The organism is Prevotella sp. TF12-30 (assembly GCF_003436715.1).
Classification (GTDB): domain Bacteria; phylum Bacteroidota; class Bacteroidia; order Bacteroidales; family Bacteroidaceae; genus Prevotella; species Prevotella copri_A.
Map to the genome: position 1 here is coordinate 1 of NZ_QSQJ01000012.1, position 85,214 is coordinate 85,214.

The 85,214-nt window shown below is 46.6% G+C and carries 68 protein-coding genes, 1 tRNA gene, 1 rRNA gene and 1 pseudogene; 49 read left to right on the forward strand and 22 right to left on the reverse strand.

The features are described 5' to 3' along the window. The first annotated feature begins 100 nt into the window (after window positions 1-100). The 8 genes from rrf to DXD25_RS06380 all read left to right on the forward strand — a co-directional run bounded on the left by rrf (window position 101) and on the right by DXD25_RS06380 (window position 6,247). Window positions 101-213 (forward strand): 5S ribosomal RNA (gene rrf, locus DXD25_RS06345). 57 nt (window positions 214-270) lie between these two features. After that, window positions 271-1,440 (forward strand): HAMP domain-containing sensor histidine kinase, encoded by a 1,170-nt coding sequence (locus tag DXD25_RS06350; RefSeq protein WP_117662320.1) that lies wholly within the window; start codon window positions 271-273, stop codon window positions 1,438-1,440. 146 nt (window positions 1,441-1,586) lie between these two features. Then, window positions 1,587-2,105 carry a DUF177 domain-containing protein gene (locus tag DXD25_RS06355; RefSeq protein ID WP_117662322.1) on the forward strand — a complete coding sequence of 173 codons (519 nt, stop codon included), beginning with the start codon at window positions 1,587-1,589 and terminating at the stop codon, window positions 2,103-2,105. Window positions 2,106-2,134: 29 nt separating this feature from the next. Then, window positions 2,135-2,320 (forward strand): 50S ribosomal protein L32, encoded by a 186-nt coding sequence (gene rpmF, locus DXD25_RS06360; RefSeq protein ID WP_006848356.1) that lies wholly within the window; start codon window positions 2,135-2,137, stop codon window positions 2,318-2,320. Next, the gene (locus DXD25_RS06365; protein ID WP_089544996.1) at window positions 2,320-3,333 is read left to right on the forward strand and encodes a beta-ketoacyl-ACP synthase III; all 1,014 of its coding nucleotides are present in this window, start codon (window positions 2,320-2,322) and stop codon (window positions 3,331-3,333) included. Before rpmF ends, DXD25_RS06365 begins: the two co-directional genes overlap by 1 nt. 121 nt (window positions 3,334-3,454) lie before the next feature. Continuing rightward, window positions 3,455-4,336 (forward strand): GTPase Era, encoded by an 882-nt coding sequence (era, locus tag DXD25_RS06370; protein ID WP_089544995.1) that lies wholly within the window; start codon window positions 3,455-3,457, stop codon window positions 4,334-4,336. A gap of 149 nt (window positions 4,337-4,485) precedes the next feature. Then, on the forward strand, window positions 4,486-5,799 hold the full coding sequence (der, locus tag DXD25_RS06375; RefSeq protein WP_117662324.1) for a ribosome biogenesis GTPase Der: 1,314 nt from the start codon (window positions 4,486-4,488) through the stop codon (window positions 5,797-5,799). Between the two features lie 49 nt (window positions 5,800-5,848). After that, on the forward strand, window positions 5,849-6,247 hold the full coding sequence (locus DXD25_RS06380; RefSeq protein ID WP_117662326.1) for a hypothetical protein: 399 nt from the start codon (window positions 5,849-5,851) through the stop codon (window positions 6,245-6,247). 89 nt (window positions 6,248-6,336) lie between these two features. On the opposite strand, the gene DXD25_RS06385 is transcribed toward DXD25_RS06380, so the two are convergent. Then, window positions 6,337-7,104 carry an ABC transporter ATP-binding protein gene (locus DXD25_RS06385; protein WP_117662328.1) on the reverse strand — a complete coding sequence of 256 codons (768 nt, stop codon included), beginning with the start codon at window positions 7,102-7,104 and terminating at the stop codon, window positions 6,337-6,339. Between the two features lie 11 nt (window positions 7,105-7,115). Continuing rightward, window positions 7,116-7,862, reverse strand: a complete 747-nt coding sequence (locus tag DXD25_RS06390) for an ABC transporter permease (protein ID WP_089544991.1) — start codon at window positions 7,860-7,862, stop codon at window positions 7,116-7,118. Between the two features lie 132 nt (window positions 7,863-7,994). Between DXD25_RS06390 and lptB the strand changes: the two genes are divergently transcribed. The 23 genes from lptB to DXD25_RS06505 all read left to right on the forward strand — a co-directional run bounded on the left by lptB (window position 7,995) and on the right by DXD25_RS06505 (window position 36,519). Then, window positions 7,995-8,813: an LPS export ABC transporter ATP-binding protein gene (gene lptB, locus DXD25_RS06395; protein WP_089544990.1), complete on the forward strand. Its 819-nt coding sequence runs from the start codon at window positions 7,995-7,997 to the stop codon at window positions 8,811-8,813. 161 nt (window positions 8,814-8,974) lie between these two features. After that, a complete protein-coding gene (tig, locus tag DXD25_RS06400; protein WP_089544989.1) occupies window positions 8,975-10,333 on the forward strand; it encodes a trigger factor in 1,359 nt (452 codons plus the stop codon). Between the two features lie 135 nt (window positions 10,334-10,468). Next, on the forward strand, window positions 10,469-11,131 hold the full coding sequence (gene clpP, locus DXD25_RS06405) for an ATP-dependent Clp endopeptidase proteolytic subunit ClpP (protein ID WP_089544988.1): 663 nt from the start codon (window positions 10,469-10,471) through the stop codon (window positions 11,129-11,131). Window positions 11,132-11,190: 59 nt separating this feature from the next. After that, on the forward strand, window positions 11,191-12,420 hold the full coding sequence (gene clpX / locus DXD25_RS06410) for an ATP-dependent Clp protease ATP-binding subunit ClpX (protein WP_117662330.1): 1,230 nt from the start codon (window positions 11,191-11,193) through the stop codon (window positions 12,418-12,420). Between the two features lie 109 nt (window positions 12,421-12,529). Continuing rightward, window positions 12,530-14,713 carry a DNA helicase RecQ gene (recQ, locus tag DXD25_RS06415; RefSeq protein WP_089544986.1) on the forward strand — a complete coding sequence of 728 codons (2,184 nt, stop codon included), beginning with the start codon at window positions 12,530-12,532 and terminating at the stop codon, window positions 14,711-14,713. Between the two features lie 103 nt (window positions 14,714-14,816). Beyond that, complete coding sequence (gene guaB, locus DXD25_RS06420; protein WP_117662332.1) at window positions 14,817-16,301, forward strand: IMP dehydrogenase; 1,485 nt, start codon at window positions 14,817-14,819, stop codon at window positions 16,299-16,301. 16 nt (window positions 16,302-16,317) lie between these two features. Further along, window positions 16,318-17,748, forward strand: a complete 1,431-nt coding sequence (locus DXD25_RS06425) for a peptidylprolyl isomerase (RefSeq protein ID WP_117662334.1) — start codon at window positions 16,318-16,320, stop codon at window positions 17,746-17,748. Between the two features lie 28 nt (window positions 17,749-17,776). Beyond that, on the forward strand, window positions 17,777-19,231 hold the full coding sequence (locus tag DXD25_RS06430) for a peptidylprolyl isomerase (protein ID WP_117662336.1): 1,455 nt from the start codon (window positions 17,777-17,779) through the stop codon (window positions 19,229-19,231). Beyond that, a complete protein-coding gene (locus DXD25_RS06435; RefSeq protein WP_117662338.1) occupies window positions 19,228-21,057 on the forward strand; it encodes an OstA-like protein in 1,830 nt (609 codons plus the stop codon). The genes DXD25_RS06430 and DXD25_RS06435 overlap by 4 nt, the downstream gene beginning before the upstream one ends. 15 nt (window positions 21,058-21,072) lie before the next feature. Continuing rightward, window positions 21,073-22,950 carry a DNA mismatch repair endonuclease MutL gene (gene mutL / locus DXD25_RS06440; RefSeq protein ID WP_117662340.1) on the forward strand — a complete coding sequence of 626 codons (1,878 nt, stop codon included), beginning with the start codon at window positions 21,073-21,075 and terminating at the stop codon, window positions 22,948-22,950. A gap of 92 nt (window positions 22,951-23,042) precedes the next feature. After that, the gene (locus DXD25_RS06445) at window positions 23,043-23,924 is read left to right on the forward strand and encodes an OmpA family protein (protein ID WP_117662342.1); all 882 of its coding nucleotides are present in this window, start codon (window positions 23,043-23,045) and stop codon (window positions 23,922-23,924) included. A 162-nt stretch (window positions 23,925-24,086) separates the two neighbouring features. Beyond that, a tRNA-Val gene (locus DXD25_RS06450) sits at window positions 24,087-24,164 on the forward strand. A gap of 129 nt (window positions 24,165-24,293) precedes the next feature. Continuing rightward, complete coding sequence (purB, locus tag DXD25_RS06455) at window positions 24,294-25,640, forward strand: adenylosuccinate lyase (RefSeq protein ID WP_117662344.1); 1,347 nt, start codon at window positions 24,294-24,296, stop codon at window positions 25,638-25,640. Between the two features lie 117 nt (window positions 25,641-25,757). Continuing rightward, window positions 25,758-27,257 carry a pseudouridine synthase gene (locus DXD25_RS06460; protein WP_117662347.1) on the forward strand — a complete coding sequence of 500 codons (1,500 nt, stop codon included), beginning with the start codon at window positions 25,758-25,760 and terminating at the stop codon, window positions 27,255-27,257. Between the two features lie 66 nt (window positions 27,258-27,323). Next, window positions 27,324-28,751 carry an asparagine--tRNA ligase gene (gene asnS, locus DXD25_RS06465; RefSeq protein WP_117662349.1) on the forward strand — a complete coding sequence of 476 codons (1,428 nt, stop codon included), beginning with the start codon at window positions 27,324-27,326 and terminating at the stop codon, window positions 28,749-28,751. Between the two features lie 193 nt (window positions 28,752-28,944). After that, window positions 28,945-30,030 carry a tryptophan--tRNA ligase gene (trpS, locus tag DXD25_RS06470; protein WP_117662351.1) on the forward strand — a complete coding sequence of 362 codons (1,086 nt, stop codon included), beginning with the start codon at window positions 28,945-28,947 and terminating at the stop codon, window positions 30,028-30,030. 26 nt (window positions 30,031-30,056) lie between these two features. After that, complete coding sequence (locus tag DXD25_RS06475; protein WP_117662353.1) at window positions 30,057-31,343, forward strand: MATE family efflux transporter; 1,287 nt, start codon at window positions 30,057-30,059, stop codon at window positions 31,341-31,343. 197 nt (window positions 31,344-31,540) lie between these two features. Continuing rightward, entirely contained in the window at window positions 31,541-31,720 is a 180-nt protein-coding gene (locus tag DXD25_RS06480; RefSeq protein ID WP_089544974.1) for a tetratricopeptide repeat protein, read from the forward strand. A 77-nt stretch (window positions 31,721-31,797) separates the two neighbouring features. After that, window positions 31,798-32,028, forward strand: a complete 231-nt coding sequence (locus tag DXD25_RS06485) for a 4Fe-4S binding protein (RefSeq protein ID WP_089544973.1) — start codon at window positions 31,798-31,800, stop codon at window positions 32,026-32,028. 3 nt (window positions 32,029-32,031) lie between these two features. After that, window positions 32,032-33,114 carry a 3-methyl-2-oxobutanoate dehydrogenase subunit VorB gene (locus DXD25_RS06490; RefSeq protein ID WP_117662355.1) on the forward strand — a complete coding sequence of 361 codons (1,083 nt, stop codon included), beginning with the start codon at window positions 32,032-32,034 and terminating at the stop codon, window positions 33,112-33,114. After that, the gene (locus tag DXD25_RS06495) at window positions 33,111-33,875 is read left to right on the forward strand and encodes a thiamine pyrophosphate-dependent enzyme (protein WP_117662357.1); all 765 of its coding nucleotides are present in this window, start codon (window positions 33,111-33,113) and stop codon (window positions 33,873-33,875) included. The genes DXD25_RS06490 and DXD25_RS06495 overlap by 4 nt, the downstream gene beginning before the upstream one ends. Window positions 33,876-33,880: 5 nt before the next feature. Continuing rightward, window positions 33,881-34,429 (forward strand): 2-oxoacid:acceptor oxidoreductase family protein, encoded by a 549-nt coding sequence (locus DXD25_RS06500; RefSeq protein ID WP_089544970.1) that lies wholly within the window; start codon window positions 33,881-33,883, stop codon window positions 34,427-34,429. A gap of 80 nt (window positions 34,430-34,509) precedes the next feature. Then, window positions 34,510-36,519 carry a family 20 glycosylhydrolase gene (locus DXD25_RS06505; RefSeq protein ID WP_117662359.1) on the forward strand — a complete coding sequence of 670 codons (2,010 nt, stop codon included), beginning with the start codon at window positions 34,510-34,512 and terminating at the stop codon, window positions 36,517-36,519. 61 nt (window positions 36,520-36,580) lie between these two features. Here DXD25_RS06505 and DXD25_RS17440 read toward each other — a convergent pair whose 3' ends face one another. The 4 genes from DXD25_RS17440 to DXD25_RS06520 form a co-directional block, all read right to left on the reverse strand. Continuing rightward, window positions 36,581-37,633, reverse strand: a complete 1,053-nt coding sequence (locus DXD25_RS17440) for a glycoside hydrolase family 9 protein (RefSeq protein WP_255415686.1) — start codon at window positions 37,631-37,633, stop codon at window positions 36,581-36,583. Then, on the reverse strand, window positions 37,633-38,310 hold the full coding sequence (locus tag DXD25_RS17445) for a cellulase N-terminal Ig-like domain-containing protein (RefSeq protein WP_255415687.1): 678 nt from the start codon (window positions 38,308-38,310) through the stop codon (window positions 37,633-37,635). Before DXD25_RS17445 ends, DXD25_RS17440 begins: the two co-directional genes overlap by 1 nt. Before the next feature lie 75 nt (window positions 38,311-38,385). Then, window positions 38,386-39,837, reverse strand: a complete 1,452-nt coding sequence (locus DXD25_RS06515; RefSeq protein WP_233522217.1) for a beta-glycosidase — start codon at window positions 39,835-39,837, stop codon at window positions 38,386-38,388. Between the two features lie 60 nt (window positions 39,838-39,897). Then, window positions 39,898-42,192 carry a glycoside hydrolase family 2 TIM barrel-domain containing protein gene (locus DXD25_RS06520; protein WP_117662364.1) on the reverse strand — a complete coding sequence of 765 codons (2,295 nt, stop codon included), beginning with the start codon at window positions 42,190-42,192 and terminating at the stop codon, window positions 39,898-39,900. A gap of 465 nt (window positions 42,193-42,657) precedes the next feature. Between DXD25_RS06520 and DXD25_RS06525 the strand changes: the two genes are divergently transcribed. The 4 genes from DXD25_RS06525 to DXD25_RS06545 all read left to right on the forward strand — a co-directional run bounded on the left by DXD25_RS06525 (window position 42,658) and on the right by DXD25_RS06545 (window position 45,350). After that, window positions 42,658-42,834, forward strand: a complete 177-nt coding sequence (locus tag DXD25_RS06525; protein ID WP_117662421.1) for an AMMECR1 domain-containing protein — start codon at window positions 42,658-42,660, stop codon at window positions 42,832-42,834. Then, entirely contained in the window at window positions 42,810-43,130 is a 321-nt protein-coding gene (locus tag DXD25_RS06530) for a hypothetical protein (protein ID WP_117662365.1), read from the forward strand. Before DXD25_RS06525 ends, DXD25_RS06530 begins: the two co-directional genes overlap by 25 nt. A gap of 685 nt (window positions 43,131-43,815) precedes the next feature. Further along, entirely contained in the window at window positions 43,816-44,571 is a 756-nt protein-coding gene (gene thiM, locus DXD25_RS06535) for a hydroxyethylthiazole kinase (protein ID WP_199540950.1), read from the forward strand. A 440-nt stretch (window positions 44,572-45,011) separates the two neighbouring features. Next, the gene (locus DXD25_RS06545) at window positions 45,012-45,350 is read left to right on the forward strand and encodes a hypothetical protein (RefSeq protein ID WP_117662371.1); all 339 of its coding nucleotides are present in this window, start codon (window positions 45,012-45,014) and stop codon (window positions 45,348-45,350) included. A gap of 143 nt (window positions 45,351-45,493) precedes the next feature. Here the strand turns inward: DXD25_RS06545 and DXD25_RS06550 are convergent, their stop codons facing one another. Further along, window positions 45,494-45,973: a DUF4186 domain-containing protein gene (locus DXD25_RS06550; protein ID WP_117662373.1), complete on the reverse strand. Its 480-nt coding sequence runs from the start codon at window positions 45,971-45,973 to the stop codon at window positions 45,494-45,496. Window positions 45,974-46,273: 300 nt separating this feature from the next. Here DXD25_RS06550 and DXD25_RS06555 point away from each other — a divergent pair, with 300 nt between their 5' ends. The 10 genes from DXD25_RS06555 (at window position 46,274) to DXD25_RS06600 (ending at window position 60,298) form a co-directional block, all read left to right on the forward strand. Then, complete coding sequence (locus DXD25_RS06555) at window positions 46,274-47,038, forward strand: YaaA family protein (RefSeq protein WP_117662375.1); 765 nt, start codon at window positions 46,274-46,276, stop codon at window positions 47,036-47,038. 377 nt (window positions 47,039-47,415) lie between these two features. Next, a complete protein-coding gene (locus DXD25_RS06560) occupies window positions 47,416-48,054 on the forward strand; it encodes a hypothetical protein (protein WP_147327870.1) in 639 nt (212 codons plus the stop codon). Window positions 48,055-48,141: 87 nt separating this feature from the next. Further along, a complete protein-coding gene (locus tag DXD25_RS06565; protein WP_117662379.1) occupies window positions 48,142-48,411 on the forward strand; it encodes a hypothetical protein in 270 nt (89 codons plus the stop codon). Between the two features lie 129 nt (window positions 48,412-48,540). Continuing rightward, window positions 48,541-50,043 carry an RNA-binding domain-containing protein gene (locus DXD25_RS06570; RefSeq protein ID WP_117662380.1) on the forward strand — a complete coding sequence of 501 codons (1,503 nt, stop codon included), beginning with the start codon at window positions 48,541-48,543 and terminating at the stop codon, window positions 50,041-50,043. 616 nt (window positions 50,044-50,659) lie between these two features. Further along, window positions 50,660-52,582 carry a site-specific DNA-methyltransferase gene (locus DXD25_RS06575; RefSeq protein WP_117662382.1) on the forward strand — a complete coding sequence of 641 codons (1,923 nt, stop codon included), beginning with the start codon at window positions 50,660-50,662 and terminating at the stop codon, window positions 52,580-52,582. Continuing rightward, entirely contained in the window at window positions 52,579-54,933 is a 2,355-nt protein-coding gene (locus DXD25_RS06580) for a DEAD/DEAH box helicase (protein WP_117662384.1), read from the forward strand. Before DXD25_RS06575 ends, DXD25_RS06580 begins: the two co-directional genes overlap by 4 nt. Before the next feature lie 37 nt (window positions 54,934-54,970). After that, window positions 54,971-55,186 (forward strand): DNA modification system-associated small protein, encoded by a 216-nt coding sequence (locus DXD25_RS06585; protein ID WP_006848313.1) that lies wholly within the window; start codon window positions 54,971-54,973, stop codon window positions 55,184-55,186. Window positions 55,187-55,224: 38 nt separating this feature from the next. Next, window positions 55,225-57,225, forward strand: a complete 2,001-nt coding sequence (locus DXD25_RS06590) for an AAA family ATPase (RefSeq protein WP_117662386.1) — start codon at window positions 55,225-55,227, stop codon at window positions 57,223-57,225. A gap of 28 nt (window positions 57,226-57,253) precedes the next feature. Beyond that, on the forward strand, window positions 57,254-58,837 hold the full coding sequence (locus tag DXD25_RS06595) for an ATP-binding protein (protein ID WP_117662388.1): 1,584 nt from the start codon (window positions 57,254-57,256) through the stop codon (window positions 58,835-58,837). A gap of 120 nt (window positions 58,838-58,957) precedes the next feature. Then, window positions 58,958-60,298 (forward strand): ATP-binding protein, encoded by a 1,341-nt coding sequence (locus tag DXD25_RS06600; protein WP_117662423.1) that lies wholly within the window; start codon window positions 58,958-58,960, stop codon window positions 60,296-60,298. A 92-nt stretch (window positions 60,299-60,390) separates the two neighbouring features. On the opposite strand, the gene DXD25_RS06605 is transcribed toward DXD25_RS06600, so the two are convergent. From DXD25_RS06605 to DXD25_RS06615, 3 genes are all read right to left on the reverse strand, one after another. After that, the gene (locus DXD25_RS06605; RefSeq protein WP_117662390.1) at window positions 60,391-61,164 is read right to left on the reverse strand and encodes a glycerophosphodiester phosphodiesterase family protein; all 774 of its coding nucleotides are present in this window, start codon (window positions 61,162-61,164) and stop codon (window positions 60,391-60,393) included. Between the two features lie 49 nt (window positions 61,165-61,213). Beyond that, on the reverse strand, window positions 61,214-64,390 hold the full coding sequence (locus tag DXD25_RS06610) for a TonB-dependent receptor (protein WP_117662392.1): 3,177 nt from the start codon (window positions 64,388-64,390) through the stop codon (window positions 61,214-61,216). Between the two features lie 110 nt (window positions 64,391-64,500). Next, on the reverse strand, window positions 64,501-65,175 hold the full coding sequence (locus DXD25_RS06615) for a hypothetical protein (protein ID WP_117662393.1): 675 nt from the start codon (window positions 65,173-65,175) through the stop codon (window positions 64,501-64,503). A gap of 395 nt (window positions 65,176-65,570) precedes the next feature. Between DXD25_RS06615 and DXD25_RS06620 the strand changes: the two genes are divergently transcribed. After that, window positions 65,571-67,133 (forward strand): ATP-binding protein, encoded by a 1,563-nt coding sequence (locus DXD25_RS06620; protein WP_117662395.1) that lies wholly within the window; start codon window positions 65,571-65,573, stop codon window positions 67,131-67,133. Between the two features lie 139 nt (window positions 67,134-67,272). Here DXD25_RS06620 and DXD25_RS06625 read toward each other — a convergent pair whose 3' ends face one another. The 5 genes from DXD25_RS06625 to DXD25_RS06645 all read right to left on the reverse strand — a co-directional run bounded on the left by DXD25_RS06625 (window position 67,273) and on the right by DXD25_RS06645 (window position 74,178). Beyond that, window positions 67,273-68,115: a S1 RNA-binding domain-containing protein gene (locus DXD25_RS06625; RefSeq protein ID WP_117662397.1), complete on the reverse strand. Its 843-nt coding sequence runs from the start codon at window positions 68,113-68,115 to the stop codon at window positions 67,273-67,275. After that, entirely contained in the window at window positions 68,112-68,858 is a 747-nt protein-coding gene (locus tag DXD25_RS06630; RefSeq protein ID WP_117662399.1) for an ABC transporter ATP-binding protein, read from the reverse strand. The genes DXD25_RS06625 and DXD25_RS06630 overlap by 4 nt, the downstream gene beginning before the upstream one ends. A gap of 174 nt (window positions 68,859-69,032) precedes the next feature. Next, window positions 69,033-70,424 carry a glycoside hydrolase family 28 protein gene (locus DXD25_RS06635; RefSeq protein ID WP_117662401.1) on the reverse strand — a complete coding sequence of 464 codons (1,392 nt, stop codon included), beginning with the start codon at window positions 70,422-70,424 and terminating at the stop codon, window positions 69,033-69,035. A gap of 19 nt (window positions 70,425-70,443) precedes the next feature. After that, window positions 70,444-71,571 (reverse strand): glycoside hydrolase family 88 protein, encoded by a 1,128-nt coding sequence (locus DXD25_RS06640; RefSeq protein WP_117662403.1) that lies wholly within the window; start codon window positions 71,569-71,571, stop codon window positions 70,444-70,446. A 27-nt stretch (window positions 71,572-71,598) separates the two neighbouring features. After that, window positions 71,599-74,178, reverse strand: a complete 2,580-nt coding sequence (locus DXD25_RS06645; protein ID WP_370453406.1) for a glycosyl hydrolase — start codon at window positions 74,176-74,178, stop codon at window positions 71,599-71,601. A gap of 457 nt (window positions 74,179-74,635) precedes the next feature. Between DXD25_RS06645 and DXD25_RS06650 the strand changes: the two genes are divergently transcribed. The 3 genes from DXD25_RS06650 (at window position 74,636) to rhaD (ending at window position 77,622) form a co-directional block, all read left to right on the forward strand. Beyond that, entirely contained in the window at window positions 74,636-74,998 is a 363-nt protein-coding gene (locus DXD25_RS06650; RefSeq protein WP_089544338.1) for a BlaI/MecI/CopY family transcriptional regulator, read from the forward strand. Between the two features lie 92 nt (window positions 74,999-75,090). Beyond that, complete coding sequence (locus DXD25_RS06655; protein ID WP_117662405.1) at window positions 75,091-76,536, forward strand: M56 family metallopeptidase; 1,446 nt, start codon at window positions 75,091-75,093, stop codon at window positions 76,534-76,536. A 276-nt stretch (window positions 76,537-76,812) separates the two neighbouring features. Continuing rightward, window positions 76,813-77,622 (forward strand): rhamnulose-1-phosphate aldolase, encoded by an 810-nt coding sequence (gene rhaD / locus DXD25_RS06660; protein WP_117662407.1) that lies wholly within the window; start codon window positions 76,813-76,815, stop codon window positions 77,620-77,622. Window positions 77,623-77,823: 201 nt separating this feature from the next. Here rhaD and rhaM read toward each other — a convergent pair whose 3' ends face one another. The 7 genes and pseudogenes from rhaM to DXD25_RS06695 all read right to left on the reverse strand — a co-directional run. Further along, window positions 77,824-78,141, reverse strand: a complete 318-nt coding sequence (rhaM, locus tag DXD25_RS06665) for an L-rhamnose mutarotase (RefSeq protein ID WP_022110650.1) — start codon at window positions 78,139-78,141, stop codon at window positions 77,824-77,826. 67 nt (window positions 78,142-78,208) lie between these two features. Next, on the reverse strand, window positions 78,209-79,240 hold the full coding sequence (locus DXD25_RS06670) for an L-rhamnose/proton symporter RhaT (RefSeq protein ID WP_117662409.1): 1,032 nt from the start codon (window positions 79,238-79,240) through the stop codon (window positions 78,209-78,211). Between the two features lie 83 nt (window positions 79,241-79,323). Beyond that, entirely contained in the window at window positions 79,324-80,577 is a 1,254-nt protein-coding gene (locus DXD25_RS06675; protein WP_117662412.1) for an L-rhamnose isomerase, read from the reverse strand. 52 nt (window positions 80,578-80,629) lie between these two features. Beyond that, window positions 80,630-82,129 (reverse strand): rhamnulokinase, encoded by a 1,500-nt coding sequence (gene rhaB / locus DXD25_RS06680; RefSeq protein WP_117662414.1) that lies wholly within the window; start codon window positions 82,127-82,129, stop codon window positions 80,630-80,632. A gap of 299 nt (window positions 82,130-82,428) precedes the next feature. After that, a complete protein-coding gene (locus DXD25_RS06685) occupies window positions 82,429-83,304 on the reverse strand; it encodes an AraC family transcriptional regulator (protein ID WP_117662417.1) in 876 nt (291 codons plus the stop codon). A 352-nt stretch (window positions 83,305-83,656) separates the two neighbouring features. Beyond that, window positions 83,657-84,688 carry a CNNM domain-containing protein gene (locus tag DXD25_RS06690; RefSeq protein WP_117662419.1) on the reverse strand — a complete coding sequence of 344 codons (1,032 nt, stop codon included), beginning with the start codon at window positions 84,686-84,688 and terminating at the stop codon, window positions 83,657-83,659. A gap of 343 nt (window positions 84,689-85,031) precedes the next feature. Next, window positions 85,032-85,214, reverse strand: a pseudogene (locus DXD25_RS06695) (hypothetical protein); the annotation flags it as partial.

Here is an 85,214-nt window from a genome sequence, read left to right on the forward strand (position 1 = left end):
TAATTGCCCGAACACTTTCTTTAGGAAAGTTCATAGTTTCAACTGTATATACAGTTCATTATCTTGTTTTGCTTGTGTGCAAATACGTCATACCCCATTATCAGGTGGTTATTGCGGTGAGGTCCCACCTCTTCCCATTCCGAACAGAGAAGTTAAGCTCACTTGCGCCGATGGTACTGCAATGCAATGCGGGAGAGTAGGTAGCCGCCTTCTTTTATCAAGAGCCTCAGATTTCGAAAGATTTCTGAGGCTTTTTTGTATTTTTGCAGCATGAATTGGACAGATAGGATACGGCAGGTGAAGATTTACTGGGTGATAGCAGCGGTTTTGATTGCTGTCGCCTCTTTGCTCGTGTCTCATTTCCTGGTGCGGGATCTGGCTACGGAGGAACGGAATAGGATGGAGGTATGGGCAGAAGCTATGCGCACTCTCAATAAAGCTGATGAAAATACGGATCTGAGTCTGGTGCTCAAGGTGATTAATGAAAATCATAGTATCCCTGTCATCGTGCTCGATGACCAGAATAAGGCGCAAACCTTCAGAAATGTGAAGATCGAGGGTAGGGATGAACAGGATTCCTTGCGTCAGGCTTCTCTTATCGGACAGCGACTGCTGGCTCAGGGCAAAAATATCAAGATAGAACTCGATGACTCTGCCCATGATTATCTGCAGGTTTGCTATGATGAATCGGTGATGATCCGCAGACTTTCTGCCTATCCCTATATACAATTAGGGGTCGTGCTGCTCTTTGTGGTCATCGCCATCTTTGCCCTGCTTATTTCCAAAAGGGCGGAACAGAATAAGGTTTGGGTGGGACTGTCGAAGGAAACCGCTCACCAGTTGGGTACCCCAATCTCCAGTCTGATGGCCTGGATTGAAATCCTCCGTATGAATTATCCCGATGATGAACTGATTCCTGAGATGAACCAGGATGTCAAGCGGCTACAGTTGATAGCCGACCGATTCTCCAAGATCGGTTCGCTGCCGGAGCCGGTACCAGCCAGTCTGAACGAGGTGCTGGAGCATGTCATAGCGTATATGGACCGTCGAACCTCCCGAAAGGTGCAGCTGGTGAAGGAAATGCCTTCCCATGAAGTTATCGTCAGGATGAATGCCTCCCTCTTTGAATGGGTGATCGAAAATCTCTGCAAGAATGCCGTTGATGCGATGGGAGCAGAAGGCGGACGGATTACCCTCCGCTTACTGGAAGCTTCTCATCGTGCCATCATTGAAGTAGAAGATACAGGTAAGGGAATCAGGAAGAAGGATATGAAGCATGTGTTCCGTCCCGGTTTTACGACGAAGCAGCGTGGCTGGGGACTGGGACTGTCGCTGGCGAAGCGAATCGTAGAAGAATACCATCATGGCAAGATATGGATAAAAAACAGCGAACCAGGCAAGGGTACAACCTTCAGAATCGAACTCAAGATGGAATCCTGAGCCTGAAAAAACCAGAAAACGGCAAATTATCCGAGAATAATCGGTTAATAATGAGAGATTTTAGTGATTTTTACATAAAAAATTATTTTATCTCAAAAATTATTTGTAACTTTGCAGCCCGAAACCAATATGGTATATATTGAATTATGTGTAATATAGAGTCTTTTAAGATTGATTTGAAAGCTTTGCCTCAAGGGGTAACAAACTTGGAGTTTAAGCTAGACAATGAATACTTTCAGGCAATAGACGCTCCTGATATTCAGAGAGGCGAGTTGCAGAGTAGTCTGTCCATCAACAGGACGGACGACTTCTTCGAGCTCAATTTTCACATAGAGGGAGTGGTACACATACCATGTGACATCTGTCTGGATGATATGGACCAGTCCATTGAGACCGATGACAGACTCATGGTCAAGTTCGGAGATGACTACTCAGAAGAAGATGACCTCGTGATTGTGGCCGAGAACGAAGGAATGCTCGATATCTCGTGGTTCATCTATGAATTTATAGATCTTAACATTCCCATCAAGCACGTGCATGCACCTGGAAAATGCAATCCTGCTATGATTGAAATGCTCCAACAGCATTCTGCCGCCCGAAGCGGTGAGGAAGACGAAGAATCTGTAGATCCACGATGGGCAGCTCTTTTAAAATTAAAAAAGTAAAATTCAAAAATTAAAACATTTAAAAAATTATGGCACATCCTAAAAGAAGACAGTCAAAGACACGTACACTTAAGAGAAGAACTCATGATAAGGCAGTAGCTCCTACATTGGCAGTTTGCCCTAACTGTGGTGCATATTATGTTTACCACACTGTTTGCCCAACTTGCGGATACTACAGAGGCAAGGTAGCTATCGTTAAGGAAGCAGCTGAATAATGGGTAAAATCAATGCTGTAATTACAGGTGTGGGTGGATACGTGCCTGACTACATCCTCAACAACGAGGAGTTGTCTCGCATGGTGGATACTACTGACGAGTGGATTACCACCCGTGTGGGTATCAAAGAGCGCCACATCCTTACAGAGGAAGGTCTCGGAACCAGCTACTTGGCACGTAAAGCTGCTAAGCAGTTGATTCAGAAGACTGGCGTGGATCCAGACACAATCGATGCTTTGATTGTGACAACCACAACACCTGACTACAAGTTCCCTTCTACAGCATCTATCGTCCTCGGTAAGCTCGGATTGAAGAACGCTTTCGCATTCGACTTCTCTGCAGCTTGCTGTGGATTCCTCTACACTCTCGATGTTGCGGCAAGCATGATCCAGAGTGGAAGATACAAGAAGATTATCGTCATCGGTGCAGACAAGATGTCTTCACTGGTTGACTATACCGACCGTGCTACCTGTGTGCTCTTCGGCGACGGTGCCGGTGCAGTTCTTGTAGAGGCTACAGAAGAAGAGAATGTAGGTGTTCAGAACTCATACCTTCGTACCGATGGACAAGGCTTGCCTTTCCTCCACATGAAGGCTGGTGGTTCTGTTTGCCCTCCTTCACACTTCACCGTAGATCATCGTCTGCATTATCTTTATCAGGAAGGTCGTACCGTATTCCGTTACGCAGTAACCGATATGAGCAACGACGTGATGAAGATCCTGGAGATGAACAATCTGAAGGCTGATGATGTGAACTGGGTGATTCCTCACGAGGCGAACCTCCGAATCATCGAGGCAGTGACCAAGCGTGCAGGAATTCCACTTGACAAGGTGGTAGTAAACATCGAACGTTACGGAAATACCAGTGCTGCTACAATTCCATTGGCACTCTGGGATGCTGAAAGCCAGTTGAAGAAGGGTGACAACATCATCTTCACAGCCTTCGGTGCAGGTTTCGTACATGGTGCCTCTTTCTATAAGTGGGCATACGATGGTGCTGCTTGCGGCAAGTAAGACATATCAAAAATAGGATAGAATAATTATCTATATAAGGAAACGCATCTTTCTTACTTCATCTATAATGTAATGAATAAGCAAGGATGCGTTTCTTTAGCTTAAAATCAATTTTTATCGTATGCATAAAGCAGGTTTTGTAAATATCGTGGGTAACCCTAATGTGGGTAAGAGTACGCTGATGAATCAACTGGTGGGCGAGCGTATCAGCATCGCTACCTTCAAGGCGCAGACCACTCGTCATCGTATCATGGGTATCGTGAATACCGATGATATGCAAATCGTGTTTTCGGATACCCCTGGCGTCTTGAAGCCAAACTACAAGATGCAGGAGATGATGCTCGCCTTCTCGGAGAGTGCATTGGCTGATGCCGATGTGCTGCTTTATGTTACTGATGTGATAGAGAATCCTGAGAAGAACATCGAATTCCTGGAGAAGGTGAAGAAGATGAAGATTCCGGTGCTCCTGCTCATCAACAAGATTGACCAGAGCGACCCGAAGAAGTTGGGAGATATCGTGGAAAAATGGCACTCTCTGTTGCCGAATGCCGAGATTCTTCCTATTTCTGCGAAAAACAAGTTTGGCGTGGATATGCTCCTGAAGCGTATCAAGGAGCTGTTGCCTGAGTCGCCTGCGTTCTTTGACAAGGATCAGTTGACCGACAAACCAGCCCGTTTCTTCGTATCGGAGATTATCCGTGAGAAGATTCTCCTCTACTACGACAAGGAGATTCCTTACGCTGTAGAGGTGAGAGTGGAGCGGTTCAAGGAGGATGATACCCGCATCCACATCAATGCCGTGATCTACGTAGAGCGTGACTCTCAGAAGGGAATCATCATCGGCCATCAGGGCGTGGCTCTGAAGAAGGTGAACACCGAGAGTAGAAAGGCATTGGAGAAGTTCTTCGGCAAGAAGATATTCCTGGAAACCTTCGTAAAGGTTGATAAGGATTGGCGCAGTTCTCAGCGAGAACTCGATGCCTTCGGATATAATCCGGAATAACAACTTTCTCCTCCCTGAATGTAATCGAGGGAGTGACTCTCGCCAGAGGTGCGAGGGCCGGAGCAAGGTCAGCTTCGGCAAATTATTAACTTGGATGCAGAGACCACATCCATGATACCTCCTGAAAGGAAGGAGGCGAATGACTATTTATGGCAAATTTAGTAGCAATCGTAGGTCGCCCTAACGTGGGTAAATCTACTTTATTCAATCGTTTGACTCAATCTCGTCGCGCTATCGTTAGTGATACGGCTGGTACTACCCGCGACCGTCAGTATGGTAAGTGCAGCTGGAACGGAAGAGAATTCTCTGTGGTGGATACCGGTGGTTGGGTCGTTAAATCAGATGACATTTTCGAGGATGCTATCCGCAAGCAGGTGTTGGTAGCTACAGAAGAGGCCGACCTGGTGCTCTTCCTGGTAGATGTAAACACCGGTTTGACCGACTGGGATGAGGATGTAGCTCTCATCTTGCGTCGTGCCAAGCTGCCTGTAATCCTTGTTGCCAACAAGGTGGATAACAGTGCTGAGTATTATGAGGCTGCCGAGTTCTACAAGCTGGGCTTGGGTGATCCTCAGTGTATCAGTGCTGCAACAGGTGGTGGTACGGGTGACTTGCTCGACATCATATTGGACAAGCTTCAGGATAATCCTGAGGAAGTTATTGAGGAGGATATTCCTCGTTTCGCTGTGGTAGGCCGTCCTAACGCAGGCAAGAGCAGTATCATCAATGCCTTCATCGGTGAGGATAGAAACATCGTTACCGAGATTGCCGGTACTACCCGTGACAGTATCTATACCCGTTACGATAAGTTCGGCTTCGACTTCTACCTGGTAGATACTGCCGGTATCCGCAGAAAGAACAAGGTGAGCGAGGACCTGGAATTCTATTCCGTGATGCGCTCCATCCGTGCCATCGAGAACAGTGATGTCTGCATCCTGATGCTGGATGCCACCCGTGGTATCGAGACCCAGGATATGAACATCTTCCAGCTGATCCAGAAGAACAACAAGAGTCTGGTGGTGGTAGTCAACAAGTGGGACCTGGTAGAGGAGAAGAATCAGAAGGTGATTGATACCTTCGAGAATGCCATCCGCAACCGTATGGCTCCATTCGTGGATTTCCCTATCATCTTTGCTTCTGCATTGACCAAGCAGCGTATCTTCCGTGTGCTGGAGACAGCCAAGGAGGTTTACCAGAACCGCAAGGCTCATATCGGTACTTCCAAGCTCAATGAGGTGATGCTGCCTATCATCGAGGCTTATCCACCACAGAGCGTGAAGGGTAAGTATATCAAGATCAAGTACTGTACACAGTTGCCTAACACTACGATTCCATCGTTTGTGTTCTATGCCAACCTGCCACAGTATGTAAAGGAGAACTATCGCCGCTTCCTGGAGAATAAGATCCGTGAGAACTGGTCATTGCATGGTTGTCCAATCAATATCTTCATCCGTCAGAAGTAATTGAAGCGTAATGGATAGGACGCCCTGAAAGGGCAAAAGCATCTATAAAATGAAGAAACTTTTGTTTTTTATGATATTCAGCATGGGGTTGGGACTTTCTTCCTGCAAGGAGGAGAGTCCTGACCCTGGCTATTTGGCAGGTATCGCAGCCAAGGGATATTACGACCTGCTCCTGGAAGGAAAGTATGAGGAGTATGTGGCTGGTTTCAACCAACCTTACCGTATTCCGAAAGGATATCACGAACAGCTGGTGCTTAATGCGGAAATGTATGTGGAGCAGCAGCAGAAAGAGCATGCAGGCATGAAGAAGATTAATGTGCTGAATGCCAAGGCTGATACCGCCCGCCATGTGGCTGATGTCTTCCTGCAGGTGGCTTATGGAGACAGTACCAAGGAACAGATCGTGGTTCCGATGGTAGAGGTGAAAGGTGAATGGAAAATGAGATAAGTATCCGATTTCAATAAAAAAAGCTATCTGCTTGCTGGCAGATAGCTTTTTTTATTGAAATCGGATTTGAAACTTTCTGTTTCTCTGTTTTATTTCTTCCCTTTCATTTCCACTTCCTTCACCTTTCTGAAGAGGTCGGAAGCGAAGACGAGGTCGTTGAGCTGTTCGTTGGTAGAAGACATCACCTGGTCTTTGTTGCCCTGCCATTCCTTGTGACCCTTGCAGATGAAGCAGATGTTCTCACCGATACCCATCACAGAGTTCATATCGTGGGTATTGATGATGGTTGTCATATTGTAATCCTTGGTGATGCCCGAAAGGAGTTCGTCGATGACGAGCGAAGTCTTTGGGTCGAGACCAGAGTTCGGTTCATCGCAGAAGAGATATTTCGGATTCATCACGATGGCACGGGCGATGGCAACACGTTTCTGCATACCACCCGAGATTTCGCCAGGGTATTTCTGCTGGGCGTCTATCAGGTTGACGCGGTCGAGACATTCCTGTGCTCTCTTCACACGTTCCCTGTAATTCATATTCGAGAACATATCAAGGGGGAACATCACGTTCTCCAGCACATTGAGCGAGTCGAAGAGGGCTGCGCTCTGGAAAATCATACCCATCTCGCGTCGCATCATCACCTTCTCCTTCTTGCTCATCTGTACGAAGTCGCGGCCGTCGTAGAGTACCTTTCCGCTGGTAGGTTCGAGGAGTCCGACAAGGTTCTTCATCAACACGGTCTTTCCCGAACCACTCTGTCCGATGATGAGGTTGGTCTTTCCCGTTTCAAATTTCACACTGATATTATCGAGTACGGTCTTGTCGCCGAAAGCTTTTGTAAGATTTTGAACTTCTATCATAGCCAGAGTCTTTAAGAGAGTAATTGAGTAAGGAACACATCCGAGAAGAGGATGAGAACGCTGGAGCAAACCACGGCATCGGTGGAAGCTTTACCTACCTCTACCGAACCACCTTCCACGGTGTATCCAAAGTAGGAGGAAACACTGGAGATGATGAATGCGAAGAAGAGACTCTTGATGATACTCATCCACACAAACCACTGGTTGAAGGAATGCTGGAGTCCCAGGGTAAGGTCATCCGGCGGGAGAATATGTCCGATGAATGCCGTACCGTATGCACCGATGATACCCATCAGAGATGAGAAGATGACGAGGAAAGGCATGATGGTGACCAGACCGAGAATCTTTGGCAGCACCAGATAGCATGCAGAGTTGACACCCATGATGTCGAGTGCATCGATCTGCTGGGTTACTCGCATGGTACCCAGCTCGGAAGCGATGTTGGAACCCACCTTTCCGGCGAGGATGAGGCACATGATACTGGAAGAGAACTCCAGCAGCATGATTTCTCGGGTGGTATAACCCGAAACCCATCGAGGCATCCATGGACTCTGGATGTTCAGTTTCATCTGGATACAGATAACTGCACCGATGAAGAATGAGATGAGGAGTACGATGCCGATGGAATCGACTCCCAGCTGAGACATTTCCTTGATATATTGCTTGAGGAACATGCGCATACGTTCTGGTCGCGAGAACGAGCGGCCCATCAATATCAAATATTTACCGAAGGTGGTAAGCCATTTTTCTATTATCATGTCAATATTCTATGAATTTTGCTGCAAAATTAAGCAAAATCCTCTAAAAAACTGCAATATTATGAATAGTTTTAGTTTTTTAAGGTGATATTTCCCCGTTTTTTATTATTTTTGCAGTCAAATTAGCTAATTATGGACGAAATAATGAATTCAGAGCAGCAGTCTTCTGACGGCAGATTAGTGCTGCGAACAGAAGGACTGGTAAAGCGCTATGGCAAGCGAACCGTTGCCAATGGCGTAACCATCAATGTAAAGCAAGGTGAGATTGTGGGCTTGCTCGGACCGAATGGTGCGGGTAAGACTACTTCATTCTATATGACCACCGGACTGGTGGTACCTAATGAGGGACATGTCTATTTGGGTGATCAGGAAATTACCAAGTTTCCTGTGTATAAGCGTGCCCGTGCCGGAATCGGCTATCTGCCACAGGAGGCGAGCGTATTCCGCAAGATGAGTGTGGAAGACAATATCATGTCGGTGCTTGAGATGACCGGCAAGCCAAGAGCCTATCAGCTTGAGAAACTGGAGAGCCTGATCAAGGACTTCGACCTGCAGAAGGTTCGCAAGAACCTGGGCGACCAGCTTTCCGGAGGTGAGCGCCGAAGAGTGGAAATCGCCCGTTGTCTTGCCAACGATCCTAAGTTCATCATGCTCGATGAGCCATTCGCCGGAGTCGATCCTATCCAGGTAGAGGAAATCCAGCATATCGTTTGGAAACTGAAGTACCGCAACATCGGAATCCTCATTACCGACCACAATGTGGATGAGACACTTACCATCACCGACAGAGCCTATCTGCTCTTCGAAGGCCGTATCCTTTTCCAGGGTACTCCGGAGGAGCTGGCAGAAAACAAGACAGTGAAGGAGAAGTACCTTACAACCAGCTTTGTGCTTAGAAAGAAGGACTTCCAGCTGCTGGATGAGCAGAAAAAAGCAAGAGATAAGGAGTAATTAGGTTAAAAAAACAAATTTTTCTCTTATATATTAGGTATATCGGCTAAAAATGCGTAATTTTGCAAGCCGATTGTGTAAAAGGCTTATCCTGGAGCGTCAGGGAGAGCCTGAACCGATTGAACAAGATAATAATTAATTAATAAAAATAAAAAATCAAGATGAAAGTTTCATTTGAAAATCCTGACAAGATTAATGGTCTTATGACTCTCGTTGTAGAGGAGGCAGACTATAAGAACGAAGTCGAGAAGACATTGAAAGATTACCGTAAGAAGGCTAATGTTCCAGGTTTCCGTCCTGGTCAGGCTCCTATGGGTATGATTAAGCGCCAGTTCGGTGCATCTGTAAAGATGGAGGCCATCAACAAGCTCGTTGGCCAGGAGATTTACAAGTATGTACAGGACAACAATATCCAGATGCTCGGCGAGCCTCTCCCATCAGAGAAGCAGGAGCCAGCTGACCTGGAGAAGGATACAACCTTCACATTCATGTTCGACATCGCTGTTGCACCTGAGTTCAAGGTTACTCTCAACGGTCGCGACAAGGTTGATTACTATAACATCAAGGTTGACGACAAGATCCTCGACCAGCAGGTAGAGATGTACGCTCAGCGTGCAGGTAGCTACGAGAAGGGCGAGAAGTATGAGGAGAACGACCTTTTGAAGGGTGATATCCGTGAGCTCGACGAGAACGGTAACACCAAGGAAGGTGGTATCACTGTTGAGGGTGCTATCCTGATGCCTAGCTACATCAAGGTAGAGGAGCAGAAAAATCTCTTCAATGACGCTAAGGTGGGTGATGTAATCACTTTCAACCCTAAGAAGGCTTACCCAGAGAACGATACAGAGGTTTCTTCTCTCTTGAAGATCGAGCGTGAGGCTGTTGCTGACTTGGAGTCTGAGTTCAGCTTCCAGATCACAGAGATCCAGCGCTTCAAGAAGCACGAGATTAACGAGGAGCTCTTCAAGCAGGTATTCGGTGAGGATACAGACGTGAAGGACGAGGCTGCTTTCCGTGCTAAGATTGCTGAGGGCTTGCAGGAGCAGTTGGTAAACGACTCTGACTACAAGTTCATCCTCGACGTTCGTGAGCACTGCGAGAAGAAGGTTGGCGAGTTGACATTCCCAGATGCACTCTTGAAGCGCATCATGTTGGCTAACAACAAGGATAAGGGTGAGGAGTTCGTAGAGAAGAACTACGAGCAGAGCATCAAGGAGTTGACATGGCACCTCATCAAGGAGCAGCTCATCAAGGCTCAGGATATCAAGGTGAACGACGAGGATATCAAGGAGACCGCTAAGGAGGCAGCTCGTGCACAGTTCGCTCAGTATGGTATGACAAACATCCCAGAGGAGTATATCGAGAACTATGCTAACGAGATTCTCAAGAAGGGTGACTCTGTTGACGCATTGGTAGATCGCTCTATCGACCGTAAGTTGGCTGCAGCCCTCAAGGGTGCTGTTAAGCTCAACGAAAAGGAGATTTCTGTAGAGGATTTCAACAAGATGATGCAGGAATAACACTTTTTTGAAAAAAAACTTCAAATAATTACGAGGTTATCGGCTTTTTTTATTATCTTTGTTCCACCGAATGAGATAATGAGGTCGATAACCTCGTTTTTTGTTCCTTATTTTGAAGAAAAAAGTAATATAGATATGAACGATTTTAGAAAATATGCTACCAAGCATCTTGGTATGAATGGGATGGTGCTTGACGACGTGATGAAGTCGCAGGCTAAGTATTTGAACCCTTATATCTTGGAGGAGCGTCAGTTGAACGTTACCCAGATGGACGTGTTCTCTCGCTTGATGATGGACCGTATCATCTTCCTGGGTACAGAAATTGATGATTATACTGCCAACACCCTGCAGGCACAGCTGCTCTATCTCGACTCTGTAGATAGCGGCAAGGATATTTCCATCTATCTGAACAGTCCTGGCGGTAGTGTTACTGCCGGTCTGGGTATCTATGATACTATGCAGTTTATTACCAGTGATGTAGCTACCATCTGTACAGGTATGGCTGCTTCCATGGCTGCCGTATTGCTCGTTTCAGGTCAGGAAGGCAAGCGTTCTGCCTTGCCACATAGCCGTGTGATGATTCACCAGCCATTGGGTGGTGTTCAGGGTCAGGCTTCTGATATCGAGATCGAGGCTCGTGAGATCCTGAAGATGAAGAAGGAACTCTATACCATCATCTCTGAGCACTCTCATACTCCATACGACAAGGTTTATGCTGATAGCGACCGTAACTACTGGATGACTGCAGAGGAGGCTAAGGAGTATGGTATGATTGATAATATCCTGGTACGTAAGTAACGGATTTCAAGATTGCTATATATATAATAAGGTATAAAGAAGAAAAAGGAAAAGACATTATGCCAAAGAAAGCATGTAGCTTCTGTGGAAGAAGCGAGAATGAAGTGAAGTTGTTGATCACGGGTATCAATGGCTTTATCTGTGAGGAGTGCGCCAAGCAGGCATTTGAGATAGTGCAGCAGACTGGCGTATTGAATCCAAAGGGCGATGACGCGAAGTTTGCCTTGAAGCAGGTGCCAAAGCCTATGGAGATCAAGGAATATCTCGATGAATATATCATCGGACAGGAACAGGCCAAGCGTCATCTTGCCGTTGCTGTCTATAATCACTATAAGCGTCTGCAGCAGCCTGAGGATAAGGAAGGCGTGGAAATCGAAAAGAGCAACATCATCATGGTGGGTAGTACCGGTACCGGTAAGACATTGCTGGCACGTACCATTGCCAAGTTGCTCGATGTACCTTTCACCATCGTGGATGCTACGGTATTTACCGAGGCTGGTTATGTAGGTGAGGATGTGGAGAGTATCCTCTCCCGTCTGCTCCAGGTAGCCGACTATAATGTGGAGGCTGCCCAGCGTGGTATCGTCTTCATCGACGAGATTGACAAGATTGCCCGCAAGAGCGACAATCCATCTATCACCCGCGACGTAAGTGGAGAGGGTGTACAGCAGGGACTTTTGAAACTCCTGGAGGGAACCATGGTGAACGTACCGCCAAAGGGTGGACGCAAGCATCCTGATCAGGATTACATCCATGTGGATACCAAGAATATCCTCTTTATCTGCGGTGGTGCCTTCGACGGTATCGAGCGCAAGATTGCTCAGCGCCTGAATACCCACGTGGTAGGCTACAACTCAGTACAGAATGTAGCCAAGGTAGATAAGAAGGATCTGATGAAGTACATCCTGCCACAGGATTTGAAGTCATTCGGTCTGATCCCTGAAATCATCGGTCGTCTGCCTGTGCTCACCTATCTCAATCCTTTGGATAGAGATGCGCTGCGCAAGATCCTGGTAGAGCCAAAGAACTCTATCGTGAAGCAGTATATGAAGCTCTTCGAGATGGATGGCATCAAGCTCAGCTTTACAGAGGAAGCACTCGACTTCATGGTAGATAAGGCTGTGGAGTATAAGTTGGGTGCCCGTGGACTTCGTTCTATCGTAGAGGCAGTGATGACCGATGCGATGTTTGAGGTACCATCCAAGAAGATCAAGAAGTTTGAAGTGACATTGGATTATGCCAAGGGACAGCTCGACAAGGCTCATCTTGGACAGCTGGAGTCTGCGTAAGAAGGATTCCGGCAAGCATCATTCTTTGTAAATATCATCAAATCAGTTGGGAGAGAATCCCGGCTGATTTCTATATACCATATAAAGACATATAAAATTAAAGTTGGATATGACGGAACAGGTAAATCTTACAGAACAGTTGAAACATTATTTCGGTTTCGATTCGTTTAAAGGCGAGCAGGAATCTATCATCAGGAACCTGATGGAAGGCAACGATACGTTTGTGTTGATGCCTACTGGTGGTGGCAAGAGCTTGTGTTATCAGCTTCCATCCTTGATCATGGATGGAACAGCTATTGTTATCTCACCACTGATTGCCCTGATGAAGAATCAGGTGGATGTGATCAATGGACTGAGCGAAGACGATGGCGTGGCTCACTATCTGAATTCATCTCTGAACAAATCGGCCATTGAGAAGGTGAAGGGCGACATATTGAGTGGCAAGACCAAGCTCCTCTATGTGGCACCGGAATCTCTGACCAAGGAAGATAATGTAGAGTTCTTGAAGACCATCAAAATCTCTTTCTATGCCGTGGATGAGGCACACTGTATCTCTGAGTGGGGACATGATTTCCGCCCAGAGTACCGACGCATACGCCCTATCATCAACGAAATAGGCAAGGCACCGGTCATTGCCCTTACGGCAACGGCTACCGACAAGGTGCGTACAGACATCAAGAAAAACCTCGGCATCGTGGATGCCAGGGAATTCAAGAGTTCCTTCAACCGTGCGAATCTCTTCTACGAGGTGCGCCAGAAAACCAACGACATCGATCGCCAGATTATCATGTTTATCCGTCAGCATCCAGGTAAGAGTGGCATCATCTATTGTCTGTCCAGAAAGAAAGTGGAAGAACTGGCTGAAGTACTCAAGGCAAACGATATCAAGGCTGCTCCTTATCATGCAGGTCTGGATTCTGCAACCCGTTCGCAGACTCAGGACGACTTCCTGATGGAGCGTATCGATGTCATCGTGGCGACTATCGCCTTCGGTATGGGTATTGACAAGCCGGATGTAAGATTTGTCATCCACTATGATATTCCAAAGAGTCTGGAAGGTTACTATCAGGAGACCGGTCGTGCCGGACGCGATGGAGGAGAAGGTATCTGCATCGCTTTCTATGCACGCAAGGATTTGAGAAAACTGGAGAAATTCATGGAGAACAAGCCTGTGGCTGAACAGGATATCGGCCGACAGCTCCTGCAGGAGACTGCCGCATACGCTGAATCATCTGTCTGCCGCCGCAAGATGCTGCTCCATTATTTCGGAGAAGAATATGATGTGGAAAACTGCCACAATTGCGACAACTGTCTGCATCCTTCCGTGAAGTTTGAGGCTAAGGATGCCCTGGTTGTGGTTTTGGAGGCTGTGGCTGCCGTGAAGGAAAACTTCCGTCAGGAGTACATCATCGATTTCGTGAAAGGCCGTGCCACCGACGACATTGTTTCCCACAAGCACGACAACCTGGAAGAGTTTGGTGCCGGTGAGGATATGGATGCCAAGGTATGGAATCCGGTAATCCGCCAGGCATTGATAGCCGGTTATCTCAAGAAGGATGTAGAGAACTACGGACTCTTGAAGTTGACTGCCGCCGGCAAGCGCTATCTGAAGAATCCAACCTCTTTCATGATCGTTGCCGACAAAGAGTTTAAGGACGATTATGTAGAGAGTGCTCACGAAGGCAGTAACAACGGAGAAGCACTGGATCCAACTCTCTTCGCCATGTTGAAAGACCTGCGCAAGAGTGTGGCGAAAAAGCGCAAGTTGCCACCATACGTCATCTTCCAGGATGTATCTCTGGAGCAGATGGCTACCATGTATCCGCACGACTTGCAGGAGTTGCAGAACATCCAGGGCGTGGGAGCTGGTAAGGCAAAGCGTTATGGCAAGGAATTCTGTAAGCTGATCCAGAACTATTGTGTAGAAAATGAAATCGAGCGACCAGAGGAGTTGCGCGTGAAGACCGTTGCCAAGAAGTCATTGCTCAAGGTGAATATCATCCAGAGCATCGACCGACAGATCGACCTCGAAGATCTTGCCAGCGCCAAAGGTTTGGAGTTCGCTGATCTCTTGGACGAAATTGAGGCAATCGTGTATAGCGGAACCAAGTTGAATATCGATTATTTCATCGAAGACAGGATGGATGACGACAAGATCGACGACATCTATGACTACTTCATGGAGAGCGAAACAGACGACTTGGATGCGGCACTCGATGAGTTGGATGAAGACTACACAGAAGAGGACATTCGACTGATTAGAATCAAGTTTTTGTCCGAACAAGCCAACTAATCACGTTAAATAGCATTAATAAGGTGAGATTTTCGTAAAAAGCGAACTCTATCTGAGAAATTATTGCTAAATTTGCACGCAATAAATTTTTAAAGGTTACAATATGTCATCATTTGTTGCAGATAAAATTGTAATGGACGGTCTCACTTACGACGACGTCCTTCTGATCCCTGCTTATTCAGAGGTACTACCAAAACAGGTAGAGTTGAAAACCAAGTTCTCTCGTAACATCGAGTTGAACGTTCCATTCGTTACAGCAGCGATGGACACCGTTACCGAGGCTTCAATGGCGATTGCTATCGCCCGCGAAGGTGGTATTGGTGTCATCCACAAGAACATGACCATCGAGGAGCAAGCTCGTCAGGTGGCTATCGTGAAGCGTGCTGAGAATGGTATGATTTATGACCCTGTCACCATCCGTCGTGGCAGTACAGTGAAGGATGCGCTGGATATGATGCACGACTATCATATCGGTGGTATTCCAGTGGTGGATGACGAGAATCATCTCGTTGGTATCGTGACCAACCGTGACCTTCGTTTCGAGCGTCACATGGACAAGAAGATTGATGAGGTAATGACCAGCGAGAACCTGGTTACCACTCACATCCAGACCGACTTGGTTGCCGCAGCTTCCATCTTACAGGAGAACAAGATTGAGAAGCTCCCTGTAGTTGATAATGAGAATCGCTTGGTAGGTTTGATCACTTACAAGGACATCACCAAGGCTAAGGACAAGCCAATGGCTTGCAAGGATGCCAAGGGTCGCCTTCGCGTGGCTGCCGGTGTTGGTGTTACAGTTGATACCTTGGACCGTGCCAAGGCTCTGGTTGAGGCTGGTGCTGATGCCATCGTTATTGATACTGCTCATGGTCACTCTAAGGGTGTTGTTGAGAAGCTCAAGCAGGTTAAGGCTGCCTTCCCACAGGTAGATGTAGTAGTAGGTAACGTTGCTACCGGCGAGGCTGCCAAGTATTTGGTAGAGAATGGCGCTGATGGCGTAAAGGTAGGTATCGGCCCTGGTTCTATCTGTACTACCCGTGTCGTTGCCGGTGTAGGTGTGCCTCAGTTGAGTGCTGTTTATGATGTATATTCTGCCTTGAAGGGTACAGGCGTTCCTTTGATTGCCGATGGCGGTTTGCGCTATTCTGGTGACGTAGTGAAGGCTCTGGCTGCTGGTGGTAGCTGCGTAATGATCGGTTCATTGGTAGCTGGTACTGAGGAGAGCCCTGGCGATACTATCATCTTCAACGGCCGTAAGTTCAAGAGCTACCGCGGTATGGGTTCTCTCGAGGCTATGGAGCAGAAGAATGGTTCTAAGGACCGTTACTTCCAGGGTGATACCAAGGATGCCAAGAAGCTTGTACCAGAGGGTATCGCAGGTCGTGTTCCTTACAAGGGAACTGTACAGGAGGTTATCTACCAGTTGATTGGTGGTTTGCGTTCTGGTATGGGTTACTGTGGTGCTGCTACTATCGAGAACTTGCACAACGCTAAGTTTGCCCGCATTACAAATGCCGGCGTATTGGAGAGCCACCCACATGATATCACTATCACCAGTGAGGCTCCTAATTACAGCCGCCCAGAATAATTATTTGAAAAGTAATATGAGATTTTATGCGCTTTTTGCAGCTATGCTCCTTTCGGGGAGCATAGCTTTTGCTCAAAACGATGACCCTACTATCATGACTATCAATGGTCAGCCTGTCAGTCGTTCGGAATTTGAATATTCTTATAACAAAAACAATTCCGAGGGCGTGATTGACAAGAAGACAGTCAATGAGTATGTTGACCTATTTGTTAATTACAAACTTAAGGTTTTGGCGGCATTGGATGCCCATATCGATACAACGGCTTCTTTCAAACAGGAGTTCCTGCAGTATCGTGACCAGCAGGTACGTCCGGCGATGATCAGTTCGGGAGATGTGGAGGCGGAAGCGCAGAAAATTTACGAAGAAACGAAACAACGTGTCAGTAAGTCGGGCGGAATGGTTCATCCTGCCCACATATTGATCCGTTTGGGACAGAAAGCCTCTGCTGCAGACCAGGAGAATGCGCGACAGAAGGCTCAATCTATCTATCAGGCTCTATGCAAAGGGGGCGATTTCGCCGGATATGCCAGAAAGTATTCTGATGACCATGGTTCTGCCGTCAAGGGTGGAGACATCTCCTGGATATCAAGAGGGCAGACGGTGAAGACTTTTGAGGATGCTGCGTTCTCACTCAAGGTGGGAGAAATCAGCAAGCCAATCCTCTCGGAGTTTGGCTATCACATCATCAAGCTGATGGGAAAGCAGGACTTCTATCCTTATGATTCGGTGAAGAACGATATCCTTCGTTTCATCGATGCCAAGGGAATCAGAGAAAGAATCATCAACGAAAAGTTGGATTCCATTGCCAGGACGTTGCCTGCGGGAAGTGACCGTGAAACCGTCTTGGATCAGAAAACTTCAGAATTGTCGGCTCACGACAAGAATCTGAAATATCTTGTGCAGGAGTATCACGACGGATTGCTGCTCTATGAAATCAGCAACCGGATGGTATGGGAGAAAGCGGCGAATGATGAACAGGCACAAGCTGCTTATTTTGCCAAGAACAAGAAGAAATACAGATGGGAGCATCCCCGCTTCAAGGGTATTGCTTACCATACAAAGGATGCTGCCGACGTGGCAGCGGTCAAGAAATGCGTAAAGGGTAAGCCTTTCAGCCAATGGGCAGAGTTGCTTCGAAGGAAGTTTAATGCCGATTCGGTGGTGCGTGTCCAGGTGGAGGAAGGAATCTTCAAAAAGGGAGATCATCCTGTAGTGGATTCACTGGTGTTCAAGACAAGCGCCAAGGTAGAGAAGGTTAAAGGATATCCTTACGATGCTACATTCGGAAAGATTCTCAAGAAGGGACCTAAGGAATACACAGATGTGAAAGCCTGGGTGATAGCCGACTATCAGGACCAGCTGGAGAAGGAATGGGTGGCAACATTAAGAAAGAAATATCAGTTTGTGGTGTACCCTGAGGTATTAGCCACGGTAAACAAACATTAAACATAAAATTCAAGCAGAATACAGATCTATGAAGACTGGATATAAAATGAGTCTGGCGTTTATCGCATTGCTCCTTATCATGGGCATGAGCGCAAGCGCCTCACATATGGGCATGAGTCGCCATGCTTCGGTTGCCGACAGTGATTCGGCAAAGTTGGAAGCGGTGAACGACTCGCAGTCAATCGACCCGGGAAGTATTGTTGACGAGGTGATCTGGGTAGTTGGAGATGAGGCTATCCTCAAGTCTGACGTCGAGGTTACCCGCTTGCAGTCGGAGGCAGATGGCATCAAGTTCGTCGGCGATCCAGACTGTTCTATTCCTGAGCAGATTGCCGTGCAGAAACTTTTCCTGCACCAGGCAGCCATCGACAGTATCGAGGTGTCTGAGTCGGAAGTCATGCAGGGCATCGACGACCAGATCAACTATTGGGTTTCCATGATTGGATCCCGTGAGAAGCTGGAGGAATACCGTAAGCAGAGCATCACCCAGATGCGCCAGCAGATGCATGATGATTTCAAGAACCGCCAGCTCATCCAGAAGATGAAGCAGGAACTGGTGAAGGATATCAAGGTTTCTCCTGCGCAGGTACGTAAGTATTTCAATGACTTGCCTACAGACAGTATTCCATTCGTTCCTACAGAGGTGGAGGTAGAGATTCTTACCATGCAGCCTCGTATTCCTATGGAAGAAATCAGCCGTGTGAAGAACCAGTTGCGTGACTTCACCGACCGTGTGAATAAGGGTGAGACTACTTTCGCTACTTTGGCTCGCTTGTACAGTGAAGACCCGGGTTCTGCCCGAATGGGTGGTGAGATGGATTATATCGGACGTGGTATGTTGGATCCTGCATTTGCCAATGTGGCATTCAACCTGACTGACCCAAAGAAGATTTCCAAGATTGTGGAGTCTGAGTTCGGTTATCACATCATCCAGTTGATTGATAAGCGAGGTGACAAGATTAAGTGCCGTCATATCCTGCTCAAGCCAAAGGTTTCACAGGAGGCTATCGACAAGTCTATCGGTCGTCTGGATTCCATCGGTAATGATATCCGTGCCAAGAAGTTTACCTTCGAGGCAGCCGTAGAGGCATTGTCTGATGACAAGGATACCCGCAACAACAAGGGATTGATGGCAAATACAGCCCAGGCAGACAACCGTACCTCTAAGTTCCAGATGAAGGATCTTCCTACAGAGGTGGCACGTGTGGTAGATACCATGAAGGTAGGCCAGATTTCTGCACCTTTTACCATGGTCAACAGCAAGGGCAAGACTACCTGCGCCCTGATCAAGTTGGTGAGCAGGGTAGAGGGGCATAGAGCTACCATTACTGAAGATTTCCAGGTAATGAAGGATGTCGTCCTTGCCAAGGAAAGAGAAAAAACGTTGCATGACTGGGTGGTTGACAAGATTAAGAAGACCTACGTTCGTATGAACGATCGCTACAAGAATTGCAATTTTGAATATCAAGGTTGGGTTAAATGATCAATAACAAGCAACATAATATTAACAAGAACGGGCATAGAATCTTTTTCATATTGATTCTATGCCTATTTGGGTTTTGTCTGGTGCAGGCTATGCAGGCACCTAGAAAGAAACACAAGAAGCGCCCGGAGGGTGAGAGAGTCTATCTTCTTCACGCCGATGAGTTGCGCTATGATATGTTTGGCAGAAACCCTGATGCCCAGATTGTAAAGGGCAAGGTTTCGTTTATGCACCAGGGAGGTCATCTCACCTGCGACAGTGCCTATTTCTATCAGGGTACCAACTCTGTGAAGGCTTTCGGTCATGTGCATTACCGTCAGGGTGATACCTTGTCGCTTACCTGCGAGAGGGCTGAATATGATGGTATGATGCAGATGATGCATGCCCGCAGAAATGTGGTACTGCACCATCGCAGACAGACCCTGAAGACAGACAGTCTGGATTTTGACCGCCTGTATAACATGGCGAACTTCTTTGACGGAGGTACGCTTATCGACGGTAAGGACCGACTGGTTTCCGACTGGGGAGAATATCATACCGAGACCCGAGAGGCAAAGTTTGTCTTCAATGTGAAGTTGCGCAGTGGTAAGGATGTGGTTACCACCGATACCTTGTATTATGACGTTCCAACCTCTACCGCCCACATGGTGGGACCTTCCAAGATTGTTTCCGGTTCCAGCGTGGTGCATACGGCAGATGGTTATTATGATACCAAGACCGATAAGGCTAAGCTCTTCGGCCGTTCTACCTTGGTGGATAAGGATAAGTCGATTACCGGTGACAGTCTCTACTATGTCAAGAATGGCGAGAGCACGGGTTATGGCAATGTTGTATATGTGGATAAGAAGAATAAGAATTCTCTTACCTGCAACTATCTCCGTTATAATGAGAAGACGGGAATGGGATTCGCTACCAAGCGACCTGTAGCCATCGACTATTCTCAAAAAGATACGTTGTGGATGCATTCAGATACAATGCGCATCTATACCTATCATATCAATACCGATTCGGTATATCGCAAGGTGCATGCCTATCCGCATGTCCGTGCTTTCCGCAACGATATGCAGGCTATCTGCGATTCTCTGGTCTTCAATTCCAAGGATTCCTGTATGACGATGTATAAGGATCCTGTTATCTGGAATGCCAACCGGCAGATGCTCGGTGAGGAAATCAGAGCTTATATGGCAGACTCCACCATCCGCTTTGCCCATGTCATCGGTCAGGCTCTCTCTATCGAACAGATGCCAGACAGCGTACATTATAATCAGATTACTTCTTCCGAGATGAAGTCCTATTTCGAAAAGGGAGAAATGAAGATGACGGAAGCGATCGGCAATGTGCAGACGGTCTATTATATGACCAACGACAAGGACAGTTCCCTGGTGGGACTCAACTATCTGGAGACCGATACCATGCGTATGTATCTGGGAGCAGCCAGAAAGTTGGATAAGATCTGGACCAATAAGTTCACCAGTACCATGTATCCGATTACCCAGGTTCCGCCAGCCAAGTATAAGTTACCTAACTTTGCGTGGTTTGAGGACCTCCGACCAACGGATAAGAATAATATTTTTGTATGGCGTGGCAAGTCGAGTGGCACGGAGTTGAAATCCTTCAAGCGCCATGAGGCACCTTTGCAATCCCTGAAGAAGGAACCTCTCAAGGAGGACAAGGAGAAGGCTGAAGCTGAGACTGCATCTGGGAAAACAGACAAGGAGGCATCCAAGAGTGCATCCAAGACAGCTCCTAAGAAAACTGTTCGTGCAGCTTCCAGAAAAATCTCAAAGGTAGCGCCAAAAGTTACCAAGAAAAACAAACGTAAATAAAAAAAAAAAACGACGATGAGTGATGTCATCCAACTTTTACCAGATTCTGTTGCCAATCAGATAGCAGCAGGAGAAGTGATACAGCGACCAGCTTCTGTCATCAAGGAGCTGGTGGAGAATGCTGTTGATGCCGGCGCCAGGAATATTCAGGTGGTCGTGGTGGATGCGGGTCGCACCAACATCCAGGTCATTGATGATGGCAAGGGAATGTCGGAGACGGATGCCCGCCTTGCCTTTGAGCGCCATTCCACCTCTAAGATCCGTAAGGCAGACGATCTCTTTGCCCTCCGTACGATGGGATTCCGAGGAGAGGCTTTGGCATCTATTGCTGCCGTGGCACAGGTGGAACTCAAGACCCGTCAGGAATCTGACGAGATAGGTACCCTCGTAGCCATATCGGGTTCCCGGTATGAGCGTCAGGAACCTTGTGCCTGTCCTGTGGGAACCAACTTTTCTGTGAGCAATATCTTCTACAATGTTCCTGCCCGCCGTAAATTCCTGAAATCGAATTCTACCGAGCTCAATAACATCCTTACCGCTTTTGAGCGCATTGCCTTGGTGAATCCGCAGATTTCGTTTACTCTGCACAGCAATGGCACAGAAGTGTTCAATCTTCGTGCTGCCAATCTGCGCCAGCGTATCCTGGATGTGTTTGGCAAGAAGTTCAATCATGATCTCTTGCCCGTCAATGTTGAGACAACCATGTGCAAGGTTTCCGGATTTGCCGGCAAACCGGAGGCTGCCCGCAAGAAGGGAGTGCATCAGTTCTTCTTTGTGAACGGCAGATACATGAAGCATCCTTATTTCAACAAGGCGGTGATGGCGGCTTACGACCGCCTGATTCCAGTAGGAGAGCAGGTGCCTTACTTCCTCTATTTCGAGGTGAATCCTAAGGATATCGATGTGAACATCCATCCTACCAAGACCGAAATCAAGTTTGAGAATGAGCAGGCTATCTGGCAGATTCTCTCGGCAGCCGTGAAGGAGAGCATCGGTATGTTTAATGATGTACCGACCATCGACTTCGATACCGAGGACAAGCCGGAAATTCCGATGTTCAATCCGGAAGAGATTCCTTCGGCATCGGCTCCGAAGATCAGCGTCAATCCGGGATATAATCCTTTCAAGACTCGTCCTACTACTACGGCGAAGCCTGTTGGAGCCAGTTTCCCTGGACCTTCCAGTACCAAACCGGAGATAGACCAGAACTGGGAACAGCTTTACGAGGGGTTGAAAGACCAGGATGAACAGCAGCATACGATGGATCTCTTTGATGAACCCGAACAGGCTACTGCTGCAGGTACTACTGCTAACAGTATTATAGCCGAGAAGTCGCCATCCCATTATCAGTATAAAGGCAAGTATATCATGACCGCCGTGAAATCGGGATTGATGATCATCGACCAGCATCGTGCCCATGTGCGTATCCTGTTCGAACAGTATCTCAAGCAGCTTGCCGAGCGCACCTTCCATTCCCAGAAGGTTCTCTTCCCGGAAGTGGTGCAGTTCCCGATGTCGGAGAAGGTAATCTTCGAAAAGATCTTGCCGGAAATGAACGGGATGGGATTTGAATTGGAAGATCTGGGAGGTGGCAGCTATGCCGTCAACTCCGTACCTGCCGGTCTGGAAGGTATGAATCCGGTAAGACTGGTGCAGGATATGGTATCCAGTGCTGTGGAGAAAGGAGTCTCTGCCATGGATGAAATCAACCAAGCCCTGGCTCTTTCGCTTGCCCGTCAAGCAGCGATACCGCACGGACAGGTGTTGAGCAATGAGGAGATGGAAGGATTGGTCAATGGACTTTTCGCCTGTGAGAATGTGAACTATACTCCTGATGGCAAGTCGGTGCTCTGCATCCTTCAGCAGCAGGAAATAGAGCATCTCCTGGGATAGAGGCTTCCATCATCAAGGAATGCTATATATAATATCGAAGATTGCTATATATAATAAGGTGTAGTTAAACTGAAAGTTAAAAATAGAAAGGTATGAAAAAGATATTAGCTTTGCTGGCTTTGGCCAGTGTTTCTATGGGAAGTTTTGCTCAGGACGTGGTTCCTGAAGAAAAATATAGTATTGCCACCAATTCTTTTGGCAGCAATTGGTTCGTGCAGGCTGGTTTGGACTGGAATGCATGGTATTCTGCCGAAGAGAGAGGACACGATCTGTCGAAGAGTCCTTTCAAGAAGTTCCGCAGCAATCCGGGCATCTCCCTGGCTTTCGGCAAGTGGTTTACGCCAGGTATCGGTCTTCGTACCAAGATTCAGGGATTCTGGGGAAAGAAGGTGGATGCCGACTGGAACGAGGATACCAACGAGGGCAATGGCAATAAGTATTGGGTAGCCAATGAGCAGGTGATGTTCAACCTTACCAACCTTTTCAAGGGTTATAAGGAAGAGCGCGTCTGGAACATGATGGCGTTTGCCGGTGCCGGTGTGGGCCGCTCGATGACTCACAACAACTATGCCATGAATTACAGTCTGGGTCTTCATTCGGCATGGAAGGTGGCAGAAAAGGTGCAGCTTTTCGCTGAGGCTGGTTTGAATACCTTCGATCATAACATAGATAATTGTGCAGGAAGTGCCTCCCAGTCTTGGACCCGCCGATGCAAGAATTACTATTTCGAACTAGGTGTTACCTACAATCTGGGCTCTTCCCGTTGGAGAAAGGCTCCGGATATGGATATTGTTGATACGCTTCACCAGTCGGAACTGGATGCCCTGAATGCTGCTTTGGAAGATGCCAATGCAGAAACCGAGCGTTTGAGAGGACTTTTGGAGAAAAAGCAGGCTGGAGAGAAGGAGACAGAGCATGCTACCGACGTAGCTCCTGCAGATTCTGGAGATGCTCCAGCAGATTCTGTAGAATAGTAAGTTTTGGCTAAAATAGCCAAAAGAGTCTATATAAAAGGCATTTTCCACGGGGGAAAATGCCTTTTTTCATGTTTTTTCAACGAAAATGAAAAAAAAGTCGGAAAAAGTTTGGTGGAATCAAATATTTGTAGTACCTTTGCAACCGCTTACGAAAAGTAAGGGCGCTTAGCTCAGCTGGTTTAGAGCATCTGCCTTACAAGCAGAGGGTCGGCGGTTCGAATCCGTCAGCGCCCACCAAGTTAAAAGGTCTTTCAACAATCGTTGAAAGACCTTTTTGTTTTAATTAAAGCTAAATAATTCTCAGTTTTTCTGTTTTTTCGTAGGAATTCATTAACTTTGCACCCTATATTAATAATACGTATTGTTATGAATTTAGATTTATTGACTGCCATATCACCTATAGATGGTCGTTACAGGGGAAAAACAGAGCAACTCGCCAACTATTTTTCAGAGTATGCTCTCATTCGTTATCGTGTTCGCGTAGAGATAGAGTATTTCATTACTTTATGTGAGTTACCATTGCCGCAGCTGGCTTCTTTCGATCAGTCGCTGTTTGAGCGTTTGCGTGACATCTATCGTCATTTCAACGAAAACGATGCTCAGCGTGTGAAAGACATTGAGAAGGTTACCAACCACGATGTGAAAGCTGTTGAGTATTTCATCAAGGAAGAGTTTGACAAGATTGGTGGCTTGGATGCCTACAAGGAGTTTATCCACTTCGGCTTGACATCTCAGGACATCAACAACACCAGTGTGCCTCTTTCAGTGAAGGAAGCTCTGGAGGAGTGCTTCTACCCTCAGGTTGAAGAGCTGATTGCCCAGCTTCAGACTTATGCTGATGAGTGGAAGGATGTACCTATGCTGGCTAAGACTCATGGTCAGCCTGCTTCTCCTACCCGTTTGGGCAAGGAAATCATGGTTTATGTATATCGTCTTACCGAGCAGCTTGATTCTTTGAAGGCTTGCAAGTTTACTGCTAAGTTTGGTGGTGCTACCGGTAACTACAATGCTCATCATGTAGCTTATCCAGAGTATGACTGGAAGGCTTTCGGTAACAAATTCGTCAGCGAGAAGCTGGGCTTGGAGCGTGAGCAATATACTACTCAGATCAGCAACTATGATCATCTGGGTTCCATCTTTGATGCCATCCGCAGAATCAACACCATCATCATCGACTTGGACCGTGACTTCTGGATGTACATCTCTATGGATTACTTCAAGCAGAAGATCAAGGCTGGAGAGGTAGGTTCCAGTGCTATGCCACACAAGGTGAACCCTATCGATTACGAGAACAGTGAGGGTAACCTCGGTATTGCCAATGCCATCCTCCAGTTCCTGGCACAGAAGCTCCCGGTTAGCCGCTTGCAGCGTGACCTTACCGATAGTACCGTACTCCGTAACATCGGTGTGCCTCTCGGTCATAGCGTCATCGCCATCCAGAGCACATTGAAGGGCTTGCGTAAGCTCATCCTCCATGAGGAGAAGTTGCAGGAAGATTTGAATAATACCTGGGCTGTAGTAGCTGAGGCTATCCAGACCATCCTTCGCCGTGAGGCTTATCCACATCCATACGAGGCTTTGAAGGCGCTCACCCGCACCAATACCCATATGACCGAGGAGACCATTCATGAGTTTATCAAGGGATTGAATGTAAGCGATAGCGTGAAGGCCGAATTGATGGCTATCACTCCTAGCAATTACACCGGTATTTAATCAAAAAGCAGTTTCCCTAACGGGCAGCCAAGGATATATCAAGACATATCATATATAACATAATTAATAATAATAGATTTATTAACCCGGCCGTGAGGCTTTTATATTGAATAAATTATGGATTCAGAGTTCGAAAACAAACCACAGAGTCAATCGTCTGAGAGCGAGAACACCCGAGAGGGCTTCAACGCAGGCGGTTATCAGAAGAGTTATCGTAGTGTAGGTCGCACACAGCGTCCACGTATTAACAGTCATCGCCCATCATTCAACAGCGATAGAAGTAGCAGCAGTAGCGAGGGTGGCTTCCGTCCGGAAGGCTTCGGTGCTGGCTTGCAGAGCAGTTCTACCAGCTCTAGCAGCGAGCGTCCACAGCGCAGCTATGGTAGCAGCCGTGGCAGCTATGGTAGCCGTCCACAGCAGGGTGGCTACAACAGCCGTGGTGGCTATAACAGCAACCGTGGTGGCGGTTATGGTCGTCCTCAGCAGGGTGGCTATGGCAGCCGTCCACAGCAGGGTGGCTACAACAGCCGTCCTCGTTTCAATAATAACGCAGAAGGTGACGATCAGCATCCATCAACTGGTGGCTATCAGCCACGTCAGCAGGGTGGTTACAATGGTCGTCCACAGCAGGGTGGCTATGGCAGCCGTCCTCAGCATGGCGGTTACAACAGCCGTCCTCAGCATGGTGGCTACAACAGCAACCGTGGTGGTGGTTATGGCCGTCCTCAGCAGGGTGGTTACAATAGCAACCGTGGTGGCGGCTATGGTCGTCCACAGGGTGGTGGCTATGGCAACAACCGTGGTGGTGGCTTCCGTCAGCACACTCCAGGATACGATCCAAATGCTAAGTATAGCATGAAGAAGCGTATCGAATACAAGGAGGAGAATATCGACCCAACAGAGCCATTGCGCTTGAATAAGTTCCTTGCCAATGCTGGTGTCTGCTCTCGCCGTGAGGCTGATGAGTTCATCCAGGCTGGTCTGGTAACTGTCAATGGTCAGGTAGTTACCGAGTTGGGTACCAAGATTCTTCGCACCGACGAGGTGAAGTTCCATGATGCTGTAGTATCTTTGGAGAAGAAGGTATATGTATTGCTCAACAAGCCAAAGGATTACGTGACAACCAGCGACGATCCTCAGCAGCGCAAGACTGTGATGGACCTCGTAAAGGATGTATGCCCTGAGCGTATCTATCCTGTAGGTCGTCTCGACCGTAACACAACAGGTGTACTCCTGTTGACCAACGATGGTGACCTGGCTTCTAAGCTGACTCACCCTAAGTTCTTGAAGAAGAAGGTATATCACGTACACCTTGACAAGAACCTCACTGCTCACGATATGCAGCAGATCAGCGAGGGTATCACTTTGGAAGATGGCGAGATCAAGGCAGATGCAGTAGCTTATGCTGACGAGCGTGACAAGTCACAGGTAGGTATCGAGATTCACAGCGGTAAGAACCGTATCGTTCGCCGTATCTTCGAGAGCCTCGGCTATCGTGTAACCAAGCTCGACCGTGTACAGTTTGCAGGTTTGACCAAGAAGAATCTCCGTCGCGGTGACTGGCGCTTCCTTACTGAGAAGGAAGTAGATATGCTCCGCATGGGTGCTTTTGAATAAGGATAATAAGATATAATAAGAAAGGAGACTATCTGTTTAGTCTCCTTTTTAACCTATTAATTAACAATGGAAAAAGTAAAAAGAACTAAAGTCGTTGACTTGCTCAAGAGCACAGCCTACGACTCAATCGTGAATGTTAAGGGATGGGTTCGTACCCATCGTAGTAGCAAAGCAGTCGATTTTATCGCTCTTAACGATGGTTCTACTATTAATAATATTCAGATAGTAGTCGACCCATCAAAGGTCGATGAGAATCAGCTCCGCCAGATTACCACTGGTGCCTGCATCAGCGTAGTAGGTACCTTGGTAGAGAGCCAGGGTGCCGGTCAGAGCGTTGAGATTCAGTGCGAAAGCATCGAAATCTACGGTCTTTGCGGCAACGACTATCCAATGCAGAAGAAGGGACAGAGCTTCGAGTACATGCGTCAGTATGCTCACCTCCGTCTCCGTACCAATACCTTTGGTGCTGTGATGCGTATCCGCCACAATATGGCGATGGCTATCCACACCTACTTCCACGAGCATGGATATTTCTACTTCAACACTCCTCTCATCACAGCCAGCGACTGTGAGGGTGCAGGTCAGATGTTCCAGGTTACAACCAAGAACCTCTACAACCTGAAGAAGACAGAGGATGGCAAGATCGATTATTCTGATGATTTCTTCGGTAAGCAGACTTCATTGACTGTTTCTGGTCAGTTGGAGGGTGAGCTGGGTGCTACAGCACTCGGTGCTATCTATACCTTCGGTCCTACCTTCCGTGCAGAGAACAGTAACACTCCTCGCCACCTGGCTGAGTTCTGGATGGTTGAGCCAGAGGTTGCTTTCCTGGATATGGACGGTTTGATGGAGTTGGAGGAAGACTTCATCAAGTATTGTATCCGTTGGGCACTGGAGCACTGCAAGGACGACCTTGCTTTCTTGAACAAGATGATCGACAAGGGCTTGATTGCTCGTTTGGAGGGCGTTTTGAATTCAGACTTCGTTCATCTTCCATATACAGAGGGTATCCGCATCCTGCAGGAGGCTATCGCCAACGGCAAGAAGTTTGAGTTCCCATGTGAGTGGGGTGATGACCTGGCTTCAGAGCACGAGCGCTTCCTCGTAGAGGAGCACTTCAAGCGCCCAGTCATCATGACCAACTATCCAAAGGCTATCAAGGCATTCTATATGAAGATAGACGAGGAGGAGAGCGGCTTCGGCGGCAAGAGCGGTCAGACCGTTCAGGGTACCGACGTACTGTTCCCACAGATTGGTGAGATTATCGGTGGTTCTGTCCGTGAGGAGAGCTATGATAAGCTGATGGGTGAGATTGAGGCTCGCAACATCCCTATGAAGGATATGAACTGGTATCTTGATACCCGTAAGTACGGTTCATGCCCACACGCAGGTTTCGGTCTCGGTTTCGAGCGTCTGATCCTCTTCGTAACCGGTATGCAGAACATCCGTGACGTGATTCCATTCCCACGTACACCAAAGAATGCAGAGTTCTAATCTTCGTTGATATCAACGAAAACAGAATATAGGATAAGCGAGGCTTCTTTTTCGGAGGTCTCGCTTTTATTTTGTCAGCCAGGCGCTTATTTTACCGACTAAGCTCTGGGTTTTGCTTATTTTTACATCTTTTCTTCCTCATTCTCATTATTTTATTGTACCTTTGCACCTAAAAATATAAAATCGTAAGAAAATGGGAAAGATTATATTGACGGGCGACCGTCCAACAGGTAAACTTCACCTGGGTCACTACATCGGTTCCTTGCAGCGCCGAGTACAGCTTCAGAATGCTGGTGACTTTGACAGAATGTTCGTATTCATGGCAGACGTTCAGGCTTTGACAGATAACGCTGACAATCCTGAGAAGATTCGCCAGAACATTACAGAGGTAGCACTCGATTATCTTTCTGCGGGTCTCGATCCACAGAAGTGTACACTCTATATCCAGAGTATGATTCCGGAGTTGGCTGAGTTGACTACCTACCTGATGAACCTCATCTCTGTATCTCGTGTTCAGCGTAACCCAACCGTGAAGACTGAGATCAAGATGCGTAACTTCGAGGCAAACATTCCTCTCGGTTTCTTCTGCTATCCTGTGAGTCAGGCTGCCGATATCACCGCTTTCAAGGCTACAACCGTGCCTGCCGGTGAGGACCAGGAGCCAATGTTGGAGGTAACCCGTGAGTTGGTTCGCCGCTTCAACCAGACTTATGCGCCTGTATTGGTAGAGCCAGAGATCCTGCTTCCAGAGATTGCCTGCTGCCGTCGTCTTCCTGGAACCGATGGCAAGGAGAAGATGAGCAAGAGTCTCGGCAACTGCATCTATATGAGCGATGACGAGAAGACTGTCTGGAAGAAGGTGAAGAAGATGTCTAACGGTGAGCCACGCATGAGCATGGAAGAGCCAGGACATCTGGAGGGCAATGCCGTGTTCACTTATCTGGAGGCATTCTCTACTCCTGAGGACTTCGCAGAGTTCTGGCCAGAGTTCAAGACTTTGGACGAGTTGAAGGAGCAGTATGTGAAGGGTGGTATCGGTGATGGCACCTGCAAGAAGTTCCTGAACAGCGTCATCAACAAGATGCTCGACCCAATCCGTGCCCGCCGTCAAGAGTTTGAGCAGGATATTCCTGAGGTATTCAATATCCTGAAGAAGGGTAGCGAGGATGCCCGCGAGTTTGCTGCCCAGACCATGGACGAGGTTCGCAAGGCGATGCGCATCGACTACTTCAGCGATGCTGCCTATATTGAGGAGCAGGCTGCGAAGTATAGAATTTAATACTTGTCACTTAAACACTGGAATAAGTGAATAAACGAATATTGCAATTAGCGGTACCGTCGATAATATCCAATATCACGGTACCGCTTTTGGGTTTGGTAGATGTCGCCATCGTCGGGCATATCGGCGATGCAGCGTATATCGGAGCCATCGCCGTGGGCTCGATGCTCTTCAATGTCATCTACTGGCTGTTCGGCTTTCTGAGGATGGGAACCAGCGGAATGACTTCGCAGGCTTTGGGCAGGAGGGATTTTGCCGAGGTGGTGAGACTCCTGATTCGCTCCCTGGGCATTGGCGTGGGGATAGGACTGCTGTTCTTTATCCTTCAGAGATGGATTATCGGATGCGGATTGTGGGCGATGTCGCCAGAGGCGGATGTCGTAGAACTGGCTCGCAGATACTGCTATGTCTGCATCTGGGGAGCTCCCGCCGTGCTCGGACTCTATGGATTCACGGGCTGGTATATCGGTATGCAGAACACGCGCATTCCGATGGTGGTATCGCTCTCTCAGAATGTGGTGAACATCGTAGCCTCTCTGGTGCTCGTCTTCGTCTGCAGGATGACGGTAGAAGGTGTTGCACTCGGAACGGTCATCGCCCAATGGTGGGGATTCCTGATGGCATGCGTGCTCTATCGGTTCTACTATCGCCGGCTGGGCAAGTATGATTATCGCCAGCATCTCTTTGCCTCAGAACCGCTGAAGCGGTTTTTCTCCTTGAACAGAGACATCTTTCTCCGTACCGTATGTCTGGTGGCTGTAAACCTCTTCTTTACGGCAGCCGGTTCCAGAGAGAGTACGCTGGTGCTGGCAGTGAATACCCTGCTGATGACGCTCTTCACCATCTTCTCTTATTTCATGGATGGTTTTGCGTATGCGGCAGAGGCTTTGAGCGGCAAGTATTATGGAGCCGGGAATAGGGAGGCGTTCCGGGAAGTGGTGAAGCGTACGATGGGCTTCGGTATCGTGGTGGCGATTCTTTTCACCTTATTATATATAGTGGGTGGAGAAAACTTTCTCTCTTTGCTGACCAGCGACAGGCAGGTGGTGGCGGCAGCGGGAGCGTATCTGGAATGGGCGGTGCTTATTCCGCTGGCAGGTATGTCGGCATTTGTCTTCGATGGCATCTTTGTGGGCATCACCCAGTCGAAGTCTATGCTTTGTTCCACCGCTGTAGCTTCTGCTTCATTCTTCGGAATGTATTTCGCCCTTCATCCTTTGTTGGGCAATCACGCCCTGTGGCTTGCCTTTATTCTCTACCTCGTTTTGAGGGGTATCGTATTATTCGTCATTTACCGTAGAAAACTGCGGTAAATGGCGAATTGTGTTTTAATAGAATATAATAATAGAAATAACGCACATTCTTCTCGAAAAACTGCACACTTGAAATATAGTGTGCGCATTTTATGGAAAAACTACATTAATTTAGTTTAAAACTTACGCTTTTATTCTTTTTCTTAGCATAATTTTCGTACTTTCGCAGAATAAAACTTTAAAATATATAGAGTAAAATGACAGCAGAAGAGTATTATCAGGAAGGAAATGCCTGGCGAAAGCAAGGCGACTTCAAGCGTGCCCTCGACAGCTATATGGAGGCGATAGCTCTCGATCCGGAGAGTCCTGCCGTGGCAGCCAAGGAGATGCTGGATGATATCATGAGCTTTTATTGCAAAGACTACTACAATCCATAGCAATCTGTTGTGGACAGCAGTAGTTTTGGTTACTCCAGTGAAGAATGATAATATAAGAAAAAGAAAATATATAGAATATGAGCAAAATTAAAGGGGCCATTGTGGTCGATACGGAGCGTTGCAAAGGATGCGCACTCTGTGTAGAAGCTTGTCCTCAAGATGTCATCGCATTAGCTCTGAAGAAGGTCAATGTGCATGGCTATCGCTATGTTGAGGCTGTCAATGCCGATGCGTGTGTAGGTTGTACCTCGTGCGCCATCGTCTGCCCTGACGGCTGCATCACTGTTTATCGTAAGAAGGAGGACTAAACAATGGCAAATCAAGAAGTAACATTAATGAAAGGCAATGAGGCGATAGCCCATGCCTGTATCAGATGTGGTGCGGATGGCTTCTTCGGCTATCCTATCACACCTCAGAGTGAGATTATAGAGACGCTGGCTCTGCTCAAGCCTTGGGAGACATCGGGTATGGTGGTTCTCCAGGCAGAGAGTGAGGTGGCGGCTATCAATATGGTTTATGGTGGCGCCGGTGCCGGTAAGCGTGTCATCACTACCTCATCCAGTCCGGGTGTGGCTTTGATGCAGGAGGGTATCTCCTATATGGCTGGTGCTGAGATTCCGGGTGTCATCGTCAACGTGCAGCGTGGCGGTCCGGGACTGGGTACCATCCAGCCATCTCAGAGTGATTATTTCCAGGCTACCCGCGGCGGTGGTAACGGCGACTACAACGTCATCGTGCTGGCTCCTGCTTCTGTTCAGGAGATGGCAGATTTTGTGGATCTTGCCTTCACCCTCGCCTTCAAGTACCGTAACCCGGCGATGATTCTGAGCGATGGTGTGATCGGACAGATGATGGAGAAGGTGGTGCTGCCACCGGTAAAGCCTCGTCGTACCGAGGAGGAGATTGCCAGGGAGTGTCCTTGGGCTACCATCGGACGTCCGAAGAGTCGTCCAGTCAACATTATGACCTCTCTCGAACTCAAGCCAGAGGTAATGGAGGAGCGCAATCTCTCCCTCCAGGCGAAGTATCAGAAGATTCGTGACAACGAAGTAAGATATGAGATGGAGCAGATGGAGGATGCCGACTATGTAATCGTAGCCTTCGGTAGTGCGGCACGTATCGCCGAGAAGAGCATCGAGAATGCCCGAGAGCAGGGCATCAAGGTGGGTCTCTTCCGTCCTATCACCCTCTGGCCTTTCCCTGAGAAGGAACTCCATGAGCTGGCAAAGACCAAGAAGGGCATTCTGGTTGTTGAGATCAATGCCGGTCAGATGGTTCAGGATGTGCGCCTGGCTGTGAATGGACAGGCTCCAGTAGAGCACTTCGGTCGCCTGGGCGGCATTGTGCCGGAGCCGGAGGAAATCGTTGAAGCATTAAAGAAGTTAATAAAATGAATGATATAATTTCACCAGAGAATCTGGTATATAAGAAGCCTACGCTGATGAACGATACCCCGATGCACTACTGCCCGGGCTGTTCGCATGGCGTAGTTCATAAGCTCGTTGCCGAGGTTATCGAGGAGATGGGCATGGAGGATAAGACTGTGGGCGTTTGTCCGGTGGGCTGTGCCGTCTTCGCTTACCGCTATTTGGATATCGACTGGCAGGAGGCTGCCCATGGCCGTGCTCCTGCTGTGGCTACGGGTATCAAGCGTCTGTGGCCAGACCGCCTCGTCTTCACCTATCAGGGGGATGGCGACCTGGCGTGCATCGGTACCTGCGAGACCATCCACGCCCTGAACCGTGGCGAGCATATTGCCATTATCTTCATCAACAATGCCATCTATGGTATGACGGGTGGACAGATGGCTCCAACCACCCTGTTGGGTCAGAAGACCGCTACCTGTCCTTACGGACGAGAGGCTGATCTTCATGGTTATCCACTGAACATCACCGAACTTGCCAGCCATCTGCAGGGTACCTGCTATGTAACCCGCCAGAGTGTGGAGACCGTGGCAAGCATCCGCAAGGCAAAGAAGGCTATCCGCAAGGCATTCGAGGCAAGCATGCAGGGCAAGGGTTCCAGCCTGGTAGAAATTGTTTCTACCTGCAACAGCGGCTGGAAGCTCTCACCTGTTGAGGCAAACAAGTGGATGGAAGAGAACATGTTTAAGCAGTATTCTAAGGGAGACCTGAAGGATACAACAAATTTGTAAGAACAATGAAGACAGAAATCATTATATCCGGTTTTGGTGGTCAGGGCGTCCTTTCGATGGGAAAGATCCTGGCTTACTCAGGACTGATGGAGGACAAGGAGGTGACCTGGATGCCAGCTTATGGTCCGGAGCAGCGTGGCGGTACAGCCAATGTAACGGTCATCGTGAGCGACAGCCGCATCTCTTCGCCAATCCTGAGCCATTACGATGTTGCCATCGTGCTCAATCAGCCATCGCTTGATAAGTTTGAACCGAAGATCAAGCCAGGCGGCATCCTGATTTATGATGGTTATGGCATCATGAATCCACCTCAGCGCAAGGACATTACCGTTTATCGCATCGATGCGATGGACAAGGCTGCCGAGATGAAAAACTCTAAGGTGTTTAACATGATTGTTTTGGGCGGACTGCTGAAGGTTTGCCCAGTGGTGAGCACCGATGGTTTGAACAAGGCACTCTTCAAGTCGTTGCCAGAGCGCCATCATAACCTGATTCCACTGAATATGAAGGCTGTGGAAGAGGGTATGAAAATCATCGAGAAAGTAGAACGATAAGTTTTAAAATAGTACGCTAAGTTAGAGACAATAGGTCGATAGCTTAGCGGACTGATATTAATCATTTATAGATAAGCCGTATGACTAAAAAATCCAACTATCTATTATCCCTTTTCGGGGCATTATTGCTTGTATCTCCGATTCAGGCTCAGAATCTGTTGCCAAAACCGCAGCAGGTTACGATGGGCAAGGGCGTGTTCAGCACAGCAGGAGGTGTGAAAGTAGAAAACCAGGTAGGCGCTGACGCCGAGAACATCTATACCAAGGCATGGAATGCCAAGGTGAATGATGCTGCCAAGCGGGTGGTGAAGTTCACCAAGCTTGCCAACGCCTCTTCGCCAGAAGCATACAAGCTTCATGTGGCACCTGATGCCATTGAAATCAGTGCCGCCAGCAGCGAGGGTTTCCTCCGTGCCTGGCAGACCATGGAACAGCTTACCACCAAGAAGGGCATCGCATGCTGCGACATCGTAGATGCACCTGCCTACAAGTGGCGTGGCTTGATGCTCGATGTTTCCCGTCATTTCTTCCCTATCTCCTTCCTCAAGAAGCAGATTGATGTGATGTCGGAGTATAAGTTCAACCGTCTCCATATCCATCTGACCGATGCTGCCGGATGGCGCATTGAAATCAAGCGTTATCCTCGACTCAACAACTTTGCCGCCTGGCGTTCGGGTAAATTGTGGAAAGACTGGAATGCCAATGGCAACAAGTATCTGGAGCAGGGCAGCGAGGGTGCCGAGGGTGGTTACTATACCCAGGATGAACTCCGCGACCTGGTGAAATATGCTGCCGAGCGTGGCATCACCATCGTTCCGGAAATCGAGATGCCGGGTCATTCTGAGGAGGTGCTTACTGCCTATCCTGAGTTATCCTGTACCCATGAGCCTTACAAGCAGGCAGATTTCTGTCCGGGCAACATCGGAACCTACGATTTCCTGGAGAATGTCTTGAAGGAGGTGATGGATATCTTCCCTTCTCATTACATCCATGTGGGTGGCGATGAGGCAGCCAAGAAGTCATGGGGAAGTTGTACACTCTGCCAGAAGAAGATGAAGGAGCTGGGCATCGACAACGTGGATGGATTGCAGGCTCATCTCATTTCCCACATGGGCAAGTTCCTGAACGAGCATGGCAGACAGCTCGTGGGTTGGGACGAGGTGATTGCTGGAAATCTTTCCAAGAATACCACCGTGATGGTTTGGCGTGGCACCGAACTGGCACACGAGGCTATCAAGCATGGCTACGATGTGGTGATGTCGCCGGGAGCTTACTGCTACTTCGATATGTATCAGGATGCGCCGGGCACCCAGCCTGTGGCAAATGGCGGTTTCATTCCTACCGAGAAGGTGTATAGCTACGTGCCGGGAAGCGATCTTCCTGAGGCAGAGCGCAATATGATTACGGGTGTTCAGGCGAACCTCTGGACCGAGCATATTCCTACTCCTGAGTATGCCGAGTATATGCTTTATCCTCGTGCCTTGGCTCTGGCTGAGATAGGATGGAACGGAACCAAGACCAAGAACTATCCTGAGTTCAAGACCCGTGCACTGGCGCAGGTGGAACATCTGAAGGCTGAAGGCGTGAACCCATTCGAGCTGAAGAAGGAGATTGGTGAGCGCAAGGAGAAGATGAAGCCGGTGCAGCACAAGGCTGTGGGTGCCAAGGTTACCTATAACCATGCTTACAACCGCTATTATCCTGCGGCTGGCGAAAAGACGCTGGTGGATGGCAATATGGGCGGTTGGGCTCATGGCGACGGTCGCTGGCAGGGCTTTATCGGCAAGGATTGCTTCGATGTAACCATTGACCTCGGTAAATCTACCAAGATCAGCAGCGTGGGCACCGATTTCATGCAGAGCAGCGGTCCTGAGATTTTCTATCCATCTCAATATACGGTATCAGTTAGTGAGGATGGCAAGAACTTCACCCAGGTATTCGACAAGAAGTATGAGTCGAGCAAGGAGCCGATTCTGAATTTCAAGACGCTTACCTGGAAGGGCAGCAAGACAGCCCGCTATATCCGTGTTCAGGCGAAGCCAAGCAGCTTCGGCGGCTGGCTGTTTGTTGATGAGATTATCGTGAAATAATACGATTTCGTATATGAATTATGCAGATTGCATTATGTAGATTACATAATGCAATCTGCTCTTAGTTTATCCATCCAAGCAGTGACACCAGATAGGCGTTCCAGTTGATGGCAATTTCGTTTGAGGCATAGCTGCCGACGTTATCCTGGTAGGATTCATCTGGTATGTTGGAAGCATAGGCTGGTACGAATTCGGCATCTTCCTGTCCCTTGTTGGCTCCTCCAGCCACAAGACCAGGTACTGGCTCCTTGATATTGTCGGCTGCAGAGATACGGTGGTGGATATTCATGACCCTCTGGGTGCCGAAGCCTGTCAGGTAGCAATAGCCTGTGGCGTTACGTCCAAAGAAATAATCTAAGGTAGAAAGGGCGGCTTGCCTATACTTGCTGTCCTTTGTCAGGGCATACTCGTACATTTGGGCAATGCCTCTTCCCAGGCAGCTTTCAGAGTTGCTTCCCCAGTGGAAGTCTTGGGCACTGTTGCCGAAGATACTGTGGAATGAAGAGGTAGCCAGTTCTTGGATATCCTCATCACATTTTTTCTTAAGGGATTCTTTGATCTCTTTCATAGGGAGCTTGCCGGCATCAGGTGTGCCAAGGAGTTCCTGGTTTACCCATTGGAAGATGCCCAGACCTTCCACGTTACCCCAGGATGGAATGCTGAATTCATCTGGAACAAACTGTTTTGCCTGTTCCAGGTAGGATGTTTCTGAAGTCGTGAAGTATAGTTCTTTAGCTGCCCAGAAGAACTCGTCTTCTGTGTGGTTGTCACCATAACCACCCGTTTGGATGGTTGGAGAGAATTTCTTGTTGTTTCCATCCTGGTCATAATACACCGTGGGGTGTTTCACAGCCCATGCGTATGCTCTTTCAGCTGCTTCCCTGGCTTGTTGGCAGAAGCTTTGGAACTCAGGGAATTTTTGGTAGATTCTGGCGGCCAGTGCCATGGTGGCAGCAAAGTCGAGAGCAGCGGTGGTGGTTTTCTGTACCACATAACGTTGCTGCTTGCAGTCTTCTGGCATCACGAATCCCTCAAAGTTAGGGGTGGTGAGTTTATGATACACTCCTCCATCGGTTGGATCCTGCATGGTGAGCATCCACTTCAGGTTATACATCATCTCATCCAGGATATCTGGTATCTTATTGTCGGATTCCGGAATTTGAAGATTGAGAGAATTGAATCTATCCTGATGAGCTGGTAGGACTGCAGAATCAGTCCGAGGGTAAATCCTGAATTGACGATATACTTGTTATAGTCGCCAGCATCGTACCATCCCTTGGGAGAAGAGATGATGGTTCCCGCCGGTCTTTTAGGGCTTGCTGCCGAAGGATGCACCATGACATGAGTGTCCAGGTGAGCTGCCGGGCGTGCGTACTCGCCAGCATACTTTCTTTCCAAGCTCTCCCCAGAACGCTGATAGTAATAGCCTTTGATGGATGCTTTCAAGGCTTCCGTATAGGGATCGCTGGAAATGATGAAGCTTTGTTGATGTCTTCCTGCTACCAGGGTATACCTGCCAGGCTTGGTGATAGAGGAGAAGTCTATCTCCTGGCGGATCTTGCTGGAGAATGGGGATTTCTTGGTGGTTGCATGTTTTGTGCGCCAGACGGTTTTACCCTCTTGGTCTCTGATGAGGAAGCTTTTGGTCTTTGCCTCCGGCTCTATGGTTGCTATCTTGCTTTCATGGGTCAAATAGCCAACCTGGTTAACCTTGATGGGATTCTTCACTGAAGAAGCTGGCATCGATAATGCTGTCAGCAGCGCCATAGTGGTTAAGATTACTTTTTTCATTTTTCCTTGTTTTTAAAGTGTTATAGTTGTTTTATGCTTATTGTCTGCAAAGATAGTTATTTTTGTTGGAAATTATCATTTCCAGATATAGGTGTTGAAAGAATGAGGTGTAGCCTTTACGTTCAGGAACTTCTTGCCAGCCTTAATAGTCAGAGCTGCATCTGAATCTGTAAAGTTGCCCACTGTCACTATATACTGACCCTTTTTATCCTTGAACACCACGACAGGTGTCTTGCTGTATTCACTGCCTGCATACGCCAGCATCTGGGTGCCTTCCTGTACGAAATGACTGAAGTGCTTATATGCATAATACTCTGCCGTATATCGCATTTTGCGGGTTTTACCATTTACCTGGATTAAGGCATTCTGGGTCCAGCCCCATGGCGAGATGCCGTTGTCCTTCAGGATGAAGTTCCAGTTATAATACTCATCACAGCCGTTTCCCAGATTATCCGACAAGAGGAAGAAGGTATGCTCTCCTGCCTTCCAGTCCATGGAACCGTTTCCACATTCACTCTCGCTCACCATAAAGCGATGGTTAGGATAGCGCTTGCGCATTTCCGGAAGATTGTTTCTGCATTCCCATTGGGTTCCGATTCCCTTTATGTTAGCCTGGAGAGTCTTGTCGTCCAGAATCTTCTCCACATAGTCGAGTCGGTTGGTGTTGAAGGTTCCTATCCATAAATCCACCTCTGGATGCTTCTTGGCAAGGGTAGGAGCGAGATATTCATTGTTAAATTTCAGGGTTCCTTCTGCAGTCCACGCACATCCCGGGTATGGAGTATAGGAGTAGGCTTCGTTCTGGTACATTACCTTGGTGATAGGCAAGCCTTCCTCCTTATACAGCTCGATGAATTTGCAGAACATATCTGCGTAGCACTGCAGATAACGAGGGTCCTGAATGAAAAAGTCCTGAGTGGCAAGGCGGCGTGGGAACACTCCATTACGGTCGCCAAGGAGTTTCATCTCATCAGCATCCACCTGCCTGCCATCGTCCATATAGAGCAGATAGCTCTGACGGGGATCCATTTTGTTATATTGGCTTGGGGAAACCGGATAATCGTGGTTGATCTTCATCCATACTGGTGGGCTCCATGGCGACATGAAGAGTTGCAGGTTAGGCTGATACTTCTGGGCCGCACGAGCCAGAGGAATAATGTTGCGCTTATCGTGCTCAATATTAAAATATTTAAGTGCGAAATCGCCATCCACATCATCGCAACAATACCAGGCACGGGCATAGTCGTTGGCATTCATGGAAACTCTGCCGTGGGTAAACTTCAGGTCTCCATCTGGAGAATACAGGTTGTACATCACCTCATCCTGCTCTTTTCTTGTAAGCATATTGAAGGCATCCCAGTCCAATTCATTGAATGTTGTACCGAAAGCTACGAATCGGGTTCCCTTGCTCTGTTCATTTACCTCGGCAACAACCTTTCCTGTGGCTTTGCCTGCCAGGGCAGTCTGGGATTTTTTCCAAGACTGCTCCTGGGTTGTTGAATACGATGTTACTTTCTGGGCGCTCATACATGCGCATGTCATCAACATGACAGATGTTAAGATAATCTTTTGCATGGTTGCTATTAATTAAAGTACTAAAATTGTTTCACTGATTGTCTTGTCAAATTTTGAAGAAGAGACGGTGACGGTTGCCTTACCTGGTTTGTTCCCACTTCTAATTACTACGATGGCTCTACCCTTATAGGTTGTTACCTTGGAAGAAGTCTTTGGCTCAAGATCCTTGAGATTTGCCGATGCAGCAGCAAGAAGCGTTGCCTTTCCCTTGACATCCACGTTTAATGGTATGTTGGCATCAGGTACTATGTTGCCGTTCTTGTCTATTACCTCCAGGGTGATATATGCAAGGTCCTCGCCGCTAGCTAGAATATGCTTTCTATCAGCCGTGAGCTTGATGGAAGCAGGTTCTCCGCTTGTCTGGAGGATGCTTTCCTTCACTTCCTGTCTATTGGCATCGAGAGATACGGCTTTCAGAACGCCTGGTTGATAGGGCAGTGTGATGACTGCCTTATACTCGGTATCTATGTCAACTTGCTTCTCTGCAACAAGCTGATCGTTCAGATACAGGCGGACTCTTGGAGACTTGGAGTAGATTTCCACATCGATATTCCTGCCTTCCCATCCCTGCCAGTTCCAGGATTCCCAGGTAGGCCATACCGACCATTGGGTTTCTGAGATATGTCCTTTGTGGTAGAAGTCAGGCTCCTTTACAGCAAGATAGATATCTGGTGAACCATCTTTTAGATTCCAGAGCATGCTGCGATAGTGGGAGATAGGCTTTCTCCATCCAGTGAGGTCAACATCACCGCAATAGGCTCCATGATAAGGGAAGTGATCTTCCTGATAATGCTCTTTTCTGGATTCGCCTTCATAATGGAACTGTCCGATGGCTGATTCTCCCAGATAATCTAATCCTGTCCAGACCATATCTCCGATGATGTAAGGGCGCTCCATGGTATGCTTCCAGTTGGCAAAGGCATCTCTAGGATAACTTTCGGTCTGCCACATCACTCTTTCAGGGCATCGCTCGTGGTCACTTTCTGCTTTGTGCATCATATAATTGTAGCCCACTATATCCAGAACTGCTGCATGAGGGGCGAAAATCTCCCAATCATGATCCCAGGAGCAGAGAGCCTCCGTTACTGGACGGGTGTTATCGAGAGATGTGATGACCTTCTTGAATTTCTGGGCGGTTTGAATCACCTTGATTTCCTTGCGTTCTATTACCTCGTTGCCGATGCTGTAGGAAATGATGCATGGATGGTTACGGTCGCGGAGTACCATGGCTTTGAGATCTTCCTGGTAGCAGGAGTCTATGGCAAGATGATAGTCATACTTGGTCTTCTCTGTATACCAGCCGTCGTAGGCTTCATCTATGACCATCATACCCAGGCTGTCGCAAGCATCGAGCATGGCTCGTGTCTGTGGGTTGTGAGAAGTACGGATCAGATTGAATCCTGCTTCTTTCATCAATCTTACCTTGCGGATTTCTGCAGCGTCGAATGCCATGGCGCCAATCACTCCATTGTCATGGTGGACACAAGCTCCATTGATAAGGGTAGGCTGGCCATTTAGCAGGAACCCTCTTTTGGCATCATATCTGAAGGTACGGATGCCATGCTTGGCGTTCAGTTCTCCCACTTGAATATCATAGAGCTTGGGATGTGCAGGAGACCATAGTTCCACATTCTTTAGCACTCGTCTCTCATTGAGCTTATCCTGATAGGTAATGCGGATTGCTGCAGAGTCGGCATGTGTGCCATCTTTAGACATACCATAGATCTTTTCTGTTTGGATGAATAGCTGCTGAGGGTCATCCATTTTATTCTCATGGTATTTTTCCAGCCATACATGTCTATAGATTCCCGATCCACTATACCATCGGCAGTTGGGTTGCTTGGAATTATCCACACGAACAGCGATGGTATTGATACCTTTTTTGATACAAGGAGAGATCTTGACCTTGAAAGGTGTGTAGCCATAGAAGTGAGTGCCAACTTGGATGCCATTCACGAAAACCTGGCTGTTCTGGTAGATTCCTTCGAAGTGGAGCCAGAGGCTCTCGCCTTTGCCAGTTTTCAGGTCTGTATCCCTCACCTGCTTTCTATACCAGCCGATACCGCCTGGGTAGTATCCACCTCCATTCTCAGTAGGTGCATCAGCCTTGGGGCTATGATAGATATCCCAGTCATGGGGAAGGTTTACTCTTGTCCACTTGCCGTCATTACAAGAGGGAAGTTGTGCTTCCTTCACATCCTGCTCTATGAATTTCCAGCCAAAATCAAAGTTCTGCACCTTGCTTTGTCCCCATATAGGAGTAGTTATGCAGGTAACTACCCCCAGTGTTATGATCAAACGTTTCATATCTTTTTTGAATTTTAATTTAGTAAATGAAGAGTGGCTGCATGATAGTAACTGCCCGCTTCGTTTGAAAATGAAACAATAGACTGAATCCAGATGATGTAGTTTAAGGCTACTGATGCCATCGGTGGTCTTTTGCTAAGATTTGTTTTGTTGTTTATTGATTGCAAAGGTAGTAATTTTTGGTGGAAATAGTTTCTCTTCTCCGAAGATTTTTGCCATTAGTGTTACTTTTCCTTGATTTTGTGATGGTCGGGTATGTAATTTAAGTGTTTTTGCGCTATGGAGACAAGCAGAAAGAAAATTATTCGCAGGGCTGTGAGGGAGTTTATCCTTTTATGCAGCCAAAGCTTCTAGGATGTTTGTAAATGCCACTCTGCGTAATCTGGAACTCAATATCGGCAATTTGGCAACGAGTGCCTGTGTGAATTGGATGATATCGATATTGAAATCTCCGTGCTCACTCCGATGAAGCGTATCCATAGCATTGATGAGTTTCAATTGGGCAAACAGGGTATTTTCATGCGCAAGGGATATCATGCGGGTACCTTCCTTCCACAAGTTATTGATGAAGTAGCGCGGTCGAAGGAGGAATTTCTGGGCCATTGCGATTCCTGCAGATGGCAGAGAAATGTGCCTGGATAGAGCAGGTGATTGAATATCCTGAGGAGATTATATATGATGAGAAATTCACATTGACGTTCACTCCTGATTATATGATTATCCTGGAGGATGGATGTATCGTAATGGTGATGCTCATGCCCTACCATCTGTCTTCCACTCAGGCTGTACAGAAGAAATGGTATGCTTTGATGGAATACTGCAGGCTCCATGGCTACGGATGTGTACTTTACGAATTAGAAAGTACAGCGGTTAACAACAAGACAAATGTCGAACTGATGCAGATGATCGTGACAGAAAGTCTGGTTCACAAAACATAATTCCTGCCAAATTGACCATTTCCGCAGGACATAATTTGATGAAAATCAAGAAATCGCCCTTTTTTGAAGTTTTCTCTTAAAAAAAATGTGTACGCACACAAAAAGGCATTACCTTTGCACTCGAAAAGATTGAATAACGAATAATTAAAGAAAGAAAGGGTAACAATTATGATGGTATTAGGAATGACACTGGCAGTTGTAGCTGCTCTTTTTGCAGAGGTTGTAAATGTCAACAAGAAGATTAGCCTCGGCAAGTAATCAACCTTTGAGAGGCATCTAAGCATGCTTCAATGAAGTTGATTTGAAATGGATAAAGATTAGGATAACAGATAAATAGAGAAAGGATAAGATTATGTTAGTTGTAGGTATGATTTTAGCAATGATCGTTGCCGGATGCGCTGAGTATGGTGCAAGATCTAACATGAAGGACTTCGCTTAACAAGCGGTTCTTCTTTCAATTTGAGAGAATTTAAACAGTAGTTCCATATAATAGATAAAGAAAGGCAGTTGTAGGCATTTGAAAGATGTCTGCAGCTGCCTTTCCTTTTTATATTCATTTATGATAGTTTTCTACTAAAAAGTTGTATCTTTGCAACCAAATTATTGATCTACAGCCCAAGGCTTTGAGCATGCCAAGCAATGGTGCAGGGATAATGGTTACAGTGTATATTAAATAAATATGAAAATGGATAGAGATTTACGTTTGATAGAAGAGCAACATCCTCTCATACATAACATAACCAATTATGTTGCCATGAACTTTGTGGCAAATAGCCTACTGGCAATTGGGGCATCCCCAATCATGGCACGCGCCCAGGAAGAGGTGGAGGAAATCTGTAGCAAGAGCAATGCCTTAGCACTTAATCTGGGCATTTTGGAAAGCGAGACAGCACACTCAATGCTACTCGCAGGTAAAGCTGCTTCTAAAAGCAGAATTCCAATTGTATTTGATGTGGTTGGAGTAGGTGCCACTAGATTTCGAATGGATACTGCATCAAAGATCATCCTTCAATGCCAGCCAGCCGTCATCAAGGGTAATGCCAGTGAAATACGATCATTATACTCGCATCAGATAGGAATGCAGGGAGTAGACAGCCATCTTGAAACTTCTGAGGTTGAGGAACAGGCTCAAATTCTTGCCAGGAAACTGGCATGCATCATCGTTATTACCGGTGCTACAGACATCATCACGGATGGTAAAAAAGTAGCTTATGTTCATGAGGGGCATCCTCTGATGGGCAAGGTTACAGCCATGGGGTGTGCTGCCACTGGTATCATAGGAGCTTTCCTTTCAGTAAACCCTAATCCGTTTGATGCATCTGTTCATGCCATGAAAGCCATGGGCATTGCAGGAGAAAGAGCTGCTGCCATTTCTAGAGGCAATGGTAGCATGATGGTGAACTTCCTCGATGAACTTTGTAATCTGGCATATCATGAGTAAAATTATCAAAATCAAGAAGAGATCATTCATGAGACGGTTTTATGCCATCAATCTATTTGGCATTATCATTACTTGCTTAGTCCTGAAATATAGAAATTGGATGAAAGCATATTACAACATCAGATTTGAGAAAGAAGCCTATGCTCACCAGAATGATATGGAGTATTTAATTCGGAGGAAACACTATTGCTATCTGACACGCATTGAAGCAAGACACATTTAGGCATTCCCCAACTTTTTGGGGAATGTTTCCACATTCTTTCCTCATTTTCCACACTATTCATTTTTGGCACAAAGGACATAAGCTTCTGATTATCAATACAAACTAATTTCTATCATCTTTTTGGCACGCAGATTGTGACTATGATTAGCGGGTTCGATAATGAATCCACAAACAAGTAAGTAACATCAATTAGTAACAATTTTAAAAAGATAAGATTATGAAGAAGTTTATGTTTGCAGCTATCGCAGCTTTGGTTATGGTTTCAGTAAGCAACGTTTTTGCATCAAGCAAAATGGTAAGTAACGCTCAGGTTGCTCCTGTTGATACAGTAGCTCCAGATGCTCCTTCAGATACATTGGCTGTTGGTACTCCTATCCAACCACAGGCTGGTGTTGAGGATTCTACCCAGCAGGAGAATGCCACAGAGGCAACTACAGAAGCAACTCCAACAGAGACTCCAACAGAGACTCCAACAGAGAATGCTACAGAGACAACAACAGAGAATACCACCGAAGAGACTCCAGTAGCTACAGAACAGCAGGCTATTGCTGAATAATAGAGAAAATACAGTTCATTTTGTAAGCGTTATACAGGAATAATAGGGAGGGACGTGGTTTCATGGGGCAGCACATTGAAGCCATGTCTTGTCCCGACTGCAGGAACATAGTACCTCTAGTGGTGGGTGGAGTGAATTCTTTTCTAAACCTGTTTTTCAATCCATGCCATCAATACCGCTACTGCATATTGCTGTTCTTCTCCTGTCAGCTGTCTTCCGGCAGGTATATGATGCCATTTGAAGAAACATTCACGACAGCAGCAGCCTGTAGCATGCTGGGCTATAAATACAGGATGCCCTCTCATCGGTGTCTGCTTGCCGTCATTGGGAATCACGGCAGGAGCAAGGCGTTTGGCAACGAAATCCTCAGCATGCTTACGGATGGTTTCCAAGCCCTTTTCTGCAATATATTCCTTATCCCTCTTCGAAAGGTGAAAACGGCTGCGGAATGCTGATTTGGAAAGTCTTTCAAACAGACCTGTCAAGTCATACTCTTTGTCTGGAGATGTATGGTTTTCCTTGTTTTCTGAAGAGACGGAATCTTTCAGATGATCCTCTTTCTCCTCAGGAAACAAATTGAGTTCTACATATCTGGCATGGTTTGCCCTTGAATCATTTTTCATATCTATTTATCTCCTATATCTGTTTCATCCTTGTAGATAGATACATTCTTATCGAATTTACAAATAATGGAATGCATTTGTGACTTTTCAGTCTCCAGTTCCTGCAGAATTCTCTTTGCTTCCAGTACTTTTTTGCAAAAATAATAAATATTCTCAGATTTCGCAAGATAAAATACAATATGGCATTCTTATTTATAATATATTATACTTTTATTGAACTTTTCTTTGAGTTTTGCCATATTTTCATTAACTTTGCCAGCAAAACTATCATTAAGAGTTACCCTTTAAAATAAACGTATTATGCAGATATTATTGGCAAATGCCAAAATCATGTTTGATAAGGCAGATAGGGCAGCTGTTTCAAAGCCACTTTTCCAATCTGTGGCTGAAATGTTGGCTGCAGAAATGGCTAAGCTTGACGTAGAGGAATTGGCTAGGCAACTTGATTGTAGCCACAAGATAGCTTCGGAAAACTGGAAGCGATATCATAATTTTATGGCTGCAGAGAAGATGCCTGCCATACTTTCCTACAATGGACAGGCGTATAAGCATCTGCGCGCCAACACTTTGGGAGAAGAATCCCTGCAGTATGCCCAGAAACATCTCTGGATTACCTGCTTTCTCTATGGATTGCTTCGGCCGATGGATGGCATCGTGCCTTATCGTATGGAGCATTGCGTGACGCTTGAAGCTACAAACGACAAGCCGATCAATCAATTTTGGAAAGATAAACTGACCGATGTTCTTATCCACAGTGTGAAAGCTGACGATGGCATACTTATCCATCTCTCTACGGCAGAATATGAACATCTGTTTGATTGGAAGAGAATTTGCAGGGAAGTGAAAGTCATCCAGCCCCTCTTTTATGTTCGCCAGAAGGATGGTAGGCTGAAAATGCAGGCTGTGTGGGCTAAATCCTGCCGTGGAGCTATGGTGAGATACATTCTAAGCAACCAACTTGCTACTCCAGAAGAATTGGCAGCCTTCAGTTACGAAGGTTTTGAATACGCACCAGAATTAGGAGAAGCGGCTTTTCCGCATTTCGTTCGTAATATAACAAAATAGTACTTTTTTACTTTTCCTACATCAAAGATGATATCTTAGAAGACAAGGGAGCGGACTAGGCAATGCTTTAGTCCGCTCCCTTGTTTAATTTAGTTTAAATCCTGAACAATTCTTGTTTATCTCTAGGTAAAATTGTATCTTTGCCGTGGAGAAAGTTATATTCAGCACTGCTGAACTTGTATTCAACACTGCTGAACTTAAGTTCAACACTGCTGAACATAGATTCAACATCGCTGAACGGAGATTTCTTCTAATGATAAAGACTATTATCCTTAAGAGTATAGATGAGTGCATTTAAGGATGCAAACTATCTCTTCCAGGACTATGGTCTCTCTTTATAAATGATGATGTAGAACTTAATAAGGAAAGGAATCGATATGGCAAAGTACATGTTACAGGAGATGTCGGATGTTCATCATACCGGCAAGCGTAAGGTTTATCCCAAGATGGTAGTCAACCGGACTCTATCTCGCAAGGAATTCATCGAAAGGATGCAGGGTTATCATCGTGGCATTTCGGCAAGCACCACGGAGGCTGTGCTGATGGATGTGGAAGAAATACTGGTTGAGATGCTCTCCATGGGCTATAATGTGAATCTGGAGGGCCTCGGTACCTTCTCTCTATCCTTGGGTTTCGAGGATGACAAACCTACGGAGATGCAGGGCGATGACGACAAGATGACCTATCGCAAGGTGGGTGTAAGAGATGTGAATTTCAAGGCATCTCCCGATTTCATCAAGTCTGTGAAGCAGGCAGCCGACCGCGATCTGGAGCGGGATATGGGTGGCGTAAAACTGATATTGAAAAAGAAATATACCCGAGAGGAGCGTATCGCCCGAGCCCTGGATGTCATCGATGAGAATGGCTTCATCGGTCTTACCGACTATGCCTACATCAATAACTTGAGCCGCACCGCCGCCTCATTGGAGTTGAAGGAGATATCCCATGACGAGACTGTTCCCATCCGCTCTATGGGTCAGCACAGTCACAAGGTCTGGGTGAGGAGAAAAAAATAAGATAAAGCATGATTTCTCATCGTTTTCTTTGGTGTTTCCAATTCTTTTCGCTAATTTTGTGGCGTTAATTTAAAAGAAAGGAATAAGATGGAAACGATTAATATTCAGTTTCAAGTACCTTCTACAGGTCAATATACGCTTGACGAATTTGTCGCCAAGCTCAAAGACTATGCTGAAATATTAGCAAGTTCTATCTCCAAGTCTGGAAACAGTTACCAGGAAAGATATATGAGCCAGGCAGAGCAGGAAGCCTATGTGGCAGAAAGCCTCAACCGTGCTCTTGATGAAATGGAAGCTCATAAGAAGAATGGGACTAAGCCGATGGATGCTCGTGATTTGTTGAGAAGACTTCGCTAGGAATTTATTTGGGGGAAGAAATTTATAAGATTCCTCTGGTTTACAATAAAGAAGTTGGGGCTTAGTCTCAGAATTTTAAAAAGGACAATAATAATTGTTGGAATATAGCAGAAGATAGAAGAAAAGATTATGAGTAAAAATATTGATATATTTAATATCCTTTCTGGAGGTGAGCGTGTTACTTTAGAATGTAAAAAAGCAACTAAGGGAGTTCCTGCTTCTTTGTGGGAAACCTATTCAGCTTTCGCCAATACGTATGGTGGAATAATTCTGTTGGGCGTGGTTGAGCACATGGAAGAAATGGACAATTCCAAGCGTTTTGAAATCATAGGTGTTGAGGATGCAGACAAAATTCGTAAAGATTTGTGGAATACAGTCAATAGCCGAGAAAAAGTGAATATCAATCTTCTATACGATGATGATATTCAGACGATAGATATTGATGGAAAGAAAATTGTTGCTATTAATATTCCTCGTGCAGACTACACCGTTCGGCCTGTCTATATTAACAACAATTTGTCAAGAGGCACTTTTAAGCGTAACCATGAAGGTGACTACCATTGTACTGAGCAAGAATTGAAAATGATGCTTCGTGATGCAAATGAAGCTGGCAACGATGGATTGTTGCTTGAATACTATACAATGGATGATATTGATATTCCAACTTTAGAACGTTTCCGACAGATGTTCCAAACTTTGCATCCTGAACACCAATGGAACTCATCAGACCATAAGGAGTTTTTGATAAATTTTGGCGGTTATACAAAAAATCGAAGGACAGGAAAGGAAGGTTTGACTATGGCAGGACTTTTGATGTTCGGAAAGGGGCTTCCTGTTCGTGAGCGTTTTGATAATTTGCGTATGGATTATATCGATAAATCTAATTTGGTAGGAGACCAACGTTATAGCGACCGACTAACATACGATGGTACATGGGAGAATAACTTGTTTAATTTCATTAGGATGATCATTCCAAAACTGACACGTGATTTGCCGCATCCTTTCAGTATGAATGGTGTAATTCGGATAGACGATACTCTTCAAGCCAAAGCTGTACGTGAAGCTGTTACGAATATGGTTATCCACTCTGATTTTATGATTAATGGAGTATTGAAGGTCGAAAAAAATGACGATTGCTTTGTATTGACTAATCCTGGACTTCTGAAACTGCCCGTTGAGCAGATTTACAAGGGAGGTGAGTCTAAAGCACGTAATCAGCGTATGCAGAATATGTTCCGAATGATAGGCTATGGCGAAAACCTAGGCTCAGGTTTCCCTCTTATTCTAAATGCTTGGAATGATAAGCATTGGATCAAGCCGGAATTATTAGAACAGCCTGAATTATTGCAGGTCAAATTGACTTTGCATATTCAAAATGAGCCGATAAATGAGCCGATAAATGAGCCGATAAATGAGCCGATAAATGAGCATCTATCAAATCGGCAAATTGCTATAATTATGGCAATAAAGAAACAACCATTCTTGACAAGAGATGATTTAGCGAAAGAAGTTGGAGTGTCGCTTGCGACTTTAAAAAGAGAAATTTCCATTTTGCGTAAGAATGGCTATATAGGTCGTGGAGGTAGCAATAAAAATGGTCAATGGCTACTTCTTAAAAAGATTTGTAAATAGATTTAGTAAAATGTCGAATGTAAAATCGGAATAGAATGGTATAAGCCTTTCAGCATTTATATCGCTGAAAGGCTTTTTTGTGTCTTAAAGTGAAGAAAGTTGTTCTTTTCTTTGGCATTTCCAATTCTTTTCGTTAATTTTGTAGCGTCATTTCCGAGATGGCTGGCAAAGGGATGCTGGCTGATAAGTCTGGGGATTGGCTATATCTTTTAGAATTAGACGTTTACTACGTTTCGCTTTGACGCACTGGAAATTAGGGACTTCCAATAATGATAGTCGGAGAGAGATGGCAGTGGACGCCAACTTAACGTGTATTTATGCACGGCACAAGTGCGCCCTTTCGTATAGGAAGGGTGTGCCTTGTGCTACATACATATATACCATGTTGGCGTAGGTGTGTCCTCTTGCTTCTGTTCTTGCTATCATAGGTCCCCTAATACCTCAGTGCGCAAGGACATTAAAGGAGTAATGACCCCTGCGCCAATTCTTTTGGATAGATTTGTGCCTACTTAGAAAACAACAACTAACTTGTAACTTGTTGGTACAAAGACTAATTTAATCGGATTATATTTATCTGCTTTGGGGGTGAGCAAAGGGATGTAACGTCGTTATTCTTATGAACAAATACGAACTCGCAAAGAAGATAAATGAATTGGAGGGTCTTACGAATGATGAGAAATCGGAGTTAATCAAACTACTTCGTTCGCAAAAGAAGTATGGTTTGGTTTGGGAAGACAAGCCTGAGGATGCTGAGCAAAGAATGGTCAACGAGCAGCCTGTGCTTGTTGAAGTGCCTGAACGTGCCATCCTCAGCGATGATGCTGAGGCGCCAAACCATAGTCTTATTGAAGGCGATAACCTCGAAGCCCTTACAGCCCTTAGTTATACCCATGCCGGGAAGATTGATGTCATTTATATCGATCCTCCTTACAATACAGGTAAAGCTGATGAATTCAAATATAACGATAAATATGTAGATGCTACAGATGGATATAGACATAGTAAATGGTTGTCTTTTATTTCTAAACGTATAAAAATTGCAAAGCTATTGCTTAAAGATACAGGATTGATTTTTATTTCTATAGATGATAACGAAGTAGCTCAGTTGAAGTGTCTTTGTGATGAAGTCTTTAATACGTTTACGGATAAAGCGAGAACTAATTGCTTAGGTGTATTAGTATGGAACTTAGGTACTGGTACGCAAGCTGGTCATTTTACAAGAGCTCATGAATATGTGCTAGCTTATGCTGTAAATAAAGATAAAGTTTCAAATTTTACAGGGGGATCTGGGGAAATTGATCATTCTGCATTAAAAAAAGTATCAAAGAAAAATCCACCGGTAATATATACTTTCAAAGCTGGTGCGAAATTTTTGGCACCTAATGGAACTGAGTTATTTGATGAATGGGGAGGTTCTGAAAAGACAAGATTGTTAGATGGACGCATGGTTGCTGAAAATGGAAAATTGAAATATGATGTAACTCTAGAAGCAGGTTTTGCTATGATTCAACAAATGAAAACCTGGTATAACGGTGAATATACAATTGATTCCAAAGGACAACATGTGACAGAATTCTATTTTAATAGTACTGGAGTGTTGCATTATAAAAAAGAAAGAAGTATAATAAACCCACCATCTGTGATTAATGATTGTGGTTCAACCAAGGCAGGATCAATTGAGTTAGCCAACATATTAGGCAGCTCTGATACTTTTGGTTATCCAAAACCAACTCAATTAATAAAGTTCTTATTATCCTTGCAAGGAAAGGATGTTACTATCCTTGACTTTTTTGCTGGTTCCGGTACAACTCTTCATGCAACAATGCAATTGAACGCCGAAGATGGCGGGCATCGCCAATGTATCTTGGTTACCAATAATGAGAATGGAATTTGTGAGAATGTAACTTATGAGCGAAACCGTCGAGTTATCCAGGGCTATACTACACCAAAAGGCGAGGAGGTTCCAGGCTTAACCCGTAACAACCTTCGTTATTACAAGACAAAGTTTGTGCCTCGTGATAAGAGTCCGAAGAATCTGCGTAATTTGATGGCACTCTCTACAGATATGCTTTGCATTCACAACGATACATATATCGAGAAGCCATTTGCAGGCAAGAACATCAACAACAAGATTGCTCGCTATTTCGAGAGCAATGATGGAACTAAGCGAATGCTGGTGATTTATCGTGCTGAGGCTATTCAAGCCCTGGTAGAGTTGATGAAGCAGGAATTCAAGAATGCCGAAAGTAAGGAGAACGGCAAACTCATGGTCTATGTCTTCTCGCCAAACGGCTATGCTTATGATGATGAGTTTGAGGATGTGGCAGATTACGTTTCGCTTTGTGCCATGCCTGATGCCGTATTGAATGCTTATCGCAGAGTTTTGCCAAAGAAGCGTCAAGCGCAACTCTTGGAGGATGTTGCAGAAGAAACGGATTCAGAAGCGAGAACAGTCGAAGAATCGGATTTATTTCAAAATCAAACATATACAATGGCAGCAAGTGAAATCAAAGATAATAGGGAAGGAGGCGACGAATGAAACAGATACAATATCAGCAGAAAGCAGTCAAGGAATTGGTAGATAAGACTATTGACCTGCTTACCTATTCAGGTATGCGCCACACACTCGTATTCAAGGCTCCAACAGGTGCCGGCAAGACGGTGATGGCATCAGAAATGTTGCTCCGACTGAATGCAGAGTTGAGAGACCGTACGGATGTACCTTATAAAGAGTTGGCATATATTTGGATTGCTCCCAACAAGCTTCATGAACAGAGCTACTTTAAGATGAAATCCTTCTTTACGGAAGGACAGGAGTTGCATCCGGTCATCTATGACGACCTCGACCATTCTGCCGAAGGCTACATCCATCCGGGAGAAATCCTTTTCGTTAACTGGGAGAGTATCAATAAAGATAATGCCGTGATGATACGTGATACGGAGCAGAGTGCTTCGCTCTACGATCTTACTCGCAGAACCCAGGAAGAACAGAATATTCCTATTGTCGTTATCATCGATGAAGAGCACATGTTTGCCAGCAAACTCGCCAACAAGACAGAGAAGGTGTTGAAGAACATCAATCCAAAAGTTGAGCTCCGTATCTCGGCAACCCCTGAGACCAAAGGCGATTTAGATGTGAAGATACCTAGAGAGGCTGTTGTTAGAGAAGGTATGATTAAACAGGGCGTGGTATTGAATCCTGCCTTGAACTTCACGGATCCGAATGGCTCTTTGAACCAGCATTTGGTGAGCCTTGCCTTGAAGAAGCGGGAAGAGTTGGCTGAGGCTTATCGTAAGATAGGCGTTCATATCAATCCTCTGCTGCTTATTCAGTTGCCTAATGATAAAGATAAGATGGATAAGGATGATGAAAGTATCAAGGAAGAGGTGATGCAATATCTGGATACCATCAAGAATATCAATGTTGACAATGGCAAGTTGGCGATATGGCTCAGCAACGAAAAGGAGAATCTGGATGGTATAGAGAAACCGGATAATCTGACCGAAGTGTTGCTTTTCAAGCAGGCCATCGCTCTGGGATGGGACTGCCCTCGTGCCGCTGTGCTCCTCATCTTCCGAAAGATAGAGAGTTTTACTTTCACCGCTCAGACTGTGGGACGCATCCTTCGTATGCCAGAGCAGCATTTCTATGAGGACGACCGACTGAATTGGGGCTATGTATATACCAATCTCAGCAAAGACATCATCAAGATTGTGCAAGATGATATGGACTATATGTCGAATATTCATGCTGTTCGTCGAGAGAATCTATGCAATGTGGTGCTGCGTTCTGAATATTGTGAGCGTCCTGCCATTGCACGTAAGCGACTGGGACCAGATTTCAAGAAGGTACTTGCAAAAGTCTTTGAAGATATTCTTCTGGTTAAGAACCGCCAGTTATCTCTTTTCACGATAGATGACTTGGAGGGCAATGTGGATGAAGGAGATTCCGAAGATGTTGAGGCTGCAGAGAGCATTTATGCCAAAAACAGAAAGGCATGTGAGGATAAGATTACCTTTAAAGTAAGAAGCATTGGTATCGATTTGATAGAGGATGTCAGCATCACGGGTGAGACAGGTGAGACTCATGTGGATAAGAAGGCAAGATATGTCCGCACGATGCAGGAATTGAATAATTCATTCAATGCTTTCTGTGCCAAGTGTATTGGTTCGAAGTTTGAGAAAGTGAGTGTCACGACATTGGCTTTTGCCTTGAAGGAACTGATGGAAGACCTGTTTGAACTCTTCGAGACGGATGCCGTAAAGGTGATTCTTTATCATGGTAACAAGGAGGTATTTGCAGATTTGATAGACCGTGCATTGAATCGTTATCAGAAGATTCTTGAGGAACGACAGAATCAGCAGAATGCAAAGTATTATAAAACTTATGACTGGGAGGTTCCTGTAGAACGACTTTATAAGGAAGAAAGCCATCACATCAAGGATGAGGTACGAGATCATGCTCTTCTGCCATTTGTAGAATTAAAGAATGCCTCTAAGCCTGAAGAGCGTTTCGAAGCTTTTCTGGAAGCCAACAAGGAGTATATTGACTGGTGGTATAAGAATGGTGATGCCGGCAGGCAGCATTATGCCATCAGTTACGAGAACAAGGAGGGGCACAAAGCCCTCTTCTATGTGGATTTCGTGATTCGCATGAAGAATGGCCAGGTCTTCCTCTTCGATACCAAGAGTGCTGGAAGTGATGTGGATGCCGTGGAAAAGCATAATGCCCTCATCGACTATATGGCGAGCGAAGAGAACAAAGACAAGCATCTGAAGGGTGGCATCATCATCGAGAGAAATAACAACTGGAAGTACTGTCCGATGAAGGTAGAGAACACTACAGACATTGTGGAGTGGGATAGCTTCTATCCGAAAGAATATAAATAAGTCATAAACGCTACATATATAATAAGGTGTAATAACAATGGCAAAGGGACTAGATGGAAAATTCTTGCACTATGGCATCCGAAAGGAAGACCTCGACCTGATCAGGACGCTATGCGAGAAGCATGAGATTGACTTCGACTGGATGAGCGAGGAAATCCTGCGCAAATATCATGCAGCCAAGGTGGATAAGATAGAAATGAATGACGAGGATACTGAGAAGATTATCGCCGAGGCGATTTCTCAGATCAAGTAATGAATCAAGAATGAAGAACGAAGAGTGAAGGATAGATTATGATTATCAAAAGAATCAAAATCAAGAACTATAAGACTTATCTGAGTCTTGACTTGGATTTGTCGGTGAGACCCGATCAGCCCATCATCCTGATAGGTGGTATGAACGGTGGTGGTAAGACCACGCTGTTTGAGGCTATCTGTGGAGCTCTTTATGGATTGAAGATTCAGAACAAGGCGCATTTTCAGGAACTCTTGAACAATGGAGCCTTGGGAAAGGTGGAGCCTACCATCGTGCTTGAACTCTCTTTCGAAGGTATGGTGCTCGGACGCAAGCAGCAGTATCTACTGCGTCGCACTTATAAGCTTAATCCTGCCAACAAGCCTGTGGAGAATGTGCTGCTCAATATGGACGGCACACCTTTCTCCTATGGTACGGCTACGCCTCCGCAGCAGCGTGCCCTCAACGAGCAGCAGGTGAATAAGATTATCAAGGCAAACTTGCCGCAGGAGCTCAGCAAGTATTTCCTCTTTGATGCCATGCAGTCGAGCGAGCTCTTGAAGGAGAATGTCTTTGCCCAAATCATCAAGGATAATATCCAGAATGTGATGGGATTCAACAAATATCTGCAATTAAAAAATGCTGCCGAGCATCAGCAGCAGGAGTGGGCAGCAAGGAGACTGGAGGCGCAGAAGGAGGCTGAAGAATATAATGGGCTTTGCGAACAGCGCAACCAACTGGTGACTTTGCTGGAGGAGAATACCAAGCTACAGGATGATAAGTACAAATATCTGGTTTCCATTCAGGCTGAATATGATGCCGCCAAGGAAGGTGCCAAGGATTCTGCCGAGACTGCACGAAAGATTCAGGATCTAGAGGCCAGCGTGAAGGATACGCAGGAGTCGTCAAAGCGATATAATGCCCAATTGAAGCAGGTGGTGGAGACTTTGGAAATCAACGTGTTCTTTCCGAAACTTGCACAGGGAATCACAAACGAGGTAAACGACATCATCCGACAGAAAGAAGCCTTGAAGCAGGAACGTGAAGGGGTGCTCTCTCTGGAGCAGATGCGTGAGGTAACTACCAAGATTCTTGGTTATCTGAAATCAAAGTGCCTCTGTCCGGATTCCGTGGAGGATGAGGATGTGGTGGCTTACCTGAAGAGTCAGCAGGAAGCTTTGCAGCGCAAGGACGATTATGCTTTCCTGGATGAAAGCGAGTTTGATGCGCTCAAGAATCTGCTGGGTACCAATGCTGTGAATGAGTTTATCGCCCTTAATGACAGTCGTTATGATTTGGAAAAGCGGTTGGAGAACTATGATAATCAGCAGAGTCAGATAGCTCTGCTCCGTCGTAGTATGGTAAGCGGCAATACCGAAATCATCAAGGCATACGAGGAGGCTAGCCGTGAACTCGAATTCTTGAAGAAGGAGGCTGATGACAGAAAGGTGAGCATTGGGAAACTGGAGCGTAAGATTCATCAGTTTGATGTGCAGATACAGCAGGAACCTGATGTGAAATATGACATGCTGGTGAAACTGAAACCTTTCTTTGAGGATGTTGCCGACACTCTGCTCAAACGCAAGAAGGAAAAGATAGAGGAGGATATGAAGGAGCAACTCAACAAACTCCTGATTTCCTATAAAGGCTGCATCGCCAAGGTGGAGCTATCAGACAGTATGGAGAATTTCACCATCCGTCTCTATCACAAGGCTGGAAATGAAATCTCGCTCAACCAACTGAATGCAGCATCCAAGCAAATCTTTATCCAGGTGTTGCTGAAGGTGCTTCGAAATCTGGGTGATTATAATCCACCTGTGATGATAGACACGGTGATGGGTGTTTTGGATGAGGAGAGCCGTGATGTGCTGATGGAAGAATACTTCCCGGGACTTGCCGAGCAAACCATCCTGCTCTGCACCACTTCGGAAATCAGAAAGGATAAGGATTATATGAAGCTGGAACCATTCCTCTCCCGTTCTTATACGCTGGTAAGAGATGGGGAAAGTCAGAGCACCCACGTGGAGGAAGGATACTTTGGAGTAATGTGTAATGAATAATGTTTCATATTGACGGAGCAATATAAATATGGAAGTAGCATTAGAGAATATACGACAGGCAGAAGGTATGGTGGAAGCCATCATGCCTTTGAAGGAGAAACTGGAGAAGCGTTTGAACCTTTCGCGGCAAGTGGAAGGGGAGAGGGATGCTATGCTAACCCTGAATAAGGTGATGCGAATCTGCCTGATAGCCAGTTTGAGTCTAACGGAGAAGAGAAGCGTGGATGGTTTGGGAGATATCGGATTGTCGAAATCTTCTCAGCGCATTATGCCTAGTTTCTTTACCAAAGACAATAAGAGGTCGCTCTTTTCGGCTTTGTTGAAGTTGAGATATAGAGATTGCGAGGTGGATTGGCAGAATGCCAGTATCGTGGGGCGCATCGTGGCGAAGGAAATCTATCGGGGTATCGCTTATCTTTCGGAAGATGAGAATCTGAATGCTTTCCTCTTTGCTGCAAGCGACAGGCGACATGGTGGAAGTGGCATTCCTGCCTTGGAGTTGCTGATAGGTGAGTATGCAGAAGATATGGAAGCGAAACTGAATATCAACGGACGTTCGGTATCGAATGCACAGATTCTGGTGGCAGGTACCACGGGTTCGGGTAAGACCAATCTGCTGGCTGTGTTGATTCAGCAGTTTCGTAATCTCTCCACGGAAACGCCTTATCCCGTCAATTTCCTTTTGTTCGATTATAAGGGTGAATTCTCAGACCCGTCGAATGCCAGCTGGCTTGTTCACTTCGATGTAGATAGGAGTTGCATTCTCGACCCTGTGGTTGCGCCATTGCCTTTCACGCCGTTCAAGGATTTTACGGGCAGGACCATCAATGAAGTCAATCTCTATTCCACGGAGATGGCTGGTGCTCTCTGTGCTGTAGATCGTGCAACGGTGAGCGCAGCCATGAGTAATCGGTTGAGTGAAGCCATTGTTGAGGCTTATAAGCAGACGGCAGGCAAGCCTATCACTTTTGAGTTGATGCTGATGAAATATCAGCAGAGAATGCAGAATCCGGATAAGGATGATAGCATCACTTCGGTTTTGAAGCAGTTGATTCGCAATCATCTGTTTGCATCGGAAGATAAGGTGAATCTGGTAGATGAGTGTTTTATCGTGAAGATGGATGCTTTCCCGAAAGATGGTCCGATAGCCAGGGCTATAGTCTATTTCATCATTTCGAAGCTCAATAATATCTATGAGCAGTTGCCGAAGCAGGCGGTGAATGAGGATTATGTACAGATTCGTCACTTCACGATTATCGATGAGGCTCACTATATGTTGGATTTTGACAATCAGCCGCTTCGCAATCTGATAGCTGTGGGTAGAAATAAGGGGTTGAGCATTATCTTTGCCACTCAAAACATGGACAGTTACAAGAGTAAGTTCTTTGATTTCTATGCCAATGCGCAGTATCCGCTCATCATGAAGCAGCAGACGATTTCGGACAGTATCATCAAGGATCTCTTTGGTGTGTCGGGTAAAGACTTCCAGGAAATCAAGTCGGCGATAGCTGGTTTGCAGAAAGGCGAGTTGATTATCAAGGATCATACGATGGCTGCCCTTGGTTTGGGTGGTAAGTCTTATAAGAAAATAAAGGTGACGCATCTTATTTGATGCGCCACTTTTTTATATGATATGCCTTGTTGCCCCTGATTTACAACAAACTTTAACGCTATTGCCGCTGATTTGCGACAAAAAAGTGGTAACTTTGCCCCTGATTTGAAACAAATGCGTATGTTTAGACGAAATATCATCAGTAAATTGGAGGCTTGGAAGCAAGACAAAAAGCATAAGCCTCTTATCTTGAGAGGAGCTCGACAGGTTGGCAAGACAACTGTGGTCAATGAGTTTGGCTCCCAGTTTGATAATTATCTATATTTCAATCTGGAAAGAAATGAGAATGCCAAGTTGTTTGAAATGGAGATTCCTTTAGACGACCTGGTGAATATGCTGTATGCCAGTGTCGGTAAGGTTAAGAAAGAAGGAACTACACTTGTTTTTATCGACGAGATTCAGAATTCTCCTAAAACCATAGCACTTCTTAGGTATTTCTATGAACAGAGACCCGATTTGTATGTTATTGCAGCTGGCAGTCTGTTGGAGAATCTGGTGGATGTTAAAGTCAGTTTTCCTGTGGGAAGAGTACAATATCTGGCTTTGCGACCTTGTTCGTTTTCGGAATTCCTGGGAGCTATCGGTAAGAATAATCTGCTTGCCGTACTCTCGCAGAAGGCGGAATATACGGTTGCCTTCCATGAACAATTGATGCATCTTTTCAATCAATATACCATTGTGGGAGGTATGCCTGAAGCTGTGCAGCAGTATGCTGAAAACCAAGATGTCATTGGTATCGAAGATGTTTATGAAACTCTGGTGCAAGCCTATAAGGATGATTCTGAAAAATACGTCAGAGGTAATAAGTTGACAGACGTAGTGAGATTCATCCTCTCCTATGGTTGGGCTTTTTCGGGTGAGACCATTACGTTAGGTAACTTTGCCAATTCTGGCTATAAGTCAAGAGAGGTGGGCGAGGCATTTAGATTGCTGGAGAAGGCTATGCTCCTGGAGTTGGTTTACCCTGTGTCTTCTACCCAGTTGCCGATTATCCCTGAGACCAAGCGAATGCCAAAACTCATCTGGTTTGATACGGGATTGGTGAACTATCAGGCGGGAATCAGAAAGGAAATCATTGGCTCTACCGATATGGTGGACAGTTGGCGTGGGCATATTGCAGAACAAATTACGGCTCAGGAATTATTGGCTTTGGAAGATAGGGTGGGACAGCATCGCTCATTTTGGGCAAAGCCTAATAATGGTGCAGAGGTTGATTTCATTTTTGCTCATAACTCCAAGCTTTATCCGATAGAGGTAAAGAGCGGAACCAATGCCCATCTCCGTTCACTTCAGGTGTTTATGGATAGTTCTGCTGTAAATATTGCCATCCGTATCTGGTCAAAGCCTTATTCCATAGATAAGGTCAAGACAATTCATGGCAAGGAGTTTACGTTGATCAATCTCCCTTTCTACCTGATAGGTAATTTGCGGAGCGTATTGGATGCTGTAGTAGAAGAATGAGTGATAGATACAAAAACAAAAGAATTCAGCAAATTAGCATCTTGGCTATTTGCTGAATTCTCAATTCATATTCTATTTTTCCTTTTTATTCTTTACTTGAAGCAGAGCTTGCCTTCGGCAATCTTCTTGGCTTCTTCTGGCTTGTTGGTGGTTATGAAGTCAACGCCGGAATCTACGCATTTCTGAATCTCCTTCATCTGGTCGATGGTCCATACATTCACCTTCATGCCCATGTCGTGGCTCTCTTTGATCCAATTCGGATTCTTGAGTAGGGCACCACCATAGTAGTCGATGCCGGCAAAGCCCTTCTGCTTGATGACTTCGGGAGCCACGTCGCTGCCCAGATAGTAAACCCGGGCTTGTGGGTTCAGCTTTACGAGTTCCTCGCAGGCATGCATGCTGAAGGAGATGTAATCCACCTGCTTCTCCATGCCTGCTGCCTTTACCAGATCAAGACACGCCTTTACGCATCTGTCTTCACGCTCAGGAGTCTGATGTGCCTTGATTTCCAGAATCAGCTGCATGGGAGCAAGCTTCTTGCCAGCCTCAAGGTAACTCTTCAGCGTGGCGATAGGCTCACCATTGGCAAGCTTCAGATTCTTGATGTCGGCATACTTGGCCTCCTCGATGATGATGCCATGGATGTCGTCGTCATGGTTTACCACCACGATGCCGTCTGTGGTGATGTGTACATCAAACTCGCTTCCCCAAACATCAGCCTTCTTTGCATTCTGCATGGCTACGATGGAGTTCTGGGCTGCACCCAGACTGTTCCAATAGCCACGATGGGCTATTACCTTTACTTGAGCCAGAGCGGAAGATGCCAAAAGCATCATTCCGCACAATATCATACTAGTCTTTTTCATTGTATATTACTTTTTTTTATTATCTTCTGAAATATTTCTAAAAATCTATTTAAAATCTGTATCTTATACCCAACTGGCACTGGTAAGGATTACCATTGCCACCAGCTACGCCGGCGTTGGTATTTACTGCATACTTATACTGCTTCTTCTCCTGGTCGAAACCTGTGATGTAATAGAGAGGAACGTTAGAGAGGTTCTTGCCTACACCCCAGTCTTTGTTGAGAAGGTTGGCCACATTGAATACATCCAGTGAAACTTCCAGGGCATGGGTCTTGTAAAGCTTGAATGCCTTCTCCAAGTGAAGGTCGAAGGTGCCGTAGAAACCGTTTACGCCGCCATTGCGCTCAGCCATCTTGCCATAGTTGTTCTGCAAATACTCCTTGAACTTCTTCTCCACCTTTGGGTTAGCCATCAGGGTTTCGAAGCCCTTGCGGATGCCAGCATCGGTGTTAGGGTCGTTAGGGTCGAAGATGTAGGCGAGGTCGTTGGTTGCCACGAAGTCACCATTCACGTTTCCGCCTACGATGGTAGAGTAGCGGGTGCCGCCGATGCCCGAGAAGCGGATACCTGCCTGGATGCCCCAGAAGGTTGGTGCTGTGCCATAAACTACCAGCTTATGGCGGAACTGCCCGTTGCCATAGCTCAACTGGCTCATGTCGCGTGGGTCATCCTTCACCATTTTTACTAATGTTGAGGTGTTTGCCACGTCGCCATTATAGGTGTTGTTGTCCTTTACGCTGTTCCATGTATAGCTGAATGAGAGGAATCCATCCTTGAAGTATCTCCAGCTACCGTCGATGACGAAGGCAAACTGGTTTACCTTTCCGATGGTGTTAAGCTCCAGTACACGACCTATCTCCTTGGTCTTTCTGCCTTCCAGCCAGTTGGTGTTGCCCTTGGCATCGATGGTGTTGGTAGGCACATAGACGCCACGTCCACCTTCGTTTTCCAATCTGAAGTAAGGCTCATCCACCATGTTCTTGTCGATATAGAGATAGTTGTGGCGAGCCAGAGTCATGTATCCTGCTACGCCCATCTTGAATCGGTCGCTGAAGTAGTGGGTATACGATAGGTTTGCCTTGTAGATGGTTGGCACCTTGGAGCCCTCCTTGTTGCAGTTGATGGTGACGAGCTTCTCTACATTTGGATTCTTCAGCAGATCAGCACCCGGAGCTGTGGCTGGATCCTGTCGATAGCTTGGGAAGTTAGGAGTAGGGATGAGGCTCGCATCCTGGGTATCGATGGTTACGATGCGGCTTCCGTCGAACACCTGACTGTTTACCGTGGCGTAGTTGTTGATGTCTGATGCGAAGATACCGCCACCAAGCTTCAGAATATCTGTATGCTTGTTGTTGATATCCCACTGCAACTGTAATCTTGGCTGTACCAAGAAGAGACCGATGCCCTTGTCGGTTCTTACACCGAGAAGACGGTCGGCTGGCTCGTAGTAGTTGCCGTGGTCAAGATAGGAAGCGTTGTCGATGCGTACGCCGGCTGTGAGGTCGAAGCCCTCGAAGAGTTGGGTGTGCATCTGACCGTAGATACCTGCGTTTACGATGCGCTGGGTTACCTTCTGGTTCTTTTCGCCTTCTACCATATATACGTCGCGGGCATATCGGTAAGGAGTCATATTGTTGAAACTATCGAGTCCCTTGAAGTAGAAACGACCGTTGGTCTCGCTGCCATAGAGTGAGGAGAGATGAGAATACATCACGTCCAAGCCCAGGGTATAGTTGATCTTGCCTGCATTGATGAGCAGGTTATCTACAAACTGATATACGTTGTCGTGGAAATTCTCTGGGGTGAATCGCTGTCCACCTATCTGGATGTTGGTCATCAAGGTCTTTCCATCTACTTCCGATGCCACGTTCTGCACGATGGCACGTGGAATGGTTCCGTTAGGCAGGAGACTGTTTGCCTTGGTCTCTTCCATCGAATACATCCATTGCACTTTCGCCTCGTTGGTAATCTTTGGTCCGAATACGCTGCGGAGAGATGCCATCAAGCTGTTGTCTGCGGTATTACAGTCGGAGTATGACTCCAGGAAGTTAATAGTGGTGTTGTCACCCTGGCTATATGGCTGCTTGTTGATGTTCAGGTTGTTGCGCACACTGAGCAGATTGGTTGGGTTGATCTGCCAGTCGATGCGTGCGAACACGGAGTTGGTGTTTGATTTCTTGTCAAACGAACCGTACTCCGGCTGGTTAGGCAGCCCGTATTTATCTTTTGCTATTTGGGTGAAGGCATCAAGTGTAGCTTGCGACAGATTGTATCTGCTTTCATCCGATGCTCCATGAATGTCGGCGATGCGCAATGGCTTGGTGTCCTGCTGATGATCCCATGCCACGAAGAAATGCAGGCGGTCTTTGATGATAGGTCCACCCAGCGAGAAACCATACTGATAGGTGGAGAAATCAGAGGTACGCTTGTTGCCGAGGATGTCGTACTGGCTGGCGAGCCAGTCGGTGCGGAGATAGGAGAATGCCGTTCCCTTGAGGGTGTTGGTACCTGACTGGGTTACGGCGTTGATGAGTCCGCCACCTGCACGACCATAGGTTACATCGTAGGCATTGGTTACCACCTTAAACTCTCTCACGGCCTCCATGGTCATGGCGTAGGGACTGCCTTTTCGGGTATTGGCAGCACCACCGGAGATCGGGTTCTTGGATGACATGCCATCTATGTTGAAACCGGTGGAAGAAGCAAGCTGACCGCTGAGGTTCATGCCGTTACTCAGCGGAGAGAGGTCGATGAGCGAAGTGAAGTTACGACCGTTTACAGGCAGTTTCTTGATGTCCTGCGCTGTAACGCTGGTTGAGGCTCCCTCGTTATCCACGTTCTTCTTCAGTGAGTTAGCCACCACTTCAATCTCTTTTAATTCCTGGCTCTGGTCGCTCATAGTGAAGTCAACACGCAGCATATCGCCCTGGTTGAGCGAATAGCCTGTGCGCTTCTGTTCACCATAACCGATGTATTTGGCAGTGATGGTGTAAGGCGAACCGAGCGGAATCTCTCGGATGGTATAGTTTCCGTTGGCATCTGTGGCAGCGGAAACGGTGAAACCTGTAGACTCGTTCTTTACGGTTACCAAGGCACCGATAACAGGTTCTTTGGTGTTATCCACAATTTTTCCAGTAACGGTGGCACGGGTGTTCTGTGCAAAGAGGCACGTGGTGCTACCAGCCGCCAACAGCGCTGCGGTGGCGACAAATCGAATTGAATTCATAATACAATCTTTGATTTATAAATATTTATCGTGATTCTGCTGAATATAAAAGACTTCTTCTTCTACTATTTTCTAAAAGATTTCTTCTGCAATTTCCTGAATGCTTTCTTCTACTTTCTCATGGCTGTGAGTGTACTCTCCACATCGTCGAGCATTTTTGCAGTACTCTTGCGGCTAGTCTTGAGCATCTGCTGTTCCGACTGTGGGTTGATGGATGTGAAGTAATTGCTACCCTGTGCCAATTTCTTCTTGTTGCCATCATAGAGTGAATAGTTCACGTAGTGGAAGATGGTCTTGAAAGGCTCTTCTTGATACTTGAGATAGTGATTGTCGAGGAGGAGGAGATAATCGGCTCCTGCCTGGTCGAGCATGCTACGGAGTTGGGTGGCATTGACGAATGTAAGGTCAGATGACTGGTTCTCGCCTTCGCCTGTGGTCTTGATATCCTCCAGAATGTCGTGGTAGGTGCCCTGAATGGCATTACCGTCTACATAGGTGAAGTTTGCCTTTGATTTCAGGGCAAGTTGTGCGAGGTTGTCTTCTATCACCTTATTATATATGTAGCATACGCTGTCTGGGTTGATCTGCGTATCCTCTGCCAGCATATCAGTAACGAAATAGTTTGATTTCACGTTGTCTTGAGCGCCTATCACGAGTACGCGATGGGCTTTTACTGCGTTGCTAGTGGCATTGCCTTCCAATTCTGGTGTGCCAGCCATCATGTTGCTGCTAACGAGCATGGTCATCATCAGCAAACTACCTTTTGCAAATGTTTTCTTTCTCATTCTTTTTCTTCTTTTCTATGATAATCTTTTCTGGTTGCAAAGGTAGGGGTATTAGATTACAGGAGAAATACAATGGTGATACAATGTTTTGAATGAATTGTTTCAAAATAATGAAGGTAGAATGTCGGGTTCGATGCTCCACCTTTTATATAGTACGCTCGGCATGAGCATTGTCTAACCTGTCCCACCTCTGTATTTTTCTCCGAGATGACGCCATCCATCGGAGCATAGAGGTTGCAGTCGCTGAGGCTTATGCCAAGACATATGCAGGTTGGCAGCTCGTTACCTTGGCTTTTGCCAAGAAGATGTAAGTTTTCCGTTAAATATTCTATTTTCTGATAGGTATTTCGGAAAAATTGCCTATTTTTGCAATATGAATTCAAAACGAAGCAATTATGGCATTGAAATTATATCCTGTAGGAATCCAAACATTTGAGCGTATTCGAAAGGAAAACAAGCTCTATATCGACAAGACGGAATATGTCTATCGAATGACACATTCTGGTGGATGTTATTTCTTCTTAAGTCGTCCACGCCGTTTCGGTAAGTCACTTTTGGTGTCCACTTTTGAGAGTTATTTCTCTGGAAAGAAAGAACTGTTTGAGGGGCTTGCCATCGAAAAGTTAGAGCAGGAATGGATGGAATATCCTGTGCTGCACTTCGATATGAGTGGAGGTAAGCACATGGAGAAGGAGCAGTTGGAGGATTATCTCTCAAATCGTTTGGAAGCAGAAGAGAGAAAATGGGGGATTACCCATACTAAAAGAGGTGCAAATGATCGATTGACGGAATTAATTACCACCGCTTATGAAATTAGCGGCAAGCAGGTGGTCGTGCTCATCGACGAGTATGATGCGCCTATGCTCGATGTTGCTCACGATAAAGAAACTTTGGATGTGCTTCGCAATTTGATGCGCAATTTCTTTAGCCCACTCAAGATGTGTGAGCCTATGCTTCGTTTTGTCTTCCTGACTGGCATCACCAAGTTCTCGCAAGTGAGCATTTTTAGCGAGTTGAATAACATCAAAAATATTTCGTTGGATGATGAATATGCTGGAGTTTGCGGAATCACCAAGGAAGAATTGCTTACCCAGATGAGCGAGGATATAGATGTGTTGGCAGAGGCACAGGGGATGACAAGAGAGGAAACTATTGCTAAACTCAAGGAGAATTATGATGGCTATCACTTCTCACCAGCATCCCCTGATGTGTTTAATCCTTATAGCTTGCTCAACTGTTTTGATGATAAGAACTTCGGTGCTTATTGGTTCAGCTCAGGCACACCTACCTATCTTATCAACATGCTTCGCAAGTTTAAGGTCTTGCCAGCCAAGATAGGCAGGTCATTGGCTCGTGCCTCAGCATTCGATGCACCTACAGAGAACTTGAAGACCATCACGCCTTTGCTCTATCAGAGCGGCTACATCACCATCAAGGGCTATGACAAGATGAGCCAACTCTTCACGCTCGACTTGCCTAACAAGGAAATCAAGGTGGGCTTATTTGAGAGCCTTCTGCCTTATTATTTGGAAGGCATGTATGCCGAGGAGGGAGATGTGGCAATCGCCCAGATGTCTGTCTTGATTCGCCAAGGCGACATGGATGGAGCCTTGCGCTTGTTCCAGGAGTTCTTGGGCACGGTGCCTTATTGTAACAATACCAATTACGAGGGGCATTACCAGCAGGTGCTTTTCATCATCTTCACCCTCTTGACTCACTTTGTGGTGGATGTGGAGGTTCACACACCGAATGGAAGGGTGGATGTAGTGATGGAGACTGAGGATACTCTCTATCTCATCGAACTGAAACTCAACAAGAGTGCCCAGTCCGCCATGCAGCAAATCAACCTCAAGCAATACGGCCAGCGTTTTGCGAGATGTGGCAAGCCGATTGTAAAAGTTGGTGTAAACTTTGATGCTAAGAAAGGGAATATTGAGGATTGGATCATAGAACCATAAATAAGAGTTCACCTTTAAAAGAACATAAATAAGAGTCCATTTTTAAAAGTGGCGGCAACCCATAACAAAAAAAAGACCGAGTAACTTTTCTATTGGAAGTTGCTCGGTCTTTTTGGGTTGAAGTAGAATTAAAACTGCCTTATTCCGCCAGTCGGATGCTCATCGGGCTTACGGTGATGAGGCGCTTCTTGTATAAATCGCCCACGGCACGCTTGTACACCTTCTTGCTCACGTGGAAACGCTCGTAGATGTCGTCGGCCTCGCTCTTGTCGCCAAGATTGCATTCGCCGTCGTTGTCCAGGAGATACTGGTAGAGGGTTTCGGCGAAATCGGCAGTCTGCTGGATGCCGGTCTTCTGCAGGGTGACATCTATCTTTCCGTCTGGGCGAACTCTTCCGATGTATCCCTTCATCTTGTCACCCGTGTGGATGTATTGGAAAATCTGGTCCTGATAGAGCAGACCTGGATACTGGTTGTCGATGATAACCTTGAAGCCGAGGTCGGTCTTCTGCCAGATGAGGAGATCCACCTCTTCACCATGCTTGTAGTGAGGATGGTCTTCGTTGAGATAACGCTCTATCTTGGCAGAGGCAACAATGCGATAGCTCTCCTCGTCGATGTGGATATGCACGATGTAGGAGTTGCCGAGCACCATGCGCTTCTTCTGCTCGCGGAATGGGCAGAAGATGTCCTTCATCAGCCCCCAGCCCAGGAAGGCTCCGTATTCGTTGACCCATTTCACTTCGAGATAGGCGAAGTCGCCAACCTTAGCCAATGGGGTTTCGGTGGTAGCGATGAGGCGCTCATCCTGATCGAGATAGATGAAGACATCCAGCTCGTCGCCGATGCCAGCGTCTTCTGGGACGTAGCGGGATGGAAGGAGGATTTCTCCCTCATCTCCACCATCGAGATACAGACCGAAATCTACTTTCTTTACGATGCGAAGGCGATTGTAATCGCCGAGTTTTATTTTTTTGCTCATATAATATTATCTTCAGTTTTTTCTTCTATTGTTGGGGCTTCTTCAACTTCTGCAGTTTCTTCCTGGCTATCAGCAGCTCCTGCCTCCACCGTCTTCTCTATCATTCCATCCTTGAGATGGATGGTGCGGTCGGTGATGGAAGCAAGACCCTCATCGTGGGTAACGATGACGAAAGTCTGGCCGAACTTGTCTCTGAGATCGAAGAAGAGCTGGTGAAGCTCTGCCTTGTTCTTGGTGTCGAGACTTCCTGATGGCTCATCGGCAAGGATGACGGCTGGATTGTTGACCAGGGCTCTTGCCACGGCTACACGCTGTTTCTCACCACCAGACAACTCGGCAGGTTTGTGGCTGGCTCTATCGCTCAAGCCCATGAATTCCAATAACTCCTCAGCACGCTCCTTGGCTTCCTTTCTGCCCTTTCCGGCGATGAAGGCAGGAATCATGATGTTCTCCAGGGCGGTGAACTCCGGTAGAAGCTGATGAAACTGGAAGACGAAACCGAGATGCTGATTGCGGAAATCGCTCAGTTTCTTGGTGCTGAGGCTGCGCACATCAATGCCGTCCACCTCTATGCTGCCACTGTCAGGCTTGTCGAGGGTACCGATAATCTGTAGAAGTGTGGTCTTGCCGGCACCGCTAGGTCCGACGATACTTACCACCTCGCCCTTGTCAATATGCAGGTCGATGCCCTTAAGCACCTGCAGGGAGCCGAAGCTCTTGGTTATACCTTTTATATCAATCATTTTCTAACTCAAAATTATTTTGCAGGCAAAATTAAGCAAAATATTTGGAAATGCCTAATTTTAAGAGATAAAAAGAAATAAGGAGGGATATAAAAAAACAAAACGAGCCTTATTCTTGCAAATAAAGCTCGTTTCAGTACTCAATTCTGTATTACTTTCTATAAAATGTATGTGTTATTTCAACCCATCGGCATCGCCGGTGGTCTTCAATCCGTTGCTCTTGTCGCGAGGAGTGATATTCACTTTCTTCGCTACGGTGTTCTCGATGAGGCTGGCATCGAATGCCATCTTCTTGTCGGTGCAGGTGATATCCTGGAAGGTGAAATCTACCAGGCGGTATTTATCGCTCTTTCCAACATCAAAGAAGTTGTCACAATCCATCTGGATGTTCTTGATGGAGATGTTGTTGCATTGGCTCAATGGCATGTCCTTGCGGTCACCGGGCTTGAAGAACTGGGTCCATGGGCGGATGACGAGGAAACTGCCGGTGGTGCCCTGGATATTATCCACTGTTACATATTCATAATGCTGCGGAGTATCAGGTCGCATCTTCAGCCAGAGCACGCGCTGTGCCTTATCCACCTTGATGTTGCGGAGTACGATATTGCGGTCTTTCACGCTTTCGCTGCCAAGAGTCAGACAGCCATGCACGGTTCCATAATGGCAGTTCTGGATGAGTACATTATACACCGGACCATTTTCCGGTGCCTGGTCTGCCCAGGTTCCCTTACCGCCCTTAATGGCGATGGCATCATCGTTTACGCTCATATAGCAACCATCCACCAGCACATCGTGACAAACATCAATGTCGATGGCATCGCTGCTTGGTGCCTTCATGCCGGAAGTAGGGGCGAAGATGGTGCAGCCCAGGAAGCGGACGTGGTCGCAACGGTAGATGTGGTTGGTCCAGAACGGACTGTTCTGAATATGCACATCCTGCAAGGTTACGTTGCTTGAATTGCTGATATAGACGAGGCGAGGGCGCTGTGCATCCTTGTTGGTACACTGGCGGTTCCAGGTGCGGCGAATCCAGAACTCCTCCCAGTAGTGATAACCGTTGCCATCGATGGTACCGGGACCGGCGATGGTAAAGCCATCACATTTGTCGGCATTGATGAAGGCAGAGAAGTATTTGCAGGTTTCGCCCTCGATGCGGGTTTCTACCACGGGGAAGTTGGCGATGCGGTCGCTGCCTTTCAGTTTTCCGCCTTCCGAAACATAAAGGTGGGTCTTCGGCTTGAAGAAGAGGGCACCGCTCTGATAGGTTCCGGTAGGAACCACGATGACACCGCCGCCATCCTTGGCAGCACGGTCGATGACAGCCTGGATGGCCTGGGTCTGAATCAGGGTACTATCCGTCTTTACGCCATAGTCGGTGAGGATGTATTTCTTGCCCAGGGTATCCACATTCACCTTCTGTGCGTTGCTGAACCAGGCATCCATCTTCGTTCCATCAGGCCAAAGTTCGGTTTGTGCCTTCTTTGCTTTCTTCTGTTTCTTAGCGGCGTTGGCGCTTAGTGGCGAAAACGCCACCAAGCAAGCCATCAGCCAGATATATTTCTTCATGATTTGTTTTTTTACCTTTTTACTTTTTTACCTTTAAAAGCTTGTAATACTCTGCAGCACCAAGCAGGAGGCAGCCTGTGCCGTAGTCCTCGAAGTCAGGAACAGAGGTGAAGGTGACAGGCTGACCGGCAGCAGGATCCTTTCCTGTGCCCTGGTTATAGCCGATGAAACCATCCTCGTGAACGGATGCTGCAAGCGCCTTCCATGCCTTGTCCATCGCCTTCTGATAGGTGGCTCTAGGAAGAATGCCCTGCTGAACACCCCATGCCATACCATAGAGGAAGAGACCAGTACCGGTCATCTCAGGACCGCCATAGTTGGCAGGACAAACGAGGCTTACGTTCCAGTAACCATCCTCGCGCTGGCATTTCAGGATTGCCTGACTCATCAGGATGAAGTCTTTCTTCAGATACTGATAGTACTTATCTGTCTTTGGCAAAGTCTCCATCACGCGGACCAGGGCTGCATACACCCAACCGTTGCCACGGCTCCAGTAGCAGTTGCTGCCATCCTTCTCCTTGTAAGGTGGCACGTAGTCCTTGTCTCTCCACCAGAGTCCTTCTTTTTTGTTGAAGAGACCGTTAGCCAGGGTATCACGGCTCCATTTATAGGAATTCATCGCATAATCCAGATACTTGCGCTCGCCGGTAATCTTGGCATACTTGGCGTAGGCAGGCATCGCCATCTGGATCGCATCAATCCAAGTCCAGTAGTTTACCCGGTTGGTGGCCATCTGATGGTCGAGGTTCTCCTTTACCTTGCTCAAGTCCTTCTTGCCGCCGGTCTGAACGTAGCGGTCCATGTAGGTTTGCTGGCAGCATTGGTTGTCGGCATCGGTATCGTTCACGCTGCCACGGGCTGTCCATTTGTGATAATCCGCCCACTTGTCGGTATAGTCGAGATAGCGCTGCTGAGGGTCAATCTCGTAAAGCGCCATCAATCCCTCGTAATACACGGCACGGGTCCAGAGGTTGCTGGTGCGGACTTTCTTCACGAATGTGTCGAGAGTAGGGTCACTGTACTTCGTCATGAAGTAGTTGTTGGTGCGATGGGCTACCTCCAGAATTTCATTTTGCAATGCGGTCTGGGCAGACATTGAGGTCAAGCCCATAAGCATACAGAGCGATGATAAGATCAGTTTCTTCATTTGTCTTGTTATTAATATTATGATTATTTACTTGATTTCTACGAGTTTCACGGTGCTGTTGAGTCCGCTTGGCACAGGAGTCCAGTTCTCGTAGGTGGTCTTCTTGTAGTTGATGTCCACCACATTGATTTCCTTCATCTTGCGCCATTTTACGCCCTGACGGTCGAGTTCTGCGATGCGGTTGGCAGGCAGATTGGTAACCTCGATGCGGATGATGTTCTTGCCCTTGTTGAGTGCATCCTTGCAGTTGAGGATATATGGTACAGCCCAGGCGCAGCCTACATATTTATTGTTGATATAGACGCGGGCACTTTCACGTACATCCCCCAGGTCAATGGCCCACTGTCTCTGGGCATCATCCTTCGACAGCTTGATGGTGGTTTCGTAAACACCTGTTCCCATCATCACCTTCGCCTTGTCGCTGAGACTTTCCCAGGTCTTCAAACCCTTGAGATTGAAGGTTTCGCCCACCTTAGGAGCCTCCTCGGTGAATGACAGTTTCCAGGTATTGGCTGTCAGATTGATGGTCTTGCTATCCGCAGCCGCAAACTTCTCCTTTTCGCTCACCTTCACCTTGGAACCGAGTTTCCACTCGCTTACAGGCTTATCCGAGGTGATGAGGATGCGGCTCTCGCCACTCTTCAGGTTCAGCTGGATACCCTTGTCGCCGATGGTTGCCTCGTGGTATTTGCCCGTCATAGGGTTGTACCAGATGCCATGCTTCTCGTTTACAGCCAAAGCCACATTGGTGGCGATATCCTTGCTGGTGAGGTTGGCGATGAAGTAATGATGACCGATGCTGTTGTTGCGGCGGATCATCTTCAAACCCAGGTTCTTTCTCATCAGTTCCGGTTTTGCCGCCTGTTCCATCGCCTTGATGTTATCGCCCTTGATGATCTTGGCGCCTTGTGCCTTGAGGGCAGAGATGTGCTGAATCACATCGCTTGGCATGATGTTGTTGCCAGGGATGATGATGCCCTTGTATCGGGTTCCGGCAGCCGTTTCAATCATACCGTTCTTAAAGGTACACGTGCGGAGATACTTGTCGCTGATGTAGTCGCAGTCGAATCCAGCCTTGTCGATGTCGAGAATCACCTTGATAAACTCCGGTGCCTTCTTCGCCATGCTGTGGATGTCGAATTGCATCAGCCAGTTCTTGGTATCCTTGCGCCACATATCTCTTACCGGCAGATAAACCAGAAAATCATTGTCTGGCTGTCCCCACTGCAGATAGGTCTGGCAGTTGGTGATGTACTTCATCAGTTCCGGAGCGTCGCGCCAGATGCTGTTGGTAGGACTCATATCCACCGAAGCATAGAACTTCCATCCTGGCCATGGATCGTTCTTTGGCGAATAGGCTGTGCCATGGAAGAACATGTGGTTTACGCCGGCGCAGAACATCAGGTCCATATCCGGTTTCATCTGGCTCAGGGAAGTGCGGAAGTGCTCGGTGAGCCAGGTGAAGGTTTCGCTGGATGTATATTTCTTTCCGGTGATGTGCGCAGCCGATGGAGCATATTTCAGCATGCTGAGGTCGCTGAAGTTAGGACGGGTCTTACCCGGATCCTTGCGCAGTCCCTTGATGCCGAAGTCGGTCAGTCCGAAGCCTTCAATCTCCGGGATGTCAACGGCTGCATAGCAGTCGATGAGGTTGGCAGGTGAACCGTGTGCCTGGTTGCGGGTGATGGCGCCACGTTTGTTTGCCCATGCCGTCCACTGTTCTGTAAAGTTCTTGAGCAGCATGTCGCCCAGGGTTTCACGGTAGTCGCTAACCACCATGGCATCGCCATCCAGGAACTCTGGGAACTTATCCTGCAGTTTATATCCGTGATATTTCTCGAATTCTGTCAGGAGGTTAGGTGTCCAGTTGGCGCCATACACCTCGTAGCTGTCATTGAAGAAGGTATGCGGATATGGAGTCTTCGATGCTACGAAGGCGCTGTCGATGTGCTGCAGATAATTAGCCACGGCAGTAGAGTCGAAATGGTCGATGACATATCCCTCTCCTCCAGGTGCGGCACGTTTCACCTTCTGTCGGGTGCGGCTTTCATAGAGAGCGATGACGCGTTTCTTGTATTTTTCACCCTCCACAGGGAACGCCTTGATGACCTTCAGCTTGGCGAAGGCACGCTCTTTCTGTGGCACGTTGAATTCTATCTCCATCAGTTTCTGTTTCACATCCACGATGGTATCTACGAACACCGCCTTGCATGCTGCTTCGCTGATAGGTACCCAAGGACCACCGAAAGGCCAACCTGTTCCTGTAGCCATATCGGTTTCAATGCCCACCTGCTTGTTTTCCTTCTCTACAAATTTGAGCATATCCATCCATTTAGGCGAGAGATACGGGATAGCGTTCTTGTCGTTGCCCTGCACACCATAGAGCGGTGTGATTTCTACGGCACCGATACCCGCCTTGGCATATTCGCCAAGGTTCCACTTCAGGTTCTCTTGATCCACAGCAGATCCCATCCACCACCATCTTACGCCCGGTTTGGCTTCCTGCGTAGGGGTAGGGAGCAACTGTGCCTGGCAGTTGAGTGATGACATCAATGCCATAGCAAAGGATAATCCTATGAATTTATGATTTCTTTTATAGTTCATCATATTGGGTTTTATTAAGTTGTTCTTAATTGTTTATTCTTCGTCTGCAAAGATAGCGAAAAATACTCAATAATAGCAGTATTATGATTCTTAAAAATGTAAAATAGTACAAATATGCTAGGTGTTTTGCCAAAAAGTCAAGGTTTTCGACTCAGGAGAGGTGTCTTATCCACGTACAATCTCTCCTGAGCCCTTTTTCTCATTGTTTTGCTTGATATGTGATATTGTACCAACTTATGTATTTTTGTACATTGTTATATATAGGCTCTCTTAATGTGAATTCTACGATAATCTCGTAAATGTCTGCGTCTTTGTATTACGAAAAGCTCGTAAAACCTTAAAATATAGCTTGATTTATGTTTTTTAACGTAGAATATTTTGTGCTTATACGAAAAGTTCGTAGATTTGCAGCGTGATTTAGAAACAAGAATGTTGAATTTAAAAGAATAATGATAGAAATATGGAAAAGCTGACGAATCAGGAAGAAGATATTATGCTTCGGATATGGCGATTGGGACGATGTGCCGTGAAACAGATTATGGAACTGTTGCCAGAACCTCGTCCACCTTATACTACAGTGGCTTCTATTGTGAACAATCTGAAGCGCAAGGAATATGTCAAGGCGGAGCGGGATGGTAAGGGGTATGTCTATTCTCCACTCATTGCCGAGAGCGATTACAAGCGGAAGTTCCTGTCGGGTTTCGTGAACAATTACTTCAAGAATTCCTTCAAGGAAATGGTTTCCTTCTTTGCCAAGGACGAGAAAATCAGTCCCGAGGACCTCAAGGATATCATCCGTGAAATTGAGAGTTCGGAAGAATAAATAACTGTAATTGAAAGCTTCTGCCCTTTCAGGGCGTGTGGAGCTAATATGCGAAAGTTCAATAACTAATTTATATAAAAAACTGAAACTGTATGGCAATATATCTTATAAAAATCAATGTAGCCCTGATGCTCCTTTATGGCTTTTATCGCCTCACGGTGAGCCGCGATACTTTCTTCGGTCTTCGCCGCCTTACCCTCTGGCTCATCTATGCCGTTGCCCTGATGGTTCCGGCACTCAGTCTGGAATATTGGGTGCGCGATACACCAACGATGGCGAGTATGGCGAATGTATATGCCGACACGTTTTATCCCGTGGTGGTTGTAAAGGCTCAGGCTCCCAGCATAACCTGGATAGATATGCTGCTGGGCATCTATTGGGCAGGAGTTGCCGTTCTCTCATTGCGTTTGGTATGGCAGCTCTTCAGTATCATCCGCCTTGCAGCTATTTCCCGGAAGCAGGAGGTGGAAGGCATTACGGTACATTTTCTCAGAGGCGAGGGGAGTCCGTTCTCCTTCTTCCGCTGGGTGTTTATGTATCCATCTACCCTGGAGGGCAAGCAGTTGCACGAAGTGATGGTTCATGAGTGCACCCATGTTTCGGGTCTCCATTCCCTGGATACCCTCTTCTCCGAGCTTTTCTCCATCGCCTGCTGGTTTAATCCGTTTGCCTGGCTGATGAAGCAGGAAGTAAGAATGAATTTGGAATATTTAGCCGATGAAAGTGTATTAGCTGATGGCAACGCGCGCAAATCCTATCAGTATCACCTTCTAGGTTTGGCATATCGACAGCCGAATGAATCGACCAAGATTGCCAATAATTTTAATTTATTACCTCTTAAAAAAAGAATTAAAATGATGAACAAACGTAGAACCAGTGAAATAGGCAAGGCGAAGTACCTCCTTTTCGCACCTTTAGCAGGAGCGTTGCTTATGGTGAGCAACATCGAGAGTGTGGCTCGTGAGATTGGCGAGCAGTTTCCGGAAGTAGCCGAGGTTCAGCAGAAGGCTGAGCAGGCTCTGAATGCTGATGTGGCTGTGGCGAATCCGACGGCTGAAGAAGCAAAAGCTGCCGCAGAAGCCAAAAAGGCAGAAGAAGCTAAGGCTGCTGAATTGGCAAAGTTGGAAGCTGAACTGAAGGCGGAAGCAAAGGCTTCTGATGCGACAGCCCCAGCCGATACAACCAAGAATGTGGTTTATGATGTAACAGAGACAATGCCGCAATTTCCTGGTGGTCAGGAAATGATGATGAAGTATCTGGCTGCAAACATCAAGTATCCGGCTTCCGCCGTCAAGGCCAAAAAGCAGGGCCGTGTGATTGTAACCTTTGTCATTCAGAAGGATGGTAGCGTTACCAAAGCCCGAATTGCAAGATCTGTAGATCCGGAACTGGATGCCGAAGCTTTGAGAATCGTGAAGGCGATGCCTAACTGGACTCCTGGTACACAGGATGGCAAACCGGTAAACGTAAAATATATCATCCCTGTTAATTTCTCTCTTCAGAAAGATGTAACCCCAGGGAAGAAAGAAGAAAAATAGAATATCAATTTCTGGTTATAAAAAGAGCATAAATCTCAACTCAATAAAAAAGAGCATAAATCTCATCTCATCAATAGAGTATGAATTCTCTATTGGCATGTAGAATGAAAAGGGCGGTTTTCTTGCGTGATGCAAGGAGCCGCCTTCTGCATTTTTTCACGATTTTGAGGGTTATGCCAAATGTCATAGCCCAAATATCAAAAGAATAGGTTGGATATGAGGGGAAATCACTACTTTTGCAGCAGAATTTTTAAACAAGCTAATAACAAGATTACAATGAATAGCGTATTAGAAGGTCGTCCTGCCTTGAAAAAGGAGGTCGAGAAGATTGCAGAAGTTGCCGGATACCTCTGGCAGAATGGTTGGGCTGAGCGTAATGGTGGTAACATCACCGTGAACATCACCGACTTAGTAGATGACGAGATCAAGGCTTTGCCTGCCATCAGCGAAGTAAAGCAGATTGGTACAGCATTGCCAGCCTTGAAGGGTTGCTACTTCTTCTGCAAGGGTACAGGCAAACGTATGCGCGACTTGGCTCGCTGGCCTATGGAGAACGGTTCTATCATCCGAATCCTCGACGATTGCGCCAGCTATGTCATCATCGCTGATAACGCCGTGATGCCTACATCAGAGTTGCCAAGCCACCTGAGCGTTCATGCCCGTCTCATCGAAAAGGGTTCCAACTACAAAGCTACCGTTCATACTCATCCTATTGAGCTCATTGCCATGAGCCACAACAAGAAGTTCATGGGCAAGGATGTATTGAGCAACCTGCTCTGGAGTATGATTCCAGAGACCAAGGCGTTCTGTCCACTCGGTCTGGGTATCGTTCCTTATCAGTTGCCAGGCAGTCTGAAGCTGGCTGAGGAAACCTTGAAGGAGCTGGAAGACTATGATGTAGTGATGTGGGAGAAGCACGGCGTCTTTGCCAAGGGCTTGGATGTAATGGATGCCTTCGACCAGATTGACGTGCTCTCTAAGAGTGCGAAGATTTACATCGATTCCAAGTGCATGGGATTCGAGCCTGATGGTATGAGCCAGGAAGAAATGGCTGAGATGACCAAGGCTTTCAATTTGCCAAGATAAGGCATAGGTTATGAATAGTTGATATAGTGTTGTTAGTAATATTTTGATATAATAGGTTTACTAGATATACATTTTATAGGTAATAGGTTTAGGTTTTAGTGTTATTAGGTAAAAGTTTTTGGGTTTAGTGAAACAAAGCCCTCGAACATCGTGAGATGCTCGAGGGCTTTTTCTGTTTCTAAGCTAACTAAAATCTTTATATCAATCCATGTGGAAAAGTTCTTCCAGCGGGATGCTGACAGGCGAATTATCAGGATTCACCTCCATGATGTCTGCCATCATATCCCACCATTTCTGGGTGATAGGATCCACGTTGGTTGTGTCCTGGCTGTTGGTATCGCTGTCGCATTTCTGAACGGCAAAGAGCAGGTTGGTGTCCTTGTCCCAGAAGATACTGTAGTCGCTTACTCCCTGATCCTTGATCATCTGTTTCAGCTCAGGCCAGATCGCAGCATGGCGCTTGGCATATTCCTTTTCGCATCCCTTCTTGAGATACATCTTAAATGCAAATCTTTTCATATCACTTAAAACTTTGAACTTTGAACTTTGAACATTGAACATTGAACTTTATGATTAGTTCTATGTTTTAAATCAACTGTGGCAGGAAGCTTGAGATAATCAAGACGATGATGCCGACGATTAATACGGTGATGGTCTTTGATGAGCATCCCTTCCATTCCTTCAGGATGATGCCCCATACATTTGAGAACACCACGTTGAGTGCCATCAGGATGCAGAAAGACAGAGTCATAAGGGTAGGGGATTCGGTGAGGAAACCTTTTCCTAATGACAAACCGAAGAACTGACTGTACCACAAGGCACCAGCCAGGGCACAATACAGGATGTTGTTGCCCCAAACCTCCTCGTTCTTATAGTCGCTCCAAGTATGATTCTTGGTGTTCTGATAGAAACAGTAGATGGCATTGGTAATGAAACCACCCACGGTAACGAGGAAGGTAGCAGGCAGGGTCTTGAACATATCAGGGGTGAAGGTGCCGAAGTGGATATCATCGCCGAAGGCGAGACCCACATTGAAGCATCCGCTCATGAAACCAGCCAGCAGGGCGATGGCAAGACCCTTAGGGAAGTTGAAATCCTTTACCGCAGCCTTCTTCTCCTCTTCAGAGAGCGATGCCGCCTTCATGCTGCCAGCCACACCGATGATGGCGATACCGAGCAGGGTGACTACCACACCGAGGATGACGCTGAAGGTGAGCGATGAGAGGGCATCCAGTTCCGGAAAGAAGATGTTGAGCAGCACCGGACCCATGATGGTTCCGAGACCTGCACAGGTTCCCAGGGCGATGCTCTGACCCAGTGCCACGCCTAGGTAGCGCATGGAGAGACCGAAGGTGAGTCCGCCTACGCCCCAGAGTACACCGAAGAGCATGCTCATAGCCACATTGAAGCCGAATCCGTCGAATAATTCAAAGAAGGAATGTCCGCTAGGTACAGCGAGCATAGCGCCGAAAAAAGGCAAAATAAGCCATGCGAACACACCCTGAACTATCCAGTATGATTCCCAACTCCAATCTTTGATCTTGTTGATAGGAACATAACAGCTGGACTGGCAGAATGCACCGATGGCTATGATGAAAAGTCCTATAAATATTTCCATAATTGTTAATTGCTTGGTTTTTAGGTATAAACAGACCGAAAAGCTCCTAGGCTGCTATGAGCCTAGGAGTTTTTGCTTATATATTAGTTTCTCTTTGCGAGAACTTCTGCCTCGTACTTCTCAATGTCAGCGATGTACTCCTCGCCAACAGGGATATTGTTCTTCAGGTTGAAGTAATCATATACAGCACCGAATGGCAATGTCTTCTCTTCCTCGAGGAGAGCCAGACGCTGGAAGAGCTTGCCCTCGTCCTCGTACTTGCGGAGGGTATCCAGTGGCTCAAGGAATGCCTGCAACAATGACTTCTGGGCTGCACGTACACCGATGATGTAAGCACCGATACGGTTGATGGAACCGTCGAAGTAGTCGAGACCGATATGAGCACGGTCGAGTGCGTTGGCACGAACCAACTCTGAGAAGAGGTTGCGGGTATTGTCGTCGAAGAGGGTTACGTGGTCTGAATCCCAGTGCATTGGGCGAGATACGTGGAGCATCAACTCTGGAACGAAGAGCAGGAGTGCTGAAACGGCATCCGATACGTTCTCTGTTGGCTCATAGTGACCTGTATCCAGGGTATACATCACGTTGTTCTTAGCGCAGTAGCCAGCGTAGAAGTCGTGAGAACCTACGGTGTAAGCCTCCAAGCCGATACCGAAGAGCTTAGCCTCCAGGCAAGACTTCATATTTGGCAACTCCTCTGCCAGGATCTCATCGAGAGAGTTCTTCAGGATTTCGCGATAGCGACCCTTCTCTACGGTGATATCCTTGGAACCGTCGTGTACCCAGATGTTCATGATACATGGGGCGTTCTGGAACTTACCCATAGCGTCTGCGATACGGCGGCAACGCTTGGTGTGCTCAATCCAGAACTCGCGGATAGCTGGGTCAGGATTTGACAATGTGAGATTTCCGCTCAATGGGTGAGAGAAAGAAGTAGAGTTGAAGTCGAGCTTCATGTTCTGCTCCTTAGCCCACTGCATCCAACCTGTAAACTGATCTACGGTTACCTCGTTGCGGTCGATCTGCTTGCCACCGAACTCACCGTAAATTTCGTGGAGGTTGAGGCGGAAAGTACCAGCCAGGAGAGAGTTCACCTTCTCGATATCCTGTCGGAGTTCATCGATGTTGCGAGCCTTGCCAGGGTAGTTTCCTGTACTCTGGATACCGCCAGAAGCAGCCTCGCCACGCTCGAAGCCAACCACGTCGTCAGCCTGCCAGCAGTGCAGAGAGATAGGAGTCTTCTCCAAAGTCTCAATAGCCTTGTCTGTATCTACACCCAGAGCAGCATAGCGCTCCTTAGCAATCTCATAATTCTTTAAAATCAAATCTGCTTTCATTGTTTTTGTGTATTTTATTGTTATTGTTTATTTTTTTTATGCTTTTATTTTTTTACCCTTTTACCTTTAAAAACTTTTCGTATGCCTCATCCCAAGCCTCCTTGTTCTTTGGCTCGAATTTCTTGAGCTCCAGCGAGTTGGCGATGATTTGGCGCATCTCCCAGATATCCTTGACCAAGCCTGATGCCTTTGCCTGAAGCATGATGTTGCCGATGGCTGTACCTTCCTGAGGACCCGCGAGAACGGTGACACCGCAGCTGTCGGCTGTAAACTGGTTGAGATATTGGTTGAGCGAACCGCCACCGATGATGTGGAGCACGTTGAGGTCGAAGTCGGCAAAATCCTTCAGCCAGGTGAAAATCTGACGATAACGGAGTGCGAGACTCTCGAAGATGCAACGGCAGAATTCGCCATAGTTCTGAGGAACGTGCTGACCTGTCTTTTCGCAATACTGCTTGATAGCTTCTACCATGCTCGATGGGTTGGCAAAGCAGGCATCGTCCGGGTTGATGATGCTCTGGAAGGCAGGCTGCTTCATCGCTTCGGCAATCAGCTCAGCATGTCCTAGACTCTTCATATCCTTCTGGTTGGCAGCAGCTTCGTCCTTCCATTCCTTGCGGCAGCGCTCGTAAATCCACATGCCGCATATGTTCTTCAGGAATCGGGTAGTACCCTCGATGCCGCCTTCGTTGGTGAAGTTGAGTTCATAACTCTTCTCGTTGATGATGGCGTTTTTGGTCTCGATACCCATCAGACTCCAGGTACCAGAGCTCAGGTAGGCAAACTCCTCGTTCTTGGCTGGTACGGCTGCTACGGCGCTGGCTGTATCGTGACCCGCTACGGCGATGACTGGAACGGCATTCAAGCCCGTCATCTTCTGCACCTCTTCGGTGAGTGTGCCGATGATGGAAGCAGGGTTGGTCATCTTGCCAAACTGCTCTCTCTTCAGTCCGAGACTCTCTACGAGTTCGTTGTCGAGATCGCCTGTCATTGGGTTGAGAATCTGGGAAGTTGAAGCCACGGTATATTCGCAGATGGCGTTACCGGTAAGCATATAGCTCAGGGCATCAGGGATAAAGAGAATCTTGTCGGCATTCTCCAAAGCCACGTTTCCAGCCTTTCTCATGGCGTATATCTGGAAGAGCGAATTGAAGTTCATGAATTGGATTCCCGTCTTCTCGTACACCTTTTCCTTGCTGATTTTCTCGTCGAAATATTTCTCCATCACGCCGAAGGTATGAGGGTCGCGGTAGGCGAGAGGATTGCGGAGAATGTCCCCGTTTTTATCTACATATACGAAGTCGCATCCCCAGGTATCGATACCGATGCTTTCGATGTGGATACCGCGCTGCGCCACGAGTTTCAGACCTGCGATGATCTCATAGAAGAGAGCAAAGATATCCCAGTAGAAGTGATTGCCGGTTTCGATGAGTCGGTTGTCGAAGCGTGTCAGTTCTTCCAAATCGAATTTGCCATCTGATAAGCTTCCCAGGATGGTTCTGCCACTGGTAGCACCCAGATCTACAGCAAAGAAGTATTTCTTCTGTTCCATTTTTTAGAGTGTATTTTAAGTTATTGTTATTTGCTATTGTTTTTTGTTTACGATTGCAAAGATAGGGGGAATATGCAAGATGGAACAAGAGAAAATGATATTAGAGCCTAGTTTTTTGGCGGAGGGTCAAGAATCTCTATGAAATATCAAAAATTTAAGTTTTTTCTTCATCGGAGTTTTTTCTTCATCAGATTATGCGGAGTTAACGGAACAATCTTGCTCCCGGATTACGCACGAATTTAAACGGAATGCAGTTAAGGTTCCGTTAACCCTGCGTAATCCGATGAATAAAAGCTCTTTTATCGGGTTGTATTTCTGAAATCAGACGGTTTCATGCCAGTCTGGCTCTTGAATTTAGCCGAGAAATAATCTGGTGATTCGAAATTGAGGCGATAGGCAATCTCCTTGATGCTCTCATCGGTGGTAGAAAGCAGCTCCTTGGCTCTCTGCAGTTTCAGTGTCTGCTGGTAGAGTGCTGGAGCGAAGCCGGTATGCTCCTTGAAGAGCTTGCGGAACGAAGAGTAGCTGATGCCTAGTTCCTGGGCTATCTCCTGGATGGTGAGTGTATCCTCAAGAGATTCACGGATGCGCAGGCGCGCCCTGTTGATGATATCCACATGCTTGGAGTCCTTGCTCAGGATGATGTTTCTCTCCAGGGAATACATCTTTCCGATGAGATGGTTTACGATACCCGCCATTGTCTGCTGAGCGTATGCAGCCTCCTCCTGCGCCGTCTTGTAAGCCTCTTCATACAGGCTGATGATTTCGTTGCTGTAGCCCACGTGATAGATCGGCTTTTCAGGGGACAGGAATCCCGCCTTCACACGGTCGTCGATATTCTTTCCCTTGAATCCGATCCAATAGCTTTTCCATCCCTTGGTGCCTGATGGATGGTAGGTATGCCATTCACCGGGAAAGAGCAGGAAGATGTCTCCAGCCTTGATCTTTGTTTCCGGAAGATGGGCAGAGTGGAACACACCTTCTCCTTCCGGCTGGTAGAGAAGCTGGTATTCATCAAGGGTTCTTCCCTTCTGAATATCGAAGTAATATCCATCGGCATGTCCCTTGGTAGGATATTCTTCTCCCGGGGCGATTTCTTCCCGTCCCACGGTGCTGATGGTGAGACCCCATTCGGCGTCTCTTTCTGTTGCTAATAGGTATTTGCTGGTCTGCATAATGCTTTGTTTTGTTTCTGGGTTTTGCCTCCTGGCTCATCTTCTGGTGCTATTGCTTCCAGAGCCATTTAGCTTATTCATCGGCAAAATTACGCAAAAAAATCCACTATACCTTATTATATATGCAAAAAAGTATGTAACTTTGTGCTGAAATGTATAAAAAACAAAGATTTGGATAATAATAATGATACTTGAACGATTTTATTCTATGAAAAACAAGTCTGTTATCATCGAGGGACAGAAAGTTACCCAGGGTACAGTTACAGACTTTGATGGTAACTTCTCTCTCAAAGTGAAGCCAGGTGCCAAGTAAAAAAAACTCGTTGGTATTTGCCAACGAGTTTTTTTATTCTTACTTCTTTTTCTGCATCATCAGGCGTGATTTTTCCTTAGCCAAGGCTTGCATATCCACGGCAACATCGTCTTCATCTACGATTTCCACGCCCGTCATCGTTTCTATCACATCCTCCATGGAAACTACGCCGCGAAGGCATCCGTATTCATCTACGATAATGGAGATGTGCTCTCGCTTTTCCAGCATCTTTTCCCAGATCTGATATAGCGATTCATCCTCGTTGAAGGAAAGAATCGGGCGCATCAGCTCGGATAATCGGGTTTGGAATTCATCGTCTGAAACCGATTTGAGAACCACATCCTTCAGAACGTAGCCCACGATATAGTCCTTATTGTTATCATATATAGGAATGCGTGAGAAATTCCACTCCTTCTGTTCGTAAAACTCCTTGGTGGTTAGATGCATATTAGCAGATTCTACCACGATGGATGGTGTCATCACCTCTTTTGCCTTAACTCCTGCCAGACGGATGCAGCTCTTGATGATCTTGCTTTCCGATTCACGGAAGATGCCTTCTGTGGTTCCTACATCTACCATGGCAGAAACCTCTTCGCGGCTCATGGAAGCCTGGTGGCTCTTAGGCGTGAATACCTTTGTGATAAGTTCTGAGAGCAGTACCAGAGGGTAGGTGATGAAGATGAGTATCCGGATAATCTTGGTGGATGGCATTGCCAGCGAGCGCCAGTAAGAAGCACCGATGGTCTTCGGGATGATTTCTGAAAGCACCAGAATCAGCAAGGTGAGAATGGCGGAAATGATACCGAAGTATTCTTCGCCAAAGAGTTTGATAGACTCGGCACCCACGCCGGCAGAGCCGATGGTGTGGGCGATGGTGTTGAGCGAAAGAATGGCACCCACTGGGCGATCAACGTTGTTCTTATACTGTTTCATCAACGAGGCAGTCTTGCTGCCTTGATTCTCCTTCATCGAGATAAACGACATCGGAGTAGAAAGTAGCACCGCCTCCAGGACGGAGCATAAAAAGGATAGTGACAGAGCACCTAAAAAATATAATATGATTAAACCCATGTAATTTTTAATTCGTTAATAATATGTTATCTCAAGCAAGATAGGTATTATTTCCGAAGACTGCAGTTGAGGATGTAATGGGGTACATTACATCTGTTTTGATTCGATATGAGCGTATTGGTAAATATCATCACAATTATGTTCTATTTTTCTGCAAAGATATGGATAAAACTATGAATCTGATGTTATTTTGTTGAATATTAGTGTGTTTTAATATGTTTTTAGTAAATATTTGTAAAGGATGTTATTAGCTAGCAACTGATTCAGGCTATTTTAGCCAAGAATCTCCCTATAGGTCAGCAGAGCTGTGCTTATAGGGAGATTCTATATGATGGTGAAATATCTATGATTTCAGCTTTCTGATTTCCTCCAGGCTTAATCCTGTTAATTTTAGAATGGTAGCTTCATCGATATTCATAGCCAGCATCTTTCTGGCAATCTCAAGGCTTCGTTGGGACATGCCTTCAGCTATTCCTTCTTCCTTACCTTCAGCTCTACCTTTTTCCATACCTTCAGCTATTCCTTC

Bases quoted from the DNA above. Each gene is read 5' to 3' on its own strand.
- DXD25_RS06480 (WP_089544974.1), top strand. From the start codon at position 31,541: ATGACAGCAGAAGAGTATTATCAGGAAGGAAATGCCTGGCGAAAGCAA.
- DXD25_RS06385 (WP_117662328.1), bottom strand. From the start codon at position 7,104: ATGATAGAAGTTCAAAATCTTACAAAAGCTTTCGGCGACAAGACCGTA.
- mutL (WP_117662340.1), top strand. From the start codon at position 21,073: ATGAGTGATGTCATCCAACTTTTACCAGATTCTGTTGCCAATCAGATA.
- DXD25_RS06520 (WP_117662364.1), bottom strand. From the start codon at position 42,192: ATGAAACGTTTGATCATAACACTGGGGGTAGTTACCTGCATAACTACT.
- DXD25_RS06490 (WP_117662355.1), top strand. From the start codon at position 32,032: ATGGCAAATCAAGAAGTAACATTAATGAAAGGCAATGAGGCGATAGCC.
- rhaB (WP_117662414.1), bottom strand. From the start codon at position 82,129: ATGGAACAGAAGAAATACTTCTTTGCTGTAGATCTGGGTGCTACCAGT.
- clpP (WP_089544988.1), top strand. From the start codon at position 10,469: ATGAACGATTTTAGAAAATATGCTACCAAGCATCTTGGTATGAATGGG.
- thiM (WP_199540950.1), top strand. From the start codon at position 43,816: ATGGATAGAGATTTACGTTTGATAGAAGAGCAACATCCTCTCATACAT.
- DXD25_RS06595 (WP_117662388.1), top strand. From the start codon at position 57,254: ATGGAAGTAGCATTAGAGAATATACGACAGGCAGAAGGTATGGTGGAA.
- DXD25_RS06530 (WP_117662365.1), top strand. From the start codon at position 42,810: ATGGCAGAGAAATGTGCCTGGATAGAGCAGGTGATTGAATATCCTGAG.
- DXD25_RS06380 (WP_117662326.1), top strand. From the start codon at position 5,849: ATGAAGAAACTTTTGTTTTTTATGATATTCAGCATGGGGTTGGGACTT.
- DXD25_RS06430 (WP_117662336.1), top strand. From the start codon at position 17,777: ATGAAGACTGGATATAAAATGAGTCTGGCGTTTATCGCATTGCTCCTT.
- DXD25_RS06460 (WP_117662347.1), top strand. From the start codon at position 25,758: ATGGATTCAGAGTTCGAAAACAAACCACAGAGTCAATCGTCTGAGAGC.
- DXD25_RS06600 (WP_117662423.1), top strand. From the start codon at position 58,958: ATGTTTAGACGAAATATCATCAGTAAATTGGAGGCTTGGAAGCAAGAC.
- DXD25_RS06565 (WP_117662379.1), top strand. From the start codon at position 48,142: ATGGAAACGATTAATATTCAGTTTCAAGTACCTTCTACAGGTCAATAT.
- DXD25_RS06675 (WP_117662412.1), bottom strand. From the start codon at position 80,577: ATGAAAGCAGATTTGATTTTAAAGAATTATGAGATTGCTAAGGAGCGC.
- DXD25_RS17440 (WP_255415686.1), bottom strand. From the start codon at position 37,633: ATGTATAACCTGAAGTGGATGCTCACCATGCAGGATCCAACCGATGGA.
- DXD25_RS06655 (WP_117662405.1), top strand. From the start codon at position 75,091: ATGGCAATATATCTTATAAAAATCAATGTAGCCCTGATGCTCCTTTAT.
- DXD25_RS06685 (WP_117662417.1), bottom strand. From the start codon at position 83,304: ATGCAGACCAGCAAATACCTATTAGCAACAGAAAGAGACGCCGAATGG.
- DXD25_RS06555 (WP_117662375.1), top strand. From the start codon at position 46,274: ATGCAGATATTATTGGCAAATGCCAAAATCATGTTTGATAAGGCAGAT.
- DXD25_RS06425 (WP_117662334.1), top strand. From the start codon at position 16,318: ATGAGATTTTATGCGCTTTTTGCAGCTATGCTCCTTTCGGGGAGCATA.
- DXD25_RS06495 (WP_117662357.1), top strand. From the start codon at position 33,111: ATGAATGATATAATTTCACCAGAGAATCTGGTATATAAGAAGCCTACG.
- DXD25_RS06550 (WP_117662373.1), bottom strand. From the start codon at position 45,973: ATGAAAAATGATTCAAGGGCAAACCATGCCAGATATGTAGAACTCAAT.
- rhaD (WP_117662407.1), top strand. From the start codon at position 76,813: ATGAATAGCGTATTAGAAGGTCGTCCTGCCTTGAAAAAGGAGGTCGAG.
- DXD25_RS06610 (WP_117662392.1), bottom strand. From the start codon at position 64,390: ATGAATTCAATTCGATTTGTCGCCACCGCAGCGCTGTTGGCGGCTGGT.
- recQ (WP_089544986.1), top strand. From the start codon at position 12,530: ATGACGGAACAGGTAAATCTTACAGAACAGTTGAAACATTATTTCGGT.
- DXD25_RS06585 (WP_006848313.1), top strand. From the start codon at position 54,971: ATGGCAAAGGGACTAGATGGAAAATTCTTGCACTATGGCATCCGAAAG.
- DXD25_RS06605 (WP_117662390.1), bottom strand. From the start codon at position 61,164: ATGAAAAAGACTAGTATGATATTGTGCGGAATGATGCTTTTGGCATCT.
- DXD25_RS06580 (WP_117662384.1), top strand. From the start codon at position 52,579: ATGAAACAGATACAATATCAGCAGAAAGCAGTCAAGGAATTGGTAGAT.
- DXD25_RS06570 (WP_117662380.1), top strand. From the start codon at position 48,541: ATGAGTAAAAATATTGATATATTTAATATCCTTTCTGGAGGTGAGCGT.
- DXD25_RS06625 (WP_117662397.1), bottom strand. From the start codon at position 68,115: ATGAGCAAAAAAATAAAACTCGGCGATTACAATCGCCTTCGCATCGTA.
- DXD25_RS06650 (WP_089544338.1), top strand. From the start codon at position 74,636: ATGGAAAAGCTGACGAATCAGGAAGAAGATATTATGCTTCGGATATGG.
- DXD25_RS06390 (WP_089544991.1), bottom strand. From the start codon at position 7,862: ATGATAATAGAAAAATGGCTTACCACCTTCGGTAAATATTTGATATTG.
- DXD25_RS06635 (WP_117662401.1), bottom strand. From the start codon at position 70,424: ATGAAGAAATATATCTGGCTGATGGCTTGCTTGGTGGCGTTTTCGCCA.
- asnS (WP_117662349.1), top strand. From the start codon at position 27,324: ATGGAAAAAGTAAAAAGAACTAAAGTCGTTGACTTGCTCAAGAGCACA.
- DXD25_RS06670 (WP_117662409.1), bottom strand. From the start codon at position 79,240: ATGGAAATATTTATAGGACTTTTCATCATAGCCATCGGTGCATTCTGC.
- DXD25_RS06525 (WP_117662421.1), top strand. From the start codon at position 42,658: ATGAAGCGTATCCATAGCATTGATGAGTTTCAATTGGGCAAACAGGGT.
- rhaM (WP_022110650.1), bottom strand. From the start codon at position 78,141: ATGAAAAGATTTGCATTTAAGATGTATCTCAAGAAGGGATGCGAAAAG.
- DXD25_RS06350 (WP_117662320.1), top strand. From the start codon at position 271: ATGAATTGGACAGATAGGATACGGCAGGTGAAGATTTACTGGGTGATA.
- DXD25_RS06500 (WP_089544970.1), top strand. From the start codon at position 33,881: ATGAAGACAGAAATCATTATATCCGGTTTTGGTGGTCAGGGCGTCCTT.
- DXD25_RS06435 (WP_117662338.1), top strand. From the start codon at position 19,228: ATGATCAATAACAAGCAACATAATATTAACAAGAACGGGCATAGAATC.
- purB (WP_117662344.1), top strand. From the start codon at position 24,294: ATGAATTTAGATTTATTGACTGCCATATCACCTATAGATGGTCGTTAC.
- DXD25_RS06630 (WP_117662399.1), bottom strand. From the start codon at position 68,858: ATGATTGATATAAAAGGTATAACCAAGAGCTTCGGCTCCCTGCAGGTG.
- DXD25_RS17445 (WP_255415687.1), bottom strand. From the start codon at position 38,310: ATGAAAAAAGTAATCTTAACCACTATGGCGCTGCTGACAGCATTATCG.
- DXD25_RS06485 (WP_089544973.1), top strand. From the start codon at position 31,798: ATGAGCAAAATTAAAGGGGCCATTGTGGTCGATACGGAGCGTTGCAAA.
- clpX (WP_117662330.1), top strand. From the start codon at position 11,191: ATGCCAAAGAAAGCATGTAGCTTCTGTGGAAGAAGCGAGAATGAAGTG.
- DXD25_RS06690 (WP_117662419.1), bottom strand. From the start codon at position 84,688: ATGGGTTTAATCATATTATATTTTTTAGGTGCTCTGTCACTATCCTTT.
- DXD25_RS06515 (WP_233522217.1), bottom strand. From the start codon at position 39,837: ATGAGCGCCCAGAAAGTAACATCGTATTCAACAACCCAGGAGCAGTCT.
- DXD25_RS06620 (WP_117662395.1), top strand. From the start codon at position 65,571: ATGGCATTGAAATTATATCCTGTAGGAATCCAAACATTTGAGCGTATT.
- DXD25_RS06575 (WP_117662382.1), top strand. From the start codon at position 50,660: ATGAACAAATACGAACTCGCAAAGAAGATAAATGAATTGGAGGGTCTT.
- rpmF (WP_006848356.1), top strand. From the start codon at position 2,135: ATGGCACATCCTAAAAGAAGACAGTCAAAGACACGTACACTTAAGAGA.
- DXD25_RS06645 (WP_370453406.1), bottom strand. From the start codon at position 74,178: ATGATGAACTATAAAAGAAATCATAAATTCATAGGATTATCCTTTGCT.
- DXD25_RS06590 (WP_117662386.1), top strand. From the start codon at position 55,225: ATGATTATCAAAAGAATCAAAATCAAGAACTATAAGACTTATCTGAGT.
- DXD25_RS06355 (WP_117662322.1), top strand. From the start codon at position 1,587: ATGTGTAATATAGAGTCTTTTAAGATTGATTTGAAAGCTTTGCCTCAA.
- der (WP_117662324.1), top strand. From the start codon at position 4,486: ATGGCAAATTTAGTAGCAATCGTAGGTCGCCCTAACGTGGGTAAATCT.
- DXD25_RS06640 (WP_117662403.1), bottom strand. From the start codon at position 71,571: ATGAAGAAACTGATCTTATCATCGCTCTGTATGCTTATGGGCTTGACC.
- lptB (WP_089544990.1), top strand. From the start codon at position 7,995: ATGGACGAAATAATGAATTCAGAGCAGCAGTCTTCTGACGGCAGATTA.
- DXD25_RS06560 (WP_147327870.1), top strand. From the start codon at position 47,416: ATGGCAAAGTACATGTTACAGGAGATGTCGGATGTTCATCATACCGGC.
- trpS (WP_117662351.1), top strand. From the start codon at position 28,945: ATGGGAAAGATTATATTGACGGGCGACCGTCCAACAGGTAAACTTCAC.
- DXD25_RS06505 (WP_117662359.1), top strand. From the start codon at position 34,510: ATGACTAAAAAATCCAACTATCTATTATCCCTTTTCGGGGCATTATTG.
- guaB (WP_117662332.1), top strand. From the start codon at position 14,817: ATGTCATCATTTGTTGCAGATAAAATTGTAATGGACGGTCTCACTTAC.
- tig (WP_089544989.1), top strand. From the start codon at position 8,975: ATGAAAGTTTCATTTGAAAATCCTGACAAGATTAATGGTCTTATGACT.
- DXD25_RS06365 (WP_089544996.1), top strand. From the start codon at position 2,320: ATGGGTAAAATCAATGCTGTAATTACAGGTGTGGGTGGATACGTGCCT.
- era (WP_089544995.1), top strand. From the start codon at position 3,455: ATGCATAAAGCAGGTTTTGTAAATATCGTGGGTAACCCTAATGTGGGT.
- DXD25_RS06615 (WP_117662393.1), bottom strand. From the start codon at position 65,175: ATGAGAAAGAAAACATTTGCAAAAGGTAGTTTGCTGATGATGACCATG.
- DXD25_RS06445 (WP_117662342.1), top strand. From the start codon at position 23,043: ATGAAAAAGATATTAGCTTTGCTGGCTTTGGCCAGTGTTTCTATGGGA.
- DXD25_RS06545 (WP_117662371.1), top strand. From the start codon at position 45,012: ATGAAGAAGTTTATGTTTGCAGCTATCGCAGCTTTGGTTATGGTTTCA.